This is a genomic window from Ruegeria sp. CE9 (assembly GCF_056537425.1).
Window position 1 is genome coordinate 56,222 of sequence record NZ_JBQFRO010000014.1, and the last position, 100,356, is coordinate 156,577.

General features: G+C 55.4%; 94 protein-coding genes and 1 pseudogene (1 of these 95 running past the window's edge). 35 read left to right on the forward strand and 60 right to left on the reverse strand.

All coding sequences use genetic code 11. The annotated features are described in order from the left end of the window. The 4 genes from ACR0B3_RS20880 to ACR0B3_RS20895 all read left to right on the forward strand — a co-directional run. Positions 1–1,553, forward strand: partial view of a heavy metal translocating P-type ATPase gene (locus ACR0B3_RS20880; RefSeq protein WP_480810730.1) — the 3' portion only. It extends 922 nt beyond the left edge of the window; only the last 1,553 of its 2,475 coding nucleotides appear in the window; the start codon falls outside the window, past its left edge; it ends in the stop codon at positions 1,551–1,553. Continuing rightward, positions 1,550–1,939 (forward strand): Cu(I)-responsive transcriptional regulator, encoded by a 390-nt coding sequence (cueR, locus tag ACR0B3_RS20885; protein ID WP_480810731.1) that lies wholly within the window; start codon positions 1,550–1,552, stop codon positions 1,937–1,939. Before ACR0B3_RS20880 ends, cueR begins: the two co-directional genes overlap by 4 nt. A 59-nt stretch (positions 1,940–1,998) precedes the next feature. Continuing rightward, entirely contained in the window at positions 1,999–2,913 is a 915-nt protein-coding gene (locus tag ACR0B3_RS20890; protein WP_480810732.1) for an NAD(P)-dependent oxidoreductase, read from the forward strand. A 105-nt stretch (positions 2,914–3,018) separates the two neighbouring features. Continuing rightward, entirely contained in the window at positions 3,019–6,084 is a 3,066-nt protein-coding gene (locus ACR0B3_RS20895; protein ID WP_480810733.1) for an aminotransferase class III-fold pyridoxal phosphate-dependent enzyme, read from the forward strand. 43 nt (positions 6,085–6,127) lie between these two features. Here the strand turns inward: ACR0B3_RS20895 and ACR0B3_RS20900 are convergent, their stop codons facing one another. Next, entirely contained in the window at positions 6,128–6,604 is a 477-nt protein-coding gene (locus tag ACR0B3_RS20900) for a hypothetical protein (protein ID WP_480810734.1), read from the reverse strand. Next, positions 6,601–6,768 (reverse strand): hemin uptake protein HemP, encoded by a 168-nt coding sequence (gene hemP / locus ACR0B3_RS20905; protein WP_170687454.1) that lies wholly within the window; start codon positions 6,766–6,768, stop codon positions 6,601–6,603. Before hemP ends, ACR0B3_RS20900 begins: the two co-directional genes overlap by 4 nt. Positions 6,769–6,989: 221 nt before the next feature. Between hemP and gph the strand changes: the two genes are divergently transcribed. Then, complete coding sequence (gene gph / locus ACR0B3_RS20910; RefSeq protein ID WP_480810735.1) at positions 6,990–7,664, forward strand: phosphoglycolate phosphatase; 675 nt, start codon at positions 6,990–6,992, stop codon at positions 7,662–7,664. A 210-nt stretch (positions 7,665–7,874) separates the two neighbouring features. Here the strand turns inward: gph and ACR0B3_RS20915 are convergent, their stop codons facing one another. The 3 genes from ACR0B3_RS20915 to ACR0B3_RS20925 all read right to left on the reverse strand — a co-directional run bounded on the left by ACR0B3_RS20915 (position 7,875) and on the right by ACR0B3_RS20925 (position 11,777). After that, positions 7,875–9,047, reverse strand: a complete 1,173-nt coding sequence (locus ACR0B3_RS20915; protein ID WP_480810736.1) for an acetate/propionate family kinase — start codon at positions 9,045–9,047, stop codon at positions 7,875–7,877. Continuing rightward, the gene (locus ACR0B3_RS20920) at positions 9,047–10,432 is read right to left on the reverse strand and encodes a bifunctional enoyl-CoA hydratase/phosphate acetyltransferase (protein ID WP_480810737.1); all 1,386 of its coding nucleotides are present in this window, start codon (positions 10,430–10,432) and stop codon (positions 9,047–9,049) included. The genes ACR0B3_RS20915 and ACR0B3_RS20920 overlap by 1 nt, the downstream gene beginning before the upstream one ends. Before the next feature lie 76 nt (positions 10,433–10,508). Further along, a complete protein-coding gene (locus tag ACR0B3_RS20925) occupies positions 10,509–11,777 on the reverse strand; it encodes a cytochrome-c peroxidase (protein WP_480810738.1) in 1,269 nt (422 codons plus the stop codon). A 15-nt stretch (positions 11,778–11,792) separates the two neighbouring features. Between ACR0B3_RS20925 and ACR0B3_RS20930 the strand changes: the two genes are divergently transcribed. After that, on the forward strand, positions 11,793–12,263 hold the full coding sequence (locus ACR0B3_RS20930) for a tetratricopeptide repeat protein (RefSeq protein WP_480810739.1): 471 nt from the start codon (positions 11,793–11,795) through the stop codon (positions 12,261–12,263). Positions 12,264–12,267: 4 nt separating this feature from the next. Here ACR0B3_RS20930 and ACR0B3_RS20935 read toward each other — a convergent pair whose 3' ends face one another. The 7 genes from ACR0B3_RS20935 to ACR0B3_RS20965 form a co-directional block, all read right to left on the reverse strand. Continuing rightward, the gene (locus tag ACR0B3_RS20935; protein ID WP_170727371.1) at positions 12,268–12,972 is read right to left on the reverse strand and encodes a phytanoyl-CoA dioxygenase family protein; all 705 of its coding nucleotides are present in this window, start codon (positions 12,970–12,972) and stop codon (positions 12,268–12,270) included. Positions 12,973–13,072: 100 nt separating this feature from the next. Then, positions 13,073–14,140, reverse strand: coding sequence for a TRAP transporter substrate-binding protein (locus ACR0B3_RS20940; protein ID WP_480810740.1), 1,068 nt, complete (start codon positions 14,138–14,140; stop codon positions 13,073–13,075). 24 nt (positions 14,141–14,164) lie between these two features. Beyond that, positions 14,165–15,454, reverse strand: coding sequence for a TRAP transporter large permease (locus ACR0B3_RS20945; protein ID WP_039540899.1), 1,290 nt, complete (start codon positions 15,452–15,454; stop codon positions 14,165–14,167). Continuing rightward, positions 15,455–16,042, reverse strand: a complete 588-nt coding sequence (locus ACR0B3_RS20950; RefSeq protein ID WP_480810741.1) for a TRAP transporter small permease — start codon at positions 16,040–16,042, stop codon at positions 15,455–15,457. A gap of 53 nt (positions 16,043–16,095) precedes the next feature. After that, positions 16,096–16,611 carry a flavin reductase family protein gene (locus ACR0B3_RS20955; RefSeq protein ID WP_170687444.1) on the reverse strand — a complete coding sequence of 172 codons (516 nt, stop codon included), beginning with the start codon at positions 16,609–16,611 and terminating at the stop codon, positions 16,096–16,098. Then, positions 16,611–17,501 (reverse strand): aldo/keto reductase, encoded by an 891-nt coding sequence (locus ACR0B3_RS20960; RefSeq protein WP_480810742.1) that lies wholly within the window; start codon positions 17,499–17,501, stop codon positions 16,611–16,613. Before ACR0B3_RS20960 ends, ACR0B3_RS20955 begins: the two co-directional genes overlap by 1 nt. Continuing rightward, a complete protein-coding gene (locus ACR0B3_RS20965) occupies positions 17,501–18,655 on the reverse strand; it encodes an LLM class flavin-dependent oxidoreductase (protein ID WP_480810743.1) in 1,155 nt (384 codons plus the stop codon). The genes ACR0B3_RS20960 and ACR0B3_RS20965 overlap by 1 nt, the downstream gene beginning before the upstream one ends. Before the next feature lie 91 nt (positions 18,656–18,746). On the opposite strand from ACR0B3_RS20965, the gene ACR0B3_RS20970 reads away from it, so the two are divergent. Both ACR0B3_RS20970 and ACR0B3_RS20975 read left to right on the forward strand, forming a co-directional pair. Further along, positions 18,747–19,472: a GntR family transcriptional regulator gene (locus ACR0B3_RS20970; RefSeq protein WP_480810744.1), complete on the forward strand. Its 726-nt coding sequence runs from the start codon at positions 18,747–18,749 to the stop codon at positions 19,470–19,472. Positions 19,473–19,484: 12 nt separating this feature from the next. Continuing rightward, positions 19,485–20,585, forward strand: a complete 1,101-nt coding sequence (locus ACR0B3_RS20975; RefSeq protein ID WP_480810745.1) for a Gfo/Idh/MocA family protein — start codon at positions 19,485–19,487, stop codon at positions 20,583–20,585. A 9-nt stretch (positions 20,586–20,594) separates the two neighbouring features. On the opposite strand, the gene ACR0B3_RS20980 is transcribed toward ACR0B3_RS20975, so the two are convergent. From ACR0B3_RS20980 to ACR0B3_RS20990, 3 genes are all read right to left on the reverse strand, one after another. Beyond that, positions 20,595–22,451: an SLC13 family permease gene (locus ACR0B3_RS20980; protein WP_480810813.1), complete on the reverse strand. Its 1,857-nt coding sequence runs from the start codon at positions 22,449–22,451 to the stop codon at positions 20,595–20,597. Between the two features lie 781 nt (positions 22,452–23,232). Beyond that, entirely contained in the window at positions 23,233–25,641 is a 2,409-nt protein-coding gene (locus tag ACR0B3_RS20985) for an autotransporter family protein (RefSeq protein ID WP_480810746.1), read from the reverse strand. 428 nt (positions 25,642–26,069) lie between these two features. Continuing rightward, positions 26,070–26,999 carry a LysR family transcriptional regulator gene (locus ACR0B3_RS20990; protein WP_480810747.1) on the reverse strand — a complete coding sequence of 310 codons (930 nt, stop codon included), beginning with the start codon at positions 26,997–26,999 and terminating at the stop codon, positions 26,070–26,072. Positions 27,000–27,104: 105 nt separating this feature from the next. Between ACR0B3_RS20990 and ACR0B3_RS20995 the strand changes: the two genes are divergently transcribed. From ACR0B3_RS20995 to ACR0B3_RS21035, 9 genes are read left to right on the forward strand one after another with little or no spacing between them, the layout of a single operon-like run. Then, positions 27,105–28,166 carry a maleylacetate reductase gene (locus ACR0B3_RS20995; protein ID WP_480810748.1) on the forward strand — a complete coding sequence of 354 codons (1,062 nt, stop codon included), beginning with the start codon at positions 27,105–27,107 and terminating at the stop codon, positions 28,164–28,166. A gap of 25 nt (positions 28,167–28,191) precedes the next feature. Next, positions 28,192–29,466 (forward strand): ABC transporter substrate-binding protein, encoded by a 1,275-nt coding sequence (locus ACR0B3_RS21000; protein WP_170761995.1) that lies wholly within the window; start codon positions 28,192–28,194, stop codon positions 29,464–29,466. 50 nt (positions 29,467–29,516) lie between these two features. Continuing rightward, complete coding sequence (locus ACR0B3_RS21005) at positions 29,517–30,236, forward strand: ABC transporter ATP-binding protein (protein WP_480810749.1); 720 nt, start codon at positions 29,517–29,519, stop codon at positions 30,234–30,236. After that, positions 30,236–30,946 carry an ABC transporter ATP-binding protein gene (locus tag ACR0B3_RS21010; RefSeq protein WP_480810750.1) on the forward strand — a complete coding sequence of 237 codons (711 nt, stop codon included), beginning with the start codon at positions 30,236–30,238 and terminating at the stop codon, positions 30,944–30,946. Before ACR0B3_RS21005 ends, ACR0B3_RS21010 begins: the two co-directional genes overlap by 1 nt. After that, positions 30,943–31,806 (forward strand): branched-chain amino acid ABC transporter permease, encoded by an 864-nt coding sequence (locus ACR0B3_RS21015; RefSeq protein WP_480810751.1) that lies wholly within the window; start codon positions 30,943–30,945, stop codon positions 31,804–31,806. The genes ACR0B3_RS21010 and ACR0B3_RS21015 overlap by 4 nt, the downstream gene beginning before the upstream one ends. Next, the gene (locus ACR0B3_RS21020) at positions 31,806–32,903 is read left to right on the forward strand and encodes a branched-chain amino acid ABC transporter permease (RefSeq protein ID WP_480810752.1); all 1,098 of its coding nucleotides are present in this window, start codon (positions 31,806–31,808) and stop codon (positions 32,901–32,903) included. Before ACR0B3_RS21015 ends, ACR0B3_RS21020 begins: the two co-directional genes overlap by 1 nt. 1 nt (position 32,904) lies before the next feature. Next, positions 32,905–34,662 (forward strand): FAD-dependent oxidoreductase, encoded by a 1,758-nt coding sequence (locus ACR0B3_RS21025; protein WP_480810753.1) that lies wholly within the window; start codon positions 32,905–32,907, stop codon positions 34,660–34,662. Positions 34,663–34,701: 39 nt separating this feature from the next. Continuing rightward, complete coding sequence (locus ACR0B3_RS21030; protein WP_480810754.1) at positions 34,702–35,586, forward strand: intradiol ring-cleavage dioxygenase; 885 nt, start codon at positions 34,702–34,704, stop codon at positions 35,584–35,586. A gap of 1 nt (position 35,587) precedes the next feature. Continuing rightward, entirely contained in the window at positions 35,588–36,409 is an 822-nt protein-coding gene (locus ACR0B3_RS21035; RefSeq protein WP_480810755.1) for a 3-oxoadipate:acetyl-CoA acetyltransferase, read from the forward strand. 277 nt (positions 36,410–36,686) lie between these two features. On the opposite strand, the gene ACR0B3_RS21040 is transcribed toward ACR0B3_RS21035, so the two are convergent. The 10 genes from ACR0B3_RS21040 to ACR0B3_RS21085 all read right to left on the reverse strand — a co-directional run bounded on the left by ACR0B3_RS21040 (position 36,687) and on the right by ACR0B3_RS21085 (position 48,036). Next, positions 36,687–38,183, reverse strand: coding sequence for an aldehyde dehydrogenase (NADP(+)) (locus ACR0B3_RS21040; protein ID WP_480810756.1), 1,497 nt, complete (start codon positions 38,181–38,183; stop codon positions 36,687–36,689). 10 nt (positions 38,184–38,193) lie between these two features. Further along, positions 38,194–39,342, reverse strand: coding sequence for a fumarylacetoacetate hydrolase family protein (locus tag ACR0B3_RS21045; protein WP_480810757.1), 1,149 nt, complete (start codon positions 39,340–39,342; stop codon positions 38,194–38,196). Further along, positions 39,339–40,121 carry an alpha/beta hydrolase gene (locus ACR0B3_RS21050; RefSeq protein ID WP_480810758.1) on the reverse strand — a complete coding sequence of 261 codons (783 nt, stop codon included), beginning with the start codon at positions 40,119–40,121 and terminating at the stop codon, positions 39,339–39,341. The genes ACR0B3_RS21045 and ACR0B3_RS21050 overlap by 4 nt, the downstream gene beginning before the upstream one ends. Before the next feature lie 2 nt (positions 40,122–40,123). Beyond that, positions 40,124–40,747, reverse strand: a complete 624-nt coding sequence (locus tag ACR0B3_RS21055; RefSeq protein ID WP_480810759.1) for a helix-turn-helix domain-containing protein — start codon at positions 40,745–40,747, stop codon at positions 40,124–40,126. Further along, positions 40,744–42,093, reverse strand: a complete 1,350-nt coding sequence (locus ACR0B3_RS21060) for a substrate-binding domain-containing protein (protein WP_480810760.1) — start codon at positions 42,091–42,093, stop codon at positions 40,744–40,746. The genes ACR0B3_RS21055 and ACR0B3_RS21060 overlap by 4 nt, the downstream gene beginning before the upstream one ends. A gap of 15 nt (positions 42,094–42,108) precedes the next feature. Beyond that, positions 42,109–43,080, reverse strand: coding sequence for an ABC transporter permease (locus tag ACR0B3_RS21065; RefSeq protein ID WP_480810761.1), 972 nt, complete (start codon positions 43,078–43,080; stop codon positions 42,109–42,111). Beyond that, the gene (locus ACR0B3_RS21070; RefSeq protein WP_480810762.1) at positions 43,077–44,021 is read right to left on the reverse strand and encodes an ABC transporter permease; all 945 of its coding nucleotides are present in this window, start codon (positions 44,019–44,021) and stop codon (positions 43,077–43,079) included. Before ACR0B3_RS21070 ends, ACR0B3_RS21065 begins: the two co-directional genes overlap by 4 nt. Next, positions 44,018–45,535 carry a sugar ABC transporter ATP-binding protein gene (locus tag ACR0B3_RS21075; protein ID WP_480810763.1) on the reverse strand — a complete coding sequence of 506 codons (1,518 nt, stop codon included), beginning with the start codon at positions 45,533–45,535 and terminating at the stop codon, positions 44,018–44,020. The genes ACR0B3_RS21070 and ACR0B3_RS21075 overlap by 4 nt, the downstream gene beginning before the upstream one ends. Positions 45,536–45,596: 61 nt before the next feature. Beyond that, the gene (locus ACR0B3_RS21080) at positions 45,597–46,727 is read right to left on the reverse strand and encodes a substrate-binding domain-containing protein (RefSeq protein WP_480810764.1); all 1,131 of its coding nucleotides are present in this window, start codon (positions 46,725–46,727) and stop codon (positions 45,597–45,599) included. Between the two features lie 25 nt (positions 46,728–46,752). After that, the gene (locus ACR0B3_RS21085) at positions 46,753–48,036 is read right to left on the reverse strand and encodes a metal-dependent hydrolase family protein (protein WP_480810765.1); all 1,284 of its coding nucleotides are present in this window, start codon (positions 48,034–48,036) and stop codon (positions 46,753–46,755) included. Between the two features lie 559 nt (positions 48,037–48,595). Between ACR0B3_RS21085 and ACR0B3_RS21090 the strand changes: the two genes are divergently transcribed. From ACR0B3_RS21090 to ACR0B3_RS21100, 3 genes are read left to right on the forward strand one after another with little or no spacing between them, the layout of a single operon-like run. After that, a complete protein-coding gene (locus ACR0B3_RS21090; protein WP_480810766.1) occupies positions 48,596–48,883 on the forward strand; it encodes a hypothetical protein in 288 nt (95 codons plus the stop codon). Next, entirely contained in the window at positions 48,871–49,233 is a 363-nt protein-coding gene (locus ACR0B3_RS21095; protein WP_480810767.1) for a hypothetical protein, read from the forward strand. The genes ACR0B3_RS21090 and ACR0B3_RS21095 overlap by 13 nt, the downstream gene beginning before the upstream one ends. 40 nt (positions 49,234–49,273) lie before the next feature. After that, positions 49,274–49,384: a hypothetical protein gene (locus ACR0B3_RS21100; protein ID WP_480810768.1), complete on the forward strand. Its 111-nt coding sequence runs from the start codon at positions 49,274–49,276 to the stop codon at positions 49,382–49,384. Positions 49,385–49,795: 411 nt separating this feature from the next. Here ACR0B3_RS21100 and ACR0B3_RS21105 read toward each other — a convergent pair whose 3' ends face one another. The 12 genes from ACR0B3_RS21105 to ACR0B3_RS21160 all read right to left on the reverse strand — a co-directional run bounded on the left by ACR0B3_RS21105 (position 49,796) and on the right by ACR0B3_RS21160 (position 60,334). Then, positions 49,796–50,686, reverse strand: coding sequence for a DoxX family protein (locus ACR0B3_RS21105; protein ID WP_480810769.1), 891 nt, complete (start codon positions 50,684–50,686; stop codon positions 49,796–49,798). 28 nt (positions 50,687–50,714) lie between these two features. Next, complete coding sequence (locus tag ACR0B3_RS21110) at positions 50,715–51,656, reverse strand: YHYH protein (protein ID WP_480810770.1); 942 nt, start codon at positions 51,654–51,656, stop codon at positions 50,715–50,717. Positions 51,657–51,731: 75 nt separating this feature from the next. Beyond that, positions 51,732–52,670, reverse strand: a complete 939-nt coding sequence (kce, locus tag ACR0B3_RS21115; RefSeq protein WP_480810771.1) for a 3,5-dioxohexanoate:acetyl-CoA acetone transferase — start codon at positions 52,668–52,670, stop codon at positions 51,732–51,734. 4 nt (positions 52,671–52,674) lie between these two features. Continuing rightward, positions 52,675–53,703 (reverse strand): branched-chain amino acid ABC transporter permease, encoded by a 1,029-nt coding sequence (locus ACR0B3_RS21120; protein WP_480810772.1) that lies wholly within the window; start codon positions 53,701–53,703, stop codon positions 52,675–52,677. Next, positions 53,700–54,563 (reverse strand): branched-chain amino acid ABC transporter permease, encoded by an 864-nt coding sequence (locus tag ACR0B3_RS21125; RefSeq protein ID WP_480810773.1) that lies wholly within the window; start codon positions 54,561–54,563, stop codon positions 53,700–53,702. The genes ACR0B3_RS21120 and ACR0B3_RS21125 overlap by 4 nt, the downstream gene beginning before the upstream one ends. Position 54,564: 1 nt before the next feature. After that, a complete protein-coding gene (locus ACR0B3_RS21130) occupies positions 54,565–55,272 on the reverse strand; it encodes an ABC transporter ATP-binding protein (RefSeq protein ID WP_480810774.1) in 708 nt (235 codons plus the stop codon). Next, positions 55,265–55,993 carry an ABC transporter ATP-binding protein gene (locus tag ACR0B3_RS21135; RefSeq protein WP_480810775.1) on the reverse strand — a complete coding sequence of 243 codons (729 nt, stop codon included), beginning with the start codon at positions 55,991–55,993 and terminating at the stop codon, positions 55,265–55,267. The genes ACR0B3_RS21130 and ACR0B3_RS21135 overlap by 8 nt, the downstream gene beginning before the upstream one ends. 50 nt (positions 55,994–56,043) lie before the next feature. Beyond that, positions 56,044–57,324, reverse strand: a complete 1,281-nt coding sequence (locus ACR0B3_RS21140; RefSeq protein ID WP_480810776.1) for an ABC transporter substrate-binding protein — start codon at positions 57,322–57,324, stop codon at positions 56,044–56,046. A gap of 43 nt (positions 57,325–57,367) precedes the next feature. Further along, positions 57,368–58,291 carry a 3-hydroxyacyl-CoA dehydrogenase family protein gene (locus ACR0B3_RS21145; RefSeq protein ID WP_480810777.1) on the reverse strand — a complete coding sequence of 308 codons (924 nt, stop codon included), beginning with the start codon at positions 58,289–58,291 and terminating at the stop codon, positions 57,368–57,370. A gap of 3 nt (positions 58,292–58,294) precedes the next feature. Continuing rightward, on the reverse strand, positions 58,295–59,080 hold the full coding sequence (locus ACR0B3_RS21150; protein WP_480810778.1) for an SDR family NAD(P)-dependent oxidoreductase: 786 nt from the start codon (positions 59,078–59,080) through the stop codon (positions 58,295–58,297). 11 nt (positions 59,081–59,091) lie between these two features. After that, positions 59,092–59,436 carry a cupin domain-containing protein gene (locus ACR0B3_RS21155; RefSeq protein ID WP_480810779.1) on the reverse strand — a complete coding sequence of 115 codons (345 nt, stop codon included), beginning with the start codon at positions 59,434–59,436 and terminating at the stop codon, positions 59,092–59,094. 61 nt (positions 59,437–59,497) lie between these two features. Then, positions 59,498–60,334 carry a cyclase family protein gene (locus tag ACR0B3_RS21160; RefSeq protein ID WP_480810780.1) on the reverse strand — a complete coding sequence of 279 codons (837 nt, stop codon included), beginning with the start codon at positions 60,332–60,334 and terminating at the stop codon, positions 59,498–59,500. 217 nt (positions 60,335–60,551) lie between these two features. Here ACR0B3_RS21160 and ACR0B3_RS21165 point away from each other — a divergent pair, with 217 nt between their 5' ends. After that, complete coding sequence (locus tag ACR0B3_RS21165) at positions 60,552–61,298, forward strand: IclR family transcriptional regulator (RefSeq protein WP_480810781.1); 747 nt, start codon at positions 60,552–60,554, stop codon at positions 61,296–61,298. A gap of 750 nt (positions 61,299–62,048) precedes the next feature. Here ACR0B3_RS21165 and ACR0B3_RS21170 read toward each other — a convergent pair. Genes ACR0B3_RS21170 through ACR0B3_RS21215 form a run of 10 tightly spaced genes read right to left on the reverse strand, consistent with a single transcriptional unit; the run spans position 62,049 to position 70,262 of the window. After that, the gene (locus ACR0B3_RS21170) at positions 62,049–63,149 is read right to left on the reverse strand and encodes a cytochrome-c peroxidase (RefSeq protein WP_480810782.1); all 1,101 of its coding nucleotides are present in this window, start codon (positions 63,147–63,149) and stop codon (positions 62,049–62,051) included. Between the two features lie 23 nt (positions 63,150–63,172). Then, positions 63,173–63,550 (reverse strand): hypothetical protein, encoded by a 378-nt coding sequence (locus ACR0B3_RS21175; protein ID WP_480810783.1) that lies wholly within the window; start codon positions 63,548–63,550, stop codon positions 63,173–63,175. After that, a complete protein-coding gene (locus ACR0B3_RS21180; RefSeq protein ID WP_480810784.1) occupies positions 63,547–64,353 on the reverse strand; it encodes an amidohydrolase family protein in 807 nt (268 codons plus the stop codon). Before ACR0B3_RS21180 ends, ACR0B3_RS21175 begins: the two co-directional genes overlap by 4 nt. 21 nt (positions 64,354–64,374) lie before the next feature. Further along, the gene (locus tag ACR0B3_RS21185; RefSeq protein WP_480810785.1) at positions 64,375–65,241 is read right to left on the reverse strand and encodes a dioxygenase family protein; all 867 of its coding nucleotides are present in this window, start codon (positions 65,239–65,241) and stop codon (positions 64,375–64,377) included. Between the two features lie 10 nt (positions 65,242–65,251). After that, positions 65,252–66,556, reverse strand: coding sequence for a TRAP transporter large permease subunit (locus ACR0B3_RS21190; protein ID WP_170724739.1), 1,305 nt, complete (start codon positions 66,554–66,556; stop codon positions 65,252–65,254). Then, positions 66,553–67,104, reverse strand: a complete 552-nt coding sequence (locus ACR0B3_RS21195; protein ID WP_170685399.1) for a TRAP transporter small permease subunit — start codon at positions 67,102–67,104, stop codon at positions 66,553–66,555. The genes ACR0B3_RS21190 and ACR0B3_RS21195 overlap by 4 nt, the downstream gene beginning before the upstream one ends. Positions 67,105–67,134: 30 nt before the next feature. Further along, on the reverse strand, positions 67,135–68,208 hold the full coding sequence (locus ACR0B3_RS21200) for a C4-dicarboxylate TRAP transporter substrate-binding protein (protein WP_480810786.1): 1,074 nt from the start codon (positions 68,206–68,208) through the stop codon (positions 67,135–67,137). Between the two features lie 33 nt (positions 68,209–68,241). Then, a complete protein-coding gene (locus tag ACR0B3_RS21205; RefSeq protein WP_480810787.1) occupies positions 68,242–68,697 on the reverse strand; it encodes an OsmC family protein in 456 nt (151 codons plus the stop codon). 18 nt (positions 68,698–68,715) lie between these two features. Continuing rightward, positions 68,716–69,381, reverse strand: coding sequence for a malonic semialdehyde reductase (locus ACR0B3_RS21210; protein WP_480810788.1), 666 nt, complete (start codon positions 69,379–69,381; stop codon positions 68,716–68,718). Next, the gene (locus ACR0B3_RS21215) at positions 69,378–70,262 is read right to left on the reverse strand and encodes a fumarylacetoacetate hydrolase family protein (RefSeq protein WP_480810789.1); all 885 of its coding nucleotides are present in this window, start codon (positions 70,260–70,262) and stop codon (positions 69,378–69,380) included. Before ACR0B3_RS21215 ends, ACR0B3_RS21210 begins: the two co-directional genes overlap by 4 nt. A gap of 84 nt (positions 70,263–70,346) precedes the next feature. Here ACR0B3_RS21215 and ACR0B3_RS21220 point away from each other — a divergent pair, with 84 nt between their 5' ends. From ACR0B3_RS21220 to ACR0B3_RS21235, 4 genes are read left to right on the forward strand one after another with little or no spacing between them, the layout of a single operon-like run. Continuing rightward, positions 70,347–70,733: a YciI family protein gene (locus ACR0B3_RS21220; protein ID WP_480810790.1), complete on the forward strand. Its 387-nt coding sequence runs from the start codon at positions 70,347–70,349 to the stop codon at positions 70,731–70,733. Between the two features lie 51 nt (positions 70,734–70,784). After that, complete coding sequence (locus ACR0B3_RS21225; protein ID WP_480810791.1) at positions 70,785–71,441, forward strand: GntR family transcriptional regulator; 657 nt, start codon at positions 70,785–70,787, stop codon at positions 71,439–71,441. Between the two features lies 1 nt (position 71,442). After that, positions 71,443–72,741 carry a malonyl-CoA decarboxylase gene (locus tag ACR0B3_RS21230; protein ID WP_480810792.1) on the forward strand — a complete coding sequence of 433 codons (1,299 nt, stop codon included), beginning with the start codon at positions 71,443–71,445 and terminating at the stop codon, positions 72,739–72,741. Continuing rightward, positions 72,738–74,261 (forward strand): malonate--CoA ligase, encoded by a 1,524-nt coding sequence (locus ACR0B3_RS21235; protein ID WP_480810793.1) that lies wholly within the window; start codon positions 72,738–72,740, stop codon positions 74,259–74,261. The genes ACR0B3_RS21230 and ACR0B3_RS21235 overlap by 4 nt, the downstream gene beginning before the upstream one ends. Before the next feature lie 210 nt (positions 74,262–74,471). Here the strand turns inward: ACR0B3_RS21235 and ACR0B3_RS21240 are convergent. The 4 genes and pseudogenes from ACR0B3_RS21240 to ACR0B3_RS21255 all read right to left on the reverse strand — a co-directional run. After that, a pseudogene (locus ACR0B3_RS21240) lies at positions 74,472–74,828 on the reverse strand (integrase core domain-containing protein); the annotation flags it as partial. A 3-nt stretch (positions 74,829–74,831) separates the two neighbouring features. After that, complete coding sequence (locus ACR0B3_RS21245; RefSeq protein ID WP_480810794.1) at positions 74,832–75,620, reverse strand: SDR family NAD(P)-dependent oxidoreductase; 789 nt, start codon at positions 75,618–75,620, stop codon at positions 74,832–74,834. A gap of 12 nt (positions 75,621–75,632) precedes the next feature. Then, positions 75,633–76,598: an LLM class oxidoreductase gene (locus tag ACR0B3_RS21250; protein ID WP_480810795.1), complete on the reverse strand. Its 966-nt coding sequence runs from the start codon at positions 76,596–76,598 to the stop codon at positions 75,633–75,635. A gap of 13 nt (positions 76,599–76,611) precedes the next feature. Continuing rightward, on the reverse strand, positions 76,612–77,388 hold the full coding sequence (locus ACR0B3_RS21255) for a CmcJ/NvfI family oxidoreductase (RefSeq protein ID WP_480810796.1): 777 nt from the start codon (positions 77,386–77,388) through the stop codon (positions 76,612–76,614). A 113-nt stretch (positions 77,389–77,501) separates the two neighbouring features. Between ACR0B3_RS21255 and ACR0B3_RS21260 the strand changes: the two genes are divergently transcribed. Further along, positions 77,502–78,407 (forward strand): LysR family transcriptional regulator, encoded by a 906-nt coding sequence (locus ACR0B3_RS21260; protein WP_480810814.1) that lies wholly within the window; start codon positions 77,502–77,504, stop codon positions 78,405–78,407. Positions 78,408–78,726: 319 nt separating this feature from the next. Here the strand turns inward: ACR0B3_RS21260 and ACR0B3_RS21265 are convergent, their stop codons facing one another. Next, entirely contained in the window at positions 78,727–79,368 is a 642-nt protein-coding gene (locus tag ACR0B3_RS21265; protein ID WP_480810797.1) for a TetR family transcriptional regulator C-terminal domain-containing protein, read from the reverse strand. A 190-nt stretch (positions 79,369–79,558) separates the two neighbouring features. Between ACR0B3_RS21265 and ACR0B3_RS21270 the strand changes: the two genes are divergently transcribed. The 7 genes from ACR0B3_RS21270 to ACR0B3_RS21300 all read left to right on the forward strand — a co-directional run bounded on the left by ACR0B3_RS21270 (position 79,559) and on the right by ACR0B3_RS21300 (position 88,370). After that, positions 79,559–80,422, forward strand: a complete 864-nt coding sequence (locus tag ACR0B3_RS21270) for an ABC transporter permease (RefSeq protein ID WP_480810798.1) — start codon at positions 79,559–79,561, stop codon at positions 80,420–80,422. Next, a complete protein-coding gene (locus tag ACR0B3_RS21275; RefSeq protein WP_480810799.1) occupies positions 80,419–81,213 on the forward strand; it encodes an ABC transporter permease in 795 nt (264 codons plus the stop codon). Before ACR0B3_RS21270 ends, ACR0B3_RS21275 begins: the two co-directional genes overlap by 4 nt. 20 nt (positions 81,214–81,233) lie before the next feature. Next, the gene (locus tag ACR0B3_RS21280) at positions 81,234–82,334 is read left to right on the forward strand and encodes an ABC transporter ATP-binding protein (RefSeq protein ID WP_480810800.1); all 1,101 of its coding nucleotides are present in this window, start codon (positions 81,234–81,236) and stop codon (positions 82,332–82,334) included. Positions 82,335–82,352: 18 nt separating this feature from the next. Further along, positions 82,353–83,408 (forward strand): extracellular solute-binding protein, encoded by a 1,056-nt coding sequence (locus ACR0B3_RS21285; protein WP_480810801.1) that lies wholly within the window; start codon positions 82,353–82,355, stop codon positions 83,406–83,408. Between the two features lie 93 nt (positions 83,409–83,501). Continuing rightward, positions 83,502–85,568 carry an oxidoreductase gene (locus tag ACR0B3_RS21290; protein WP_480810802.1) on the forward strand — a complete coding sequence of 689 codons (2,067 nt, stop codon included), beginning with the start codon at positions 83,502–83,504 and terminating at the stop codon, positions 85,566–85,568. An 8-nt stretch (positions 85,569–85,576) separates the two neighbouring features. After that, a complete protein-coding gene (locus ACR0B3_RS21295) occupies positions 85,577–86,776 on the forward strand; it encodes an aromatic ring-hydroxylating oxygenase subunit alpha (protein WP_480810803.1) in 1,200 nt (399 codons plus the stop codon). Between the two features lie 25 nt (positions 86,777–86,801). Beyond that, positions 86,802–88,370 carry a trimethylamine methyltransferase family protein gene (locus ACR0B3_RS21300; protein WP_480810804.1) on the forward strand — a complete coding sequence of 523 codons (1,569 nt, stop codon included), beginning with the start codon at positions 86,802–86,804 and terminating at the stop codon, positions 88,368–88,370. Positions 88,371–88,403: 33 nt separating this feature from the next. On the opposite strand, the gene ACR0B3_RS21305 is transcribed toward ACR0B3_RS21300, so the two are convergent. Continuing rightward, positions 88,404–89,798 (reverse strand): aminotransferase, encoded by a 1,395-nt coding sequence (locus ACR0B3_RS21305; RefSeq protein WP_480810805.1) that lies wholly within the window; start codon positions 89,796–89,798, stop codon positions 88,404–88,406. A 188-nt stretch (positions 89,799–89,986) separates the two neighbouring features. Between ACR0B3_RS21305 and ACR0B3_RS21310 the strand changes: the two genes are divergently transcribed. After that, on the forward strand, positions 89,987–90,571 hold the full coding sequence (locus ACR0B3_RS21310; protein ID WP_480810806.1) for a TetR/AcrR family transcriptional regulator: 585 nt from the start codon (positions 89,987–89,989) through the stop codon (positions 90,569–90,571). A gap of 36 nt (positions 90,572–90,607) precedes the next feature. On the opposite strand, the gene ACR0B3_RS21315 is transcribed toward ACR0B3_RS21310, so the two are convergent. The 6 genes from ACR0B3_RS21315 to ACR0B3_RS21340 all read right to left on the reverse strand — a co-directional run bounded on the left by ACR0B3_RS21315 (position 90,608) and on the right by ACR0B3_RS21340 (position 98,323). Continuing rightward, positions 90,608–92,419: a BCCT family transporter gene (locus ACR0B3_RS21315; protein WP_480810807.1), complete on the reverse strand. Its 1,812-nt coding sequence runs from the start codon at positions 92,417–92,419 to the stop codon at positions 90,608–90,610. Between the two features lie 556 nt (positions 92,420–92,975). Continuing rightward, positions 92,976–94,208: an alpha/beta hydrolase family protein gene (locus ACR0B3_RS21320; RefSeq protein ID WP_480810808.1), complete on the reverse strand. Its 1,233-nt coding sequence runs from the start codon at positions 94,206–94,208 to the stop codon at positions 92,976–92,978. Positions 94,209–94,658: 450 nt separating this feature from the next. Continuing rightward, positions 94,659–95,456: a transporter family protein gene (locus tag ACR0B3_RS21325; RefSeq protein ID WP_480810809.1), complete on the reverse strand. Its 798-nt coding sequence runs from the start codon at positions 95,454–95,456 to the stop codon at positions 94,659–94,661. 165 nt (positions 95,457–95,621) lie between these two features. After that, on the reverse strand, positions 95,622–96,602 hold the full coding sequence (locus ACR0B3_RS21330; protein ID WP_480810810.1) for a CobW family GTP-binding protein: 981 nt from the start codon (positions 96,600–96,602) through the stop codon (positions 95,622–95,624). A gap of 4 nt (positions 96,603–96,606) precedes the next feature. Further along, positions 96,607–98,079, reverse strand: coding sequence for a guanitoxin biosynthesis MBL fold metallo-hydrolase GntH (gntH, locus tag ACR0B3_RS21335; protein WP_170684460.1), 1,473 nt, complete (start codon positions 98,077–98,079; stop codon positions 96,607–96,609). Positions 98,080–98,089: 10 nt separating this feature from the next. Beyond that, positions 98,090–98,323 carry a hypothetical protein gene (locus ACR0B3_RS21340; RefSeq protein WP_170684462.1) on the reverse strand — a complete coding sequence of 78 codons (234 nt, stop codon included), beginning with the start codon at positions 98,321–98,323 and terminating at the stop codon, positions 98,090–98,092. A 99-nt stretch (positions 98,324–98,422) separates the two neighbouring features. On the opposite strand from ACR0B3_RS21340, the gene ACR0B3_RS21345 reads away from it, so the two are divergent. After that, complete coding sequence (locus ACR0B3_RS21345) at positions 98,423–99,757, forward strand: tetratricopeptide repeat protein (protein ID WP_480810811.1); 1,335 nt, start codon at positions 98,423–98,425, stop codon at positions 99,755–99,757. 367 nt (positions 99,758–100,124) lie between these two features. Here the strand turns inward: ACR0B3_RS21345 and ACR0B3_RS21350 are convergent. Continuing rightward, positions 100,125–100,356: hypothetical protein (locus tag ACR0B3_RS21350; RefSeq protein WP_480810812.1), on the reverse strand; the 232-nt coding region annotated here is incomplete at its 5' end.

Here is a 100,356-nt window from a genome sequence, read left to right on the forward strand (position 1 = left end):
GAGCCACCCAAGACCGGCCAATCGCCGAGATCGTGGTCGGAGACATCGTGCTTATCCGCCCGGGTGAACGGGTGCCCGTGGACGGAGAGGTGTTGGATGGGACCTCCTACATAGACGAGAGCATGATCACCGGTGAGCCCATACCGGTCGGCAAAGCTAAAACCGACCCGGTCGTTGCTGGTACGGTGAATGGTACCGGTGCCCTGCGCATCCGCGCAATTCATGTGGGTGCCGAAACGGTTTTGGCTCAGGTCATCAGAATGGTCGAGCAAGCTCAGGGTGCAAAGCTGCCGATTCAGGGATTGGTGGATCGGATCACCTATTATTTTGTACCCGCTGTGATCGCCGTAGCGTTGCTTACGGTTGCGTCATGGCTGATCCTTGGGCCAGCCCCAGCGCTGCCTTTGGCACTGGTGGCGGGTGTTTCGGTGCTGATCATTGCCTGCCCCTGTGCGATGGGTCTGGCAACGCCAACCTCGATCATGGTGGGTACCGGGCGCGCGGCTGAACTGGGGGTTTTGTTCCGCAAAGGGGATGCGTTGCAGCAGTTGGAGCAAGCCAAAGTGGTCGCGCTCGACAAGACCGGCACGCTGACCATGGGGCGCCCGGAACTGGAAGGCATCATGACCACGAACGGCTTTGACGACGCCGAGGTGCTGCGCCTTGCTGCGGCAGCCGAGGCGCGCTCGGAACACCCGATCGGCAAGGCGATTACCCGCGCAGGTTCCAAGGAGTTGCCTGCGGTCGAAGCGTTCGAATCTGTGACAGGGCTTGGCTTGCGTGCGCAGATCGAAGGACGTGCGGTCATAATTGGTGCTGACCGGCTGATGGAGCAGTCCAAGATTGACCTCGGTGATCTGCGGCCTCATGCACAGGCACGCGCTGCAGAAGGGGTAACGCCCGTCTATGTTGCAATCGATGGGCAAGCTGCAGCGGCGCTGACGGTGTCGGACCCGATCAAACCGGGTACACCCGAGGCGCTGGCGCGCCTACACCAGTTGGGCGTGACGCTGGCGATGGTCACTGGTGACAATGCACAAACGGCTCGGGCTCTGGCCGACAAGCTCGGTATAGATCACGTCACCGCCGAAGTCCTGCCCGAAGGTAAGGTTGCAGCAATCGAGACGTTGCAGCGCCAGTTCGGAACGCTCGCCTTTGTGGGTGATGGCATCAACGATGCGCCGGCCTTGGCGACAGCAGATATCGGACTGGCCATAGGAACGGGTACCGATGTGGCAATCGAAACGGCTGATGTAGTGCTTATGTCGGGTGATCTTCGGGGCGTGGCCAATGCGATGGAGATCAGCCGCCGCACAATGCGCAACATCCGCCAGAACCTTGGCTGGGCTTTTGGATACAACACGTTGCTGATCCCTGTTGCGGCCGGGGTACTCTACCCGATGGGCGGTCATCTGCTGTCGCCTGCCCTGGCCGCCGGGGCCATGGCGCTGTCCAGTGTCTTTGTTGTCTCAAATGCGCTCAGACTGCGACGTATCCAGACCAGCTTGCCCGACGTCGGAGGCAAACAATCCCCTCAAGAGGTTGCCGCATGAATATTGGAGAGGTTTCCACCCGCACCGGTCTGCCTGTCAAAACCATCCGTTATTACGAGGACATCAACCTGATCAAGCCATCGCGCGACGACAATGGCTATCGCCGGTTCCGCGATCAGGACCTCCACAAGCTGAAGTTTCTGGGCCGCGCCCGAACCCTTGGATTCACCATCGAGGATTGCCGGACTCTACTTGCGTTGTACGAGGATGAAACCCGTGCCAGCGCGGACGTAAAGCGGGTTGCGCGTGATCACCTGGTACAAATCGATGCCAAGATCGCTGACCTCAAGGGGATGCGCGATACGCTCAGCCATCTTGTGGACGCATGCGCCGGTGATCACCGACCGGACTGCCCAATCCTGCAAGACCTCGGCGGCAAACAGTGACACAGGGTTGCCCTTTGGCCCAAGCTTTGCTTTGTCACTGCTAAAGTTCACGATCTGCCGTGTCGCTTAGGCCGGGTTCGGAATATGGAGAGGATCATTACATGGCAAAAGTTGCATTCCTTGGTCTTGGCGTCATGGGGTATCCGATGGCCGGGCACCTGCAGGCCGCAGGCCACGAGGTTACCGTCTATAATCGCACCGCAACCAAAGCTGAGGCCTGGGTGGCCGAGCACGGTGGCGCAATGGCTCTGACGCCACGAGACGCAGCTAGTGGCGCAGAGTTCGTCATGGCCTGCGTTGGAAACGATGATGATCTGCGCACGATCTGCACAGCTGAGGATGGGGCCTTTAGCGGAATGGCCCGCAACGCGATCTTTGTGGATCACACAACCGTTTCAGCCGATGTCACCCTCGAGCTGTATGACGTCGCCAAGGCGCAAGGTATTGCCTTTGTCGACGCCCCGATCTCGGGCGGCGAAGCCGGGGCCGTCAACGGTGTATTGTCGATCATGTGCGGTGGCGACAAAGATGCCTATGATGCCGCCGAACCGGTGATGGATGTGTATTCAAAAATCTGCCGTCGTATTGGCGAAAGCGGTACGGGCCAGTTGACCAAAATGTGCAACCAGATCGCAATCGCGGGTTTAGTGCAGGGCCTAAGCGAAGCGCTGCACTTTGCTGAAAAAGCAGGTCTGGACGGTCGTGCGGTTGTTGAGGTGATCAGTCAAGGCGCGGCGGGTAGCTGGCAGATGGTCAACCGGCATGAAACGATGCTGGACGATCATTTCGACTATGGCTTCGCCGTGGATTGGATGCGTAAGGATCTGTCAATCTGTCTGGATCAGGCGGACAAAACCGGTGCGTCTTTGCCGGTCACCGCGCTTGTGGACCAGTTCTACAAGGATGTGCAGAAACTGGGCGGGGGCCGGTGGGATACGTCTTCGCTTTTCAAACGACTGCGAGCGCAGGACTAAGCAAAGGGGGGCTATCTGCCCCCCATCGCGCCAAAGCGCGATTCCCCCCGAGGATATTTCTGGCCAGATGAAGAGGATCAATTTGGACATGGCGTGGTGTGACGTATGAGCGATCTGAACACATTCTGGGCTGGCCGCCTGCGTGAACATTGGGGACTGGACGCCCGACTAACGCGGTTGGATGGGGAGTATGACCTCAACTTTCTGGTCAAGGCAACCAACGGGCAAGACTATGTGCTGAAGGTGATGCGCCCCGGATGTGATGCCGCACTGGTGGATTTGCAGATCAAAGCGCTGGAGCACCTCAGCGCTGCAGCGCCGGGCCTGCCCTTTCCGACCATACATCCCGATCTGAATGGTGCCATGCTGCCAGAGATACCCGATGCACAGGGGCAGCCTCGGCTTGTTTGGTTGCTCGAACGGATGCCGGGGGAGTGTTATGCACGCAGCGCACCCAAAACCGAAGACCTCATCCTGAAGCTTGGCCGCGTTCTGGGCGCGACGGACCGGGCCTTGGAAGGTTTCACGCATGAAGGGTTGCACCGTACGGATTTCAAATGGGACCTCACGCAGGCCGGGTGGATCGGCGACCAATTGGATGCGATATCTGATCCCGCCCGGCGGGCGCGTTTGCAGCAGGTCACGTTGGAATTCGGGGCTATTTACGACCGGCTGTGCGCATTGCCAAAACAGGCGATCCACAACGATGCCAACGACTACAATATTCTTGTTGAAGGTGAGCTGAGCGAACGCCGCAGCATCTCGGGCCTGATCGACCTCGGCGACATGTGCGCCGCACCGCGCGTGTGCGAGTTGGCGATCGCCGGGGCTTATGTCGTTCTGGACCACCCCAGACCGGAACGGGCTCTGGCTGCGCTGGTGCGCGGCTATCATGCTGCCAACAGATTACGTCCGGATGAGATTGATCTGATCTGGCCACTGCTTCAGATGCGACTTGCGGTCTCTGTGGTGAATTCGACCTTGATGGCGGCTGAAAACCCGGACGATCCCTATGTGACGATCAGCCAAGCCCCGGCATGGCGATTGCTTGAGAATGAAACAATCAATGGCGCGCTTATGCCTGCCCGGCTGCGCGCAGCCTGTGGCGTGCCGGTCGTCGAAGGTGCTGAGCGTATCCACGCGTATCTGTCGAGCCATCGCGGACATTTCGCGCAGATGTTCGGGCAGGATCTAAACGATGTGCCTATGGGCTCATTATCCGTTGAGGAATCAACATGGCCGCAGAATCCGTTCCACATGCCGCTGGCCGAGGCGGCGCGGGTTGGGGAAGAGTTCGGAGAAGGCCTTTGGCTAGGCTACTACAGTGAACCTCGCCTGATCTATGCCGAACCGGGGTTCCGCAAGGGCCCTTGGAAAGCGTCGGATCGGCGCACGGTGCATCTGGCCGTTGATGTATTTGCATCTGCTGGAACAGTGCTGCATGCGCCGCTCAGCGGTCGGGTCGAGGCGGTTGAAAACAGGGACGCGCATCTCGATTACGGTGGCGTTGTGATCCTGCATCACGAAACCCCCGAAGGCGATGCGTTCTATACTCTTTATGGCCATCTAGACCCAGAGGTCAGCGCGCGGTTGAAACCCGGCGATCCGGTGGCCCAGGGTGCGGCTTTTGCCCGGTTGGGGGATGCCAGCCAGAACGGCGGCTGGGCACCGCATGTGCATTTCCAATTGGCGTTGACCACGGATGGGATGCAGGCCGATTGGCCCGGCGTTGCTGACCCGGATGAGCTGGAGCTGTGGCATGCTGTTTGCCCCAACCCTGCCGCGCTGTTGAACCTGCCGGATGACAAGGTGTTCTATCGCCCGACAGACAAGCAAGCGATCCTGCAGGATCGGCGCGATCACTTTGGCGGCAACCTCAGCCTGACCTATGACGATCCGGTCATGCTGGTGCGAGGCTGGAAACATCACCTGTTTGATGAATGGGGGCGGCCCTATCTGGACGCCTACAATAACGTGCCGCATGTGGGCCATGCGCATCCGCGCATTCAGGCGGTTGCGGCGGATCAGCTGAAACGCATGAATTCGAACACGCGCTATCTACACCCGGCGCAAACCGCCTTCGCAGAAAAGATACTGTCGAAACTGCCGGATCACCTTGAGGTCTGTTTCTTCGTCAATTCGGGGACTGAGGCCAATGAGCTGGCCCTACGTTTGGCCCGCGCCCACACCAGGGCCAAGGGAATCGTGACGCCAGATCACGGCTATCACGGCAACACCAATGCGGCGGTGGCGATCTCGGCCTACAAGTTCAACAAACCCGGCGGGATCGGACAAGCTGATTGGGTGGAGTTGGTTGAGGTCGCAGATGATTATCGCGGCTCGTTCCGGCGCGATGATCCCGACCGGGCCCGCAAATTTGCGGATTTGGTGGACCCAGCGATTGCCGCGCTTCAGGCAAATGGCCAAGGGCTTGCGGGTTTTATCGCGGAAACCTTCCCCTCGGTTGGCGGGCAGATCATCCCGCCAAAGGGTTATCTGCCTGCGGTTTATGAAAAGATTCGCGCCGCCGGAGGGGTCTGTATCGCTGATGAAGTGCAAACCGGCCTTGGACGCCTTGGCGAATTCTACTTTGGTTTTGAGCATCAGGGCGCGCTGCCGGACATCGTGGTCTTGGGAAAACCGATAGGCAATGGCCACCCGCTGGGCGTTCTGGTCACGACAAAGGAGATTGCCCAAAGCTTTGACAATGGGATCGAGTTCTTCTCGACCTTCGGCGGCTCAACCCTGTCCTGCCGGATCGGGAAGGAAGTTTTGGATATTGTCGATGACGAAGGGCTGCGGGAGAACGCGCGCGCCATGGGCGTTCGCCTAATGGACGGGCTCAAACAGATCGAGGCAGAGTTTGCCTGCGTTGGCGATGTGCGCGGGATGGGTCTGTTTCTTGGGGTAGAGCTGATCAATCCTGACGGATCGGAAAGCAGCGAAATCTGCAGTTACATCAAGAACCGGATGCGCGATCATCGCATTCTGATCGGCAGCGAGGGGCCCAAGGACAATATCCTGAAAATCCGTCCACCGCTGACGATCGAGGCAGAAGACGTGGACATGATCCTTTGGGCGCTCCGAGAGGTGCTGGGCGAAGTCAGCGATTACAGCCCTGCCCTCGTGTGCGATCACGATCATCATCACGCGGGTTGCGGTTGTTGCTAAGAACAATACCCCGGCAAAATGGCCGGGGTCTCGCTATCGCAGATCAGTGGAGCACCGAAAGTGGGGGTTGGTGCCCGGTCGTCAGCAATGGGATCGCGGCAGTCATCCGACGCAATGCAAGTCCCAGTTCCTCGGACAAAGAAGCCAATGCAGGGGCGAAATCGGGCCGCACTATCAACGAAGCCATCATCATCGCATCTTCACGCGCGCCTTCCGAGGCGGCCCCGATCATTTGGGCAAAACAGTTCTCGTCCGCACCCAGGCATGCACAGCCCAAACCATGTCGCACCAGCGGTCTGCGACCGTGATGCGCGCACAGAGAACACAGCCGGTCCAGCGTCAGCATCGTGGCCCGGCCCTGATTTGCACCCAGCGCGATATCAAAGTCGCTTGCCGCATTGGAACGGCCTTCGACCCCATCGCCCCAGAGACGCAGATACATGACTGCGCTTGCCTCAACAGGGTTCAGGTCGGACAGGCGACCAACAGCCGCCCCGCCGCGCGAAGATGGTGTGCTCATTTTGTCAGGATCAGTTTGCCGGCGCGGGTGATGCGCAGCGTATAAAGCTGATCGCCCAGCTCGATATGGGCCAGATTGCCGCCATTGGTGAGGTCTTCAGCCTTGTGGGCCGGAAGCATCGAAACAGCATAGCTTTGGGTCGTCGAGGGGGTTTGCATATTCATCGGAGCATCTCCAGAGCGTCGTTGGCACAAGGCCTATCTGATTGTTTCGCTTGATCTGGCTGACCCTGAATAGGGCTGGCTAACTGTTCACATCCTTAATCTGATAAAAATAGTAAGATTTGTCAAGTCGCAGTTTTCAAACCGATTGTTCCGCATTCCATTGCGCCGTCGCGCATTGCGACCTAGGCATTGATCATCAACAGACAAAGACGGATTCGCAGATGACAGCAGTTGTTGTATTTGACCTGGATGGCACTTTGGTGGACAGCCTTGCCGATATCGCCGCTGCAGCAAATCGCATGCTGGATGATCAGCGGCATCCCGCCCTGCCCGATGACATAATCCGCAGTTTTGTCGGGAACGGCCTGCCCAAACTGGTCGAACGTGTCATGACCCATTGCGGCTTCGCACCGGAACGGCACGCGGAACTGACACAGCTAACCTTGACGCACTACAATGCGGGCGCATGCGACCAGACCGTCGTCTACCCCGGGGTCTTTGAAGCGCTGGAAGACCTGTACGAAATGGGTTGTGTTCTTGGGGTTTGCACCAACAAACCCGAAGCGCCCGCGCGGCATGTGCTGAACGAATTGAAGCTGCAGCCTTATTTCGACACAGTATTCGGCGGTGACACCTTGGATATTCGCAAGCCCGACCCCGCACATCTGCATGCCAGCTTTGAGGCCTTGCCAGCAGCTGGTCCGCACATCTTTGTCGGAGACAGCGAGGTTGATGCCGAAACAGCCCAGCGCGCAGAGGTGCCGTTTTTGTTGTTCGAAGAGGGATACCGCAAATCCCCGGTATCAGAGCTTCCGCACACGCTAAGTTATCGCGACAGCGCCACCTTGCCCTCACTTGTTCGGCAGATCCTGCAGAACCCGGCATCGCACCGATAGTCCCCAAAAAAGCTGAGGGGCCGGCCAAGGGGGTAAGAAGCCAGCCCCTCATCGGGGGAAATTAGTGAAAGTGGTTGGGCACACTGGCCCGGTAGTTAATGGAAAGTTAACGCAGCTGTGCGGATCGCGAAATTGGGGGATTCCCGTAGTACGGGGATTTTTTGCACGGTTTGGGGCAATTATTTTGCCAGAGGCTATAAAAAATAGGGGTTACGCGGCTTGTGCCGCAGCGGCCCGTGCGATCACCAATTCCTCATTTGTTGGAATAACCATCAAGTTCACTCGGGATAGGTCAGTCGATATGACCCGACGGTTATCCGCATTGGCATCATGATCGAGTTCAATGCCCAACCAGCCCATATCGGTACAAATACGGTCGCGGATATAGGTCGAATTCTCTCCGATCCCGCCGGTAAACACCACTGCATCCAAGCCGCCAAGAACAGCGGCCAAGGCGCCCAACTCACGACGTATGCGGAAAGTGTAGTAGTTGATCGCATTCCGCGCGCCCGGTGTGTCCGAGGCCTCGAGCGTGCGCATGTCATTCGTCATGCCCGAAAGACCCAGCAACCCGGATTTGCGATACAATAGGTCGGAAATCTCATCCGCGGTCATGCCTTGCTGGTCCATCAGATACAGCACCACGCCCGGGTCAAGTTGACCACAACGTGTCCCCATCGGCAAACCGTCCATGGCCGAGAACCCCATGCTGGACCCGACCGAGCGACCTCCGATCATGGCGCACATCGAGGCACCGTTGCCCAGATGGGCCACAACCACGCGTCCGCCATGTATCAACGGCGCCGTCTTGGCCAGATGATCAGAGATGTAATCGTAGCTCAGCCCGTGAAAACCATAGCGCCGCACGCCCATGTCATAATATTCAGTCGGCAAAGCAAACGTGTCATTGACCCATGGGTGATGTCGGTGAAAGGCCGTGTCAAAGCAGGCGACCTGCCTAGCGTCCGGAAATCTGTCCATTGCCGTGCGCGCGCCCTGTAGGTTGTAGGGCTGATGCAGTGGCGCGAACGGCTCAAGCTTTTCAAGCATCTGCATGCTTTCGGGGGTCAGAAGAATGGGGCGGTCATTGTCCGGGCCACCATGCACAATACGGTGACCCACCGCCGCGACCCGTGCCGAAGGGAACTGCTGCTCTAGTAAATCCAGAATATAGTCCAGCGCGCTGGCCTGATCTCGCAACGCTTCAGAAACGGTATCGGCAAGCACAAGGCCATCCGTGGTCTCTGCTTTGATGCGCGCCGGAGGGCTGCCGATGCGTTCCACCTCTCCCGAGCAGACTAAAAGCGGGTCTGCTTGTCCCGATGCGAACAGCCCGAATTTCAACGAGGACGAACCCGAGTTCAGCGTAACAATATGGTCCATCAGATCTTACCCGACATCTGCGCCGCATGCAGGGCTGCGACTGCACAGGATACCAACCGCGCCCTATCGTCATCTGCGCGACTGGTCAGAATGATCGGTACGCGTGCGCCCAGGACCACGCCTGCAGCCTCGGCGTGGGCGATATAGGTCAACTGTTTGGCCAGCATGTTGCCCGCGTCCAGATTGGGCACGACCAGAATATCAGCCTGCCCGGCTACTTCCGAGACGATGCCCTTTGTCCGCGCCGCTGCAAGGCTGACCGCATTGTCCATAGCCAATGGCCCGTCGACCAGACCGCCCCTGATCTGGCCGCGTTCGGCCATTTTGGACAGCAGTGCTGCATCGATCGAAGACCGGATTGCGGGGTTTACTGTTTCGACCGCGGACAGAACACCAACCTTAGGCGCTCCGATGCCGATTGAGATTGCCAAATCAATCGCGTTTTGTGTGATATCGATCTTGGTTTCCAGATCCGGCTCGATATTAATCGCCGCGTCGGTCACCAGCAGGGGATGCGGCTGGCCCGGCACATCCATGACAAAGACATGGGTAAAGCGGCGGCCAGCGCGCAACCCACGCTCGCGCCGAAGGGCTGCGCGCAGCAGATCGTCAGTGTGTAGATGCCCCTTCATCAGCGCCTCGGCCTGACCATCCGCAACAAGGTCGACCGCTTTGTTGGCCGCCTCCAGATGGCCGTGAACAGGAACAATCTCAACATCCCCGAGCGGCAAATCGACCTCAAGCGCGGCTGCCGTGATTTTGTCAGTGTCACCGATCAGTATCGGTTTGATGATGGTTTCCCGCGCGGCCAGCAATGCACCCCCTAGCGAGTTCGGTTCTTCCGGCGCAACAACGGCCGTGGGGATCGGGGGCAGCGGGCGCGAACGATCAAGCAGCGCATCAAAATGTCTGTGCCGTTCAACCACCAGTCCGGGGACCTCAATCTCATTGAATGACATTTCTTTTTCCGGCGCGATCACGACCGCGATGCCCGAAACGATCAACGCCTCATCACGGGGGCGAGTCACCTGCGTTTGCAAAACCACTTCGCGGTTGTCGCGCTTTTCGATCACCGTAACTCGGGCCAGCAATTCTTCGCCGGCATAGGCCCGCGCATTAAAATCCAAGCTTTGCGATTTATACAGCGTCCCCGCACCCGGCAGGATATTCCCCAGAACAGCCGAGATAAGCGCCCCAAGAAACATCTCGGGCGCGATCGCTTCGTTTATGTTGTCACCATCCCCGTCTTCGTCAGCCAGGTTCAGGGGGTTGTGATTGCCGGAGTTCGACGCGAATGCGTAAAAATCATCCTCAGTACAGAACCGGGTCAACTCGGCAGTGTCGCCGACCCGAAGCTGATCATAGGGCTTGTTATGGTACTGCATTGGAGCTTTCGGCGGTTATTTTGCACCGATCATTATGAGATTTCAGTTAAATATCCAATGACGTTCGTCGGAATTTCTAGGGCTCAAACCCCTCTGGCACACCAAACAGAGGCGCATCCAGCGTCGTCCCTGTCAACGCACTCATGAATGCCACGAGATCATCAATCTGGGCATCCGTTAGCTCAAGCGGCTCAACATCAACCTTCTGGCGCTGGCGCGCCATCTCGAACCGGTCCTGCCAGACGATGAAATCCACATTCTTTAACCATGGTACATCTGGCAGAGCGGCCGTCGCTGGGGTCCATTCGGCGAGGCTTTGAGGCGGGTTCAAATGGTGGCGAATGATACCTTCCAGATCGGGGAATGCACCATTGTGCCCATACGGGGCCGTCTCGGTCACATTGCGAAGCATCGGGGTGCGGAAGCGATAGGCATCCTCAAGCCGGTTGCTTTCGCCCATGCGACCGACGTCACGCGCATAGGGGTCCCACTGTCGGGTCTTGCCCGGGCCAAAGGGGGGCAGGCCCAGCGCGTGAAACTTCTGATCCGACAGCAAGGGGCCTGAATGGCAGCCCGAGCAACCTGCCTCACCGAAGAATAACGCCATGCCATCTATTTGCTGCGGCGACATCGCCTCGCGATCTCCAGCCAAGTATTGGTCATACGGGCTGTCGGTGCTGCGCCATTCCAGTGCCATGAATGCCGCCAAAGCATTGGCGATTTGGGTGATCGTGATATCTTCGGTCGTCTCCACCTCATCGAAAGCCGCGACCATAGCTGGGCCATAGCGCGGATCGGTGCGTACGCGTTTGGCGAGGATGGGCCATCCCTTGTCGATCCGGTCATGCACGGCGCCTGTGACCTCGTTTTCAGCCACATTCCCCGCCATCTCGAACTGCGACGTCAACGGGAACAACGCCTGCGCTGCCAACAGCGAATTCAGCCCCTCCGGCAGCCATTCCTGCGCAGGAGAGTTAAAGCCGTTGCCATAAACATCCGATATGCTGAGACGACCGTCGTGGAAAACCGTATGGATATCCTTGGCCCCAAGATTCCACAAACCCGGCGAGTTTCGTGGAATGCGCTTGCGGATCTTGTCCGTTCCGATCCCCGGCATGCGATCGGGGCCAAGCCCCTGCCCACCCTCGCCGATGCCCAGAGACAGCCCGTCCGAGGTGCCAAAATCCGGGTGATGGCAATGAGCGCAAGCAATGTTTTGGTTACCCGACAGGATCGGATCGTAAAACAGTTGATGACCGATGGCGGCCTGTTCCATATCAAAGGGAATGAAATCAGCATCCGTCAGCGGGCGCGGCAAATCCTGAGCCGCCGCGGCCCCGGCCAATAGGAAAGCAACCCCGTGCGTCAGTTTGTATTTGCCCTTTGTCTGCTTGCGACCCCGGCGCTGGCCGAGTTGGAACAGGCACGCGATTTGATGGAAGCCGGAGAGTTTGAAGCCGCGCGCGAAGAACTGATGCCAGCGGCGCGATCCGGGAATGCCGAAGCCGAGGAGTTGATCGGTGTCATGTACGGGCTGGGTCTTGGGGTCGAGCAGGATTATGAGCGCGCGTTTGAGTGGTATCTGCGCGCCTCGCTCAAAGGTCACCCTGGGGCGCAATCCGGTATCGGCTGGTATTATGAGCTGGGTCTGGGCATGCCCGCCCCCGATCTGGTGCGAGCCTATATGTGGTACACGCTCAGCGCCATCGGCGGCGATCCCGATGCCGCGATCAGCCTTGAAGAAGTGGTCAAGAAAATGTCGCCGGAGCAGATCGAAAGAGCGCATATTCTGGTCAATGATTACAAAGGGTGGATGTACCCCTTCAGATGACAGGTTAAACCCTGAGCGGTTTCGCAAACCGTTTTGGGGCATTGGTTTCCGGATCGATGATCGGGCCTGAGGAGTACTGGCACACGAACGCCCGTCGCGGGTCAGCCGTTGTATTCGCGCCCGAACTATGAAGCGTCAGGCTTGAAAACGCCACGATAGTACCGGCTTTGCAGGTCATCGGGGTTCCTGTTTCTGTGCCAAAATATCCGTTGAGCTCGTTGCTATCATCCTGCCACTCATGCCGGTCCAGTCCCGGCTCGGCATCGATATCGCGTGGCAGGATGTAAACGCAGCCATTCTCTTCAGTTGCGTCGTCTACTGCGATCCATACGGTCAGATAAGGCACGTGATCAAAACCGACATAAGCCCCGTCTTGATGCCAAGCAAAACTTGCCCCTTTGCCGGCCCCTTTGACCACAAATTGTTCATTGAACAACATCGGGTCCTCAATTCCGCAGGCACTGGTGATCTCGGCGATTTTGCTGCCCAACAGAAAATCCTCGAGCCGAGGGAATTCTGCATGCCGATGGCGCAGAAAGCGACGCGCATCGCCCAGCCCGATTTTGTGCACGTCCCCGCCACCATCATGTGCTGGCTCTTCTAGCAGCGCGTCGCAGGTGCCGCGCAGCATCTGCAATTCTTCATCACTCAATGCGTTTTCAAATACGAGGTAACCTTGACGGCGAAATGCGTCGGATTGATCAAGCATGCTGGGTCTCCCGAGCGAAAGATCTGGGTTTGATTAGGTGTCTCTATGGGTTCGTCACGCGCGACATTTGCCGCGCGTAACAATTTTGAACTGCCTGAGCTTATTGCGTTTCAGCAGCGCGCGTCGCCGCGATTTCCGCTTCGGCCTCGGCAACGGCTGCAACAAGCGCGTCAAAGGCTGCTTCGCCACCATCTACATTGGCTTTGAACCAGTCATACACAGGGGCTGCAGCCTCTTTGAAGGCTGCTTTCTCTTCTGGTGTTGGCACATAAAGGTCCCCGCCTTCGGCGACGAAGTCTTCATAGGCTTGAATCGACTTACGCTTGGGCGACGCAAAGGTGGCCTGCTGAAGCTGATAGAAGCCATCAACAATGACATTCCGCAGTTCAGGAGGCATCGACATGAACTTTTTGTTGTTCATGAACCACAAGGCACCCATGTAGGCGTGCCCATCCAAAGTGACATATTTCAGACCGGCATCCGGGAATTTCATGCCCATGATGTCAGTGATGCCGTTCTTGGAGCCTTCGACAACACCGGTCTGGAAGCTGGTGAACAGCTCCGGCCACGGGATCGGGGTCGGGGATGCGCCCAGTGCTTTCACCAGTTCCTGCGGCAGGTCGGCGACCACAGTGCGGATCTTCAAACCTTCCATGTCTGCAGGGCTGGCAACGCGGCGCTGCGTGTTGGCAAAGTTGCGCCATCCGCCGGTATTGCCGATGGTCATCAGACGTAATGCACCGCCCGAGTTCTCGGCAACCATCTCTTGCATCTTGGTCACAAAAGGCGATCCATTGGCCAGCGCCGCCTCGGCGACACGGTCATCAGACATCAGGTAAGGCAGATCAAGCACCTGCACGAATGGGAAGATGCCAGAAGTACCGCCAGAAGTCTGGATCACGATATCAATCTGACCTTCGGCCACACCTTGCAGGCATTCAGCGCCGTTCGAACACAGCTGCGTACCGATGAACAGCTCGACCTCGATTGCACCGTTCGATGCCGCCTCGACGTAGTTTTTAAAGACGATCAAGCCGTCATAATCTTCGTCGTTTTCGTTCGAATTCGCAGTGGCGCGCAGCGTGTAATCCGCTGCGGTTGCCGCGATGGCGGATGCAGCAACAAGCGTCGTGGCGACGGCTGCGGTCTTGATGAAACTTCTGAGCATGCGTTTCCTCCCTATGGGTCTCAGTTAGTTTGCAAATCCCGTTATCCTCGGGATCGTCATGGATAGTGCGGGGATATATGTGATCAGGAAGATCACGATAATTTCGACAGCCAGAAACGGCAGGATCGCCTTGGCAATGGTTTCAACCCGTTCCCGCGACACGGCCGCAGCCACGAACAGCACCAGCCCCATAGGTGGTGTGGCCAGACCGACGGTCAGGTTGACGCTCATGATAATCGCAAAATGGATCGGGTCTACGCCAAGGCTTGTGAAAATCGGGCCAAGGATCGGACCAAGGATGATGATCGCGGGGCCTGCATCCAGGAACATTCCGACAATGAACAACAACAGGTTGATCAGGAACAGCAGGATCAATGGGTTTTCCGACAGGCTGAGGATCAGTGATGCCAGCTGTTCCGGCGCATGGCTCAGGCTGACCACGGTTTTGAACGCCATCGCCGCCCCAACCAGAAGCAGAACAACCGCCGAGGTCATGCCCGCGTTGCTGAGGATTTCAGGCACTTCCTTCAAAGTCAGGGTGCGCAGAACAAAGAAACCGATGATGAAAGCGTATCCCACGGCGACGGCGGCGGCCTCGGTAGGGGTGAAGATACCGCCCAGAATACCACCCAGAATAATCACTGGAGTCATCAGCGGAAAGAACGCCTTCAAGCTGGCCTGACGGCGTTCGGGCCAGGTATATTTGCGGCTGGCGACGGGGAAGTCATAACGATCGGCCATGACCTTGATCATCAGCATCAGGCCAACGCCCACCATTACGCCCGGCACGATGCCCGCAAGGAACAGCGCGGCCACGCTTTCACCCATGACATAGGCATATATGATCATGATCCCAGACGGTGGAATGATAGGCCCGATCACCGAACTGGCCGCCGTGATCGCAGCGGCGAATTTGCGGGTATAACCTTGCTTCTCCATCGCCGGGATCAGCATCGAACCAAGCGCCGAGGTGTCCGCCACGGCGGATCCTGAAAGGCCCGCGAACAAGATCGAGCTGAGCACGTTCACATGCGCAAGGCCGCCCCGCAGGTGGCCCATCAGGGCCTGGCTGAACTCAACAAGGCGAATGGTGATGCCGCCGCGGTTCATCAACTCGCCCGCGAGCATGAAGAACGGGATGGCCATCAGCGGAAAGCTGTCCATGCCGTTATAGACATTGCGATACAGCAGCGTGATGTCGTTGGTCTGACCGCTGAGCCACAGCAGAATGCCGGGTGCCGCAAGCAGTGCAAAAAAGACCGGCAGACCGATCAGCAGGAAAATCAGGAAAGTGGGCAGGAACCAGATCAGCATTTATTCAGCTCCTACTGCGGCTTCGGGGATTTCGGGCAGAAGATGTGCGCCACCCATCATGGTGACGATGGACCTCAAGATCAGCTCGATATTGACCGAGATCAGCAGTACGACCCCCACCAACAGCGATGCCATCATCCAACTGCGCGGAATGCGGTACCACTCGTCGAAACTGAAGGACGTTGGCAGGTACAAGGCTGCGGTGGCGAACTTGCCACCAAAGCCGGTGACTTCGGACCAGCCGATATTGACCGCTACCAGAAGCACCGCCAACGAAATCAGCAACAGAAACAGATTAAGTGACATGCCCAGTACACGCGGCAGGAAGCGCTGCAACATATCAATCGCGACAAAGCCCCCGCGACGGAACGCAGTGGGCGCCATCAAGCCAGTCATCCAGAGCATGCAGAACCTGGCAGCCTCATCCGGCCAGGGTAAGGCGTTACCGAGGACGTATCGAAAGAACACCTGAATCAGTATTGCGATCACCATGAATGCAATCGCAACGACACCAACCGCGCGGCCCAGTCGCAGCAAGGTTTCGTTCACGAATGCAATCGGCGTCAACGCCGATGCCAGTCCGCCCATGCGGATCCTCCCAGTGTCAGCCGCGAGTTTGACCCGCGGTCGTCATATCGCGCTTAGTTTTGCGCGAATTGGCCGAGTTTTCCGGCAAAGAAAGTCAGCGCGTCTCCATCCGCCATGCTGACCTTCAGGACTTTGCCCACCATTATCACATGATCGCCTGCATCGTGATAGGCGTGCTGCTCGCATTCAAACCGGGCAAGGCTGCCCGGCAACAAAGGGGTCCCGTTTACACAACGGTCATGTTCGATATCCCGCAATGCAAAGGCGTCTTTGGAACAGCCAAAGCATAGCTCGGCCTGTTCGGCAGACAGAACATGCACGCTGAAATGGCGTGCCTCCTGAAAATAGCGGAACCGGCGCGAATTGCGGTCTCCGGCCCACATCACCAACGCTGGGTCCAGCGAAAGGGAAGAAAAGCTGTTTGCCGTAATGCAGATCGGCCCGTCCTCGCTGTCGCAAGTTACGACTGTGACACCCGTTGCAAACCGCCCGAACGCATCGCGCAGGGTGCGCGTGTCATCCTTATGCGGGACGAATGTATGGCTTATGTCACGCGAGATTGCATTCATTACGGCACCTCTTGTCCCAACGCCGCCTCGTAAAGACGGAACCAGCTTTCACGATCCAGTTTGACCTTCAAAGCGTCCGATGCACGCTTAATTCGGTCCAGATTATTCGTCCCCAGAACCGGCAGTATGTTCGCCGGATGCGCAAGCAGGAAGGCCACCGCAACGGCGGCGCGATCCACCCCGAATTCTTCGGCAAACTCATCTGCCACAACCCCGACCGGAGGGTTCCCGGCCATCAGCATGCCCCCACCCAGCGGCGACCAAGCCATCAGCGGGTGACCATGCTGCTGGTGGAAAGCCAGATCACCATTGGTGAAAGGGCTGATCTCACCCAAAGAAATCTCGATCTGGTTGGTCACCAACTGGGTCTTCATCGCAGATTGCAGCAAAGACCAATCCCAAGGGCGGAAATTGGACACACCAACCGCACCAACCTTGCCACTGGCAACAATCTCATCAAGCGCCGCGCCGGTTTCATGGTGATCCATCATTGGATCAGGACGGTGGATCAACAACAGGTCGATGTGGTCAATCGCCATTTCCGACAGCGAGGTATCCACCGATTTCAGAATATGTGCGCGCGACGTGTCATAGTATTTAACCTTCGCATCAGCATAGCGCCCCATTGGCGCGATGATGTCACATTTCGTGACGATCTCCATCTTCTGGCGCAGGCTTGGATTGGCGCGCAGGGCGTTACCCAAAACAGCCTCAGCCGCATAGCCGCCATAGATATCCGCCTGATCAAAGGTTGTGATACCCTGATCCAGACAGGCCTGAATCTTGGCCTCGACATGCCCAACCGAGGTATCACTGTCATCGCCCAGCCGCCACATGCCATAGACAATGCGGCTCATTTCCAGGGTGCCAGATAGTTTCACGCGTTGCATTAGCGACGAACTCCTTCGCCCAGCGGGGTCGCCGGGGTGCTTGCAGGCACGCGCCCATAAGCTTCGGGCAGCGAGCAGGTTTTCAGATTTGGCATCACGCGGGCGCCAAAATGCTTGGCCTCATCCATATGTGGATAGCCTGAGAAGATGAAGGCGCGGATGCCCATCTTCTGATATTCTTCGATCTTGGACATAACCTGATCGGTCGAGCCGACCAGAGCCGCACCACAGCCCGACCGTGCGCGTCCGACACCAGTCCAAAGCCCCGGTTCCACATAGCCATACTCATCCGCCAGATCACGGTTCTTGGACTGATGCGCCACGCCCAGCGAGGTTGCGTCCAACGCCCGTTCACGAATGGCACGCCCGTACTCGTCATCCAGCTTTGAGACGATGTAGTCCGCATATTCCTGCGCCTCGGCCTCGGTATCGCGCACGATCATGTGCACGCGCAGGCCGTAATCCAGGGTCCGGTTGTAATTCTCGGCCACTGCATGAACGGCCTTCATCCGTTCAGCCAGTTGGTCCTTGGTTTCCGGCCACATCAGATAGACATCGCAATGCTCGCCACACAGATCCAACGCGGACGGAGAATAGCCTCCGAAATACAGCAACGGACCACCGGTTTGGTAAGGCCGGGCCGGATCGGTGGTCAGCCCCGAAAAGTTATAAACCTCACCCGCGTGGTTGATCTCATCCTGTGTCCAGGCCTGTTTCAAAATCTCCACGACTTCGCGCGAACGCTGATAGCGAAACGCGCTGTCGGCTTTTTCGCCGGGGAAATCGGACGAGATGATATTGACCGTCAGCCGCCCCTTCAGCATGTGGTCCAGCGTCGCGATGGTGCGGGCCAGCATAATGGGCTGCATCTCGCCACAGCGCACGGCAGCCAGCAGGTTGATCTTTTCGGTGATTGGCGCACAACCCGCAACAAAGCTCAGCGTGTCCTGACCGACCTGATAAGATGACGGGCACAGGATATTGCGAAACCCCTGCGCCTCGGCCTCTTTTACGATGCCCGAACAATGATCCCAGCTTGATCGCAGATCGCCATCCGGCACGCCCAGAAACTGATAATCGTCCGAGCACAATGCCGCAAACCACGAAACCTCAGCCGCATCCAGATCAGGGGACGTGATGGGGACAATGGTCATTTGATTCGTGCTCCGTGCATCTTTTACTTTTCTCTTGCGTAGCAAGCACATTGATGTAGATCAATAGTGTATCAATTTTTCCTGCGACCCAATGAAGCGCGCCCGAGTGACCTCAAACAATCGAAACCCCAACGCCCTGCCGATCTATGTGCAGATCTCGGAACTTCTGATCCGCGATATCGCTGCCGGTCGCCTGATTGATGGCGAACGCCTGCCACCCGAGCGGGACATGGCAGCCGAGTTGCAGGTCTCGGTCGGGACGCTGCGAAAATCGCTGTCAGAGCTCGAGAAAAAAGGCATGTTGGAGCGCATTCAGGGCTCGGGCAATTACATCCGCGAGACGGGAACGCAAAACAGTGTTTATGCCATGTTCCGGCTGGAACTGCCCGAAGGCGGCGGGTTGCCGCGCGCCGACATCCTGTCAATCGATCACCTGGAAAAACCTGATGACCTGCCAAAGTTTGGTCGGTCTGAGTTAGGGTCGCGCGTGCGCCGAATGCGCTATCTGAATGACACAATCATCGCGGTCGAGGAAATCTGGCTGGACGAATCAGCCGGGACCATCGATCAGAGCCTGCTATCTGACTCGCTTTATCGCTATTACCAGCAACAGCTTGGCTTCTGGATTACGAGGGCAGAAGATCGCGTTACAGTCGGTGCCCTGCCCGATTGGACACCCGAAAGATTCACCAAACTTGCTGGTCAAACCGCAGGATATATCGAGCGGTTCAGCTGGTCAGAAAAGGCTGAACCCGTCGAGTTTTCAAAAACATGGTTCGATCCTGATCGCGCCACCTATGTACAACGCCTAAAATAAAAGGAACTGCGCATGACCCGGACCATCAACTACGGGCTGATCGGATGCGGTATGATGGGGCAGGAACACCTGCACAATATTGCCTTGCTTGAAGGCACGCGCGTCGCCGCGATATTCGAGCCTGACCCGGAGATGGCACAAAAGGCGCAGGCCATCGCGCCCGAGGCGCAAATGGTGTCGTCCGTTCAAGACCTTCTATCCGTCAGCGAGCTGGATTGTCTGGTCATCGCCAGCCCCAATCACCTGCATGTGGAACAGTTGAATGAAATCGCGGAAACCCGCCCCCTACCCCTGCTGATCGAAAAACCTCTGTTCACCGATCCCGGTGATCTTGATCGGCTTGAAGAGTTGGAGCGCAGCTATCCGCATCCGATTTGGGTGGCGATGGAATATCGTTATATGCCGCCCATCGCGGCATTGGTCGACGAGGCCGCTGCCGCCAGTGGTGGGATCAAAATGCTGTCGATCCGCGAACACCGCTTTCCATTCCTTGAAAAGGTCGGCAACTGGAACCGGTTCAATCAGAACACCGGCGGTACGTTTGTCGAGAAATGCTGCCATTTCTTCGACCTCATGCGGCTGATCCTGCAATCAGACCCGGTGCGCGTGTCGGCAAGCGGGGGTCAGGCCGTCAATCACCTGAACGAAGAGTATGACGGCAACACGCCGGATATTCTGGACCACGGCTATGTCATCGTCGATTTCGCCTCTGGCGCGCGCGCGATGCTGGAGCTTTGTATGTTTGCCGAAGGATCGCGATATCAGGAAGAAATCTCAGCCATCGGTCCTGATGCCAAGATCGAGGCGCTGGTGCCCGGTCCGGGCCGGTTCTGGCCTGAGCATCTGGGCGATGCGCCTGTGCCGCAGCTGATCATCAGCCCTCGCGCACCAAAGGGCCCCATCCACCGTGACATCCCCGTTGATCCCGAATTGCTGGCAGCGGGGGACCACAATGGCTCCACCTATTATCAGCACAAAGGCTTTCTGGAACTGGTCCGGGGCGAACGCACCGCGCCCGAGGTCTCGCTGAGCGACGGGATTTGGGCCGTTCGTATCGGGCTTGCGGCACAGCAAGCTTCAGAACAGGGCCGAACAATCAGTCTGACAGGATGATGAATGGTGTCAGAAAATCAGGTTGAGCATCAGAAGTGACACGACCAGGAAAATGATCGTCATGATTCCACCCGAGCGGACGAAATCCGTCACCTTGTATCCGGCGGGGCCCATGATCAGCGCGTTGACCTGATGTGTCGGGATTATGAAGCTGTTCGAGGTCGAGATCGCGACAGTCAGCGCAAAAACCGCCGGGTTTGCACCTGCTGCAACCGCAATGGAAACGGCAAGGGGCACCAGCAGAACCGTCGCCCCGACATTCGACATCACCAGAGAAAACGCCGTCGCCAATATGGCCACCCCGGCCTGAAGCGCCCAGTTCGGCCATCCATCCAGGATGATCATGATCTGCTGCGCGATCCAAGCGGCGGTCCCGGTGTTCTGCACCGCCTGACCCAACGGGATCAAACATGCCAGCAGAAAGACCGTGTTCCATCCAACCGCGCGATACGCCTCATCCACGCTCAGAACACGGGTCAACATCATTCCTGCCGCCCCCGTCAGCAAGCAAAGCGATAACCGCACATCCGTAAACAGGATCAACGACAGTGAGATCACAAAGAACAAAAGGGCCCATCCAACCTTTTGCGGGCGCAGTTCGTCTTGCGGAAAGTCAGACGTGACGACCACAAAATCCGGATCGCGCTTGATCCGCATCAGGTTATCCCATCGGGTATGGGCAACCAGCATGTCGCCCGCCTTGAACTTCTCAAGCCCGATCTGGGTGGATTCATGGGTGTCTGTCTCAACGTGGCTAAGCGTTTCCTCGCCTCGATGGATTGCAAGCAAGGACATGCCATAGGTTTTGCGAAACAACAGCTCTCGCGGGCATTTGCCGATCAGCTTGCTTTCCGGGGTCACGACCACCTCGGCGATCCCTGCATTTGTCGGTGCAAATTCCTCGACAAACACATCCAGATCGGGCAGCACGGTCAGCCCGTATTTCTGGGCGAATTCTTCGACAACCCAGCGCCGTCCCACGATCGCTAACCGGCAAGGCGCCGCGATCTCAGCTGTCAGCACCTGCACCATCGAGGTCTTGCCGCGATAGAAGGTCGAGATGATATAGAGGTGGTTTTCAAAATTGATGTCTGCCAATATCTGCCCGACGAGCGGGCTTTCGGCCGGCACGACCACCTCAAACACATCCGCCTTCAATCCATAAACACGCTGTAGATACTCTTGCGTGCCGCGACCGGTCCCGGTGCTTTTTGAACCTGCGTCCCCCGGCAAAACCCATCGCCCCAACAGCAAGAAATACCCTATCCCCGTCAGGATCAGCACCGCGCCAATAGGAGTGACCGAGAACAGCCCAAAAGGCTCCATCTTCTGGGCGTCGGGCAGGCCATCATTTGCGGTCTGAATCAGATCATTCAAGAGAATGAGGGGTGAGGACCCCACCATCGTCATCGTCCCGCCCAAAATGGCGCAGAACCCCATCGGCATCAGCAGCCGTGACAGCGGAATTCCGGATCTCGACGAGATACGGCTAACCACAGGCAGAAACAGCGCCGCCGCCCCGACATTCTGCATGAAGGAAGAAATGACACCAACGGTGCCCGATACAATCGGCAACACCCGGTTCTCGGACTTACCGCCATATTTCAAAATGACCGATGCAACCTTGTTCATCAGCCCCGTCTTGTCCAACCCCGCCCCGACGATCATGACCGCGATAATCGAAATGACCGCATTGGAGGCAAACCCATCAAACAGATGAGGAACATCAGCCAGATTTTCCAGACCAGGCGCATAGCTGAGAAGGCCGACCATCACCAAAACCAAAATGGCAGAAAGATCGATCCTGACAATTTCCGACACGAACAAGAAAACAGTAAAGGCCAAAAGCGCCGAGACCACACCCATTTCGTATGTAAACGCCAATTGCTCCACTAAGATCACCTGGTTCCAATCGCAAACTTAATAGGCATTTCTAGGCAATCAGCACCGACCTGTCATGGGTTTTGTGTGTGCAATTGCAGCAACAGCGCGTCCCAATGGCGAATTGTTCGACATCCGGCAGACTAAGTTTATTTCCTCAGATCGTGTCAGCGCGCCTTAATCCAAGTGTGGAAGCTATCAGCTTGCTGATTTTATTCGTGACGCGAACAGTTTGGCGGAGTGTTTGTGGACCAAACGGGCTGCTTAGAAAGTTGGTAGCAAGGAGAGGATTTGAACCTCTGACCATCAGATGATAAAATGGCTTACACCTGCTGCCTCGGCGATGCCAGGAATTACTGATCTGCGGCATCATATTGTAACCGATTTTCATCACTGAAGACGAGCAAGCTCCGTTTCTGTCATTTACGCCGTGAAACACTGCCAGTTGCTTCCTCGATACTTTCACAGTGCGATGATCGAAAAATTATGGCGAATGCACAAACTAACCAAACACGCCGCGAAAAGCCAGCCCACGGAAATGAATGACTACATTGTCTGGGTTACTGGCGACCCTAAGTAAAGCGCCTAAGTAAACGTTACGTCAGGTCGGAGTTTTCTGCCCACCCAGGGTATACCTGCGGTTGGACTTTCCGCAGGCAATGAAAGCTGCGGTGCATGGGTCTATCGAGACGAGGCCACCTACTGCTGCAGGTGGCCTCATCACTCGTCAAACGTGCTCGTCGCTTCCTGACGAAAGCGGCATAGCTCAGAACCGGAAGATCGCCCTAAGTTCAGCAGCAGCGCCGAAACCGCCATCGAATGTTGGCTGGAATTCACCATTAAAGCCAACTGTGCGCAGCCCGTCTGCAGATGAATACCCAAGATCCAGGCCAAAGAACCCCGCAACAGTATCGTCAGCATTTGCAACAAACGAGAACGGGGTCGCGGCAACAACCGCATCGATTTCGTCTGATCCAGCATCAAATGTCGCGTCGATACCCAACGTCCAATTGAGGTCAAGCACACCACCATTCGACCGCGTGATAGTCTGAGGGAAGTTAAGCAGCGCACGTGTGTTGAACAGCGATACTTCGCGGTCTTCTATCGTCAGAGGAAAGTCGGCTCCAGTCTCTGTGTACTCATCCAGCTGCAACAGAACATAGTTCGCTCGCGCGCTGAAATACGCTGGCTTTGCCCAGTTGTTAATTGGTATGGCAACCGCAATTGAGGGTGCATAGAATGTTCCGTCGAAATCGCCTTCGGCTTGCTGGCCATCAACGTTCCTTGTCGTGTCGTTGTCTGTCACACCAGCCACGAATGCCGCGTTCAGGCTGAAACCATCGAAGTCACGCTTCCAATAAGCGCCACCGAAGTAGGAAGAGACATCCGTTTCGCCAGCGTCTTCGTCCAGCGACACGCGGCTGTCACTATAGCCCGCAAGAAAACCTACGGTACCAGCATCGATGATTTCACTGCTCTCAACCCCTGAGATCAGACCATAGAAACGATGATCATAGCCTACGTTAGAGCCGTCAGCAGTGACTTCGCGATACCCGCCGACGCCGGAAACCCAAACCTGCGAACCGCTTTCTACGCCAAAGCGATCCAGTGCTCCGTAGCCTTGACTGACCTGATTTTCCGGTGCTGAAGGAACAGGATCAGCCGTCTCGATCGTGTTGAATATGGAATCGGTCAAATCGCTGATAATTGTCCCTTGCGCAGCAAAGCCTGAGGTATCCACCGCCACAGCAGTGAGCCCATTGTTGATCAACACACCCGCGCCGCCAAAGTTGATAATCTCGGGTGCCGACGCCAGATCGGTGTCATCTCCAGAGGCATCCGCGAAATTCACAGATGTGTTGAGACCGCGCGCAAAGTTCAGAGTGTCAACATCGTTGGGATTGTTGTTTCCGAAGTCGGCAGCGCCATTCAGACGCGAACCCGGCAACAGGTTTACAACATCGTTCCCTTCATCCTGAAGATCGATAGCAAAGCCGTTTCCACCGGTAAGAGTGCCACTGTTGGTGATTGTCGCAGGCGATACGCCGGCACGACCAATCACGCCGATTGCAGCACTACGGACAGAGGTAACGTCTGCAGTGTTGACAATGTCGACTGAACCATCGCCGTTCACTTCGGCAACAATACCGAAGTCATCGCCAAACACCGTTCCGTTGGTCGCAATCGAAATTGCACCATCGCCGTCAATGTCGGCCTGAACACCATCGTTACCGCGCCCGGTTACACTCCCGCTGGTCTCAATAGTGATGTTGCCGTCACCTTCCACCTGAGATTCGATGCCACCGTTGGCCGCGTCGACGCTTCCGATAGAAATAATCGTGATATCGCCATCGCCGTCTACATCGCCTTCAAGACCATCGTCAGTCTCTGCAAAGATATTGCCCCGAGACACAATTCTGATATCGCCGTCACCATCAATCTCAAGCTCGATACCGTCGTTGTCAGAATTGATGTTCCCTTCAAATATTACGGTGATGTTGCCGTCACCGTTTACATCGGCTTCAATCGCTTCACTCCCATCAGGTAGCGTCGTGATATCGCCATTAACGACAATGTTGATATCGCCATCGTTTACGACGTTTGCGTCGATCGCATGTTCTTCCAGTGACGTGATGTTTCCGTTCACCCTCAGGTTGATGTTGCCATTGGTCGTTTCCAGATCGATTGCGTCTTCTTCCCGAGAGGTAATGTCCCCGGTGCTATCTATCGAAACATTCCCATCGCCATTTAGATCGGCGAATATCCCGAACTCGTCTGCAACTACGTCGCTGGTCGAGCGAATATTCAGACTATTGGCAGTGGTAGTGAAGTTAATCCCGTCAACACCAGGCGCTGGGTTTATTCCAGAGGCGTCAACATTTTCAATGATAAGGGTGTTGATCGTGGCCCCGGTCACCTCGACGCCGGCAGAGACATCGCCAGTACAAGTTACAATGGTTCCATCAACAACACAGGGGCCATTTGAGGGCGGAACGACCGTCTGAGCTATGGTTCCATGCGACATCCCCAACAATGCGGCAACCCCTACCGCACCTGCTTTCATCAGATAACCCTCAGTCGATCTTCCGACAGTGTATTTGTCTGTGTTTTCGTTCCCTGCCAGAGCGATTGATTTCCTGCGTGCTTGTCGATCCATGCTGCTGAAGTACTGCATTTGCCCTACTTGTTACCCTCGGTATTTCGTTATCATTGTGAGTTTTGCGACGTGCGGTCACGTCCGCTCAATGCACGGCAGTTTTGGCGATTTTCAAATTAACCTTTTGGTGAGATCTAAAAGCTCACAATATGTGATGCATAATTGCCATTATGCACTATCATATCGATACTCTGTCGGCCCGAGACCTAGTCCCAAGGGGAGGCCATTCTAGGTTCGGTTGCAACGCCTGCTGAGTTTTGCCTCAACAAATCGGCCGATCACGTCATCCATTTCTGACCCGAACAATTGAAACACACAGGTGACCAACAAACCCAAAAGGACCTCTGAGGCAGCACGCTTTGAACAACATCCGCCTCAAGCTTCGTACTTGCTTCACAAAGCAACTAAGTTTCTCGTGCTTTTCCAGACTAGATCGGTCAGAGAGATCATCCCGCGCCGCAGATCAACCGATCAAGCATTTCGAACTTCTGCTTTATGAACTCAAGCACGCGGTTTGACGAAGCCGGCATGCTTCGGGCGCTTAGCGTTACGCAACCCAAGTGTCGGTCGGGATCACCGATTTTTATTGGCAGGGCTGTCAGAGTTTTTTGCCGTTGCATCATAAAGACCACCGAAAAGGGCAAAACGGTCAGGGAGTCTGAACCCGTCAGAACGTTCACAACCGCACTCAAAGACCCGCCCGTGAAACTGATTTTGAGGTCTCGCATGCCGATACCGTCCAGCGTGTTTCGCAAGTCACGAAACAGCGGGCTATTGGCAGGTGGCGCGATCCAGGTAAACTCTGTGATATCTTCCAGCTTCACCTCTTTTTTGCGTGCCAAAGGGTGCGCAACACGACACGCAACGACGTTTCGACCAGGCAGGATTTGACGGAATTTGTACTCATCAGACACATCTGCCGGGCGCATGGGGAGTATTGCCAAGTCCAGAGTTTCAGCGGACAGCTGGGACAAAAGTTCCGTGGGGTATCCATAGGATTGGTCGATCCGAATACTGGGGTACTCGGCCTGAAACTCTGCAATCACGTTCGAGATGACCCCGTCCATAAAGATCGGCGTACCTGCCACCCGCACTGCACCGGCAATGCCTTGACGGTGTTCGTCCACAACACGGCTTGCATGGCGACCCGCGCTTAGGATTCTTTGACCTTCCTGAGCAAGCGCAAGACCAAGCTCAGTAGGTTGCAAAGGTCTTCGGGTCGGCAGGAATAGGGGCTCACCCACCCTGTCCTCCAAGAGCGAGACGCTTCTGGAGACACTGGGTTGAGATTTTCCAAGTAAAGCAGCGCCTTCGGTCAATCCTCCGGCCTCAACAATGGCCGCGAGGATCTCGAGATGTCTAGGATCAAGCTTCATAACTCAAAGTTATATTGATGGTCGATAATTCGATCAAGAGTGCTGTCTTTGCCTGCTAGCGTTCCCCTCACACCCGCAATCCATCGCTTGTCAGGAACGCGTCCAATGGCTCTTAGAACCACCAGCATCAATGGCCAGAACGTCAGGTTCGGCGCTGGATTGCGCAACGACATCTGCGCGGAGTTGGCCGGACTGGGATCGAACAAGGCGCTGATCCTGTCGACTCCTCAGCAAGTCGATATGGCAATGGAGCTTGCGACAACAGTTGGGGATCGTGCTGCAGGCGTCTTTACGCGGGCAACAATGCACACCCCGGTCGGCGTGACCGAAGAAGCGGTTGAACACGCTTTGTCTGTCAAAGCAGATAGTATCGTTTCTATCGGTGGAGGTTCGACGATTGGTTTGGGCAAGGCGATAGCCCTTCGGACAGGTTTGCCTCAGATCGCTATCCCAACCACATATGCCGGCAGCGAGGCAACTCCGATTCTGGGTCAGACCGAGGATGGCATCAAAACCACCCTAACAGACCCAAAGGTTCTGCCCCGCGTCATTCTGTACGATCCCGAACTTGTGGCGTCATTGCCGCCCGCAATGACCGTGACCAGCGCCTTGAACGCAATGGCTCACGCAGCCGAAGCGCTATATGCCAAGGATCGCACGGATCAGACCACGGAATTAGCTATCGACGGCCTGAGGGCGTTTGCGGAAAGTCTGCCGATCGTTGTGGAAAACTCCGACGACCTCAAAGCCAGAGAAGAAACGCAGCGTGGTGCATGGGCCTGCGGCACGGTGCTTGGTTTGGTTGGAATGGCCCTGCACCACAAGCTTTGCCATACGCTGGGCGGGTCCTTCAATCTGCCGCACGCGGAAACCCACGCGATCGTTCTGCCCCATGCCATCGCGTACAACACGGTAGGTGTGCCGGAGCTGCTGGCACCCGTGTCAGATATTCTCGGCGGTCCTGAGCCAGGTCAGGCGCTTTGGAGTTTTTCCAAATCCACGGGCGCACCAATGGCTCTTAAGGAGTTTGGTCTGTCAGAGGCCGATCTGGACCGTGCCACCGAAATCGCACTCAAGAACCCGTATTGGAACCCGCAGCCGGTCACTGCTGATGGTCTGCGGGCGCTTCTGCAAAACGCTTGGGCGGGCAACGCCCCCGGCGTTTGAGCTTACCGTATCAAGGGAGGGACACATGATTACACGACGCAAATTGCTGCAATCCAGCGCCGCAACCGGCCTCGGGTTGGCTGCCGGCACGCTCGCTGCGCCTGCTATCGCACAGGGCGCGAAGATTAAGCTGGGCTATGTCAGCCCACAATCAGGTCCTCTGGCCGCTTTCTCGGAGGCCGACAAGTTCATTCTGGAGAACTTTGCCGCGTCCGATGCCGGCGCAAATTTCGAAGTCATCGTCAAAGACAGCCAGTCGAACCCGAACCGGGCGGCAGACGTGGCGGGCGAGTTGATCGTGGATGATGAGGTCGACCTGATGCTGGTCGCCTCAACACCCGAAACGACCAACCCGGTTGCTTCGACCTGTGAGGCCGAGGAAGTGCCCTGCATTTCAACTGTTGCGCCGTGGCAACCGTGGTTCATCGGCCAACAGGGCAATCCCGGCGATCCAGCCAGTTGGGAGCCGTTCTATTACGCCTATCACTTCTTCTGGGGGCTTGAGGATGTGATCTCGGTCTTCACGGCGATGTGGAGCCAGTTGGAAACCAACAAGCAGGTCGGTGCATTGTTCCCAAATGACGGCGATGGCAATGCTTGGGGGGATCCGAATGTGGGCTTTCCGCCGGTTCTGTCCGAGCTGGGATATAGCCTGACAGATCCCGGACGATATCAGAACCTGACCGATGATTTCTCGGCCCAAATCAACGCATTTCGCCAAGCGAATGTTGAAATTGTAACCGGCGTTCCCATTCCGCCTGATTTCACCACCTTCTGGAGCCAAGCCAAGCAGCAAGGCTTCACTCCGAAAGCCGCGAGCATCGGCAAAGCCATCCTATTCCCGCAAGCCGTGGAGGCCCTGGGTAACGCAGGTAACAACCTGAGTTCCGAGGTGTGGTGGTCGCCAACGCATCCGTTCTCGTCATCGCTGACCGGTGCGAGTTCGGCTGATTTGGCGCAGGGGTATATGGCCGCCACAAGTCGTCAGTGGACGCAACCCATCGGCTTTGTGCACGCGCTATTCGAAATGGCAGCCAACGTCATGGGCCGCGTTGATGACGCGGGTGATGGGGATGCGGTCGCCGAGGCTATCGCAGCTACGCAGCTGGACTCGATTGTTGGCCGGATCGCCTTTGATGGCGCGGGCCTGCCGCCCTTCGCTGCGCAGAACGTTGCTAAGACGCCTTTGGTTGGCGGGCAATGGAGGCTTCTCGACGACGGCAGCTATGACCTCGTGATCGTCGACAATTCCTCAGCGCCCGAAATCCCGACCGCGGGTGTGATGGAAGAAATCTCCTGATTGCAACGAAACCAACGTCCCGGACTGCAGTCCGGGATAGGAATACCGGCATGACCATTCTTTCGCTCAAAAATGTCTCCAAGAGCTTTGGTGCTCTAACCGTTACCAACGATGTCAGCTTTGACGTCGCGCAGGGGCAGGCCCTTGGGATTATCGGACCCAATGGCGCCGGGAAGTCGACGCTGTTCAACCTGATAACGGGTAATTTGACCTCTGATGCAGGGTCAATCCATTTCGATGGAGATGATGTGACGCGTGTGCCGCCCATGCAGCGCTGCTTGTCGGGCATAGGACGTTCGTTCCAGATCCCTCAGCCGTTTGATCATCTGACGGTGTTCGAAAACTTGCTGGTGGCCGCGACGCACGGGCAGAGCAAATCCGAACACGAGGTCGAACAGGACTGCGCCCGTATTCTCGAGCAAACGGAGTTGTTGGATGTGGCCAACCACACGGCCGGAGGATTGCGGCTATTGCAACGCAAACGACTGGAGTTGGCCCGCGCGATGGCAACCAATCCAAAACTGTTGCTTTTGGACGAGATTGCCGGGGGTCTAACCGACGCGGAATGCACAGCGCTAATCAACACGATCAAGGGGCTGCACCGTAGCGGCGTCACGATCATCTGGATCGAACACGTCCTGCATGCGCTCACCTCGGTCGTTGAGCGGCTGCTGGTTCTGGATTTCGGCAAAGTCATCGGTCTCGGTGATCCGGACGAGATCATGAACAGCCGGGAAGTCAAAGAAATCTATCTGGGGATCGAAGTCTGATGAACCTGCTAGAGACCCAAGGGCTGACCGCGCACTACGGAGATTTCCAAGCCCTGTTCGGCGTGGATATCCATCTGGACGAAGGTGAAACCGTCGCCATCATCGGTGCAAACGGGGCCGGAAAATCGACCCTCATGCGCTCGATTTCAGGTGTTCTGACCAACGGGTCCGACCAGGTGCGATTTGATGGCCGACCCATCGGAGACCTTGCGGCGGATGAAATCATGGCGCGCGGAGTGGCCATGGTGCCCGAGGGCCGCCGGCTGTTTCCGTCGCTTAGTGTCGAGGAAAACTTGCTGATCGGTACCTATGGCCGAAAGGTACAAGGGCATTGGTCTTTGCAAACAATCTACGACCTTTTCCCAATCCTGAAAGAGCGCCGAAATCATCCCGGCACCGCCCTGTCTGGCGGGCAACAGCAAATGGTTACAATCGGTCGCGCGCTGATGAGCAACCCCCGTGTTCTGCTCTGTGACGAGATCAGTCTTGGCCTCGCGCCGGTGGTCATCAAAGACATCTACGATGCCGTCCCCCGCATTCAGGAGGCCGGAGCCAGCCTGATCGTGGTGGAGCAGGACATTGGCCAGGCGATGAAAGTCGCCGATCGCGTCTATTGCATGATGGAGGGTCGCGTCACGCTGGAAGGCACCGCAGATACGCTCAGCCGCGAGGCCATTCACGATGCCTATTTCGGAGGAGCCGCCGCATGATTTGGATCGACACCATCATTCAGGGCGTTCTGTTGGGCGGGCTCTACGCACTGTTCGCGGCAGGCCTGAGCCTTGTGTTCGGGATCATGCGATTGGTCAATCTGGCTCATGGCGATCTAATCGTATTTGCCGCCTATCTGATCCTTTTGCTGGTCTCGCTGCTCGGGCTCTCGCCGTTTCTGGCAGCAATCATTGCCGCACCAATCATGTTTGGCGTGGGTTGGGCCTTGCAGAAGCACGTGCTGAACCGCGTGCTGGGGCCTGATATCCTGCCGCCTTTGCTTGTGACATTCGGTCTATCGGTCGTCTTGCAGAATGCTCTGCTCGAAGGGTTCTCGGCTGATAGCCAACGTCTGCCGGCGGGCGAGATCACCACGGCCTCCGTTCAAATGGGCGGGTTGAACCTCGGCGTTCTGCCGCTGCTGACCTTTGCCTCGGCAATCCTTGTCATCATCGGTCTGAACCAGCTTTTCTATCGCACGGAATTGGGGCGGGCGTTCCGCGCGACCTCGGACGATGCGGTGACAGCGGGTCTGATGGGTATCCGGCCAGAACGTATCTTCGCCACTGCGACCGCCATCGCAATGCTCGTGGTCACGTTGGCGGCGCTATACCTTGGAATGCGCGCAAACTTTGACCCCAATATCGGCCCAGCGCGCCTGATCTATGCTTTTGAGGCCGTGATCATTGGTGGCCTTGGCAGCCTGTGGGGCACCTTGATCGGAGGCATCATCATCGGCGTCGCTCAGACTGTCGGCGCAGCAATCAACCCCGAATGGCAAATCCTGGCCGGTCACCTGGCCTTTCTCATCGTGCTTCTGATCAAACCCAGGGGCCTGTTTCCAAGGGCGGTGGACTGATGACAGATATTTCGATGTACCGTGTCCAAACGCAGACCCGTGCGTCCTACAGTGCCGGAGCCGTCTGCGTCGCCCTGATCATCCTATTCATCCTGCTGCCAACCTTCGCCAGCAGGGGGTTGATCCAAGACCTGTTCTTCATCTTCACCATGCTTGTACTAGCGCAGTTCTGGAACTTGCTGGCGGGGTATGGTGGCCTTGTGTCCGTCGGCCAGCAAGCCTTTGTGGGCATGGGTGCATACGCCATGTTCGGCGGTGTCATCCTTTGGGGTATGGACCCAGTTCCGGCGATCCTTCTGGGCGGCGTTGCGGCCCTGATTGTCGCCATCCCCACGGCCTTTTTCGCCTTCCGCTTGCAAGGGGCCTATTTCGCCATCGGAACTTGGGTCATCGCCGAGGTCATGCGCCTGCTGGTGGCCCAATGGAAAGTGCTGGGCGGCGGCACTGGCACATCTCTGCCGCGCACCGCAACGCGTGAGATGTGGGCCACTGAGTGGATCCAGACCACGTTTGACGTTCGCGGTGCGGCAGCGCGGGATATCCTGACCTATTGGCTGGCCTTGGCGCTGGTGATCGCAACGATCGCAGGTATCTACTGGCTGCTCAGAACCAAACGCGGGCTGGCGCTGGCCGCCGTCCGCGACAACGTCGAAGCCGCGAAATCCGTCGGCGTCGATGCGGTGCGGATGAAGTGGCTGGTCTACCTGGTCTCGGCCGCAGGAACCGGGCTGACCGGCGCTTTGATCTATGTGCAAAAGCTGCGGATTTCACCGGATGCCGCGTTCTCGGTCACCGACTGGACGGCCTATGTGATCTTCATCGTCGTGATCGGAGGCATCGGCACCATCGAAGGCCCGATCCTGGGGGTGCTGATCTTCTTTGTCCTACAAAGCCTGCTGGCCGACTACGGCTCCTGGTACCTCATGGTGCTTGGTCTGATCGGGATCGCCGTCATGCTTTTCGCCCCGCGCGGCATCTGGGGACTGATCACCGAAAAAACCGGACTTCAAATATTTCCCGTGCGCCGTCGCCTGGTGCTGACGAACCAAGCCGACGGCACCCGTTCAATTCAATCTGACAAACAAAGGGAGGCGTAACATGGCCACCATCACAACGGATGTCCTTATCATCGGCACCGGCCCGGCGGGGTCTGCAACGGCGGCTTTGCTGTCCAGCTATGGCGTCGAGAACATGGTCATCAACCGCTATCGCTGGCTGGCCAACACGCCGCGTGCGCATATCACCAATCAGCGAACGATGGAGGTGCTGCGCGACCTTGGTCACGAGGTCGAAGCCGAAGCCTACATGCACGCCGCGCATCAGGATCTGATGGGCGAGAACGTGTTCTGCGAAAGCCTCGCCGGTGAGGAAATCGGGCGCATGAAAAGCTGGGGCAATCACCCGCTTTCCAAGGCCGAACACCTGCTGTCCAGCCCAACCATGATGAATGATCTACCGCAGACCTTCATGGAACCGATACTGTTCGGCACTGCTTGCCGCCGTGGCACTCAGGCGCGGATGAGCACCGAATACTTGCGCCATGATCAGGACGCAGATGGCGTGACGACGACCTGCCTTGATCGCTTGTCGGGTGAAGAAATCACCATCCGGTCGAAATACCTGGTCGGTGCGGATGGGGGTAATTCACTGGTCGCCGAGCATGCCGGGCTACCGTTCGAAGGACAGATGGGCGTCGGCGGGTCCATGAACATCCTGTTCCGTGCAGATCTCAGCAAATACGTCGCGCATCGGCCCTCGGTCCTCTACTGGGTGATGCAACCCGGCGCGAATGTCGGTGGCATCGGTATGGGTTTGGTCCGCATGGTTCGCCCGTGGAACGAATGGCTGATCGTCTGGGGCTATGACATCAACCAACCCGCGCCAGAGGTTGACGCGGCGATGGCCACGCAGGTTGCACGCCAGCTTGTTGGCGACCCGGAGCTTGAGATCGAACTGATCAGCGCCAACACCTGGACCGTCAACAATATGTACGCGACCCATATGCAAAAGGATCGCGTGTTCATCATGGGTGACGCCGCGCATCGCCATCCGCCGTCCAACGGGTTGGGGTCGAACACGTCGATCCAGGACAGCTTCAACCTCGCGTGGAAGCTGGCGGCCGTATTGAAAGGCCATGCTGGAAAACGCTTGTTGGACAGCTACAGCGAAGAACGCGCGCCGGTGGCAAAGCAGATCGTCACGCGGGCCAACCAGTCGATTGGTGAATTCGGACCGATCTTCGAAGCACTTGGTATGGCCGAAGGGGTCGACCCGCAGGTCATGCAATGCAACCTTGAGGCAAGAACCGGGTCAACGCCGGAAGCTGCGGCGCAAAGACAGGCCATCCGCGAGGCCATCGCCTTTAAGAAATATGAATTCGACGCCCACGGTGTCGAAATGAACCAGCGGTACGACTCTGGGGCAATCGAAACAGATGGCCAACCAAATCCCGGATTTGATCAGGATGCCGAGCTGCATTACCAGCCGACCACCTGGCCTGGCGCGCGCATTCCCCATGTCTGGGTGTTCGATCACGACACGGGCAACAAGCATTCAACACTGGATCTTTGCGGTCGTGGCGAGTTCACGGTTCTGACCGGTATAGGTGGAGAAGCGTGGGTCACGGCGGCCGAGGCCGTATCCCGGGAACTGGGGATGCCCATTCGCTGCCACGTCATTGGCCCTCGCCAGACTTATGTCGATCACGCAGGAGACTGGGCACGGGCGTCGGAAATTTCGGATACCGGCTGTTTACTGGTCCGCCCCGATCAACACGTCGCATGGCGCGCAGCTGACATGGCCGCAGATGCCGAAGCCGAGTTGCGGCGTGCTCTGACCACAGTGCTTTCACGATGAGCAGAAATGGATCAGGTTTTTTCAGGTTAGGAGATCACAATGGACGCGCATGAGATGGGATACTTCACCGAGGAAAACTCGGCCGAGGTGGTTGCGGCCCGCAACAAAAACGCGGAAAGCGAACGGCTTAAAGAGGTGATGGAGGTGATCACCCGCAAGCTTCATGAAGCGGTTAAGGAAATCGAGCCGACGCAGCAGGAATGGTTCGAAGCCATTATGTTCCTGACCAAGATTGGTCACATGTGCGACGACTGGCGGCAAGAATTCATACTTTTGTCCGATGTTTTGGGCGTGTCGATGTTGGTGGATGCTGTAAATTCCCGTCGCCCCTCTGGGGCTTCGGAGAACACTGTGTTGGGCCCATTTCACGTCGGCGATGCCCCTGAATATGCAATGGGGCACAACATATGCCTCGATCAAAAGGGCGAAGATATGGTGGTGCGGGGGTGCGTTACAGACGTTGATGGCAACGCGCTGGAAGGCGTCAAAATCGATGTCTGGCAGGCAAACGACGAAGGGTTCTATGACGTTCAGCAAAAGGGCATCCAACCCGATTTCAATTTGCGCGGTGTCTTTAGAACGGGACCGGACGGAAAATACTGGTTCCGCGCCGTCCGGCCCAAACATTACTCCATTCCTGACGATGGCCCCGTCGGAGATTTGTTGAACCGGCTGGGTCGCCACCCGTTTCGTCCAGCCCATTTGCACTACATTGTGTCAAAGGATGGGTATGACGAACTGACAACCCACATATTTGATCCCGAGGACAAGTATATCCATTCGGATTCCGTTTTTGGGGTCAAAGAAAGCCTAATTGCAGAATTCAACCGCGTCGATGATGCCGCGCGGTCTAAAGACGTAGGCTTCGACGGTTCCTATTGGGATGTCGAATTTGATTTTGTCCTCGCACCGAAAGAGACATGAGATGAAAGAGCCTTGTATAATTTGCGTCGCGATCACTGGCTCTCTTCCCACCAAAGCCAACAACCCGGCCGTGCCAATAACAGTCGAAGAACAAATCGAAAGCACACAGGCCGCTTTCGAGGCAGGGGCGTCGATCTGCCACGCCCATGTTCGAAATGATGACGAAACGCCGTCGAGCGACCCAGAAAAGTTCGCAAGGTTGAAAGAGGGGCTTGTGAAACACTGCCCCGGCATGATCATCCAGTTTTCGACGGGCGGTCGGTCCGGAGCGGGCAAGATGCGCGGCCGGATGTTGCCGTTGCGGCCGGATATGGCGTCTTTGTCGGTAGGATCGAACAACTTTCCCACGCGCGTTTACGAAAATCCACCCGATCTTGTCGACTGGCTCGCGGGTGAGATGGCCACTTATGACGTCAAACCAGAGATCGAAGCCTTCGATCTTAGTCACATCCTGAAGGCGGCCGAGATGCACAAGAAAGGTCAAATCAAAGACACGCCTTATGTGCAATTTGTCATGGGTGTGAAAAACGCGATGCCTGCGGATCGAGACGCATTCGATTTCTACGTGAAAACTGTTGACCGACTGTTTCCGGGTGCGCCCTGGTGCGCTGCAGGCATTGGTGCGCAGCAGGAGGTTCTTAACCACTGGGCAATTTCGTCAGGTGGCCATGCGCGAACGGGTTTGGAAGACAATGTGCGACTGGATCGCAATACATTGGCACCATCAAACGCGGCGCTTGTAACGCGGACTGCAGAGATCTGTGACCAATACAATCGCCCAGTTGCAACAGCGGCCCAAGCACGAAGTATTCTGGGCCTATAGACCGCGTTTGCGCACCCCAGATAATCCAAAATACCCGTTCAAAATGTCAGACTGAAGGCTCGATTTTTCTTTTGGGCAAAGTTAGCTCAAGCTCTGGCTCAATTGGGATGTGCTCGACGGCCAGTTGATACGTCTGGTGCATAGAATAGTCGAAACCGACAAGGGCTATTTCGCCTGCCTAACCGAGAGAGCAAAGAAAAGCGTCTCAGCTGTAACACTTTGGGAATGGGAAATATCGCTCGCAAGATTGAGCTGACCAACTGTGACGTGCGGGACATCAGGTGGCAATGTTGATCTCTTCAGGCACGTTCTGGTAGCAAACGGGTCGCAGGAAGCGACGGATCGAGAGGGTACCGACACTGGTCGCCCCAAAATTCGTCGATGCCGGATAGGGACCGCCATGCACCATGCTGTCGGCGACTTCTACTCCGGTCGGGAACCCATTGAACAAAACACGTCCGGCTTTGCGTTCCAATATTGGCACCAGCTTGGCCGCATGCTCGGTGTCCTCAATGTCCATATGCACGGTTGCGGTCAACTGACCCTCCAACGCACGTGCGATAGATGCGAACGCACCGACATCTTCGGCAACAACCACGACGCCCAATGGTCCAAAGACCTCATGCGCCAAAACCGGGTTGGCTTCGAACTCGACAGCCGAAACCCTACAAAGAAAGGGGCTCGCATCGCGGTTCTCGACGGCTCCGGAGACCAAGGTTGTTACTTCGGAAACTGAGGCAACACGATCACGACCCTCACAGAACGCTTGCGCAATTCCATCTGTCAGCATGGTTTGAGGGGTCGTGTCCTGCAATGCAGCGGTCGCCTCATGGATAAAGGCCTCCGCGTCCGGGCCATCTGAAACAAGGGCGATTCCGGGATTTGTGCAGAACTGCCCTGCACCCATTGTCAGGGACGCTGCCCACCCCCGCGCAATTTGGGCACCGCGTGACTTTAGGGCTTCTGGCATCAGGAACATCGGGTTGACCGACCCCAACTCACCAAAAAACGGGATGGGTTCGTCCCGCGCCGCGCATAGGTCGAACAAGGCGCGACCACCGCGCAAGGAGCCTGTAAAACCAACCGCTTTGATGAACGCGTTCTGAACCAGCGCGCCTCCGACAGCGACACCGCCATCCTGCACAAAGCTGAACACTCCTGGATTCAGACCAAGGGCCTGCCGGGCGGCGTCGATAGCTTCGGCCACGATCTCACCCGTCCCCGGATGCGCCGAATGGCCTTTGACCACGACAGGACACCCTGCGGCCAAAGCCGCTGCGGTGTCGCCGCCCGCGGTCGAAAAGGCCAATGGAAAGTTCGACGCGCCAAAAACGGCCACCGGACCGATGGGACGTTGCACCATCTTTAGATCCGGGCGCGGCAAGGGCTGGCGATCCGGCAGGGCCGCATCATGACGGTAGTCCAGATAGGCCCGATCGCGGATATGATTTGCGAACAGGCGTAACTGACCCGTGGTGCGTCCACGCTCACCTTCCATCCGTGCAGCAGGCAAACCAGTTTCCGAGCACCCGATTTCTGTGATCGCTGCGCCGCGCTGTTCGATTTCGTCGGCGATACAGTCCAGAAACACCGCACGCTCTTCACGCGTTGAATAGCCATAAGACCAAAAGGCGTCTTCGGCGGCCGTGCAGGCCCGCTCTACCAGTTCCGGTGTGCCTGCGGAGTAGGTCTTGGCCTCTCCGATCGCGGGGGCAGATTGAAAGCTGCCATCGCCAGCTATCCATTCTCCGGCAATTAGGCTGTGTCCGTTCATCTCATTTTCCTTAGATCAGGTTGCGTGCAGCAAGATTTTTCATCAAGGCGCTGGTGCCAAAGGTCCAGGGCGGGCACTCAGTTGACAGACGCACTGTGTTGGCAAGCCGCCCAAGCGACGGATTCGATATTTCGACCAGATCCCCCATCTTGTGGGTAAACCCGCCGCCGGGTGTATCGCGGTCCTGCGTGGGCGCAAAAAACGTGCCCAGCATCAGGAAAAAACCATCCGGGTACTGGTGATGCGAGCCGCGCGCCTGACCCACAAGATTCTCCGGATCGCGGCTGATTTCAGCCATCGAGCTGGTTCCGTGCAATTCAAATCCTTCTTCGCCAGTAACCTTCAGGGTCAGTTCGGCCATTCGGACGTCATCAAGCCCGAAACTATCGTCAAACAGCCGTAACATCGGGCCAATCGCGCATGAGGCATTGTTGTCCTTGGCCTTGCCCAGCAGCAGGGCCGAGCGCCCTTCCACATCGCGCAGGTTCACGTCATTGCCCAAGGTGGCACCCTTGATACGGGCCAAACTGTCGACGGCCAAAACCACTTCGGGCTCGGGATTGTTCCAGGTTGAGATTGGGTGCAACCCGATGCTTGCACCAAAACCTACCGCCGACATGGCCTGCGATTTTGTGAACACTTCAGCATCCGGTCCTATCCCAACCTCAAGGTATTGCGACCACACATCTTCTGCGATCAAGGCGTCTTTCAAGGCTATCGCCTTGTCTGACCCCGGCTCTACCGCGCGCAGACTGTCGCCCAGAATCTCGGTGCAGCGAGCTCGGATTGCATCGGCTTTGGCCGGGTCGCCCTTGGCCTTCTCTTCGATGACACGTTCCAGCATAGACGAAACGAATGTCACCCCGCAGGCTTTGATCGGTTGCAGGTCAGAAGGCGCCAAGAAATAAGGCTTGGAAGGCTCTGGTGTCTCCGTCGAATTGGCGGCGACCTCTTCAATGCTGCCAACGTCTGTACCGACAAAAGTCTGCGCGACTGCAGCCGGGTCGTCCAATTCCAACAACGCCTGCATAGTCGGCAGGTCTGAAGACGTAATGTCGATGAGGCGGTTGCCCCGCCGCACCACTAGCGCCGGACCTTGCACCTGAGGCAGCCAGATCCGGCCGACGAACGTTCCGGTGTCGGGTAAGTTCAGTGTCATTTGGTGTTTCCCAGAGAATAAAGTTTGGAGATTAGCTCTTGGGCCTGATCGCAGGTAGCCCAAGTCAGCGACATGTGGTCCTCCCCATCGATCACATGCCAATCGGCGTTTTCGGCTTGCGACATAAGCCCTCCGCCCCGCAGGTACTCGTGCGTTTCCGCGCTGCCGTTGATGTAGAGGACGGGTGGGCGCATCGCCTCGGGTGACAAGTTGAACGCTGCCACCTCGCCCGGCGTCAAACCCAATTCCGATTGCAGAAAGGACAGGCGCACCGGCGCCAGATCATACACCCCACTGATCGAAAGCACCCCCAGTGTCCGATCCGCCAACATGGAATCGGTCAAGGAGGACAGGGCAAGATGCGCTCCGGCGGAATGGCCAACCAGCACGAACTGCGCCGCGGGAAAAACCTCGGCGAGCGCGCTCAAGGCCGACTTGGCGTCCGCCACGACATCGGCCAGTCGGACCTCGGGCATCAGACGGTATTCTATGTTGGCGACTGCCGCCCCGGATGATAGAAACCCCGGCATCATGAAACGATGGTTCTCCGCCCGAAGCGCTCGCCAATACCCGCCGTGGATGATCACAGGCAATACTGTCTGAGGACCCGTGCTCTCAACCCACTCCACCCACTGCCGAGGATGATCACCATAAGTCGCGTGTGAAAAACGCAACTGTCTTGCTACGGCATCACTGTCCTGCGCCATGCGATCCAACACATCGGCAAAATTGGGAATGGCCTCGGAAAACTTTAACTGACGATCCCAGAAAGCCTGCATAATCAGACCTCTTGCTCTTTGATCTGTTCGTATGCTTGTTGCAAAGCGCGGATCTGCACCTCGCTGGTGCCGCGCGTTGCATTCACAACCAGCCCGATCAGCGCAATGCTGCTGGTCGAGCTTTCGACGGGGATCAAAGCCACCCCGGTGCGACGAGCCACCGGGCCTTCGAACCAGCGCAACCCTACCTCTGATACATCGCCGATCACAAGTTCTGGGATAGTTTCAAAGCCATAAGAGGGCTGCACCGGAATGCCGCGAGTCTCGCGCCCGACCGTGTGCGGGCCCATGCGCAACTCCATATCCTGCGCGATAGCCAGGAAAGAGGTTAGTTGAGTGCTCTGGCGCAGTTGTAGAAGAATGGGCTGCACCAGCGGTGCCATCCGCCCAAAACCAAATCCCCGCAGGCCGACCCGAATGGTGGACATGCCGGGCAGGTAATGACCCTGAGCATCCCGGCGCAGCATCCCCTCGGCCTCAAGCGTGGCGGTGTGGCGATAGCCGCTGCTGGCGGGTACCCCTGCGGCCCGGATCAGCCCCGCCGGAGAGGCAAAGGCATCGCGCCCCAGTGCATTTATGAGGGCTTCAAATGCGTCGACTGCACGAGCATAGGCAGAATGGGTCATCCCGTAGCGCTCCCTTTGATGGATCGTTTATCTCGGTGCAAGGCTGGGCCTTGCGAGAGGATCGCGTCATCCGGCAAATCCCAGGCGACGTGTAACTCAGCCCACGTGTCGGCTTTGACTGACGCAGTTTCCAACCCTCGGGGTAGGACGATCTGCACTGGCTCTTCTACCCGCTGTGGTACCGTGTTCCCGCCAAGGATATCCAGCGCCAGCCCCAGCGCCCGCGCGCCCATGCTGGCAGGATAATCCAATGCGGCCATCGGCGCTTTGTGATGCAGGCACAGTTTGTACATCTCGTTCAGGTCGCCGCCGGTATGGACCGGTATGTCGAAGCCGCCATCCAGAAAACGCTTGACCGAGCCCACCCCTTGCAGGCCGCTGTCGCACCAAACTCCATCCGGTGGTCGGCGTGCTTCGGCCAGCACCTTGTCGATTGCCTTATAACCACCTGACTCGGTCCAATCGGTATAGCTGACATTCTCGACCCGAATGTTTGGAAACGCTGAAAATGCGGCCAGAGCCGCCTGCTGTCGACGCAGGGCCGGGCTGGCCCCTTCGAGACCGCTGAGCATCCAGACCCGCCCCTGACCCGACAAAGTTTCAGCCATCCATTGGGCGCTGATACGTCCGATCCGACTGTCCGATGCCGTGACAAACGAGACAAGCGAAGACCGATCATTCGGCCTCCGGTCGACGGCGACAATCGGCAGGCCTTGGTCTGCCAGCTCGCCCAGCCGGTCACTGAGCGCCTGATTGTTGACCGAGGTGATTGAGATCAGCAAAAGATCTATATCCTGCGCCACCAACTCATCAATCTGAGCAAGCTGTAAGGTCGGGTCATCTTGTGCATCCAACACGATGAGGGTTTCGATCTGAGATTGCGCAATCCGATCCGCATAGAACAGGCTCTGCAACATGGCACGCCGCCAGGCATTGCTGGTTGATGCGTTGGAAAAACCGATACGATATGGGGCAGCGCTCCTGTATCGGCTGGCATCGACAGTTCGCACCAGCGCCGGGTCCCACTCCAGATCAGGAAGGTTCTCTTGTTTTTCGGCGCCGGCAACTCCTGGCCGTGCTAGCAGTTTCTTCCGCTCGGTGGTTTCAGGTACCTCGAGTGCGGCAAAGATCAAATCGCGGGCTTTAGGACCCAGTCGCAGAAAGCCATGGTCGAACCGTTCCAACAAACCCGCCGCAACCAAAGCCCGCAGCAAACCAAAACCGGTTGAGCGGGTAACGCCCAGCTCTTCGAGGATGTCATGCGTGCGACGCGGTGTATTGCTTGCGTCGAACCCTTTCAGGATCGCCGCGATGCGCTGTACATTAGATTTGTCATCCTGAGACATGGGCGTTTTCCCCGATCAGCCTTGCGACCGCTGCATGTAAACGGCTGCGGCGAGGATAATCAGTGCCCCCTTGATCACCAACTGCAACTCGATCGACAGGCCAAGAATGACGACGATATTGAACAACGACACCAGGATCAAAGCCGCCAGCAGAACGCCAAGAACAGAGCCTTTGCCGCCCGAAAGCGCGGCGCCGCCGATTACGGCTGCTGCGATACTGTCAAGTTCGTAGCCCCGTCCGGTCCAGTTATCGACGATCCCTACATAGCCCACCAGGAATAGCCCCGCCACAGCCGCCAAAACACCTGAGATGACAAAGGCCATAACAACCAAAAATCGGGTTGGCGCGCCGGTCATGTAGGCGGCTTCCGGGCTGTCGCCATAAAGTTTCAGGCGGCGGCCAAAAATCGTTCGTTCAAGCAGCCAGTGCATGCCAAAACCCACGATGGCCAGTGCGATCAGCGCCACGGGAATTCCAAAAACGTCGCCGGTCGCAAGCCATCGGAAAGTGTCTGGCAATGTACCGCCCGGAGCGCCCTTGGTATAGGCAAAGCGGATGCCCTGCAGCACGATCATGGTGGCAAGTGTCGCGAGAAACGGTGTCACCTTTCTGTAAGCCACAAGGTAGCCGTTGATCGCGCCTATGAATGCGCCCAATAGAAGGCCCACGATGAAGATGACAGGCGTGGAGTCGATCAGAGAGGTCGACAGAACAGCAACCGTCGCCATGATCGAGGCCACCGACAGATCCAGCCCTCTTACGATGATGACAATCATCTGCCCGATCACCACAAAACCCAATGGAGCAGCCTGGATCAGGATGTCCTTCAGGTTTGCCGGTGTCAGGAACCGGGGAGACAGCATGGTGGTCACCGCCCAGATCACCGCTAGGAACCCGAGCAGGATCAGCAGCTCTCGGCGCTGGGTCGCGCGCACAGTGTCGCGGTTGGTTTTTATGTTTGCGGGGTTGGTGGCGGTCGCGGTCATGACTTGCCCTTTCCTGCAAAGAATGAAACGGCGGCAATAATGATCAAACCTTCGGCGATCCACTGGTAATAGCTGGAGATATTTATGAAATTCAGAACATTGGCCAGAAACGCTAGCAGGATCACCGCTAGCGCCGTGCCCAGAACACCACCTTTGCCTCCGGCAAGCAGCGTGCCGCCAACAATCACCGGTGTGATCGAACGCAGGTCGAACCCGACGCCCGCGCGTGGGTCGCCGACTCCAAATCGCCCGGTCATGTACATTGCGGCCACTGCGCAAAGCAGCCCGGACAGCGCGTAGATCGCCACCTTGGTCTGTTTTACCGGCAGGCCGGAAACCGCAGCGGCGGCCTCGTTGTCTCCGATGGCGTAGATGCGAGTGCCAAAGGTCGTACGCCACAGCATAAAGCCGATTAGCAGGTACAGCGCGATTACGAACAACATGCCGTAGGGCACCACGCCAAGACGGCTATAGGTAAAATCCTCAAAGAACAACGGCACCGAGCCCGACGGCTGCCGGGTGATAAGCAGCGCGGCACCTGCCAGAATCGTTGAGGTGCCAAGCGTCGTGATCAGGGGATGCACGCCAACATAGGCCGTGATCCCTCCGTTGATCATGCCGATCAGGATGCCAAGCGCAACAACGGCAGCCATCGCCAACAACAAGGTCCCCGTTGTGTCTCCGGCAATGGCGGCAAAAACCACGCAGAGGAAACTCAATGCCCCGGCATAGCTGAGGTCGATGCCGCCGGACAGGATCACGATGGTCTGTGCCAGCGCGACAATCGCCAAAGCAACCATTTGGTCCTGCACATTGGCCATGTTGAGTGGCGTCGCGAAACGGTCCGAGGCCGAGATGCCAATCACAAAGACGATGGCAATCAGGGCAACAACGACCAAATGAACGGGCTGGGCGCGCGTGGCGCGTACGATCGTGCTCATGCCGCTACTCCGTGATGGGTTGAGGTTTCGGCTGCGGCCACGGTGATGATCGCCTCTTCGGTGATCTGCTCCCCGACCAGTTCTTTCGCCAGCTCTCCGTCGCGCATCACATGAACACGGTCGCAGAGCCCTACGATCTCGATCAGTTCGGACGAGATCACCAGAAGCGCCATGCCCTCATCCGCCAGCTCGCGCAGGGTCTTGTAGATCTCGGATTTTGCACCGACATCCACGCCGCGCGTCGGCTCATCAAGGATCAGCAGCTTGGGCCGGTTTTCGAGCAAGCGCGCGATCAAGACCTTTTGCTGGTTCCCGCCTGACAGCGCTGAGATCGGCAAACCCACGTGGTCAACAACTACGCCTCGGCGTTCTTTCAGCACCGCAGCACGACGCTCCTCATGCCCCGGCGGAATGGCGTTGTGATGCACGCCGAATCCCGGTGTCGTAGCCGCAAAATTCCGTGCGACAGATGAGTTCAGGAACAAACCATCATCTTTGCGGGACTCCGTCAGCATCAGAATGCCCGCCTCAATGCACCCTGCCGGATCACGATGCGGCATCGGCTCTCCCATCAGAGTGACATTTCCGGTCGACGGGGCCGCCCCAAAGAGCGCCAATGCCAGTTCCGTCCGCCCCGAGCCGACCAGTCCGGCCAACCCAACTATTTCGCCGGCATGGACGTCCAGATTAGCAGGCGGAAGGTGCGGAGCCACAACAAGGTTCTGCACCTCCAGCACCTTCTCGCCTGCCGTTGGGTTCGCGGCCTTGTGCGGGAAGATGTCACCCAGCTCGCGACCCACCATGGCAGCGATCACGCTGTCATGGGTGTAGTCCGTCGTCGGCCCTTTCGAGGTCACGACCCCGTCCTTAATCACTGTGATATCGGTGCAAATCTCAAAAATCTCGTCCAGACGGTGTGAGACGTAAACCAAACCCATACCGCGTTCCCGAAGGTCATTGATGATACGCATTAGGTGTTTGGTTTCGTTTTGACTCAGCACAGCTGTCGGTTCGTCCAGGATCAGAACCTTAGCCTCGACCCTTAACGCCTTGGCAATCTCAACCATCTGCTTGTCGGCGACCGATAGGGTTTCGACCAGATTGTCGGGATTCAAAGAGATTCCCAGATCATCCAACAAGGCCTGCGCGTTGCGTTTCAAAGCCTTGCGGTCGATCAGGCCGAACTTGGTCCTCGGCTCGGCGCCCAGATAGATGTTTTCGGCGATCGACAGCGCCCCCAGCACCGAGAACTCCTGATGGACAACCGCGATGCCGGCGGCGAGGCTCTGGCGCGGATCAGACCAACCCGCTTCCTGGCCATCGAACTCCACGTGTCCGCCAGTTGGCGTGTAGAGCCCGGTCAGCAGCTTGATCAGGGTCGATTTCCCAGCTCCGTTCTCACCGCACAGCGCGACGGCATGGTGGCCATGGACTTCGAACTCGATCCCTTTGAGCACTTCGTTGGGGCCAAATGATTTGCTGAGGCCGCGTGCGGCCAGATATGGCTGTGCCATTGTTATTTCCTCCCGTGTAGGCGGGGCGATGCGATGCCGCCCCTGCCTGTGTTAATCCCGTTTACTTGGGATAGACCGCCGAGAATGTGGCTGGATCATAGTCGGCGCCAACACCCGAGGACATGATGACTGATCCCGGCTTGTCCATCAGCGCATAGTCAGAAACAAACACATCGGCCTGAACTGAAGGCGTTTCATGCCCTTCCGAGACAACCACCTGCTGGTTCACCTCGATCCGCTTTGGGATGCCCTTACCGTCAAGGACGTCGAACAGCACTTCGAAAGCCTGCGCGCCCATGGCTGGCGGATAGTCAATACCGATCATCGGCACATCAACATTGACCGACAGCTGATACATCGCGTTGAAGTCACCGCCGGTATGCGGAGGGATAGTGCCAGCTTCGTACCCTGCTGCAAGGAAAGCTTCGATCGAACCTGAACCCTGCAGGCCCGAGTCGGCCCAGACGCCCGAAATCTCATCACCGTATTTCTGGATCAGAGCGGACATGATGGTTTTGCCATTGGCAGGCGACCAGCTTGTGTACTGGGTCTCAAGCACCTCCAATTCGGGGAACTGGTTGAATACTTCCATCGCGGCCCGAATTCGCGCCTCGGCGGGTGATGCGCCAGCGAGGCCGCCAAGCATCACGACCTTACCCTTGCCGTCGAGTTTTTCAGCCAGCCATTGGGCTGAAATCCGGCCTAAGGCCTGATCCGATGCAGTGACAAAGCTGATGAAGTTTTCATCCGAAGGTACCGAGCGGTCTACTAGAACCACAGGGATTCCCTGGCGTTTTGCACGACGAATAACCGGGTCCATAGCCTCGGCTGTGGCGGGCGAGATCAGCAGGATGTCGACGCCTTGCGCGATCAGGTCCTGCACGTCAGCAGCCTGTTTGCTGGGATCGTCATTGGCGTCCGTGATGATAAAGCGGCTCAGCTTGTCAGCATTGCGTTCCGCCGCCGCTTCGATGCCATGCAACATCGCCACACGCCATGGGTTCGAGATCGAGGCGTTCGAGAACCCAATCGTATATGGACCCTCTTTCTTGTACTCGGCGGCGTCATAGATTTCCGATGCGCCCGGGTTCCATAGAAAGGTGCGAGGCACCCCTTGATATCCATCCGCCATCGCCGATCCAGCAAACAGCCCGAGAGTCGCGACGGCTGCCGCGGTTTTCAAAATACGCATGCGTTTCCTCCCTAACGTATTGATTTTATTCGGCAGCGCGGATCAGACCGCCTGCATTGATGCCGGTCCGGGGGTCTTTGAACATCACCCCGTCCTTCATGATCATCGACAGATTGTCCTGATGCTGAACCAGGCTGACATCCTGTGTGACATCGCCCTTGACCAGCAAAAGATCAGCCAGAAAACCCACTTTGACTTGACCGATCTGATCCTCCATTTGCATCAGTTGTGCGCCGACCGTGGTGGCACAGCGCAGCGCCTCGACCGGCGAGTAGCCAAAATAGCGCACGAAGTGTTCCAGATCGCGGGCATTCTGCCCCATTGGCGTAATGGCGAAACCATAGTCCCCACCAACCGCCACGCGCAGCCCGCGTTTGCGGATTTTATGATAGGTGGCGCAAGTGGCATCGAACTTGCGGAACAAGTTCATTTGCTCCGCCACTTCTTTGGTGAGACCGACGGCATCCCCCTCACGGGTTGCGTTGTGAACAAGGCCAAAGGCAGGGCCGAGGATGACGCGATCCTTGGCTTCTTCCAACATATCCAGCGCTTCTTCATCGGCGAAATCGCAGTGATAGATACAATTTACGCCGTGACGCACAGCCATTTTGACGGATTCAGAAGACCGTGCGTGGGCGGCAACAGTTTTGCCGTACTTTTTTGCAACAGCTATGAAAGCCGCAAGTTCATCATCTTCCAACGGTGTGATCTCGGCCCGCGCGAAGGACACGAACTCATCCCCCGAGATGTTGATCTTCATATTGTCGACATTGTCACGCACGCATTCTCGTGCAACTCGGCGCATTTCAATAGGGCCATCGGCGACGAGACCAAAGCTTTCCTGATAGATGTGCCGTTTGCGTTCATCTCCCAAACCGGCAGTTGTGGTGATCTCGGGACTTGAGGCACGCATACGCGGGCCGTCCAACATTCCCTCATTGATCGCATCGCGTGCGGCAACACCTAGCATCGGTTTGGCCGAGGCGGCTTCGAATATCGATGTAAACCCATGGCTGAGCAGCAGACGCAGGTTCTGCGCAGTCAACAACATATGCTGTTCAGGACAGAGCTGACCAAGCTCCCATGGTTCGCCGACACCAGTAAAGCTAGGATGGCAATGACCTTCGACCATGCCCGGCATCAGAGTGTGACCTGTGCCGTCAATAACCTCACCTTGTATCTCTGCAGGTGCGGTTTCGCCTTTCGTGATTTTGGTGATCTTGTTTCCCGAAATCGTGACAGAACCAGGATAGCGTGTTTCTGATACGCCATCCCAAATCCGCGCACCTTCAATCGTGATTTGTGACATTTTTTCCTCCCAGTCCGCTGGAACTCAATCGCTGCGGTCGAGAAAAACCTGCATTTAATCCTTATCATTTTTGAGGGTGAAAAGGCTAAACTCTTGCCATATATTAGATTAGTTTAAAATAAGGGTCAGCATGTCAATCAAATGAGAACTCTGCGTGATCAAAAGCCATACCAGCGCCCAGCGGAGGTAACACAGCCATTTTCCAAACCTATTGATCGCCAGTTCACTTGCCGTTTTTCGTTCCCGCGATTTGCAGCCGAGAACGCTTCTACAAAGCACGCAAAATCCAAGTCACTGAAACCCTCCATCGATAGCAGGGAATAGAATACTGGAGTGTCGATCACCCCGAAGTGATCCCATCCAAGAAGGGTTGGGGACAAGTCGTTCAAATGCCCAACACTCCAATTGCTCGTTGTAGGTCATATTGAACCCTCGGGTTGTGGGTGCGATATCCGGAGATACAGGCGGCGCTGCATTACATGCGTTCAAAGACTGCGACGCAATTGACACTTTCTTTATGTTCCCTGACGGGCGGTTTTCAGAATTTCAACGGCTGCAAATGACAACAGTTGCATCGCCCAATGCACAAGCTATCGCGATTAAGGGAACTTTCGACGACTGTCAGAACATGGTCAAAGCCATGTTTGCAGATGAGCGTTTCCGAATGGATGTTGAGCTTTCGGCTGTAAATTCGATAAACTGGGGTCGGATCATGGCCCAGACCGTCTACTACTTTGCATTCGCTGTGGCTTTGGGTGCCCCGACCGGGCTGCGAGTTTTACTGTCCCAACAGGGAACTTCGGGGATATTTACGCGGGTTACGTGGCCAAGCGAATGGGATTGCTAATCGGCAAATTGGTCATCGCGACCAATGAAAACGATATATTGGTGCGTGTGTTGCGTTCCGGAGAGCACAAATTGGGCGAGGTGAAAGCAACAATTACGCCCAGCATGGATATCCAGCATTCGTTAAACTTTGAAAGGCTGCTTTTCGAGGCCTCAAGGCGCGGTCATTTGCATGTAAATTCGCTGATGACCCAGATGAAAGTATCCAGTGGTTTCAATTTGCCGGAAGGTATTCTGAGCACCATCGCTCAGGACTTTTCTGCGGGTAAAGCAACCGGAGCTGATATTATATCAGAAATTGCGCTTATCAGGGAAGAAGGGTTATGTTTGCGATCCTCATTCGGCCGTTAGAACACATGTTGCCCATGACTTTCTAGACGATGATAACCCGATGGTGACACTTTCGACGGCGCATCCCATCAATTTCGGTGACACCGCGAAGCAGGCCACCGGTCTGGACGTCGCAAGATATGTGGCACGACAAACGCAGTGGACCAAGTGAAGATCATAAAACAGTTCTGGAACACGACTTGACCGCAGTTAAATCATTCGTGGGGGAACGATGTCGTGCCGCGTCGGAAAATACACTGATCTGACGTCCTGATAACGATAGTTGGGTATAGTCTCTACAAGTCGTTGAATCTGGACGGGTCAGCACCTGTGGACTTGGACGAGTGCCGCGGGCACGTGTCCGAAAAACTGGGGTACCACTACCATGCCTCAACAGTGGGCGTTAACAGCGTAATCGGTTGTGTCACCGGACAACAGGGGTGTGTTGAGACGCCCGGGTCCCAAACGTGTGACGCGACTGCAAAGAGAGAACCACCCCAATTCGAGTGAACTTCGGTTCAACTTTTGCGGATTAAATTAAACCACCTTTTGTCTGTCTGCCTTTGGCAAGCAGCAGTTTTGATCAGCTTTTTTCTTCAGCCATGCGGGTGTGGCAATGTGAAGAAGTATCCCCCATCAGTGCCAATACCCAGCGAGGAAGTTTCGCGTGTTCGCTAATCACTTCGTCCAGCGACATCCAACGTCCCCCACCGAAGACGAAACTGAGCATAAGAACAGACCAGAGCACCGGGTACTCCCATCCTCCTCCGGGCGACGCCCAGATGAAACCCAGTAAAAAATGGTGGCCCATTATTGTAGCAACCATCAAATAAACCACCGTCAGAACGGCCGCGAGGCGCGTGAACAGTCCAAGTCCAACGCCAATGGCGGCCGAGAACTCGATAATCCCGGCCAGCAAAACAAATTGCAGAGCGTCGGGTACGCCAAGCGCCTGAAAGGATTGCACATCCCCACTTCGAACTGCTGGCCCAGCAAAGAGCTTTTCCGTGCAATGCGGAACTAGATCCAACCCGATATAGAGCCTTATGAAGGCAAGTTGGACACTTGCATAGCTGGTCTGAGGACGACCCGCTGTTGCCGGTGTACGCAATCCGAGAAGAATCAAAACAGCGAATATTGCGAGAAAACCGACAAACGCGCAGGCACATAGAATGTTGATGGCTCCCATCCCTGTCAGCGCGGAGATACGCCAGCCGACCAAAAGGGGGAACAACCCCAGCAGAAAAACCAGCCTTGGGATCGCGATCGGCGCAAATAGCGTCAAGAAAACAGACAGGCAAAGAAACCCGATCAGAAAGTAAATCGCAGATGAACTCTTGATCGCCGAAACGGCTTCATCACTTGCTCCAAAATGCGACAAACCTAACCAGATGAGAATTGCGAGCAAAGCTGCAATACCGGTAAGCACGGCAGAAGAAACGCGAAGCATCAGTATCATTCGAGGATAGGTCAAAACTGCGCCTCCAAGTCAGGACTAACGATCATCTTTTGTCGAATGAGCGATCAGGTTCTCCGACCAGACAGTTCAATACCCACGGGTAGCTTGTCGTGACATAGTATCCGTACTGGCCATCCACAGTCATGCCATTGCACTTATCTAGATCGCCAGCCCCAGTGAACTCGTAGTCGTCGATATATGTCCCGTCCGGAGTACCACCCGGCCCGTTAGGCGGCGCAGGCCGAGGCGTAGTTTTGAGTTGGTAGCCGGAAATCGCAGGTCTTATCGTACCATCGCTGTCTTTGAATATCGTCCCGTAGATCGGAAAGCCGTCTGCGGCGAAGCCGATAGCTGGTGACGGCTTATCAAGGTCGTGATCCAAAAACAGAGCATTTGGGTTGGAATGGTAATGATACCTGCCATCGGGCTGGGCATGGGCATTGTGCAGATCTACACCAAAATACTGATCGTAGGACGGCGGATCTAGCAACCATGGATCAGTATCTCGACACCCCGCCAATACATTGCCGTTCTTGTCTGCTCGCGGGCCGCTCGGGCGATAACACCCAGCCGAAAGCAAATCGACCGGCACGCCATTCAATAAAATGGCATCATAACTCCGTTGCGACAGCGCGGTTTGGTTGCGGGCCTTCTCCGGATTTCTGGGAATCCGAAAAGTGCCAGGCAATTCGCGTACATTGTTAGCGAAGTTGGCTGTAGGCCCGTTGAAATCATGGTTAGGAATGCCATTGGTCTTGAGGGTGCAGTGCTGGCTTTCTGCCGAGATTTCGATTTCGGAGTTAAACCGTTGTTGGCGCGTTACATCCTCCACTGAAGCGGAATACACTCCTGCATAATCCGCGCAGTCTCCAGATCGGTTGCTGAGCAAAAGGTTGGTGATGTCCTGAGCTGCACTCTGCGCACGAACCTGAACTGCCGTAAATCCTGTCAAAAGCGCGCTGAATGTCAAAATCTCCACTCGCATGGTTCAATCTCCTAAGGGTTTTCGAAATTCCCAAAATAAGCCACTCGATGAGAGGTTAGGCCAAGCGTCCAATCCTCAGAATGCGACGCGGTCTCCTCCTTTCAAATCCAAGATTTCTCGAGCTTCGTCAGGTGTCGCGACCTGACTGCCCAGATCTTCGACAATATGACGGATCTTGGCGACCTGCTGGGCGTTGCTCTCGGCCAGTTTCCCGCGTGAGATGAACAAGCTGTCCTCGAGACCGACGCGAAGGTTGCCGCCCATCTGACTTGCCGTGGTCGCAAGCGACATTTGTGCCCCGCCTGCCCCCAGAACGGACCAGCGGTAGTCATCGCCGAACAGACGGTCCGCAGTGCGTTTCATGAAGATCAGGTTGTCGACCTCGGGCCCGATGCCGCCAAGGATACCAAAGATGAACTGAATGAAGATTGGCGCCTTGAACAGCCCGATATCCATACAGAATTTCAGGTTGTACAAGTGGCCGACATCGTAGCATTCATGCTCGAATTTGATGTCATGCGGAGCCAGAGTTTCTGCCGCCTCGCGAATGTCCCGGAACGTATTGCGAAAGATGTTCTGATCGGAATTCGCGACATAATCCTTCTCCCAATCAAACTTCCAATCTTCATCGCCATACCGGTTGGCCAATGGGTGAAACGAGAAGTTCATCGAACCCATATTCATCGAGCACATTTCGGGGCTGAAAGTCTTGGCCGGATTGATCCGGTCCTGAATGGACAATGTTAGCGATCCACCGGTCGATAGGTTCACAACAGCGTCCGTTGCCTGTTTTATACGGGGCAGAAATGGCGCAAAGTCATTTGGGTCGACCGATGGCGACCCGTTCTCAGGGTTGCGGGCGTGGAGGTGTAGGATCGACGCTCCGGCCTCGGCGGCCTCGATCGCCTGCCGTGCGATGTCGTCGTAAGTGTACGGGAGCGCATCCGACATAGTTGGTGTGTGGATCGCTCCTGTTACAGCACATGTAATGATGGTCTTTTTCTGACGGGCCATAGGTTCAGTTTTCCTTGGATTGTCCGGTGTGCTTTACGCGATAGCCCAGCGGCAAAAGTTGCAGATCATAGCGGCTACGGATCACGCCCCAAATGCCTTTTGGCGCCTTGAGCATGACGACAATCGCAACGACGCCCAGAACAATAAGGTAAGTTGTTCCGAGGTCGGCCAGCGTTTCGCGCAGCGCAAAGAATACAAGTGTGCCGATGATCGGTCCTTCGATGGTGCCGATGCCGCCGATCACCACGATGAAGATGACAAAGGCTGTCCAGTCATTTACGCTGAACGCCGCATCCGGTGATATGCGCAGCTTTTGCAAGAAGATGAGCGCGCCGATCATCGCCGTGAATGCCGACGTGACGACGTACACTATGAACTTCGTTCGCCAGATATCGATGCCGAGGCTACCGGCAGCCAATTCGTTATCGCGAATTGCAGTCAACGCCAAACCTTGGCGCGAGCGCAGAAAGAGATACACGGCTGTCACCACCAGCACAGCGGCTCCGAGCGCCAGCCAATAGCTCAGCGCCTCACGCATCGCGCGCCCGGATGCCAGTGATTTAACGATGGCGACTGGCAACGAAGATCCTGACCCTCCGCCAAGCGCTGAGATTTGCGCGAAGCTCAGCCGAAAGACTTCAGCGATAACCCAGGTGCCTATTGCGAAATATGCCCCCCGAAGCCTGAAGATCAGGACGGCGACCGGGATCGAGATCAACGCTCCCAGGACACCTGCGGCTGCGATAGCAACCAATGGATGCAAACCGCCCAGCATCGTCAGTGCAAACAGCATATAGCCACCAAAGCCGACATAGGCTTGCTGACCGACCGAGACGAGACCAGCGTAACCCGCCATGAGGTTCCAAAGGGTGGCGAGGGAAAGGTAGAGGAAAAGTTCACCCATCAGGCGCATGTCTGCGCGGCCTGCCCACCAGGGCGCTGCAATCAGAACAAGCAGAGCAATTGCGGTTAGGATCGCAGCAATTCTGGCAGCTTTTGATGATCGAGATACAGAATAACCTTGCAGATTCATCCAGAAACCCTCGGGAAGAGGCCGTTCGGACGAACGGCAAGAATAACAAGGAAGGCAATATGGCCGGCTAGTATTTGCCAGCCCGGATCAATCTTGGCTCCGATGGTTTGCGCGACGCCAAGAATAACGCCGCCAATTAGCGTGCCCCACAGGTTGCCGAGTCCACCGATGATAACAGCCTCAAAGCCAAAGATCAGACGGCCCCCGCCAATCGAAGGATCAAAGCTTGTCCGAATGCCAAGCAGGATACCGGCGATTGCTGTCACGCCCAGCGCCAGAGCCATGGCCAGCCCAAAGATGTGCCGGCGATTGAGGCCCATGAGCTGGGCGATGTCCTGATTGTCGGATACCGCTCGAAATGCACGACCAAGTGCGGTGTGATAAAAAGTCCATTGCAGCCCCCAGATCACAGCGATCGCAATCCCGAAGGTCAGTAGCGGTAGTATCCCGAGGGTCACACCGCCTACTGCAACGCTGGCTGTTTCCAGCGCACCGGCATTCAGTGTTTGGGGGTCGGCCGTGTAGACCTCCAACAGCCCGTTCTGGATAATTACACTCAGCCCAAAGGTCACAAGCAGCGGTGGAAGAATATCGTCGCCCAGAGTTTGGTTCAGTAGGCCGCGTTGAAGGGCATAACCGATCAATGCCATGGCGGGCACAACGATCACCAGGGCGGCCATCGGATGCATACCCGTCGCGGTCGTCACGGTCAGCCCGAGGTACGCGGCCAGCACAATTAGATCGCCGTGGGCAATATTGACAAGCCGCATGACTCCAAAGATCAACGACAGACCCGCAGCAAACAGCGCGTATAGCCCACCTAGCAAAGTTCCCTGCACGATAGCGTTCAGCCATTCCATATTATTCGATCCCGAAATACGCGCGCGAAATGTCTTCGCGCAAAACGGTGTCGGACGCGCTTTCCAGCGAAACGCGCCCCTCCTGCAGGCAGTAGACCCGGCTTGAGACCGATAGTGCCTTGGTGATGTCCTGCTCGACGATGATCGCGCTCATGCCCTCGCCGATGATGCCGGGTAGCGCCTCGTAGATGTCTTTGATGATGATCGGTGCCAGCCCGAGGCTGATTTCATCGAAGAGGATGAGGTCTGGATTGGACATCAGGGCACGCCCTATGGCGACCATCTGCTGTTGGCCGCCCGACAGCGATGTAGAGGCCTGATCTTTGCGCTCATCAAGGATCGGAAACAGATCATAGACAGCTTTCAGATCCCAAGGGCCCGCGCGACCAACTTGGGCCCCGATCATCAAGTTTTCTTTGACTGACAACGATGGGAATAACTGGCGACCTTCTGGAACCATGGCGAGGCCAAGTTCTGCCACCTCGTCTGCGCGAAGCCGGCTGATATCCTGACCTCGGTAGTGAATCTGATCCGGCCCATTCGTCAGCAGCCCGGTGATAGATCGCATCAGGGTCGTCTTGCCTGCGCCGTTTGCACCAATGATGGCCAGAACTTCTCCCTCGCCGACGTCCAATTCGACATCATAAAGCGCTTGGAAATCGCCATAATAGGAGTTCAAACCGCGTGTCTGAAGAATTGAGTCAGGCATCGGCTTCGATCCCCAGATAGATTTCTTTGACTTCCGCGCTTTCCATGATTGCCTGCGGCTCGCCCTCGGCGATCTTCTTTCCGAAGTCTATGACGATCAGACGATCCACGACGGCCAGCAGGGCGTGCACAACATGTTCGATCCAGATGATGGTAACGCCAGAGGCGTGGATATCCTTGATTGTCTGAACCAGTGACTTGCACTCGGCTTCGGTCAAACCACCGGCGATCTCATCCAACAGCAGCAGTTTGGGCTTGGCGCAAAGCGCCCGTGTCAGTTCCAGGCGTTTGCGTTCCAGCAGTGTAAGGCTGCCCGCTAGAACGTTTGCCTTGGGCAGCAGTTCTGTTTGGTCCAGAACCTCCAGACAAAAGTTTTCGGCCTGGTGTCCATGCATGCCAGCTGATTGCGTGGCGGCGATCATCGCGTTTTCGAAAACAGTTATGCCCGAAAACGGCTGCGGAACCTGAAAAGAGCGCGCGATGCCTGCATGGCTGCGCTTTGCCGCGCTCCATTTGGTGACGTTCTGCCCACTGAATTCTATCACCCCGGAATTGGATTTGAGCGTCCCAGTGATCAAGTTGAACATCGAGGTTTTGCCAGCGCCGTTGGGGCCTATTACCCCGAGTGCCTCGCCTTGCTGGACCTCATAGCTCATGGCATCGGCGACAGTGACCGCGCCAAATGCCTTGCTCAGGTCTTGGAGTTTCAAGATTGTCGTCATGTTTCTCTCGGATGGAGGGCTCGGCGCCAAGATCAGCGCCGAATGTCTGGTCAGCCCAGCAGTTTCATGTCTGCCGTTATCGGAACTTCGGGCGCGGTGCTGTTGGCAACGACCTGCAACTCGTATGCGTCTCCAGACTTCTGCCACTGGCCACCGACCAGCGGAGTTTTGGTAACGTTATTCATCGGCCCATCACCCCAGTTCACCGGCCCGACAATTGTGTTCAGATTAGTGGACGTGATTGCCGAAATGATCGAAGACGGGTCTTCCAGATCATCAGCCCGTTTGATGACATCTGCGACGACTTCGAACAGGGCATGTTTAAAGCCAAGGGGTTGCGTCCAAGGACGGCCCGACTCTGCCGTATAACCTTCTGCAAGATCTTTCGAAGAAATACCGGTGAGCGAGGACGAGAACGGATGATGTGGAGACCACCAGACCTCGGTCGATAACCCGTCCCCGCGGTCACCGAGCGATTCAATAACGGATGGGAACAGCAGTGCCTTGCCAATGGTCACGACCTTTGGATTAAAGCCTTGCTGGGCGGCCTGGCTCCAGAAAGTTGCGAAATCGGGGGGGATCATGTTGCCAGTGACGATTTCGCAGCCAGCAGCCTTGAACGCTGCGATCTGGTTTGAGAAGTCGTCGGACAGAGGCTGATACCGACCGGGATCGGTCAGCGTATAACCAGCTGCGGCCAAAGGTTTTGGCAGGCCCAGTTCCGCATCACCCCATGCATTGCCGTCAGCATCGTTGGGGAATAGACCACCCACTGTCTTGGTCACGCCAGTTTTATCCCACATATCAAGGAACGCTGCGATCACATCCTCCAGGCCCCAGAAGAAGTGATAGGTCGTTTCAAAACCCTCACCCGGAACACCATTGCGACCAAAGAAATAGGGCTGCCATGGACAGTCGGTCGTGATGCAGGGAACTTCGTTGATCTCTGCCTGATCGGCGACCGGGTTCACCGTATCCGGGGTAGAAGCGGCGACAATGATATCGACCTCATCACCCAGGATCAGATCTGCGGCAACCTCGGCTGCGCGGTTCGGGTTGGACTGGCTGTCTTTTGAGATGATCTCGACATTCCAGGTCTTTCCATTGTTGTCCAACCCAGCCGAAAAGACCTGCTGTATGGCTTGAAGCACATACTCGTCGGCTTCAGCAAAACCGGCCAGAGGCCCGGTACGTGGGCTGACATTGCCTATCCTTAGCGTCGGGTTTGCCGCATAGGCACGCGTTGCCCGGAGGATGGCCGGAGCAGCGATTGCCGCCGTAGCCCCGGCAATAAAACCGCGCCTTGTGGCCGCCTTAAAAGTCATTGTCATTGCGTCCTCCCTTCACCGGCCTCCCGCCAGTGTTTGATTGATCTTACAAAGTCTTCTCGAGATTTTTCAGATGTGTCGCGACACGTTGGCGAACCTGATCCGCCTCGCCCTCGGCCCATTTCCTGAAACCTTCGCCGGATTTCATGCCTAGCTTACCTGCGTCGACAAGCGACTTGAGGTAAGATGAGGGTCCCTTATGCGCTTCGAGATCGTGCAATACGTTTTCGTGGATATCGAGCGTCAGGTCAGTGCCCACCAGATCAGCGTTTTCTAGCGGACCGAGAACCGCCAATCGCCGCCCAATGCTGGACTTGATCACAGTATCAACAGCTTCCGCGTCACAAATTCCGTTTTCAACCAGACTGACTGCTTCGCGCCACAGCGCATGCTGAAGGCGGTTGCCAATAAAACCCGGCACGTCCTTTTCGACCATCACCGGAGTTTTTCCAGCGTCCTTCAGCAGATCGAACATGGTTTGCGCGATCTTGGGGTCAGTCCATTCCGTCTTGATGACTTCGACCAATGGAATCATGTGCGGCGGGTTCCACCAATGTGTTCCCAACGCACGGCTTTTCAGTTGCAATCCGGACATGATCTGAGTGATGGGCATGACCGACGTATTAGACGCGAGTATGCAGGTCTCTGGTGCGTGCGCCTCGATCTCAGCAAAAATCGCCTGCTTGAGCTCCAGCTTTTCTGGTGCCGCTTCGAACACGGCGTCAGCGTTTCGAACCGCCCCTTCCGTCGTCGCAAAGATCTCAATCATCTTGAGGGTTTTTGTGATAGTGGCCTCGTCATCCCCCATCGCATCCATGCTGGTGCGAATGCGATCTGGCACGGTAGTCCGCGCCTCCTCAACGGGATCCGTGATGGCGACGTACTGGCCCGCTTTTGCCAAAGTCAGGGCAATCCCGTGCCCCATTAGGCCCGCGCCAATTACGGCTATCTGCTGCTTTTTACGCACCATCCGTTAACCCGCCGTATATCCGCCGTCGGCATGAAGGATATGCCCGGTGTAAAAATCAGATGCCCGCGACGCGAGGAACAGCAGAGGCCCGGCAAGGTCTTCCGGCTCACCCAACCGCCCCTTGGGAACACGGGTCAGGAAGCCATCACGCACTGCCTTCGCTTCATCGGTTTCTTCAAACATCCAAGCCGTCAAAGGCGAACGGAATACCGTCGGCGCGATCGCGTTGACGGTGATCCCTGTCGGACCCAGCTCACATCCCAAGGCTTTGGTTATCCCGTTCACAGCAGCCTTTGACGCGCAATACGCCGTGTAGCCAGCAGGGTGCCCAAGGATGCTGCGCGCGGAACTGACGAAAATGATCTTGCCGTATTGGCTTTGCTTCATATGCGCCGCCGCCGCGCGTGCCAAAAGCCAGCTTTGGTTCACGTTGGCGTCCATCACTGCGTCAAAGGTTTCCGGTGCCATTTCGTTAATCGGCGCAACTTTGTTCATACCAGACGCGACAACGAGAATATCGAGCTTACCAAAATTATTGACTGCTTCTTCTACCAGCGCTCTGCAGGATGCCTCGTCGGACGGGCGCGCATTCACCGCAACGACGGTCGCACCAAGCGCCTCGCACTCTTTGGCAATCTCATCGAGAGCGTCCAGATTGCCCGCAGCCAGAACCAGATTGCACCCAGCTCCGGCCAAGACGCGCGCAGCGACCATGCCAAACGCGCCGGATGCTCCGGTGATCAGTGCGACGTTGTCTTTTACGTCAAACATCTTGAGTGGATCAGACATTCTTTTTGTCCTCAGCTTTCTGGCGGATACGGAATGACCACCAGCATTTTGCAGGTGTGGTTGGCGCGGTTTTCAATTTTGCGCACTTCGTCCGGTGCGATCGTGCAACTATCCATCGGCCCAAGAATGATTTCGGTGCCGTCAACGATGACGGTCATTTCGCCTTCCAGAACGACGTAGACTTTCTCAAAAGGCGTAGAGTCCGGCCCTGCGCCACCGCCTGGTAGGAACTGGCTGAAGCCGATCCACTGATTTGCCGGCCCGCCCTTCTCAAACCCCTGCAGACGAAGCCCATGACACCCAAAATGGTTCGGTGCTTCGTAGGGTTGGGCGTCTTGAAAGCGCTTCAGATGCATGTCCGTCTCCGCTCAGGTTTAGTGGCGGCCACCGGTGAAGCGGCGACCGGTCCGTGAGTGTTCAGAAATCTTCACCAGCCTCGATGCGGTAGGACTGGTTCTTGTCGATCATCGCAACCAATCGGATAATGCAGCCGTCGCCACGGTCCCAATTCCAAGGGAAGAACGCGAAGGTGCACCGCTTGCCGGTCACCGCATCCAAATCACCACCGACATTTTCAATTCCGAGAATACCCTTGGAGAACAGCATGTTGTGCACTGGCTCCCACTCGGGGAAATCAACCTCCCACGGTGTCCCGCCTGACCACTCAAGATACTCTTTCTCAAGATGAGGCATGATCGGACCGTTTCGCTGCGGACCAATGGCAGTTGCCAGCGGGTGATCGTTCGCCTGGGTATCGTGGCCAACGACTTTCACACCTTTCTCGATCATCCATTCAGCGGCGGAAGGAACGAGACCCGGGCAATAAGCAAAATAGTCGCCATCTTCATACTGCTTGTGCCAACCGGTGTTGATGATCAGCACATCGCCTTTGCGGATGGCATGGCCGCAGGCCTTTTCCAGATCATCTCCGGTGATTTGCTCCCATTTCTTTTTTGGTATGGAAACTACCAGACCCGAGCCGAAGAAATGCGGCAGAGGCACCTCATCGATGAACGGTGTTCCCTGAACGACATGTGCCGGTGCATCAATATGCGTGGTCACGTGCATCGTCGTCGTGATCGTCTGCGACAGAACCCCCGACTTGGCCATATAGTGCTTTCGGTCGATCTGGACGTCCTTGAAGTAGGGCCAGTTGGGACACTGAAACCCGTATCTGTGGCTCAGGTTGTAGAATTCGAGCCCCATGTCGTTGTCGGTGTTTGCTTGAAACTCAATGCCACGGATTTCGACCATTGGGCATATCTCCTCTGTTCGCCGGCCAGCGCGGCGGTGTTCGCTTTTCAGTTGTCTGGGTGGCCTCCCCACCTGTCCCGAATGATGATGCACGCGCACCGCATTATGGTCAACTAAAAACTCACTATACGGTTGACTTGCACCGCATTGTGATACAACACTAAAAAATCACCAGGCATCTAGAACTACGATGCCAAGACAGGATGAGGTAGGTTAAATGTCTGAAAAAGCAGGTAAAGGTGGTATTCAGGTCATTTCCAGAGCGGCCTCGATTTTGCGTGTACTGAAAGAAAACCAATCCGGATTGAGCTTGGGGAAAATCGCCGAGCGCGTTGACCTGCCCCGCTCTACGGTACAAAGAATCACAAGCGCACTTGCTGAAGAGAAACTTGTCATAGCGGATGCAAATGGGGGCGGCTTAAGGCTCGGCCCCGAACTCAGCGCCCTCGCAGGTGCCGCGCACTACAGCATCGTCGAACACTGCCGGCTCCTTTTGACGGAACTGACCCAAAAGACCGGGGAAACCACAGACCTCGCCGTCATGCGCGGTATCGGCATGGTTTTCTTAGATCAGGTCCCAGGTGTCTATCGATTGACGACCGTTTCGCAGGTGGGCGAGGTTTTTCCGCTGACCACCACCGCAAATGGGAAAGCTTGTCTCGCTCAACTCGATAAAGGAGATGCGTCAAAACTCATTCAAAACGAATGGGAACGGAATGGTATCCAAAGGAATTTGGATGAGTTCCTTTCCGAACTGGACAAGGTCCGCGAACATGGCCTTGCCTATGATTTGGACGAGCATTCTGCCGGCGTGTCGGCGATCGGGTTTTCTTTCGTCGACTGGGTCGGAGACCTGCACGCGATCTCAATTCCAGTGCCAACGACGCGATTTGCACGGCAAAGAGCAACCATCGAACAAGCGCTAGTTGAGACGTCAACAAATATACATCAAACCTTCCAATAAGCTTGTGAAGCTGACTTGAGGCAGATTGGTTTCGCGACCGACCTTGTCTGGCAGCCCGCGCTTTCAACGAAAAAAGTCCATACATTGCACGCAACGAATTGCGGCTAGTTCCGCATGGTCGCGAAGGTTGACATTCGTGTTGAATCGCAAGTTTTGCAATCATTGGATGTTTGTCGGCATCGTAACGAGCCGCGAACATCGCTTAGGGGTGTTATGTGAAGCGATCCCTGATTGAGCGATCGCCGTATCAATAAGCCAAACAACACAGTTCATACGCCCGCCTGAAAGCAGACTTTGCAAAGTCTAGTTAACGGCACATTCCGGTTGTCTAACGCCTGTGGGCCGCGCCACCCTGTCGAATTGTATTGCACTTGCTACCCCCAACCCTCGCCGGGAGCAGGTTTTGGATACGAGCGCCTTGAAGGGCTTCGCTCAAAAACAGTTGCTAAGGGGAAACATGCGCAACGTAACCAGTTGGCAGAAGGCAAAAGTATGCGGCGCAAAGGAAAAGTTCTGTCGCAAATTGCAAAACTATTTGTCGCCACATAGCAAATGTGGAACGTCACCGATACTTGTCTCAATCGACATCCAAAACCTCAACAAATCGGCCGATCACGTCATCCCTTTCTGACACAAACGTCAAGCAATTCTGACCCAGAATGAGCAAACCCCCCCTCATCTGCACTGCTACCGATAGTAGCCGAACCAGCTTGTCAAATTGCCCATTCTCGGGCGTTGAACACAAACGCTTTAGAAAGGCGCCTTGGACAGCGTCATCAAAAACGCAACTAAGTCTTCAATCTCTTGCTCAGACAAATTCAATTGCGAGAGAATGGCTTCACCGTCGGCGTGCAGCCTTTCCGTATTAATTTTGCTGTAATGCCGGATCACAGCGTTCAGATCCCCTAGGCTGCCGTCATGCATGTACGGTGCGGTTTCAACCACCCCGCGCAGGCTGGGCGTGCGGAAGGTTCCAAAATCAGCGTGGCTCCGGCGTACATGTCCAACGGCCCAAGCACCTTGCTTGTCCGGATCATCATTCCAGACGCCGTCCAGTGTATAGGGGCTCGAGAGCAAAAAGTTCAATCCACCAAATCGACCTTCGTCGACCTCAGTTTCATTCAGAAAATATGGTACACCAGCATCATGGAACTCATTGTTGGAAAACCTCGGGCCGTTGTGGCAAAACACGCAATTCGCACGCCCTAAAAACAGCTGAAGACCTCGCTGGGCCGCTTCGGGGTAGTTCGCTGCAGCTGGAAAATCTCGGCGCTCTAAAGCGTCGCGAAAATCGTCAAACTGCGTCCGGTTGGTAACCAAAGTCTCCAAGTAGGCCGAAAGAGCTTTTGCAGTATTCACCAGAACAAGCTCTGGGCCTTGATTTTGGATGTCGCCAAAAATAGCTTCAAAATCATCAATATAGGCACTTTCGGAGATTGCTGTTTCTAGGCTTTCGGGGCTATGCGCCATCTCTTGTTCTTCGATGATCGGGTGCAGGCTGGCCGCCCAAAGATTATCGCTTTTGCCGCCCCATCCGTACCAACGGAGACCGGCAAGGTCCCGCAGCGATGGTGAATTCCTATCTAACAAGCCTCTGCCGATCGCTCGAGCCTCTGGCGTTGTAAAAGCCTGTTCAGGATCATGACAACTGGCACAGGAAAACGCCCCGTCGAACGACAGTACCGGATCATTGAATAAGGACTCACCAAGCTTAATCGCTCTGGCGTCATTGGAAACGCCGTTGCTTGGGTCAGACTGGAAGGATGGTGGCCACGGTCCAAAGGAAAGCGTTTGTTCAATTTCTTCAGCAGACAGCAAGACCTCTGCACGCGCTGCACCTGTCAGGACCATTAGCGCAGCTGAAACCCACGGCTTCATTTCAGCGCAATTTCTGACGTGTAAAAAATTGATTGGCCATTGATGTCGACCTCAACCTGCAGCTCCCACAAACCCGGCATGTGAAACAGCATATCATCAACGCGGAACGCTCTACCGCCCAACGCGGAAACCTTGGGGGTATAGTTCATACCGTGTTGATGAGCGGGCATGATTGCATCCACACGCAATTGGCCCACGGCAGTTTCACTACAAACTGAAACCAGCACGGAAAACGGTTGAGCCAACGGCATTTCATCAACAGACAGATAAACCTCGGGTGCGTTTTGAACATCCGAATTCATACGTTGCCCAGTTACGTCACAAGCAAAAGCGGCGCTGGACCAAATCATGAACCAGACAGCGTAACGGATCATTTTGATGCCAGCAAACGTTCTGCGTTGGCATAGGCGATGTTGTCCGCAATCTGGTCCGGCAGCAAATCCAACCATTCACGCGAAAAATCGGCATGTGGTCCTACGTAATACCATCGTTCCGGGGCAAATGTATCCGTTCCAACCATGAAGCGATCTGGATGAGCTTCGAAAGCCGCCTTCCAATCCGGCTCAACTCTGCCTCGTGAGACCATGTCTGAACGAAACGCCAGGTCGGCCCAAAGCCTGGGATACGTGTCCAGCGCGTCAACAACGCTTGCTGGATCATCAAAGCCAGAGTGGGCCCACAGGACACGAGCTTCAGGCCAGGTTTCGAAGATCAGGTCGACGGCCTCTCGATCGCCGTGGTGGTGTAGAATGAGGTTCCGCTCTTTGGCCAGTGCAATCATACGCTGGACGACCGGCGTTTTGATATCGTCGCCGTAAGCGTGAAACTCGCCGATGGCTTCGTAGTCGTTCTTGGCAAGATTTGTTTCCAAATAGTCGATTACAGTTTCATCGTGCATCCAGGTGTTGATTTCACCGCGACGACGGTATGGGCGCAACGCTGGAACAACGATGTCCGGTGCCGCGGCCAACAACAGCTGAGTGCCATTATCGTCTGAGCTGGAAACCAGCGCTTTCCGAACGCCCGCATCTCGAAGGATTTTGGCCACTTGTTCTGGAGGAACCAGTTTGACGGCGTCGTGGCTATAATGAATATGCGCGTCGAAGATCGGGCGCTCTTGTGCGATAGCGGTACTGCAAAACAGCGCAGCTCCCAAAATCAAGATACGTTTCAGCACCTCAAGCCTCCTATCTATCAATCAGTCCTTGGCAAGCGTCACGTCGAAATTCACATGCAAGTAAGGTTCAGAGATCTTACCAGATAGCTCCATGCCATCAGGAAATTCAGAAGCTGGACGTTCAAAATATGTCATCACCAGATCGTCGCGCACACCAAACACCGTGTCTTCATCCAGATAGGGATCATCGTCGGGAAATATTTCCGTCACCAGCGAGCGATAACCGGGGGCCTTGATGATGTAGTGCAAGTGCGACGGTCGCCAGGGATGGCGGCCGCAGGCGCGCAGGATATCCCCGACCGGCCCGTCCGATGGTACAGTGTATTCCACTGGCTTGACAGTGGTGAAAGCATAGCGGCCATCTGAGCCGACCGTCATCAAGCCATGAAAAGAATAGGTATCCTGTTCCTCATCCTGACTGGCGTAAAGCCCGTTTGGCGCGGTTTGCCAAATGTCGAGCTCAGCACCCGCAATCGGATTGCCCTTTGTATCCCGGATCACGCCTTCGGCCAGCAGAACCGGCCCTCCATAGTGACGTTTCATATCGCCACCGATCGGCAGCGAGGGTGCGCCGGAGACATGGAATGGGCCCAGTACGGACGAGCTGGTCGCGTCGGGACTGGAATGCAGCATATCCACCAGCGACGACAGGCCCAGCACATCTGACGCCAGAACAAACTCGTGCCTGTCCTCAGTCTCTACCGCAGCGCATCCTTCCAGAAATGCAATCCCGGCGCGCCATTCGTCATGTGTCAGATTGGTCTCACGGGCAAAGTCATGAAGATGTCTGACCAAAGACCCCATGATTTCGCGCATCCTCGGTTCAGTGTCCGCGGACAAGTACCCCATAAACACGTCGGTTATGTTGTCTTTGGTGACAGTACGCATCTGTGCCTCCTTAAATCAGGGCAAGGCTGAGGATCGGGAATTCGATCAGGATGAACAGGACAATCAGCATTACGAACGCAAATGGCAGCGCACCCATGAACACGTCCTTCAGCGATATGCGGTCATCGTTAATCGTAGATTTGATAACGAAGCAGGATATGCCTAGCGGCGGGGTCAATAGTCCGATTTCAGCGCCGACAACGGTGATGATCCCGAACCAGATCAGCGACATATCCAGAGCTTCGGCCATGGGCAGAAACAGCGGGACAACGATCAGAATGATCGATGCAGTATCCAGAAGTGTTCCAAGGAAAAGCATTAACAAAACGTAAAGCAGCATGATCGACCAGAATGACGCGGAATTCCCTGCAAGCAGGTCCTGCAATTGGTTGGGCAGCCCGGCCAGCCCCAACATTCGACTATAGATCGACGCCGCCGTGATCAGAAACAGGATCGCCGCCGTGATGTGACCGGTTTCCAGCAATGCGTCCCAGAACGCTCTTGGTGTCATCGACTTGCGCACAATTGCGATGATCAGCGCCACCAATGCACCGGCGGCACCGGCTTCGACCGCTGTCAGCCAGCCAGTGTAGATACCGCCGAGCACTACAGTGATGATGAACAATGTCGGCAAGGTTTTGGACGCGATCTCACGCCCTGACATCCATTCGGTATCTTCGACGACGCGGCCACCGACGAATGCTGGGGTGAATCGCCCCATGACCCAGATCGCGGCGACATAGGCGATCGCCAGCATGATCCCCGGAATGACGCCCGCAAGGAACATGTCCCCCACGGATTGCTCGGCAACAAAGGAATAGATGATCAACATGGCAGATGGTGGGATTATCATGCCCAACACCGAGGACCCCGCGACCACGCCAACCGCAAATCGCGGGTTATAGGCCTGCGCCATCATTTGCGGGACCGAGACCTTGGTGAACACAGAGGCGGATGCAATGGACGACCCTGTCACCGCCGCAAAGACGGCGTTGGCTCCGACGGTTGCCATACCGATACCGCCTTTGACCTTGCGAAACCGCATGGTCATAACTTCGTAGATATCCCTGCCTAACCCAGCTTTTGAGACGATAAGTCCCATAAAGGTAAACAACGGGATGGTCGCGAAACTATATTCCATCGCGCTGTCGCCAACCGCCACTTTCAACAGGTTGAGCGCCAGTGTGAAATTGTCCCGCATCAGCCAGATCGACACGAACGAGACCACACCCAAAGCAATTGGAATGTAAACGCCCGCGTAAATCAGGAAAACGATAGCGACGACCGAGATCAGGCCAATCTCAATCGGCGTCATTCTGCGGCCTCGTCATGCTCAGGGGTGCGGACAAGCTGCGGGCGGTCTTGCGCCGTGACGACCTTAAGCAGGAAGATCACGCAGGCAAGCGCAGTACCGCACGCGATGACCAGTTTGACCGGCCACCATGGCAGTGTGAAAAGACCGGGTACTCCGAAATAGTCCTGCGTCTCCCACATATGAAGAAATTCGGGAAAAGTCACATACGCAATCAAAGCCATAAAGATTGCCGATATGGCGTTGATGATGCGCCTCAGGCTGGCTGTCAGACCCGGGCGGCGATGGTGCAGCAGGTTCAGGAACCCGTCTGAGCGCGTCAGCCGATCCACTCTGACGACGTCGGCCAACTGCAAAAAAACGATCATCACGACCGAAAACTGGACCATTTCGTAGGTCCCGCGCAGAGGGGCTGAAAACAGACCGCGCGCAATGACGTCGACATTCAGAATGACCACCAACGCAAGGACGACAAGCGTACCCAATGCGTTGGTGGCGATAGCAAGCGAATTGGCGACCCGCGACAAGCCAGCAACTGCGGTCTTCAGCATGAAAGGCCCCTTTCGTGGATCGCCAGCCGGTTATTTGGCCGTCCAATCGCGTACTCCGGTGAAACCGGCATCCTGAAGCTTCCCTATATAGGCGGCCAGCATTTCTGTGCCTTGCTCACCGTTATCGTTCAAAGTCGCAGCCCATTCCTGTGCGACGTTCGGCATTGCATTTGCCCAGGCCGCTCGGTCTTCATCCGAAACCTCGACAATGGTTCCACCAGCCTCGACATAAGCATCCCGTGAAGCCGCAGCCCGGTCCATCGCAATACCGGCGACATGGTCGCGGTAGTCGATCGCGACAGCCTTTAACACATCTTTCACTTCATCGGGCAATCCAGCCCAATAGTCCGAGTTCACCGTGATGGTTTTGGAGTTCACAGCGCCCAGATCAGCCTTGAGCATATAAGGGGCAACTTCAGCGATCTTGAACGTTTTTGCTGCTTCGGGCCACAGCATGCCGCAATCGACCAGACCGGTCTGAAGCATGTTGTAGAAATCAGTCAGGCCGCCACGTACACCTGCCGCATCCTTAATGCCTTCAAGATACCGCAGGTTTAACCCTGCTCCGGCAATCTTGCGGCCCTCAAGATCGGATACCGACGAAACAGGTTCCGTGCAGAATATCTGATAGGTATCGAGCACAACACCGGTTGCCAGATAGACCTGGTTTTGCGCGGCGAACTCGTTTTGCATTGCCGGGAATTCACGAGCGATTTCATCCACGGCCTTTGCAACGGCGCGGGAATCCGATGCCACAAAAGGTGTCGATCCAGATATGCCCTGGCTGGGAAGCTTCGAAGAATGGAAGATTGTGGTAACGATTCCAATGTCGCCAAGGCCAAGCTGAATACCTTCCAGAACGCCCTTGGGCTTGACGATCGAACCGCCGTAGTTCTCTTGCCAGTTCATCTTGTAATTGCCGGCCTCGCCCAGCCGTTTGTCTACCTCTGGAATGAAGAAGTTGGTGAATTCTTTCACCCACAACGCGCGGTCGGGATAGCCATCAATTACGACGGCAGAGATAGTCTCTTCTGCCGCGAGGGGCATCGCCATGACGCCTGCCAGAGCAGCGCCCATCAGGCTGCGTTTGGTCCAGTTTTTCATTTCTCTCCTCCCAGAAAGTCGGGTCTTTTGTCTTTAATTGTTTGTTTTGACCCAGTTGACGGTCAGGTCAGTGCCTGCCGCTTCGAACAGTTTTGCAATGGCGCAATACTTGGCTGTCTCCTCGCCCACGAGTGTCAGTTCCTCCTGACTGGCGGGTGTCTCACAATTCACGGTGAGTTCGATTTCCGGAAACGGAACGTCGATCTCCTCCTCCATCAGCACACCACGCCGGTCCAACCTGCATTTTGCGTCGATTGTTACCGTGCCGAGTTCAACTCCCAACCGATGTGCGTTCTTGTGCCCGATGACATTCGTACAGGCGATCAGGGCTGCCATTGCAGTTTCGGTCGGAGACGGACCAAGATTTGTCCCGCCGCGTTCGACGGGTTCATCGACAACAACATCAAGATCGCGAATTGATATCTCAGTCCGCGCATGAGTCGGGCATTGAGCTGTCGTGCGGTACGTCACGACGGGTTTCACTTTCATAGCCACAGCGTCACCTCCTCATACAAAAGAGCAAACCTTTTCGAATGGAAAACGTGGAAGCTTCTGGAACAATCCGGTTTCGTCCGCGTAACCCAGATTGCAAAGAAAATTGGACTTGAGCGTCGTGCCCGCGAAGAACTCCTCATCGACGATCTTGTTCGAGAAACCAGACATGGCGCCGACGTCCAACCCGACGGCCCGGGCCGCAATCATGAAGTAAGCGCCCTGAAGCGTGCCATTTCGAAAGGCCGTGTCTGCCACGTAGTCGGGCTTGTTTTCGAACAATGGCCGGCGGTCTTCGTGCGGGAAAAGAAAGGGCAGTTCCTTCCAGAAGTCCATATCATAGGCAATGATCGCCGTGACCGGAGCATCCATCATCTTTGGCACATTCTTCGGCTTTAAAGACTTTGCAAGCCGCTCTTTCCCTTCGGGACTTTTCACGAAAACGAAACGCGCGGGCAACGTATTCATGCTGGTCGCGCCGTTGATCGTGATGTCGTAGATCTCTTCAAGTAGGTCGTCAGAAACAGACTTGTTGGTCCACGCGTAGTGCGATCTGGATTCGCGCAGGATCAAAGCGATCGCGTCGTCTGAAAGACGTGGAATGCGCTCGCGCAGATCGCGATGATCTTGCTGCGCCTTGGCGCGAAGTGCTTCCAGCTCTGTTCCGGTTGGTGCGCTCATGCTGCAGCCACCTTGGACTTGGCATCTTTTTCGTCGATGATCGGGCTGGCGCAAACGCCAATGCCCTCAATTTCGACTTCGACGGTTTCGCCCGGCTTTAACCAACGAGGATTTGGCTTCTTGGCATGGCCCACGCCCGGCGGCGTTCCCAATGCAATCAGATCACCCGGTTCGATGGTCATGAACTCTGAAATTGTCGCAATCACCTGACGAACACCCCAGATCATGTTGGCGGTATTCGAACTTTGAAGAACCTCGTCGCCAACGCGGCTTTCAATCTTCAGGCCCGAAGCGCCCTCGGGTAACTCATCCTGAGTCACGGTGAAGGGGCCAATTGCACCCGTGTCGTCAAAATTCTTACCCGGTGTCCATTGTACCGTTTTACGCTGATAGTCCCGCACCGACCCATCGTTGAAAACCGTATACCCAAACACATGGCCCAACGCGTCCTCTTCCGAGATATGGCGGCCGCGTTTACCGACGATCAACATCAGCTCCGCTTCGTAGTCGAAATGCTCGGAAGCCGCCGGTCGCACCATGGGCTTGCCAGCCGCCATGACCGAATTCTTACCGCGCATGAACAGCGTTGGATATTCAGGGATGTCGTAGCCGCCCTCTTTGATGTGATCCGTATAGTTCAACCCCATGCAAATGATCGTGCCGGGTGACGCCACGGGCAACGCCGGTGTGATTGAGGATAACGGCACACTATCTGCCGAGGTGACTTTTTCAGCCAGCGAGTCGGCCAGACCAGGCTTGCTGATCACGCCCATCAAGTCGGAACCGACGGCAGGGTCCAAAGCCGTTAGATTCACAGCGTTTTCACCGTTTACAGCAAAAACCGCTGTGCCTTCCGAAGTCTCTCCCACCAGGTATTTCATTGTCACCTTCCATATTAGCTTGCTTGATTTTTGCCGACTATTTTGCCATATGTCAAATAATATCGATATTTTTGGAGGCCGCAAATGGTTGCTTGGGCAGACTACAAATCAGAAGCAAAAAGCCGCGGTGCGCTTGCTTTGGAGCTTTACGTCGCGCTGAGCACGCCAGCCAAAGCACCCGAAGATGTAAAGGCGTCACTGCCAGATCACTTGGCGTATCAGGCGCAGCTTGAACATTCGGGGCAGCTGGCTTTTGCGGGTCCCATGTCGGATGAAACCGGCGCGCATATGCAGGGAATGGGCCTGATCATCTATCGAGCCGACAGCCTTGAGGCAGCGCGGAAACTGGCCGAGGACGACCCCATGCATAAATGCGGGGCGCGCAGCTTTGTGCTGCGTCGCTGGATGATCAACGAAGGCTCGTTGAACCTTTCGGTTGGCCTATCGACTGGAACGAGTGTCCTCAGTTAAGAGCTCCCAAGAGTTTGAGCCGCAAAAAAGGAACGGTCGGATATGGACGCCATGCTTGATACAGAGGGCAAAGAAACATCAGCCACTCATGGTGCGTATCGAAGGCTGCGCGAAATGATCCTGACCGGCGAATTGCCTCCGGGGCAAAAACTCAAGATCGAACAGCTCCGCGGACTATTGGACACTGGCGCCAGCCCGGTTCGCGAGGCGCTTAGCCTTTTGACCTCGGACATGTTGGTCGAACGTATAGACCAACGCGGATTCAGGGCTGCGCCTGTGAGCAAATGTAATTTTGAAGAAATACTCTTGCTGCGATGCAACCTCGAGGAAACCGCGCTTCGCGCCTCTATCGCCAACGCGGATGCAGCTTGGGAGGACAGGCTTGTTTTACGTCACCACCATATGAATAAAGCCAGTCAAAACGGCGCGCGCGATTTTGAAGACGCTCACAAAGCCTTTCACATGGCCCTGCTGGAGAATTCGAAACTGCCGTTGCTGCTGCGCTATTGTTCGCAGCTTTACGACCTGAACATTCGCTACCGCTATCTGGCCGCCGGCGGTTCGAGCTACAAAAAGAGGGACATTGCCGCCGAGCATCGGCAAATTCTAGACGCCGCTTTAAATCACGACGCAGACAGCGCTACTCGGCATTTGGTCGACCATTATCGGCGAACAGGCGAGTATCTGAGCAGCCAGATGGTGCCCTGAAATGCAACGGAGTTGGTTTCTGGGTGATCTTTTAAACCAATTGCTGGACCGTCCCGACAAAAGGCGTGGCAAGGATGACCAACGATCCATTGCCGAGCTAAGTGAGGCGCTTCTGTCCGCAGAGGGTGAAGTATCGGGTTTCACACTGGCGTCTACGATTCTTGACCGCTACCACACTCTGGATGATCCCGAGAAGCTAGACTTTTTTGCCTATTTGAATGACCATCTAGAGCTAGACGCCGATCAGCTTTCCCAAACGGCGCGCCTCTACGCCAATGATCGAAGTGTCGATCTTTATCAAAAGCTTAATGAAGTTGCAGAGCCAAGGCGACAAGAGTTGTTACGCCGTTTGAACCAGCCGTCTGGTGCGACGCAAGAACTTGTGGCCATGCGCGTCGATCTGCTGCGCTTTCTCAAATCCAACCCCGAACTCAAGCGAACTGATATCGATTTCGTCCATTTGTTGCGCAGCTGGTTCAACCGGGGCTTTCTTGTCCTCAAACAAATCAGCTGGGACACCCCTGCCCGTGTTCTGGACAAAATCGTCGCCTATGAGGCGGTACACCAGATCAACGATCTGGACGATTTGCGGCGAAGGCTCTACCCGTCAGATCGTCGTTGTTTTGCGTTCTTCCACCCTTCGATGCCAGATGAGCCGCTGATATTTGTTGAGGTCGCTCTGACCGTTGAAATCCCGGGCGCAATTGACACGCTTCTGTCCGAGGCGCGAGAACCGATCGAAGCTGAGCAGGCCAAAGTCGCAGCGTTCTATTCAATTTCAAACTGCCAAAAGGGGTTAGCGGGCATCAGCTTTGGGAATCTGTTAATAAAGCAGGTTGTGACCGAGCTTTCGCGAGAGCTTCAACAACTTGGTACCTTTGTAACCCTGTCACCGATACCGGGACTGAATCGTTGGCTGGCCGGGGAAACTGAACATCCAGAACACGGCCATGCCGCGCAGGCCGTGATGGCAGAAACAGCCACGCCGCAGGACACGCGCGCGATGGCTGCCCGATACTTGATGTTCGCCAAGCGCGAAGATGGGATGCCACTGGACCCCGTGGCCCGCTTTCATCTGGGCAATGGTGCCGAGCTTCATGAAGTGTATGCCGACGCCGACCCGTCGCCAAACGGACTAGCCCAGTCCGGAGGTGCGATGGTCAACTACCTATACGATTTGAACCAAACAGAACGTTACCACGAAGAATTCGCGACACGTGCCACGATCCAAGCCTCGCGTTCAATTCGCGCGGCTTCAACTGCGACGCTTGCGATAACGCCTGGGGAAAATACAGCGTGACTAATACACTTTACGACAGTTTGTTTGCCCACCACGAGGGCAACACGGCTCCATTTCTACAGCTTGATAATGGCCAAGTGGTATCTTATGACGCGTTTCTGCAGCGTACCGCGCAGATCGCGCATGTCTTGCAGAACAGCGGAGTTTCCCCTGGTGATCGCATCGTTGTGCAGGCCCCCAAGCTGGCCGACACGATTGCGCTCTATGCCGCTTCGGTTCAGGCAGGTGCTGTCTACCTGCCACTCAACACTGCCTATACCATGGCAGAGTTGGACTATTTCATCTCTGACGCACAACCTGCGTTAATCGTTTGCGACAGCAACGACAAAGTTGAATTCGAGCAATTGGCAACCCGGTCCGGCGCAAAGCTGCTGACCTTGGGCGGCGAAAATCCAAGCCTGAGCCGCGATGCGGACGCACAGCCTTGTGCATTCGAAACCGTGGATCGCGCGCCGGACGACCTCGCGGCGCTTCTTTACACATCAGGTACCACGGGCCGGTCCAAGGGCGCGATGCTCAGCCACCGAAACCTGCTGTCCAATGCCCAAGGCCTTGTGGAAATGTGGGGTATCACCGACGCTGATCGCTTGATTCACGCGTTGCCCATCTTTCACACGCACGGGCTTTTCGTGGCGATGAACACATCACTACTCACCGGTTCCAAAGTGCGGCTGATGAAAAGATTCGACACTGGTATGATCTTGGAAGAACTGCCGAATTCAACCCTTCTGATGGGTGTCCCCACTTTCTATACCCGGTTGCTGGCGGATGATGGTTTCACCGACGAGATCACAGAGAACATGCGTCTGTTTGTTTCCGGCTCAGCCCCGTTGCTGGCAGAGACCCATGTGGCGTTCGAAACGCGCACCGGCCACCGTATCCTTGAGCGCTACGGTATGACCGAAACGAACATGAACACCTCTAACCCTTATGGCGGTGAGCGTCGCGCGGGAACTGTTGGTATGGCTCTACCCGGCACCGAGGTGATCGTAACCAACCCTGAAACTGGAGAACCGCTGCCCCAGGGCGAGATCGGAATGATAGAAGTACGTGGCCCCAATGTTTTTCAGGGCTATTGGCAAATGCCCAAAAAAACCGCTGAAGAGCTTCGAGAAAATGGATTTTTCATCACCGGAGATCTGGGCCAATACAGCGAGGATGGCTACCTGTCGATTGTAGGTCGGTCAAAAGACCTGATCATCACTGGTGGTTACAACGTCTACCCCAAAGAAATTGAAGACGTTTTGAACGATGTCGATGGCGTTCAGGAATCGGCGGTCTTCGGGGTTCCCGACAACGAATTTGGAGAAGCAATTATTACTGCTTTGGTTGCCGAGCCTGGAGTACAGCTTCAGGTGGAACAGATCGACTCGATCATCAGAAACAAACTGTCGCGATTCAAACATCCTCGCCGCTACGAACTCGTCCAGGAGTTGCCGCGAAACACTATGGGAAAAGTTCAAAAGAACGTGCTGCGCGAACAGTACGCGAACAAGGAACTTTCACCGGCGGTATCTTAGGAAGCCCATCCAGACGCTCAATCAAATCAAGACCTTCAGATCGGATACTACCCACCCTTCAGACTGCCAAACTCATCAGGAGATCCACTGTCCGTCGTCAGGGATTTTGGGACAGATGGCTGCCTGAGCTTAGAGAGGATCTGGCGCATCTGGTTGGTTTGATTATGCGGCGGATTTGCGGTGAAGCAAGCGCCTGGTTTTGATTGTTTCTTATTTGATCCTTTCTCGTTGTTTTAGAATGGTCTGCCCGCGTCCGAAGTCGACATCAGCGGGTGTGAGGTTTTGTAAGCTTTCGCGGTAGCGCCGGTGATTGTAGTGATCGACGAAAGCATTGATCTGCTACTGAAGGTCGCCGGTAAGATAGTAGTTTTCCAACAGGATGCGTTTCTTGAGAGTCTGGTGCCAGCGCTCGATCTTTCCCTGAGTTTGCGGATGATATGGCGCCCCACGAACATGATCCATTTTCTGATCTTCCAGCCATTCGGCAAGCTCACCAGAGATGTAGCTGGACCCGTTGTCGCTGAGCAGGAGTGGAGTGCGCAGCACCGTTGCCAGATTACAGCCTGATGGTCAGCCCGTCTGGCTGATCAAGCCTTTGATGGTGTTCATTACGTCGGCAGCGTGGTTCTTGTCGCGCGCTGCGGCATGCGGATCAGCGAAAGCCCCGCTGTCATTGTCGAAATAGGCGCCTGACGCGTCAGCGAACCGCGCACCCAAGGCTGCATCAATCAGGATATCAGCGCCGATGTTCATGTCGTTCCCGGTGAGGCCAAAGCCTTCTTTCACCATCTTTGAGGCCAAAAGTGATCCGGGATTTACCGCAATCATCACCGGCGCATTAGCTTGGGATTTGGCCCATTCCCGGGTCCAAATGGTGATCGCCAACTTGCTTTGGGCATAGGCTTCCATATCCGCCAGCGGCACCCTGCCCTGCATGGCCTTGATGTTCACCGGGGCCTGCGCTGCCGAAGACAGGTTCACGACACGCCCGTCGGCGGGAATGATCGGCAACAGCAACTCGGTCAGCAGAAACGGTGCAAGCGTGTTCACCACAAAGCGGATGTCCTGACCATTTTCAAGCACGGTTTGCGGAGCTTTCAGCACGCCTGCATTGTTAACCAACACATCCAGTTTGTGATGCTTGGCCCGAACGTTCTCGGCCAGTTTTCGAACCGCGGACAGATCGCTCAGATCAGCGGCATAGGTTTCGACATCGCCTCCTACGGCGGCAGACGCGCGCTCCAATTTGGAGGCACTGCGTCCATGGAGGAGCACTTTGTGCCCATCGGCAACCAGCTTCTTTGCCGTCAGCAGGCCAATGCCGTCGGTTGAACCTGTAATGAGAATAGTCTTGGTCATCAGTCTGATCCTTCAGGAAAAGTCAGGCAGTACAGTATCCGCCAAATGTTCGAGGGTTGTATCGATGGGTGCTTGATTGAACCTTAGGTTCAGTGCGACGTGATTGACGCCAAGCGTCTCAATCTCACGCAGATAGCTGCGCAGGAAATCAGTTCCAGACTGAAACCCAAGATGGATTGGGCGTGGTGGTCCGGCGGGGTCGGCAACAACATCGACATAGAGCGATTGCATAACTGGCTTATCCGGTTGACCTGCCGCCTTCACACGTCTTCGGTAATCCGCGATGACTTGACCCTGAGCCGCCGCAGTGCGCGGGTATGTCATCCAACCATCTCCGTTCTGCGCTACCCAATCGGGTGTTTGTTGGCTACCACCGGTAATGAGCATCGGCAGGCGCGTTCCATGCGGCTTTGGCAACAGGTCAATCCCGCCACGCAGTATGCCCTGTGCATTTTCATGCTTGGGATAGGCCGAACCAACCGCGCGAATGTAGTCAACGCTGTCGCGGAAACGGGCCCCGCGATCATCATAGTTCTGGTTCATCGCCGGGTACTCCTCGGGCCGATCGCCGGAGGCAACGCCCAACAGCAGCCGCCCGCCCGAAAGCACATCGGCCGTCGCCGCAGCCTTGGCCACATGGGCGGGGTGACGCAATGGCAGGATCACGCTCGCCGTTCCAAGCGCAATCCGCTTGGTCGCCGTTGCCAGTGCACCCAGATAGACAAATGGATCGAACACCTGCCCGGGATCACCAAAGCTTGGCACATTGAAGGGCACGTCGCGCAGCCAAAGTGCTGCAAACCCTAGTTTCTCGGCTGTTTGAGCCGCTTCCAGGTGCCCCCTTAGTGCCGGCTCTGCACCGACGGGATAGGCTTCGAGAGGTAACACAAGGCCAACGCTCAGTCTTCCGGGGCGGAACACCCGATTATAGGCCACATTGATTTGGTCAAACTCAACCGGCTGCGCTTTATCCAACATATCTGGCCCTCGTTTAATAACGCACCAAAGTGCGGCTTTCGATACTTTTGCGAATGGTCGTGACATTTGGGTCCTCGACCATATCGAGGGCGCTATGAGCGATCGAAGCCAAGCCTTGATTGTCGTAGATGTTGAAGATCGCGACTTCATTCGGCGTCATCTTGGATTGATAGATCCACTCATGTTTGGGGTTTCCCACCAGCCCCATGATTTGCCCTGTGCGGTTGGGATAGATCAAGTCCAGAAGAATCCAGTCAGATGGATCAACCGATGACGGGCGAACAAAGCCTAGAGGTGCCGAATTGATCGGATGATCCACAGGGCGCCATACATTGACAAAAGCGTAGTGACCTTGCGCCCACTCCGCTGCGGCCTCGGCGCCCAGCAAGTCGATAAGCCGTTGTTCGGCTCCGTCCTTGCTGTAGTCGCTATGAACATTGCGCGCCGGTTTACGTATTGCATCGGGGTCGTCCACCCGAACAGTGTGATCAAAAACAACGACCTCTCTCGCACCCAGCATGTCTTGCAGCATCGCTTTGATTTCCGTATCGTAAATCGGTTTCCAGCTGTCGCCTGCAAAGTCTTGGACCTGCGTTTCAGAGGGCATGATTTCAACGGCATCACGCGCAAATAAAATCGACGACGTCATTGTTCGGTTGTCCGCAAGCACAACGGATGTCGCGACCAGTTCAGGGGAAATCAGGTTGCCCGCGACCCCGCCAGCATCAAGCTCAAAGGCTTGCCGGTAGGATTTATGGACATGGTAGTTGACTATGGCTGTCCGTGTCATTTGCGCCTCCTGCCTAAGCTCTGCTGTGTCTGTGAAAGGGATTTAATGCTGATCAAATTGCAGATAAACTGCTTATTATTGGATTGTTAATTCGGATAATGAATATAATGGGCTTGGACACAGACGCGCTTCGATTGTTTATCAAGGCAGCAGAAATGCTGAACATCAGCGGGGCGGGGCGTGACCTGGGCATGGCCCCGGCGGTCTCCAGCGCAAGGCTTGCCAAGCTAGAGCAGAACCTGGGTTTCGAGCTTTTGCACCGCACGACGCGCAAAGTGTCGTTGTCGGTAGAGGGAGCCGATTTCTTGCCCTTTGCCCGTGAGATCATTGCACAGGAAGAGGCAGCCCTTGCTGCATTGGGCAAGCAAACGACAACGATCAAAGGTACATTGCGGTTTGCTGCACCAAGCAGTTTTGCACAGCTCTACATCGCGCCAATTTTGCCTAAGTTCCTTGAACGGCATCCCGACCTCACACTTGACCTGCGCCTGTCGGATGTGCAGTTCGACCTGATCGAAGGAAGCTATGATCTAGCGCTCAGGAACGCGCCGCTTGTCGACACCAGCCTGAAGGGCCGCAAACTGGCTGATGACCAGCGTATACTTTGTGCGGCGCCACACTACCTCGATACGCACGGCGTTCCCGATACACCAGCCGATTTGACAAACCACCGTCTTATCGCATTCCAAAACCTCCAACCGCGGTCACTGATAGGACCGGCAGGCGAAAACTCTGTTTTCGATCCCGCATCAGCCAAAGGCCAATTGATAGTCGATGACGGTCAAAGCCAGGTCCGCGCAACATTGGCCGGGGCCGGTATTTCCTTGAATGCTAGATGGAGCGTGCATGAACAACTGAAGTCAGGCCGTTTGCTACGAGTTCTTCCAAACTTTGAGTCCAGCGAAGACAATGTCTTGTGGCTGATCTATCCCAAGTCCAATGTATTGTCCCCAAAAGTGCGGGTGTTCATGGACTTCCTAGTCGCAGAAATTGGCGCAAAGCCTCCTTGGGAAACATGAGCTCAAATTAAGTTTAGCGCGCTGTCGGACATCCTGACGCCAATGTCGGAGACCAGGCGTTGAGCGGACATACCTTGTCCAATCGCAAAAGTCTGGCTTGTCCCGCATCTTTCCTATTTATGCTCCATCTTAGCAACGACAGCGATGGCGAAGCTCGGTCGTTCGTTCATGATGCGGCGAACTAACCGGAAGAGCCCAGAGTGCAAATTGCTTTGGTCGGCCCAAATACGTGCGAAGCGTGCGTCGCCGCCGTGGGTCGTACAATGGACGGCCCATTGTCCACTTCTAGAGCAGCCAGATAGGAAACCGGTCGCAAGCTCTACTCAAGCAACAAAGCGCCGCTTAGGTCAAAATGCTTCGGGAACATTGCGCGCAGAAATCGAAAAACAATTCTCATTGCTTCGTCGCGATCAAATGAATCCGGGTGGAGTAGGTAGTCTGTCCACATGCCTTCCAGCATTGCGAGTGTGCCGTGCGTAGCATCCCTAGCAACTTGATTAGGGTGTTCGGTTCCAGCTTCTTTCGCAATTCGAGCGAATGCGTTGAAAACCAGATTACGAAGTTTAGCATCACGGGTATCTGAAAACGCAGCGATTGCCGCTCTGTTTCGGGCCTCGCCTCGAAACGCGTACCAAATGGAAACGTTTTTCTTATTGAGAATGGTTTCACTCAAGTCGCCCCGAACAATCATCTCAATATGTTCCTGTCCGGTTTGCCCGGTCGTTTCCAACAGGTCGTAAATGCCATTGTAGTATTGTTCGGATGAGTAGCGGGCGGCTTCGTCAACCAAATTGTCTTTGCCGCCAAAATGAAGGTGAATCATGCCGCGGGACAGTTCGGCGCGTTGAATGATTTCGCTGACGGAAGTCTCGGAAATCCCTTTTTCTGCAACCGAGTCGAGTACTGCCTCGATCAGGGAAAGGCGGTTTCGCTCGCGTATTTCTTGTCGTCTTCCAGTCATTGGATCAGGCGGCTCTGTTTGTTTTCAGTCTCTTGCGGTGTCTTCTAATAGCCGGTGTGAAATTGGCCATCCCCAGTTGCGAAATTATCAGTTGACACAGCTAGTCCAAAAATTCCAGATTTAAATGGACGATTGTCCATTTTGTGATCGACATTGTCGTGCCACCGAAAACGAAGCTCAGCAGGGAAGCATGGCCGGAGTACTAAGAAGTGAAACGGGCAAGGGCCTGGCACTGAGCGCGCCTGCGACGCTCTACGTCGGCCTGCTCGTAGCTGTTCCGCTTTGCATTCTTGTCGCCTACAGCTTTTGGACCCAGACCTATGTCGAGATTGACCGCACACTGTCCTGGGCGAATTACCAAGAGGCGTTTACCGACCCGCTGGTTCGACATCTGATGATCCGGTCGGTCGCGATTGCGGGGGCAGTGACATTGGCGACGGTCGGTCTGGCCTATCCGATTGCCTACTTCATCGCGTTTCGGACGCAGAAAAAAACCCTCTGGCTATTGCTGATTACCATCCCGTTTTGGAGCAGCTACCTGCTGCGGGTGTTCAGCTGGAAATTGATCCTTGGCTTCAATGGGGTGATGAACTCAGCATTGATTTCGCTGGGGCTGATACGGGAGCCGCTCACATTCCTGCTCTACAATGAATTCGCTGTTGTCCTTACACTTGCACATGCCTGGGCGCCGTTTGCGATCCTGCCGATTTATGTGTCGCTGCAAAAGATCGACCGCAGCCTCTTGGAGGCCGCAACCGATTTAGGGTGCAGCAAGTTGGAACGGTTTGTGCGCGTCACTTTGCCCCTGACGGTGCCAGGGATCATCGCCGCTTGTTTGATCATTTTCATCCCCACGGTTGGCGACTATGTCACGCCAGCCCTGGTCGGCGGTTCGCAGGGAAAAATGGTGGCCAATTTGATCCAGGTTCAGTTTGGCGCGGCCAATAATTGGCCATTGGGTGCGACCCTGTCTCTGCTTGCCATGCTTTCGGTCGGTTTCGTCGCAATCCTGTTTGTGGTGGTCGTCACCGCACTGGGGCGGAGGATCAGATGACCAAGGCTATTCGTATCCAATGGTTGCTTGTTTACGCGATTGCCTATCTGGTGTTTCTTTACCTGCCAGTTCTGCTCTTGCCGCTGTTTTCATTTAATGACGGAACCATCGTGGCTTTCCCGCTAAAGGGGTTCACTTTGAAGTGGTACGCGCAGTTGGGTCAGCAAGACACGTTGCTGCAGGCGATGGTCAATTCGCTGATCGTCGGCAGTGTGACTGCCTTGATGGCGACGTCTCTCGGCCTGTTCGCCGCGCGCGCCTATGTCCGGTACCGTTTCAAAGGACGGGAATTCTCCGAAGGTCTGGTCATGCTCCCGCTGGTCGTGCCCGGTATCATTGTCGCCAGTTCGATGCTGGTACTGTTCATCAGCGTCGGGTTGAAACCTTCACTGACAACCGTGATTCTTGGGCATGTGTTCGTGGCTTTGCCCTTTTCCGTATCGATCATGAAATCGGCCTTTGACGATTTCGACCAGTCGTTGGAAGAGGCTGCTTTCGACCTCGGCGAAAGCGTTTTGGGAACCTTTCGGCGTGTCACTCTGCCTATTGTTGCGCCCGGCATCATCGCCAGCCTGCTGGTGACATTCACCGTGTCGTTTGATGAATTTGTCCTGGCCTTTTTCCTATCCGGGAACAGCCCGACATTGCCGGTCTATATCTGGAGCCAGATCCGCTTCCCGGCAAAACTGCCCAACACGCTGGCGCTTGGGTCGTTGCTTTTGCTGTCTTCGGTCCTGCTGTTGTTGATTGCCGAGTATTTCCGCCGACGTTCCACCCAGTCCTCGGATTGAAGCCAAAGGAAATTAACAAGATGAGCGAACAGAACATCATCGAAATTCAGGACGTTGAAAAACGCTTTGGCTCGTTTGTGGCTGTGTCCGATCTAAACCTGACCTTGAAAGAGGGTGAGTTTTTTTCGCTGCTTGGGCCTTCGGGCTGCGGCAAGACCACGGCCCTCCGCATCATCGCCGGGTTTCAGGATCACGAAGAGGGCGAGATCCGGATTGATGGGCGCATAATGGGCGAGGTGCCTGCCAACAAACGCCCCACCAATATGGTGTTTCAAAGTTACGCGATCTTTCCGCATCTGAATGTTGGCGACAATGTCGGGTTCGGTTTGCGTAAAACAAAGCTCTCGCGCAAGGAAATCAAAGAGCGCGTTGCCGAAGCGCTTGAGATGGTTGAGCTTGGAGGCTTGCAGGGCCGCAAGGCCAATGAGTTGTCGGGCGGTCAGCGTCAACGCGTGGCACTCGCTCGTGCGTTGGTTATGCGGCCGAAAGTGCTGCTGTTGGATGAGCCTCTTTCCGCGCTGGACAAGAACCTGCGCGAAGCCATGCAGCTAGAAATGCGCCGTCTGCAGCAAAAGCTTGGAGTTACCTTCGTCATGGTTACACATGACCAATACGAGGCGATGACCATGTCCGATCGCATCGGTGTCATGTTTGCGGGGCAACTCAAACAGGTCGACAAGCCCGAAGTTCTGTATTCCCAACCGTGCAATCGGGAAGTGGCTTCTTTCATCGGTGGAATGAACTTTCTGGATGCCAAGGTAACAGCTGAAAATTCTGAAACGCTGGAGGTAACTGTTCAGGGGTTTGGGCAGATGACGATTGGGGTGAATCCAAACGTTCAGATGCATGACAAGGAACTTCTGGTCGGCGTTCGGCCCGAACAATTGGAGATCAGCGCAGAAAAACCGGAAGGCTACGACGCTTATGTTCAAGGCGAGGTATCGGACGTCGCCTTCTATGGTGAGAGCGTCCACTATTATGTGCGCATCGACGGATTGCCCGAAAGCATCGCCGTCGCAGTGCCGAACTACTTTCACACAGTCGATCACAGCCGGGGCGATACCGTCTGGGTTGGCGTTCAAAGCGCCTCGGTGATTGATCTGGGGAAACGTGAATCATGAATCTGTGGGAGGAGACAAATGAATAAAACCGCATCACCTACGGCAGCAGTGGTTGCCACCTTTATGGCCAGCCAGGCTTTGGCCAACGCAGCTGATCTGACCGTTTTTGACTGGTCGGGATATGAGGATCAGGGCTTTTACGGCGACTATGTCGAAAAGTACGGCGGCCCGCCCAGCTACACCTATTTTGGTAGCGTGGAAGAAGCGTTCACCAAGCTTCAGTCTGGGTTTGAAGCCGATTTGGCACACCCCTGCACAGACGCCCTGAGAAAATGGGTAGCGGCAGACATGATCAAGCCGATCGACACGAGTAAGCTGGAGAATTGGGACAAACTGATGCCCAAGATCAAAGAGGTCGATGGCATCACCATCGACGGGCAGACCTACATGGTGCCTTTCGAATGGGGCAATACTGGCCTTATCTATCGAACCGATATGATTTCGGCTGACGATGTTTCGCTGCAATTGCTTGCCGATCCCGCCTATCAGGGCAAAGTCGCCATTCCGGACGCCGCTTCCAGCGCCTTTGCAATGGCGGCATTAGCAACTGGCGCCTCCAGCTATACCGATATGAGCGACGAGGAATTCCAAAAGGCGGCAGACTACCTGCGCGAGATTCATCCGAACGTGCGCTTTTATTGGTCTGACGCTGGCCAGCTGGATCAGGCAATTGCCAGCGGTGAGGTCACGCTGGGTTGGGGATGGAACCAATCGGAACTGAACCTGATCTGGAACGAAACCCCCGCAGTTATGATGCGTGATGTGGACAAGGGCATCGCAACCTGGGTTTGCGGATATGTACATCTGAAGTCTGCCAAGCAGTCGGATGAGCAAGTCTATGACATGCTGAACGCGCTTAGCTCTGCCGCAAGCGGTAAATACATCATCGAAAGCTGGGGATACGCCCACTCCAACGAAGACGCGTTTGCCCAAGCTGACCGGGAACTGATCGAAACCTACGGGTTCTCGGATGTGGACAGCTTCTTTGAAGGCAGCCTGTTTTTTGACGCGGTTAACCCTGAGCTGGAAGCCAAGATGTTGAAGGAGTTCGAGCGCATCAAAGCTGGCTTCTAAGGACGCCGATACAACACAGCGGGAATGGTGGGGACGTAGGAACCCTTCCATTCCCACCAAACTATTTCCGAATTTCTTGGAGGAAGCGCGGCAATGTCAGGCGCTGAAGGATACTCTGTACTCTTCGAACCGGTTCAAATTGGGCCAGTGACGGCTCGAAACCGGTTCTACCAGGTGCCCCACTGCAATGGTTTGGGTCATTTGCGACCTCAGGCCGAAGCTGCCATGCGGGCGATGAAAGCCGAGGGTGGTTGGGCGGTTGTATCCACTCAGGAGGCCGAGATTCATCCGACTTCGGATTTGTCTCCTTATTCTGAAAACCGAATTTGGGACGATCAGGATATACCCGCACTGCGTCTAATAACCACCTCAATTCATGAGAACGGATCGCTTGCGGCCATCCAATTGGCGCATAACGGGCACCATGCCCAAAACCACCTGACACGTGCACCCTTGCTGGCCCCATCAGAACTTGTCCTGCAGACTCCATACCCGAAACAGGCCAGAGCCATGGACAAGTCGGATATTCGTGAGTTTCGCAAGTGGCACCGTGCCGCTGCAAAGCGCTCGCGCGAAGCCGGGTTCGACATTGTGTATGTCTATGCAGGGCACCACATGACTTTGCCTCATCATTTTCTGCTGCCACAGTTCAATGATCGGACGGATGAATATGGAGGCTCGTTGGAGAACCGGGTGCGACTGACCCGCGAGCTTCTGGAAGAAACCAAGGAAGAAGTTGGAGATGATTGCGCCATTGCCTTGCGGTTTGCTGTTGATGAAATGCTCGGGTCAGACGGTATGCAAGCGCAGGAAGAAGGCCGTGCTGTAGTCGAAATGTTGGCCGAGCTTCCAGACCTTTGGGATGTTAACGTGGCGGACTGGAGCAACGACTCGGCAACAACCCGGTTCGAGCCCCGCGACGGCTTTCAGACCTCATATATCGAGTTCGTGAAACAAGTGACCTCCAAGTCTGTTGTGGGGGTCGGGCGTCTTACGTCTCCGGACTTGATGGCGTCACTGGTCAGGAAGGGCATCCTTGATTTTATCGGCGCGGCGCGACCGTCCATCGCTGATCCGTTTCTGCCCAATAAGATCAAGGAAGGTCGCATCGAAGAAATCCGCGAATGCATCGGTTGTAATATCTGTGTTTCATCCGACTCTCTCGGCGTCCCCATACGCTGCACCCAAAACCCGACTATGGGCGAAGAGTGGCGGAGGAAATGGCATCCTGAGATCATTGAGCGTCGGGTAAAAGAAGAAGCTGCGCTTGTTGTCGGCAGCGGACCAGCCGGACTTGAATGTGCCATGCAATTGGCGCGGCGGGGCTACGAGGTAACTCTGGCGGAAGCAAAGCAAGAGTTCGGCGGCCGTGTGTTGCAGGAAGCTGCCTTGACCGGGCTATCCGCTTGGAAGCGCGTGACAGATCACAGAATCTACGACCTGCAACAACGCGGGAACGTTCAACTGTTCACCAACAGCCGTTTGTCAGCTAGCGAGGTCGTCGAGCTGGGTATTCCGAACGTCTTTGTTGCAACCGGCGCAAAATGGCGGCGAGACGGGCGCGGGAAGTCTGCATTCCACGGTGTATCAATCGCTTCAGGTTCTCAGGTTTTCACTCCGGATGACATTATGGTCGGGGTCATGCCGCAGGACGGCGCGATTGTGGTCTACGATGATGATCAAGCCTATCTCGGTGGAGTTTTGGCGGACCATTTGGCTCAGGCCGGACGAGAGGTTTTCTTTGTAACGCCGGCCTCACTCGTTTCGCCGTTTACCGAATTGACGTTGGAGCAGACTAAAGTGCAACGAAGTCTGATGGAAAAAGGCGTTCACCTGAACCTGTCCCAAACCTTGGCCAATGTCGCGCCCGGTCAGGTAACATTGCAGTGCGTCTACACGGGACGAGAGAATTCCATTGAATGCAGCTCCGTCGTGCTGGTGACACAGCGAATGCGAGAAACCACCCTTTACGACGAGCTGTGCGGTACGAATGCGGGTTTGCTGAATACGTTGGAATTAATCGGAGATGCCGCCAACCCTGGCTTGATCGCGGATGCTGTGTATTCGGGTCACATGGTTGCCCGAAATTTCGAACGCAACGCAGACGACATCGACCGCGAATTTTTCCGCCGGGAACTCGTTTCCCTTGAACCTGTGTGAGGTGCGCCATGCCCAAAGATGATTTGCAAGTAATGCGCGACTTGATGGACGCGCAACGGGAAGGCTTCGCCTTGCCCCGTCACTTCTATACGTCTCAGGCAGTATACGAGAACGATATCGGCGCGTTCTGGAACCGTAACTGGATCTGGGTTGGCCATGTTAGTCAAGTCGCAGAACCGGGGGACTATTTCCTGTTCGACTATGGACCCGAGTCCATCATCATCGTTCGGGATCGCGAGGGCGAGGTGCACGCGCATCTGAACGTTTGCCGCCACCGGGGATCGCGGGTTTGCATTGAACGGAAAGGCAAGGCACGCAATTTCATCTGCCCATATCATGCGTGGACTTTTGACCTGAACGGCAAGTTACGAAACGGACGATCAATGGGGTCGGATTTCGACCCGGGCCAATACGGATTGTTCCCGGTTCAGGTAAAGATATTCCAGGGCCTGATATTTGTCTGCGCAGCTGAAGACGCCCCGCCGCTAGATGCTGCGTTGGAGCGGTTGGCCCCACTGTCAACACCGTTCGACTTTGAAAACCTTAAGGTCGCTCATGAAGCCTCATACCCGGTTCCAGCAAATTGGAAACTGGCGTTGGAGAATTACCTGGAATGCTATCACTGCGCCCCGTCTCATCAGGACTATTCGCGCAGTCATTCGTTGAAGGATCCTGCTCAGGTTCTGGAGTTCGGCGGGGCTCTTCATGAGCGGATGGGAGAAGTCGGAGTTCCATTGGAGGAGCTAGACCTGACCGGAGAAAACGCGCTCGCGCCGGGTGCAGATGTCTATTGGCGCCGCTATCCGTTGTTTCCCGGCTATGTGACCGGAAGCAAGGATGGAGCACCTCTGGCGCCCCCTTTGGGTGAACTGAAAGGTCACGATGGCGGTGCCACAGATCTCGGGATCGGCACACTGAACTACTTCCTGGTTTATGCAGATCACGTAGTTGGTTACCGGTTCGTCCCACACGCGATGCAGGAAACGGATATTCAGATCGTCTGGTATGTGCGCGGCGACGCTCAAGAGGGTCGCGACTACGATAAGGACGCGTTGACATGGCTCTGGCACGTCACTTCGCTCGATGACGAGCGGATCATCCGGCACAATCAGGAAGGCGTGAACTCCCACCACTTCGTGCCGGGACCGCTGTCCGAAATGGAATGGAGCATTCCAGGCTTCTATCGCAATTACTTCAGCATGATCTGACACGCTCAGAATTCGGAGAAATACTATGACGGAGTTAACGAAACGCAGATCAGGACGGCGCGGGGGCGGGCGTGAAGCACGAGCCGCCGTGCGAACCAGAAACGTCGCTTCGCAAGCAATCTGGCCGGGCATTTCGGGTGGGCGGTACAAGCCTCTTTCAGACGCTGACATGTCGCGCATTCATGAGGCCGCCCTTAGCATTCTGGAGCGTACGGGTGTTGGTGATCCAACGCAGGAAGTTCTTGATCTCGTGCTGCCCAAAGGGGCGACGGTGAACGAGCATGGTAGGCTGTGCTTCCCTCGCGCGTTGATGGAAGACCTTATGGCCAAGGCGGCCAGCGAGTTTTATGTCCATGCGCGCGGATCTCGGGCCGGTAAGGACGATATGCACTGCACCAAGGACAAGGTGTATTACGCAAACTCCGGCACTGCTGTGACAACGTTCAACGCGGAGACTCGCAGTTACCGGCCATCAACACTCAAGGACATTTACGATTTCACCCGTTTGGTAGACCGGCTCGACAACATTCACATGACCGGCGACACGGTTCTGGCGACGGATGTACCGCAGGACTACGAGCACGACATGAGCATGCTCTACGCCATCTTGGCGGGTAGCGAGAAGCCATCTTGCCTGACGTTCCGTACGCGCGAGCATATTCAGGACGCGATCTATCTGTTCGATCTGGCGTCGGGCGGGGAAGGCAAATTCCTTGAAAAACCCTCGGTTATCTTCGGTGGCTGTCCCATTGTTTCACCGCTCAGATTCGGACGGGAAAATCTGGAAATCCTGATTGATACTGCGAAGATGGGGCTTGTCTGCGATCTGGCCGTCCCACCGCAAGCTGGGGCTACGTCCCCTGCGCCGTTGGCCGGTACGTTGGCGCAGGCGGTGGCCGAGACGCTGTCATGTGTTGCCATTGCCAATTTGATCAATCCGGGAACACCGGTCGTCTTTGCAGCTTGGCCATTTATCACCGACCTGCGTACCGGCTCGTTTACGGGCGGCAGCGGCGAACAGGCGTTGATTTCGGCTGCGGCCATCCAGATGGGCAATTTCTACAATCTGCCGACCAGCGTCGGATGTGGCATGACGGATTCTAAAGTTCCAGATGCGCAATATGGGTTGGAAAAGGCGCTGACTTTCGCTTTGGCGGCCCATGCCGGGGCCAACAGGTTGTGCGAGTTTGGTGGAATGCTAGGTAGCCTGATGGGCTGTAGCTTTGAGTCAATGGTCATCGATAACGAGGCTGCAGGCATGATCTCGCGTACGCTTCGCGGGATTGAAGTGAACGACGACACGCTTTCGGTCGACGTCATCCACGACTGTGCAATCGACCCGGGTCATTTCCTCGGTAACGCGCAGACCTTGCACTACATGGAAACCGAGTACGTCTACCCGACACTGATGGACCGAGAATTAACAGATACCTGGGAGAAAGCCGGTCGTCAGGACATGTTCGAACGGAGCCGATCCGTTGTGGATGACATTCTGTCCAATCACTATCCGAACTACTTTGGCAGCAAGGTGGACGAAGAGATTCGGTCCAGGTTCCCGATCAAATTGCCCCCCGAGGCAATGCGCGCTGGGTAAGCGCCGCTGAGCGTAGGGCGGGCGCGGTTGTGCCTAAGCTTTGAATACGCCTTGGCGCGTCAGGTCGTCGGTTGCCAGCCGGATTCCTTTTTCAAGGATGTCAAACATCTCGTTCAACTCGCCCTCCGTGATGATCAGCGGAGGGGAGAACACACACATGTTTATGATGGGCCGCAAGATCAGCCCATTTTCCTGGCAATGGTGATCAATCATCGCACCAACCGACTTGTCTAGGTCCAACAGATTGTCTGCTTCGGTATCCGCAACGCACTCAACGCAACCAACCAGCCCCATACCGCGCGCATCGCCGACCAGTGGCAAGTCGGCCAGAGCCTGCAGACGCTCTTCGAACAACGGTGTGATTGCAAGGACATGTTCCAGAACGCCGTCGCGCTCCATGATTTCGATGGTTTTCAAACCTGCTGCTGCACTCACTGGATGGCCCGAATATGTGAAGCCGTTTGAAAAAGTAGCTTCTAGCCCGTTGTTTCCGCTCACTTCTGCAATCAGCCGATCAGAGATGATACAGGCCCCCATAGGTACATACCCGGACGTCATGCCCTTGGCGCAGGTGATTATGTCGGGTTGAATTCCAAAGACATCTTCCGAAGCAAACCAATGTCCAAGCCGCCCAAAACCGGTTACGACCTCGTCTGAAATATACAGGACATCGTATTTCCGGCAGATTTCCAGGCAGCGCTGATGATACCCCCGTGGAGGCACAATGACGCCACCAGAGCACAAGATCGGTTCAGCGATGAAAGCAGCGACCTTGCCTGCTCCAGTCTGCAGGATCGTGTTCTCCAGATCAGCAATTTTTTCGTCCAGGAAATCATTGATCGTCTGATCGGGGCGACGCGTATACGGGTTCACATTCGGTAGGAAACGCGCAAGATCCGAGGCCTGATCCATCCAACCTTTGTCGCGCTCTTTTCCGGAAACCGAGGCCGCCAGGTAAGTCGATCCGTGATAGGCCTTCTGCCGTGAGATCACGATCTTCTTTTCAGGTTTGCCCAGCAGGTTGTTACGGAATTGTACAAAACGTATGGCGCTATCAACGGCCGTTGATCCACCCGTTGTGAAGAACACGCGGTTCAGGTCACCTGGGGTTCTCTTGGCAATCTCATGTGCCAACCGGGCCGGAGCCGAGTTGGCATTATTGAAGGGCGAAAAATACGCCATCTCTTTCGCCTGCTGCGCCATCGCATCGGCAATCTCGGTGTTTCCATAGCCCAGTTGAACACACCACATCCCGGCAGGCCCGTCTATCAGGCGCTTTCCGTCCTCCGTCACAACGTGGATACCAAGACCGCTTTCGGCAAAAGTTCGTTCATTTTGGCCGAGGTACGGCATCCCCTCCCAAGGGTGCAGGAAGTGTTTGTTGTCCCAGTCACGTACAGACTGAAAATCGGAGTTCAAGAGTGTCATTTGGAACCTGTATGAAACACTTATCACAAAATGAATAAACATTCATACAATGTCAATCCTTGAACTTCTGCTCCCCTAGATGCGACAAGTAACAGGCGCGTTCCTCAACAAAGGAAAAAGACATTTCTGCCGAGACTGATATCCCAACCAATGCACGAGATCTGAGCAAGCTGCAGAACCGAAAGCAGTTGATCCAGGCGGCGGCAGACGCAATCCATAAGTTCGGAATTCGCGGAACGACCTCGGCAAGAATTCAGGAGCTGTCAGGGTTATCGCGGGGAATGGTGAACCTGCACTTTGGCTCAAAGGAGAAGCTGCTGCTCGCCGTGGCAGAGGAGCTATCAGCGCGCTACGCAAGGCAATGGAAGGCAATCGCAGATAACCCCGAGTTTGGCCCTGCGGACAAGCTGATCTCTATTATAAAGGCTGATTTCGACCCGTTGGTCCTTAATGCACGGGACGTTGCGATCTGGTTTTCGTTTCGGGCCGAAGCGCTCTCGAATCCACACATTTTTCCTTTCATCGACTCGCGGGACAAAGGTTTCCGAGCGGTGATCCAAGACCTGTTGAAGCAAATTGAGAGTGAAGGTGAGTACGAAGACATCGACGCCAAACTTGCAACAGACGCTTTGATTGCTTTGCTGGAAGGACTCTGGACCGACTACCATTTGCACTCAGAAATCTTCAATCCCGAGGAGGCTTTGAAGATTTGCCTGCATGTATTGCAGTCAATGTTTCCGAAGCACTTTGTGACACAGCCGTTTCACATGTGACCGCGACAAAAATGATTGAGAGTGTACTACGGTTAATCACAAACCAGTTCGGGTTTCGCGGTTCAATCGGCGCAGGTCGTTTATCATTGCTTTGGCCAGAGAGACGCACATGAGCAGCAAGACGACACTGAACGGCAGCGCGCCGATTATCATGGAATTGGTCAAAGCCTCTAATCCGCCGCCGCCAGCGACAAGCAGAGTTCCAATGACAAGGGCCAGAAGAACGCCCCACAGGATACGATGAATCGGGCTGGTGTCTTCAGACCCACCGGACATGATCGTGTTCATCACAAGGATGCCAGAGTCGGCGGAAGTAACAAGGAATGTCATGGTTAATAGCACGCACATGACACTCACTACCGTGAGCAAGTCGCCCGATATCATTTCCCCCAAGGTGACAAACAGTGTTGCCGTCGTTGAAGCGGCGAGGATAGATCCATTTGCATCTCCATTTAGCTCCAAATCGATGGCGGCCCCGCCCAGTATGGCCATCCACGCAAAACACACGAGGGAAGGGGCAATGACCGCCCCAAATATGAATTCGCGTACAGTTCGCCCTTTGGAGATGCGTGCTAAGAAAAGGCCAACAAAGGGTGAAAACGCGATCCACCATGCCCAATAAAATGTAGTCCATCCGGCCTGCCATCCGAACAGCCTACCTCGTGTGCCCGCGTCATAAACTGCAGTTTTGGTCGCATCAGAAAGACCGGCTGTATCGTTGCTTAAGCCATCAAGAAAGGTTGCTTTTGTTCCCCATGGATCAGTTGCATCCGCGAAGAGCTCACCGACAAAGGGGGCCGCCTCTGCAGGTAAGGCGGATGCAAACTCGATGGCAGAAATTGGTCGAAAAGCTTGGAAACTCAGGGGGAAAAAGTTTTTGATATAGTCAATCAGCGCCGAAGCATAGGTTGTCGCCGCAAACGCGAATGAGCCATAAGCAATGAACACCGCCAACAAAACCAGTGAAAAAAGAAGATTAATATTTGACAAGTATTTGACACCGCGCCCCACGCCAGAGACGGCAGACAGTGTCGACATCATCATAACAACGATCAACGCGGCAATCAGGCCGGCGGTCGACGGGATCACTTTGGTTGCTTGTTTTTCCACAAGCCAATTCGCACCGGTAATTAAAAACGCACCGTCCACTAATTGAGAAACGCCATATCCGATCGTTACCGCCACGCCGAGTATTGTCGCAACGACGCCGAGCACATCGATCACATGCCCTGCAACACCGTTTGAGTATTCTCCGAGCAATGGGGTCAGTGCGGTGCGGATTGTTAGCGGCATGCCTCTGGTAAAGGCGTAATAGGCAAGGCTAAGGCCGGTGACGACGTATATTGCCCAGGCGTGAAATCCGGTGTGCAAAAATGTATAGCGGTAGGCTCCTTGAATTGCGTCCTCGCTTTTGGGTGTGATTTCCCCGGAAATAGTCAATGGATTGGTTTCCCAAAGGCCAAGTGGTTCAGCGGTTGCATAGACCATTAGGCCCACGCCCAGACCCGCCCCAAACATCATCGAAAACCATGAGAAATTCGAAAATTCCGGTTTCTCATCTTGTAAGCCCAACCTTATTCGGCCAGTTGATGGAATGAGCGCGACAAGGAAGAGGAAGAGTACAAATAATCCAACGGAAAGGTTGTAGAAAGTATTGAACTCGGACAGCATTCCTGACTTCCAAGATCGCAGTGTATCGTTCGCTGATAATGGCCAAACCAGCGCCCAGAGAACGAGCAGAGAAACCGAGAGTTTGCTGACTAGAGCAATCGGCAGGCTATACCCTTTGTAAAAGCCAGTCCGCTGAGTCCTTATTTTGAGGTCTGTGAAAGGTTCTTCAAGCGCCATGTTTTCTCGGTCTTGCATAAATTGACTGCTTTGCACGCCGCACTGCCAGTCGCTGGGTTCCAGACTAGATTACTTTCAGACAGAATAGGACTGTAGCTGCGTAAGCGATAGCTGAGATGAAGACCTTTGAGTCGCAAATGGCAAAACCTGTGCGGTTATGAAATTTTGAATGACTCAAAATCAAAGGCTTAGCCATTGTTCAATGGCAAAACTATGTGTCGCACGACACCCTGTTGAACGTCACACGAACCTGAACCAACTGTCACAGTTGGACCAGAGACGATGTAAATGATCGACATCAGATGGCACCCCAAGTCAAACTTCTTTCCCTCAACGAAAATTGAAACCAGTCTGAGATCAGTTGCTTACAAACATCTGATCACTTTGAGTTGCGCGTCACGACTGATCCATTACCGTGAACGAGCCCTTACCAGGCCTTCATCGCACTTTGATTGCTTCGCTCGTGCAGCAAGTCGCAAACCCCTCATTCCGGACATTCAATTCCCAGATTCGGATTGCAGGTCGGCGGACTTTCCGGTTGTTCGTCGCGTAATTATCAACGTCGGCTTTCGATACGCCGGGTGTAGTCGTTGACAATCTCCTCCCATAGAGGTGGCCAAAACATTACCCAGTGGCCATTAAGTTGGCCTGGGACAGACACGATATGGACCTCGCTTTGGACTCCCATTCCCTCCATCGCGGCAAGGTTCGACTGGGAGTGCTCTATGCTGTAAAATGTGTCTTTCTCACCATAAATTGACAAAACCGGGCCTTCGAAGTTTCCAACACGCCGAAAGAGTGTGGGGTTGATTTCGGGGTCACCAACGCCCTCGCCCATCCATCCTCCAACGTAATTGATGACACCCGCAGTGTTCTCCGGATCGTTTCCGGCCTGCATGAGGGCGACAACGGCCCCGCGAGAGTACCCTGTCAGAAGGATCGGTCCTGAACTCACATCAGACCGTTGTTGCAATGCTGTCAAAGCAGCGTTTGCATCAATTAAAGCACGTTCAGCACCTGCCAATGATAGCTGCGTCTCGGGTGAGTATCCTTGCGACCGATCTTTGGCCATTCCCTCGTCGTACAAACCATCAGAACCACCGCGACCACGACGTTGCGGGAATGCGACAATCCAGCCGCGTGTGTTGAGAACATCAGCAAACCAGTCGTTGGCAAAGAACCGTTCAAATGAATTTGGGTCAGTACCATAGCCTGTTGAGCCATGATGAACGAGAGCGAGCGGGAACGGCCCATCACCAATCGGCTTGTATATTGCGACCGCAAGTTCGATTGTCTCACCGTCTTCTCCAAGGTCCGTCTTTAGGAAGCTACGTTCTCCAGGCTCAAACCATTCACTAGTCGGCATCGCCAGAACTTCCGAGAAAGCTTGTCGCTCCAATATGGCAAAGCGCTTCTCCGTTGGATAAATTCCGCGAAGCCGTCCTGCACCCGAAAGTGAGTACCGTGCAGCAAAGTCTTCATCGGTAAAGACTAGGGTGTCATCCACCAGACGGGCTTGGGTACGGAACCAATTTCCAATGCCAAGCTGGCCTCGTCCAACCGAGTAAACAACATTAAACAAGCCATCTTCGTCTCGGCTTTCCACAACAAGTATGTGGCTTCTCCAAGAGTCCCATCTTCCTGTCCACATCCCAATGAAGGGAGAATCTGCTTGCTTGCTGATTTCGATGTCGTTGGGCAGCGGGGCATCCCCTATGAGAATCGCATCCTCTGCCAATGATTGATTTGCCAGAATTACAAAAGTGACGATTGTATAAAATATGCGCATGGCCGATTTCCAACTACTGCCGTTCGATCAATGTCGATTCAAATAAAGCACAAACTATCAGTGCTGGACGTATCTATTTGTATCTCAGATGCCGAAGCTGACATTCGCCATCTTTAGATCCACGGTTGGTTCTGGGCTCGCCGCCGACTTTCTCCGCAGCGAACCCAATCAAGCTGCTCCGAGCCCATACCTGCCGTCGACTAGGCTTCTATTCTTTGCGTGCGCAGCATCTCGCGAACCGAGCATTCCAGACATTCAGAGCCAGGTGGAAAATGGCAGGTGAGCGGACAAAGTTGCCATAGGCTCAATGGTTGTTGAGGACCGGTCTCAGCCCAAAGCGGACTTTCAAATCCAAACATGGTGACTTCCAAGATGTGGACAAACTGCCGTGCGCTTTCATCAGCGTAATGCCTATATCCTGAAAGCGGTTTTCTCCCAGGAAAAGCTCAACTATTTGGGAAATAACAAGGTAGCTACAAGTCTCATGCCCCAACCGTCGGGCCCACTATCGGGGCCGTCGGCCCAATAGCGTACTCCCCCGCCTACGCTGATAAGTTGATCCCCGAGTTGGGTAACTTTGGTGACAACACCGTTGATTGGCACAGACCATTGATCGTTTTCCCAGTCGTAGGTGGACTCAGTGTTTAAAGTGAACGTCCACGCGTTCGAATTTGTGTAGGAAATAAATGGCTGTAAGAACGTCTGGTTAATGTCGGCGTCACCATCAATGTCCCAAATGTGATTTGTCAGGCCACCATATGTCCAAGGACCCTGCTGTTTGAGAGCCACGCCGGTAACTCCAGCACCCCACTCTCCTAGACCCAAGCTGTTATCTGTCGACGTCGGCAGCAGAAATACGGGTCCAGCCCCCCAGATCCAACCGCCCGCACTTGGTTTTTTGGGCGAAAGAAATAAGCTTTGAACAGTATCTCCTAGCCCAGTTTCGGAACCGGAACCCGCTAGGCCACCATCTATGGAGGCAATTGGAAGAATTGTTCGGGATATGAGGTTCCAATCATCCGTAAGATCAAAGGGAACAACCGGTTGTACGTTTAATATCCAACGCGAACCATTTCTGTCGGCACCTAAATTCTGATCATAGTTCAGCTGGAATGGCACGCTAATGAGAGCGGCCACGGGATTAGCAAGTTGCTTTGCTAGCTCTTCTTCCTGGGACTCTGCCCACGCAGAACCAGAAAGGGCACCAATCCCGGCAAGTATTGAGCAGCGTAGCAACCTTAGTTTCATAGGCGGTCTCCTTTCAACTGGCCGTTTCCTCATGGGTGGCTTGCACTTGAGATCGCCAGATTGGCAATGACGTCAATGGCCCACTCACAGTCCGCCACCGCCGAACTGGATGAAATTATCCAACCTGGTTGACTTATAGCTAAAATACTTGGACGAAACTGGCTTTCAGACTGTCTCCATAAGCGTGTCCGAAAGCACATCCTCGGAGAGCGCCCCCGGTGCGCCTATTGCGACAAGCCTTGTTTCGGGTTTGCGATCACCCCAAGCACCATCCCGTGCGATGTCCATTCGTTTTCCAACCACCTGAACAAGAATGCGATGATCTGGATGCTCCTCGCTGAAAACAAAACCCTTGAGGCGATAAACGTCGCCGGGAAGCTTCCGAATTGCACTCCGGAGGGAAGACAGGCTTATTGGGCGTTCAGCTTTCATCATAGTTGTTGAGAAGCTGTCTGAGTGATCAGAGTGGTGGCAACCACAATCTGGCCCATGTACGTGATGATCGGGTATTTCTGTTTCGAGCTGTTCGGCGGCAAAGCGACCGACTGAAAGAAGTATGTCCAGAGGGACGTCTGCGTTTACAGCTTCGACAAGACGATAGCGACGGAAGCGCGAGCCAAGCCAGTCGTGCACCTTCTGAACTGTGGCCCTGTCGACAAGATCAACCTTGTTCAAAATGACCATGTCCGAGAACGCAATTTGACGAAGCTTCAGTTCCATTTGTTCTGGCGCAGCAAATAGCTGTTCCGCATCGACAAGACACATAAGGCTGTCCAAGCGGATCATGTCCCGGAACCGTTGATCCGTAAACGTCATCGCGATTGACGATGGGTCCGACACGCCGCTTGCTTCAAGGACGATGTATTCCGGTTTCTCAGGCCGGGCGAGAACGGCTTCCACTGTTTCGATCAGGTCATCTCGTATTGAGCAGCAAACGCAACCATTCGCTAAACTCATCACATCATCTTCAAGGCCAACAACGAGATCAGCATCGACGTTGATGGATCCAAAGTCGTTCACCAGAACCGCAACCCGCAGCCCGTGATTGCCTGTCAGGATACGGTTCAAAAGGGTTGTCTTACCGGCCCCAAGAAAGCCGGTAAGGATTGTAACAGGGATTGCGGATGTCGAACCGAATTCGATCATGCCGTTACTCCGCTTTTTTCTTGCGGTTCGGGATGACGTCATCAACCTTGATGACGAAGTCGCTGGGCCACTCAGGATCGGGGGCCCGGAATACGTCAGCCGGATAGTATTCCTTAGGGTCGATCTCCATATCGCGGTATTTCTGGTCCTGCTGTTCAGCACGTGATGATCGCGGTGCTGGCGGCTTGATTTCATCAGGTAACGTGATCCTGCCTTCTGCTTCCATCTTGCCCAATTCGCGGAACGGTGCGACCGAGCCGGATTTGCCTGGAAGTGTCGCCTTCCGATACCAGATTGCATCCTTGGTAACGTTGACTACTGCAACATCCAAACCCCAGGCAAACAGCCCGTCATAATGGGCTCGGATTCCCGCCAGCATCTCGGCATCGATATCCTCGTCTTGCGTATAGTGAGTCACCATTGCAATCCGGGGGCGCGCCTCAGCCATCATCTTACCAACCGCATAGTGCGAAGTATGGTGCGTATCGATTGTGTAGTTGAACAGCTCTTGTGGCAGACCATATTTGTAGGTCATCAACTGACCGATATCCTGACCAGACATTTCGGTGACAAACACGTCTACGCCTTTGCCATACTCAAGGCTCAGTTCATCGGGGCGGCCATCGCCAGTCCAAACAAAGCTTAGGCCGTTCCAATCCAGACGATAGCCAACCGCACCGTCCTTGGCATGGCTGCGTGGCCAGGACCGAACCGTGACGCCGTCTTCGTCATAGACAATGCCGCCTTCCTGACGGAAATCGAATTCATTGACGTCGATCTCGTAACCGTCCCCGATTGGGAACACGTCGAAAGCCTCCAGATGCCATTTAAGCATCTGCTGCATGCCTTTGACCATTCCGGCTGTGCCAAGTTCGGGCGTCCGACCAGAGGGGCCGTGTATGCGCAGTGGTGTGTACCCTCCGGACCACGCACGGAACGGGTAGATGTAAGGGATGTCTGCATAATGATCGACATGCAGGTGCGTGATGAAGATGTCATTGATCAACTGACCCGGAACCTGCATCCCGATGATGTTTCGAACGCAGCCCGATCCGAAATCGAAGAAGAACCGTTTTCCATTACCCAATTCAACCATGATACAGGTCCCCGCCTGATCTTCACGGGGTGGAAATGGCGTTGAGCCACAGAATGAAATCCGCATCTCGTCAGGCCCAAGGTCCTCGGAAAGTGGGAAATAGTTCGCGTTCGAGCCTGTCATGTATTTCGTGGGGCGAAAATACTCTGGCAAAGTGATGCCCCCGGCAGGTCTGCCGCCGTAAGGGTTTTTAAGGGTTTCACCGAGTGGTCCATCGACTTGGTGCGCTTGCGCGGTGCCTGCACCATAGCTAACGGCGCCTGTTGCGACCGCACCTGCTGCCAGTCCCTGCATAACGTGCCGCCGGGAAGGGTTTTCTATGTCGTCAGATTGCTGGTTCGGCTCGTTTTTAAGATCTTTGCCGTTGTCTTTTTTTGTCATAGCTATGCCCTCAATTGGAATTGCTGCGCGGATTGCGCTCCACCATCTGGCGGAGCTCGTTGATGAGTTCAGATTTGATGTGGGCCCATTCGGCGCGCTCTGAGGCCGTGATCGATGCGTCTTTCGAAAACGCAGATGCTTTCTTCAGGTCTTCGATGATCTCGCCAAGTAGCGCGTCCGTTTCGATGCGCCTCGACAGCACATCGGAAAGTTCTGGAATTTCTGCGATCAGGTCTACCGTCACTGGAAAAAATCCGACGCCCACTATCTATTCTCAAATCAAGATGAGTGCGGTTGACCGCAAAGGCCAAGTGAGTCACCGTGAGTTGGGGGTGAGTTGACATTGAACAAATCCAACGATTTGACAATAAATCAACATGTTGAGCAGCCTTCTCCGAAGCTCGTCCGAGAAGCTCTGAGTCGAATTGTATCAAGCGACGGGTTTCAAGCTTCACCCCGACTCACGCAATTTCTTACCTACATAGTCGAGGAATCCCTATCGGGTCGAAGCACTCAGATTCGAGGCAAAGCTATCGCTGTTGAGGTCTATGGGCGGCGCATAGATGGTACTGGTGGTCAAAACCTGGTTCGCGTTGAGGCTAGGCGACTGCGGCGTCTTTTGCATCAGTTCTACGAAGATCACTGGGACGGCAAGGGAGTTCGCATTTTTGTTGACCCCGGCGGATACAAACCGCGGTTTTCATACGTACCACCAATTGAAGACCGCACATCAAGTGCGTGGAACAGCGATGAGCCTGATGAGCGGCGGCGTTCGCTTAAACTGCTGCCAGCCGGACTGGGTGTTCTTGCATTAGTCGCTGTGCTTGGCATCTGGATGAGCCAGGATAATTCGGAGGTTGTGCCAACAACTCGATCCATCGAACAGGCGGAACGTGTAGCGCTTGGAGAGCAATCGTTGACAAGACTTCAGGCGGCCAACCTTGCGGATCAAGCCCGCGGCATGTTTTTTCCCGTTTTTGATGTCAAACGTCAGCAAATAGCATTAGGAATGTTCCAGCACGCTGTGGAACTCGACCCGGCTCTGTCTGACGGTTATGCCGGGTCAGCGCAGGTATTGGCGATCCTGGCGGTGTTGTCACTAGATGAAGCAAATAGGGATGATCTCTTCGATCAAGCCTCGAAAATTTCGGTAAAAGCGCTTGAATTGTCCCCCGCTGATGCGTGGGCAAACGGCGCAAATGGTTGGGTGCTGGCTGCCAAAAACCAGCCAGACGAAGCATTGAAATATGCAAGAATGGCCGTCGATCTGGCGCCGAAGGATGGCCATATTCTCGACCTTGCAGGTATCACTGCGATCTTGGCTAACGCCCCGAAACTTGCTGCCGAGGTTAGCGATCCGGAGAGGTCCAGATCAGGATCTGGTAGGTTTGGAGCAAGAAACATCTGGGGCGTGTCGCAACTTATGCTCGGGAACTACGAAAATGTTGTCGAAGCTTTTCAGGGAGCACCAGCTGCCGGAGCGCCAGTCAGTGCTCCTTCGCTCTTATTCCAAGCGGTTGCGCACGATCAGTTGGGAAATTCAGAAGAAGCACGACGGCTCGTTGCCGAAATGCGCAGGACGTGGCCTGAGTTTCCATCCGAGTTTCTCGCCGATAGGATTTTCCAAAATGATGACGCAACGCGGCAAGCGATACTGGATACGCTGAGTAGTCACTGATGAAATGCATAGCAAAACTGCCGATGCAAATTTTCTAGTTCCTCTCTTTAATGTCAAATTTAGAATGACAATGCGTCATTGAACTCGAATGACTGGTTTTGGTCGCTACGCTTTCCAGCATTGGAAGCCATCGCAGAATGCGAGAAGTCGAGGATACAGCCGACTTTGCAAAGTCTGCTTTCTGCGCATTGCTGTAATTGGGGCATCGCGCAGCATCGGTCAAAGTGGGCTCCTTTGAGACATTCGCCGCGTCCCGCATAAGTGTCAGGTTTTGGGTTCTCGGAGGGAAGGCCTTAGATAAAAGCCCCTGCACATCGCAGTTTGGGTGTTATCTGCACCGGTCTCTCGTTGAACGCCCGATCTGCTGTCACATGCCTTCGATATTGGCATTTCCGGACGTTGACCGCCACTCGAAGTGCTGCAACGCAGAGTTCTTCACAATCATACTTGATCCTATTGCATGTTCTTTCTGCTCACTCAGACGCGACGGGCCGTTAACGGACCATGGACACATCTCTTTTTCGTTGAGCGTCTCGGACCAGCGCAGCAAGCCGATAGAAGCCGTGTGCCATTTTTGTGTAGGGTGTGAGGAGGAAAAA

What these genes read in the sequence shown, in the direction of transcription:
- ACR0B3_RS21280 (WP_480810800.1), top strand. Translation starts at nt 81,234, where the DNA reads ATGAGCGAACAGAACATCATCGAAATTCAGGACGTTGAAAAACGCTTT.
- ACR0B3_RS20995 (WP_480810748.1), top strand. Translation starts at nt 27,105, where the DNA reads ATGGCTCTTAGAACCACCAGCATCAATGGCCAGAACGTCAGGTTCGGC.
- ACR0B3_RS20950 (WP_480810741.1), bottom strand. Translation starts at nt 16,042, where the DNA reads ATGGGCGGACTGGCATCGGCGTTGACGCCGATTGCATTCGTGAACGAA.
- ACR0B3_RS21070 (WP_480810762.1), bottom strand. Translation starts at nt 44,021, where the DNA reads ATGAGCACGATCGTACGCGCCACGCGCGCCCAGCCCGTTCATTTGGTC.
- ACR0B3_RS21155 (WP_480810779.1), bottom strand. Translation starts at nt 59,436, where the DNA reads ATGCATCTGAAGCGCTTTCAAGACGCCCAACCCTACGAAGCACCGAAC.
- ACR0B3_RS21220 (WP_480810790.1), top strand. Translation starts at nt 70,347, where the DNA reads ATGGTTGCTTGGGCAGACTACAAATCAGAAGCAAAAAGCCGCGGTGCG.
- ACR0B3_RS21085 (WP_480810765.1), bottom strand. Translation starts at nt 48,036, where the DNA reads ATGTCACAAATCACGATTGAAGGTGCGCGGATTTGGGATGGCGTATCA.
- ACR0B3_RS20970 (WP_480810744.1), top strand. Translation starts at nt 18,747, where the DNA reads ATGAAGCGCGCCCGAGTGACCTCAAACAATCGAAACCCCAACGCCCTG.
- ACR0B3_RS21200 (WP_480810786.1), bottom strand. Translation starts at nt 68,208, where the DNA reads ATGAAAAACTGGACCAAACGCAGCCTGATGGGCGCTGCTCTGGCAGGC.
- ACR0B3_RS21055 (WP_480810759.1), bottom strand. Translation starts at nt 40,747, where the DNA reads ATGACCCATTCTGCCTATGCTCGTGCAGTCGACGCATTTGAAGCCCTC.
- ACR0B3_RS21305 (WP_480810805.1), bottom strand. Translation starts at nt 89,798, where the DNA reads ATGACACTCTTGAACTCCGATTTTCAGTCTGTACGTGACTGGGACAAC.
- ACR0B3_RS21080 (WP_480810764.1), bottom strand. Translation starts at nt 46,727, where the DNA reads ATGCGTATTTTGAAAACCGCGGCAGCCGTCGCGACTCTCGGGCTGTTT.
- ACR0B3_RS21230 (WP_480810792.1), top strand. Translation starts at nt 71,443, where the DNA reads ATGCAACGGAGTTGGTTTCTGGGTGATCTTTTAAACCAATTGCTGGAC.
- ACR0B3_RS20985 (WP_480810746.1), bottom strand. Translation starts at nt 25,641, where the DNA reads ATGCAGTACTTCAGCAGCATGGATCGACAAGCACGCAGGAAATCAATC.
- ACR0B3_RS21195 (WP_170685399.1), bottom strand. Translation starts at nt 67,104, where the DNA reads ATGCTGAAGACCGCAGTTGCTGGCTTGTCGCGGGTCGCCAATTCGCTT.
- ACR0B3_RS21095 (WP_480810767.1), top strand. Translation starts at nt 48,871, where the DNA reads ATGGGATTGCTAATCGGCAAATTGGTCATCGCGACCAATGAAAACGAT.
- ACR0B3_RS20975 (WP_480810745.1), top strand. Translation starts at nt 19,485, where the DNA reads ATGACCCGGACCATCAACTACGGGCTGATCGGATGCGGTATGATGGGG.
- ACR0B3_RS20980 (WP_480810813.1), bottom strand. Translation starts at nt 22,451, where the DNA reads ATGGGTGTGGTCTCGGCGCTTTTGGCCTTTACTGTTTTCTTGTTCGTG.
- ACR0B3_RS21285 (WP_480810801.1), top strand. Translation starts at nt 82,353, where the DNA reads ATGAATAAAACCGCATCACCTACGGCAGCAGTGGTTGCCACCTTTATG.
- ACR0B3_RS21290 (WP_480810802.1), top strand. Translation starts at nt 83,502, where the DNA reads ATGTCAGGCGCTGAAGGATACTCTGTACTCTTCGAACCGGTTCAAATT.
- gntH (WP_170684460.1), bottom strand. Translation starts at nt 98,079, where the DNA reads ATGACAAAAAAAGACAACGGCAAAGATCTTAAAAACGAGCCGAACCAG.
- ACR0B3_RS21015 (WP_480810751.1), top strand. Translation starts at nt 30,943, where the DNA reads ATGATTTGGATCGACACCATCATTCAGGGCGTTCTGTTGGGCGGGCTC.
- ACR0B3_RS21000 (WP_170761995.1), top strand. Translation starts at nt 28,192, where the DNA reads ATGATTACACGACGCAAATTGCTGCAATCCAGCGCCGCAACCGGCCTC.
- ACR0B3_RS21245 (WP_480810794.1), bottom strand. Translation starts at nt 75,620, where the DNA reads ATGACCAAGACTATTCTCATTACAGGTTCAACCGACGGCATTGGCCTG.
- ACR0B3_RS20915 (WP_480810736.1), bottom strand. Translation starts at nt 9,047, where the DNA reads ATGGACCATATTGTTACGCTGAACTCGGGTTCGTCCTCGTTGAAATTC.
- ACR0B3_RS21025 (WP_480810753.1), top strand. Translation starts at nt 32,905, where the DNA reads ATGGCCACCATCACAACGGATGTCCTTATCATCGGCACCGGCCCGGCG.
- ACR0B3_RS20990 (WP_480810747.1), bottom strand. Translation starts at nt 26,999, where the DNA reads ATGAAGCTTGATCCTAGACATCTCGAGATCCTCGCGGCCATTGTTGAG.
- ACR0B3_RS21320 (WP_480810808.1), bottom strand. Translation starts at nt 94,208, where the DNA reads ATGCGCATATTTTATACAATCGTCACTTTTGTAATTCTGGCAAATCAA.
- ACR0B3_RS20940 (WP_480810740.1), bottom strand. Translation starts at nt 14,140, where the DNA reads ATGCTCAGAAGTTTCATCAAGACCGCAGCCGTCGCCACGACGCTTGTT.
- ACR0B3_RS21165 (WP_480810781.1), top strand. Translation starts at nt 60,552, where the DNA reads ATGTCTGAAAAAGCAGGTAAAGGTGGTATTCAGGTCATTTCCAGAGCG.
- ACR0B3_RS21010 (WP_480810750.1), top strand. Translation starts at nt 30,236, where the DNA reads ATGAACCTGCTAGAGACCCAAGGGCTGACCGCGCACTACGGAGATTTC.
- ACR0B3_RS21035 (WP_480810755.1), top strand. Translation starts at nt 35,588, where the DNA reads ATGAAAGAGCCTTGTATAATTTGCGTCGCGATCACTGGCTCTCTTCCC.
- ACR0B3_RS21120 (WP_480810772.1), bottom strand. Translation starts at nt 53,703, where the DNA reads ATGAATCTGCAAGGTTATTCTGTATCTCGATCATCAAAAGCTGCCAGA.
- ACR0B3_RS21160 (WP_480810780.1), bottom strand. Translation starts at nt 60,334, where the DNA reads ATGGTCGAAATCCGTGGCATTGAGTTTCAAGCAAACACCGACAACGAC.
- ACR0B3_RS21190 (WP_170724739.1), bottom strand. Translation starts at nt 66,556, where the DNA reads ATGACGCCGATTGAGATTGGCCTGATCTCGGTCGTCGCTATCGTTTTC.
- ACR0B3_RS21130 (WP_480810774.1), bottom strand. Translation starts at nt 55,272, where the DNA reads ATGCCTGACTCAATTCTTCAGACACGCGGTTTGAACTCCTATTATGGC.
- ACR0B3_RS21110 (WP_480810770.1), bottom strand. Translation starts at nt 51,656, where the DNA reads ATGCGAGTGGAGATTTTGACATTCAGCGCGCTTTTGACAGGATTTACG.
- ACR0B3_RS21030 (WP_480810754.1), top strand. Translation starts at nt 34,702, where the DNA reads ATGGACGCGCATGAGATGGGATACTTCACCGAGGAAAACTCGGCCGAG.
- ACR0B3_RS21075 (WP_480810763.1), bottom strand. Translation starts at nt 45,535, where the DNA reads ATGGCACAGCCATATCTGGCCGCACGCGGCCTCAGCAAATCATTTGGC.
- ACR0B3_RS21295 (WP_480810803.1), top strand. Translation starts at nt 85,577, where the DNA reads ATGCCCAAAGATGATTTGCAAGTAATGCGCGACTTGATGGACGCGCAA.
- hemP (WP_170687454.1), bottom strand. Translation starts at nt 6,768, where the DNA reads ATGAATATGCAAACCCCCTCGACGACCCAAAGCTATGCTGTTTCGATG.
- ACR0B3_RS21170 (WP_480810782.1), bottom strand. Translation starts at nt 63,149, where the DNA reads ATGGTCCTGACAGGTGCAGCGCGTGCAGAGGTCTTGCTGTCTGCTGAA.
- ACR0B3_RS21315 (WP_480810807.1), bottom strand. Translation starts at nt 92,419, where the DNA reads ATGGCGCTTGAAGAACCTTTCACAGACCTCAAAATAAGGACTCAGCGG.
- ACR0B3_RS20895 (WP_480810733.1), top strand. Translation starts at nt 3,019, where the DNA reads ATGAGCGATCTGAACACATTCTGGGCTGGCCGCCTGCGTGAACATTGG.
- ACR0B3_RS21325 (WP_480810809.1), bottom strand. Translation starts at nt 95,456, where the DNA reads ATGAAACTAAGGTTGCTACGCTGCTCAATACTTGCCGGGATTGGTGCC.
- ACR0B3_RS21065 (WP_480810761.1), bottom strand. Translation starts at nt 43,080, where the DNA reads ATGACCGCGACCGCCACCAACCCCGCAAACATAAAAACCAACCGCGAC.
- ACR0B3_RS21330 (WP_480810810.1), bottom strand. Translation starts at nt 96,602, where the DNA reads ATGATCGAATTCGGTTCGACATCCGCAATCCCTGTTACAATCCTTACC.
- cueR (WP_480810731.1), top strand. Translation starts at nt 1,550, where the DNA reads ATGAATATTGGAGAGGTTTCCACCCGCACCGGTCTGCCTGTCAAAACC.
- ACR0B3_RS20945 (WP_039540899.1), bottom strand. Translation starts at nt 15,454, where the DNA reads ATGCTGATCTGGTTCCTGCCCACTTTCCTGATTTTCCTGCTGATCGGT.
- ACR0B3_RS21275 (WP_480810799.1), top strand. Translation starts at nt 80,419, where the DNA reads ATGACCAAGGCTATTCGTATCCAATGGTTGCTTGTTTACGCGATTGCC.
- ACR0B3_RS20955 (WP_170687444.1), bottom strand. Translation starts at nt 16,611, where the DNA reads ATGAATGCAATCTCGCGTGACATAAGCCATACATTCGTCCCGCATAAG.
- ACR0B3_RS21040 (WP_480810756.1), bottom strand. Translation starts at nt 38,183, where the DNA reads ATGAACGGACACAGCCTAATTGCCGGAGAATGGATAGCTGGCGATGGC.
- ACR0B3_RS21270 (WP_480810798.1), top strand. Translation starts at nt 79,559, where the DNA reads ATGGCCGGAGTACTAAGAAGTGAAACGGGCAAGGGCCTGGCACTGAGC.
- ACR0B3_RS21100 (WP_480810768.1), top strand. Translation starts at nt 49,274, where the DNA reads ATGGTGACACTTTCGACGGCGCATCCCATCAATTTCGGTGACACCGCG.
- ACR0B3_RS21255 (WP_480810796.1), bottom strand. Translation starts at nt 77,388, where the DNA reads ATGACACGGACAGCCATAGTCAACTACCATGTCCATAAATCCTACCGG.
- ACR0B3_RS21300 (WP_480810804.1), top strand. Translation starts at nt 86,802, where the DNA reads ATGACGGAGTTAACGAAACGCAGATCAGGACGGCGCGGGGGCGGGCGT.
- ACR0B3_RS21145 (WP_480810777.1), bottom strand. Translation starts at nt 58,291, where the DNA reads ATGGTGCGTAAAAAGCAGCAGATAGCCGTAATTGGCGCGGGCCTAATG.
- ACR0B3_RS21185 (WP_480810785.1), bottom strand. Translation starts at nt 65,241, where the DNA reads ATGCGTACTGTCACCAAAGACAACATAACCGACGTGTTTATGGGGTAC.
- ACR0B3_RS21215 (WP_480810789.1), bottom strand. Translation starts at nt 70,262, where the DNA reads ATGAAATACCTGGTGGGAGAGACTTCGGAAGGCACAGCGGTTTTTGCT.
- ACR0B3_RS21265 (WP_480810797.1), bottom strand. Translation starts at nt 79,368, where the DNA reads ATGACTGGAAGACGACAAGAAATACGCGAGCGAAACCGCCTTTCCCTG.
- kce (WP_480810771.1), bottom strand. Translation starts at nt 52,670, where the DNA reads ATGGCCCGTCAGAAAAAGACCATCATTACATGTGCTGTAACAGGAGCG.
- ACR0B3_RS21005 (WP_480810749.1), top strand. Translation starts at nt 29,517, where the DNA reads ATGACCATTCTTTCGCTCAAAAATGTCTCCAAGAGCTTTGGTGCTCTA.
- ACR0B3_RS20900 (WP_480810734.1), bottom strand. Translation starts at nt 6,604, where the DNA reads ATGAGCACACCATCTTCGCGCGGCGGGGCGGCTGTTGGTCGCCTGTCC.
- ACR0B3_RS21090 (WP_480810766.1), top strand. Translation starts at nt 48,596, where the DNA reads ATGACAACAGTTGCATCGCCCAATGCACAAGCTATCGCGATTAAGGGA.
- ACR0B3_RS20960 (WP_480810742.1), bottom strand. Translation starts at nt 17,501, where the DNA reads ATGCAACGCGTGAAACTATCTGGCACCCTGGAAATGAGCCGCATTGTC.
- ACR0B3_RS21250 (WP_480810795.1), bottom strand. Translation starts at nt 76,598, where the DNA reads ATGTTGGATAAAGCGCAGCCGGTTGAGTTTGACCAAATCAATGTGGCC.
- ACR0B3_RS21050 (WP_480810758.1), bottom strand. Translation starts at nt 40,121, where the DNA reads ATGCAGGCTTTCTGGGATCGTCAGTTAAAGTTTTCCGAGGCCATTCCC.
- ACR0B3_RS21020 (WP_480810752.1), top strand. Translation starts at nt 31,806, where the DNA reads ATGACAGATATTTCGATGTACCGTGTCCAAACGCAGACCCGTGCGTCC.
- ACR0B3_RS21150 (WP_480810778.1), bottom strand. Translation starts at nt 59,080, where the DNA reads ATGTCTGATCCACTCAAGATGTTTGACGTAAAAGACAACGTCGCACTG.
- ACR0B3_RS21210 (WP_480810788.1), bottom strand. Translation starts at nt 69,381, where the DNA reads ATGAGCGCACCAACCGGAACAGAGCTGGAAGCACTTCGCGCCAAGGCG.
- ACR0B3_RS20935 (WP_170727371.1), bottom strand. Translation starts at nt 12,972, where the DNA reads ATGCTTGATCAATCCGACGCATTTCGCCGTCAAGGTTACCTCGTATTT.
- ACR0B3_RS21140 (WP_480810776.1), bottom strand. Translation starts at nt 57,324, where the DNA reads ATGACAATGACTTTTAAGGCGGCCACAAGGCGCGGTTTTATTGCCGGG.
- ACR0B3_RS21060 (WP_480810760.1), bottom strand. Translation starts at nt 42,093, where the DNA reads ATGTCTCAGGATGACAAATCTAATGTACAGCGCATCGCGGCGATCCTG.
- ACR0B3_RS20920 (WP_480810737.1), bottom strand. Translation starts at nt 10,432, where the DNA reads ATGCAGTACCATAACAAGCCCTATGATCAGCTTCGGGTCGGCGACACT.
- ACR0B3_RS20965 (WP_480810743.1), bottom strand. Translation starts at nt 18,655, where the DNA reads ATGACCATTGTCCCCATCACGTCCCCTGATCTGGATGCGGCTGAGGTT.
- ACR0B3_RS21045 (WP_480810757.1), bottom strand. Translation starts at nt 39,342, where the DNA reads ATGACACTGAACTTACCCGACACCGGAACGTTCGTCGGCCGGATCTGG.
- ACR0B3_RS21225 (WP_480810791.1), top strand. Translation starts at nt 70,785, where the DNA reads ATGCTTGATACAGAGGGCAAAGAAACATCAGCCACTCATGGTGCGTAT.
- ACR0B3_RS21125 (WP_480810773.1), bottom strand. Translation starts at nt 54,563, where the DNA reads ATGGAATGGCTGAACGCTATCGTGCAGGGAACTTTGCTAGGTGGGCTA.
- ACR0B3_RS21135 (WP_480810775.1), bottom strand. Translation starts at nt 55,993, where the DNA reads ATGACGACAATCTTGAAACTCCAAGACCTGAGCAAGGCATTTGGCGCG.
- ACR0B3_RS21205 (WP_480810787.1), bottom strand. Translation starts at nt 68,697, where the DNA reads ATGAAAGTGAAACCCGTCGTGACGTACCGCACGACAGCTCAATGCCCG.
- ACR0B3_RS21175 (WP_480810783.1), bottom strand. Translation starts at nt 63,550, where the DNA reads ATGATCCGTTACGCTGTCTGGTTCATGATTTGGTCCAGCGCCGCTTTT.
- gph (WP_480810735.1), top strand. Translation starts at nt 6,990, where the DNA reads ATGACAGCAGTTGTTGTATTTGACCTGGATGGCACTTTGGTGGACAGC.